This window comes from Tenacibaculum sp. TC6, assembly GCF_050606265.1.
GTDB lineage: Bacteria > Bacteroidota > Bacteroidia > Flavobacteriales > Flavobacteriaceae > Polaribacter.
The window spans coordinates 1-92,557 of the sequence record NZ_JBOCUK010000008.1 but is presented as its reverse complement, the minus strand read 5'-3'; the positions used below and the strand labels follow the sequence as shown (position 1 = coordinate 92,557).

Annotated in this window: 87 protein-coding genes; 30 read left to right on the top strand and 57 right to left on the bottom strand. The window is 31.3% G+C overall.

Annotation, left to right across the window (positions count from 1 at the left end; genetic code table 11):
* On the bottom strand, positions 1–201 hold a 201-nt coding region (locus tag ACQY1Q_RS06685), incomplete at its 3' end, for a hypothetical protein (RefSeq protein WP_431004520.1).
* 759 nt (positions 202–960) lie between these two features.
* Between ACQY1Q_RS06685 and ACQY1Q_RS06680 the strand changes: the two genes are divergently transcribed.
* The 3 genes from ACQY1Q_RS06680 (at position 961) to ACQY1Q_RS06670 (ending at position 2,847) form a co-directional block, all read left to right on the top strand.
* A complete protein-coding gene (locus ACQY1Q_RS06680) occupies positions 961–1,752 on the top strand; it encodes an amidohydrolase (protein WP_431004519.1) in 792 nt (263 codons plus the stop codon).
* Between the two features lie 202 nt (positions 1,753–1,954).
* A complete protein-coding gene (locus ACQY1Q_RS06675) occupies positions 1,955–2,422 on the top strand; it encodes a hypothetical protein (RefSeq protein ID WP_431004518.1) in 468 nt (155 codons plus the stop codon).
* A 2-nt stretch (positions 2,423–2,424) separates the two neighbouring features.
* Positions 2,425–2,847 (top strand): hypothetical protein, encoded by a 423-nt coding sequence (locus tag ACQY1Q_RS06670; RefSeq protein ID WP_431004517.1) that lies wholly within the window; start codon positions 2,425–2,427, stop codon positions 2,845–2,847.
* Between the two features lie 146 nt (positions 2,848–2,993).
* Here the strand turns inward: ACQY1Q_RS06670 and ACQY1Q_RS06665 are convergent, their stop codons facing one another.
* Entirely contained in the window at positions 2,994–4,574 is a 1,581-nt protein-coding gene (locus ACQY1Q_RS06665) for an NADP-dependent glyceraldehyde-3-phosphate dehydrogenase (RefSeq protein WP_431004516.1), read from the bottom strand.
* Positions 4,575–5,011: 437 nt separating this feature from the next.
* Between ACQY1Q_RS06665 and ACQY1Q_RS06660 the strand changes: the two genes are divergently transcribed.
* Together ACQY1Q_RS06660 and ACQY1Q_RS06655 are read left to right on the top strand one after the other, a co-directional pair.
* A complete protein-coding gene (locus ACQY1Q_RS06660; protein WP_431004515.1) occupies positions 5,012–5,521 on the top strand; it encodes a DUF3124 domain-containing protein in 510 nt (169 codons plus the stop codon).
* 3 nt (positions 5,522–5,524) lie between these two features.
* Complete coding sequence (locus ACQY1Q_RS06655) at positions 5,525–6,136, top strand: MarC family protein (RefSeq protein ID WP_431004514.1); 612 nt, start codon at positions 5,525–5,527, stop codon at positions 6,134–6,136.
* A 252-nt stretch (positions 6,137–6,388) separates the two neighbouring features.
* Here ACQY1Q_RS06655 and ACQY1Q_RS06650 read toward each other — a convergent pair whose 3' ends face one another.
* From ACQY1Q_RS06650 to ACQY1Q_RS06600, 11 genes are all read right to left on the bottom strand, one after another.
* Positions 6,389–7,369 (bottom strand): acyl-ACP desaturase, encoded by a 981-nt coding sequence (locus tag ACQY1Q_RS06650; protein WP_431004513.1) that lies wholly within the window; start codon positions 7,367–7,369, stop codon positions 6,389–6,391.
* 101 nt (positions 7,370–7,470) lie between these two features.
* Entirely contained in the window at positions 7,471–8,199 is a 729-nt protein-coding gene (locus tag ACQY1Q_RS06645) for a lysophospholipid acyltransferase family protein (protein WP_431004512.1), read from the bottom strand.
* A 171-nt stretch (positions 8,200–8,370) separates the two neighbouring features.
* Positions 8,371–8,793 carry a hypothetical protein gene (locus tag ACQY1Q_RS06640; RefSeq protein ID WP_431004557.1) on the bottom strand — a complete coding sequence of 141 codons (423 nt, stop codon included), beginning with the start codon at positions 8,791–8,793 and terminating at the stop codon, positions 8,371–8,373.
* A 196-nt stretch (positions 8,794–8,989) separates the two neighbouring features.
* Positions 8,990–11,824: a TonB-dependent receptor gene (locus tag ACQY1Q_RS06635; RefSeq protein WP_431004511.1), complete on the bottom strand. Its 2,835-nt coding sequence runs from the start codon at positions 11,822–11,824 to the stop codon at positions 8,990–8,992.
* A 100-nt stretch (positions 11,825–11,924) separates the two neighbouring features.
* The gene (pgi, locus tag ACQY1Q_RS06630; RefSeq protein WP_431004510.1) at positions 11,925–13,511 is read right to left on the bottom strand and encodes a glucose-6-phosphate isomerase; all 1,587 of its coding nucleotides are present in this window, start codon (positions 13,509–13,511) and stop codon (positions 11,925–11,927) included.
* Positions 13,512–13,516: 5 nt separating this feature from the next.
* Positions 13,517–14,800, bottom strand: a complete 1,284-nt coding sequence (locus ACQY1Q_RS06625; protein ID WP_431004509.1) for a peptidoglycan DD-metalloendopeptidase family protein — start codon at positions 14,798–14,800, stop codon at positions 13,517–13,519.
* 90 nt (positions 14,801–14,890) lie between these two features.
* Positions 14,891–15,664: a DUF3108 domain-containing protein gene (locus ACQY1Q_RS06620; protein WP_431004508.1), complete on the bottom strand. Its 774-nt coding sequence runs from the start codon at positions 15,662–15,664 to the stop codon at positions 14,891–14,893.
* A gap of 173 nt (positions 15,665–15,837) precedes the next feature.
* Positions 15,838–16,755 carry a tryptophan 2,3-dioxygenase family protein gene (locus tag ACQY1Q_RS06615; protein ID WP_431004507.1) on the bottom strand — a complete coding sequence of 306 codons (918 nt, stop codon included), beginning with the start codon at positions 16,753–16,755 and terminating at the stop codon, positions 15,838–15,840.
* A 177-nt stretch (positions 16,756–16,932) separates the two neighbouring features.
* Positions 16,933–18,093, bottom strand: coding sequence for a 4-hydroxyphenylpyruvate dioxygenase (gene hppD / locus ACQY1Q_RS06610; RefSeq protein ID WP_431004506.1), 1,161 nt, complete (start codon positions 18,091–18,093; stop codon positions 16,933–16,935).
* A gap of 48 nt (positions 18,094–18,141) precedes the next feature.
* The gene (locus tag ACQY1Q_RS06605; RefSeq protein ID WP_431004556.1) at positions 18,142–18,441 is read right to left on the bottom strand and encodes a four helix bundle protein; all 300 of its coding nucleotides are present in this window, start codon (positions 18,439–18,441) and stop codon (positions 18,142–18,144) included.
* 99 nt (positions 18,442–18,540) lie between these two features.
* Entirely contained in the window at positions 18,541–19,698 is a 1,158-nt protein-coding gene (locus ACQY1Q_RS06600; protein ID WP_431004505.1) for a homogentisate 1,2-dioxygenase, read from the bottom strand.
* Between the two features lie 288 nt (positions 19,699–19,986).
* Here ACQY1Q_RS06600 and ACQY1Q_RS06595 point away from each other — a divergent pair, with 288 nt between their 5' ends.
* The 4 genes from ACQY1Q_RS06595 to ACQY1Q_RS06580 all read left to right on the top strand — a co-directional run bounded on the left by ACQY1Q_RS06595 (position 19,987) and on the right by ACQY1Q_RS06580 (position 25,473).
* Positions 19,987–22,308 (top strand): TonB-dependent receptor domain-containing protein, encoded by a 2,322-nt coding sequence (locus ACQY1Q_RS06595; protein WP_431004504.1) that lies wholly within the window; start codon positions 19,987–19,989, stop codon positions 22,306–22,308.
* Between the two features lie 52 nt (positions 22,309–22,360).
* Entirely contained in the window at positions 22,361–23,101 is a 741-nt protein-coding gene (locus tag ACQY1Q_RS06590) for a DUF4198 domain-containing protein (RefSeq protein ID WP_431004503.1), read from the top strand.
* A 441-nt stretch (positions 23,102–23,542) separates the two neighbouring features.
* The gene (locus ACQY1Q_RS06585; protein WP_431004502.1) at positions 23,543–23,845 is read left to right on the top strand and encodes a hypothetical protein; all 303 of its coding nucleotides are present in this window, start codon (positions 23,543–23,545) and stop codon (positions 23,843–23,845) included.
* Positions 23,845–25,473, top strand: a complete 1,629-nt coding sequence (locus ACQY1Q_RS06580; protein WP_431004501.1) for a PepSY-associated TM helix domain-containing protein — start codon at positions 23,845–23,847, stop codon at positions 25,471–25,473. The genes ACQY1Q_RS06585 and ACQY1Q_RS06580 overlap by 1 nt, the downstream gene beginning before the upstream one ends.
* A 54-nt stretch (positions 25,474–25,527) precedes the next feature.
* Here ACQY1Q_RS06580 and ACQY1Q_RS06575 read toward each other — a convergent pair whose 3' ends face one another.
* From ACQY1Q_RS06575 to ACQY1Q_RS06540, 8 genes are all read right to left on the bottom strand, one after another.
* Entirely contained in the window at positions 25,528–25,860 is a 333-nt protein-coding gene (locus ACQY1Q_RS06575; RefSeq protein WP_431004500.1) for a 2Fe-2S iron-sulfur cluster-binding protein, read from the bottom strand.
* Positions 25,861–25,926: 66 nt separating this feature from the next.
* A complete protein-coding gene (locus ACQY1Q_RS06570) occupies positions 25,927–26,043 on the bottom strand; it encodes a hypothetical protein (RefSeq protein WP_431004499.1) in 117 nt (38 codons plus the stop codon).
* Positions 26,044–26,059: 16 nt separating this feature from the next.
* Positions 26,060–26,275: a four helix bundle protein gene (locus tag ACQY1Q_RS06565; RefSeq protein WP_431004498.1), complete on the bottom strand. Its 216-nt coding sequence runs from the start codon at positions 26,273–26,275 to the stop codon at positions 26,060–26,062.
* A 41-nt stretch (positions 26,276–26,316) separates the two neighbouring features.
* Positions 26,317–27,249 (bottom strand): sterol desaturase family protein, encoded by a 933-nt coding sequence (locus ACQY1Q_RS06560; protein ID WP_431004497.1) that lies wholly within the window; start codon positions 27,247–27,249, stop codon positions 26,317–26,319.
* A 3-nt stretch (positions 27,250–27,252) separates the two neighbouring features.
* The gene (locus tag ACQY1Q_RS06555; protein ID WP_431004496.1) at positions 27,253–27,828 is read right to left on the bottom strand and encodes a GrpB family protein; all 576 of its coding nucleotides are present in this window, start codon (positions 27,826–27,828) and stop codon (positions 27,253–27,255) included.
* 76 nt (positions 27,829–27,904) lie between these two features.
* Entirely contained in the window at positions 27,905–28,960 is a 1,056-nt protein-coding gene (locus ACQY1Q_RS06550) for an NAD(P)/FAD-dependent oxidoreductase (protein ID WP_431004495.1), read from the bottom strand.
* Positions 28,961–29,148: 188 nt separating this feature from the next.
* Positions 29,149–29,385 carry a NifU family protein gene (locus ACQY1Q_RS06545; RefSeq protein WP_431004494.1) on the bottom strand — a complete coding sequence of 79 codons (237 nt, stop codon included), beginning with the start codon at positions 29,383–29,385 and terminating at the stop codon, positions 29,149–29,151.
* Between the two features lie 97 nt (positions 29,386–29,482).
* On the bottom strand, positions 29,483–30,613 hold the full coding sequence (locus ACQY1Q_RS06540) for a P-loop NTPase (RefSeq protein ID WP_431004493.1): 1,131 nt from the start codon (positions 30,611–30,613) through the stop codon (positions 29,483–29,485).
* A 194-nt stretch (positions 30,614–30,807) separates the two neighbouring features.
* Here ACQY1Q_RS06540 and ACQY1Q_RS06535 point away from each other — a divergent pair, with 194 nt between their 5' ends.
* Positions 30,808–31,878, top strand: a complete 1,071-nt coding sequence (locus ACQY1Q_RS06535; protein ID WP_431004492.1) for a serine hydrolase domain-containing protein — start codon at positions 30,808–30,810, stop codon at positions 31,876–31,878.
* A gap of 10 nt (positions 31,879–31,888) precedes the next feature.
* On the opposite strand, the gene ACQY1Q_RS06530 is transcribed toward ACQY1Q_RS06535, so the two are convergent.
* Genes ACQY1Q_RS06530 through ACQY1Q_RS06515 form a run of 4 tightly spaced genes read right to left on the bottom strand, consistent with a single transcriptional unit; the run spans position 31,889 to position 33,751 of the window.
* Entirely contained in the window at positions 31,889–32,221 is a 333-nt protein-coding gene (locus tag ACQY1Q_RS06530) for an MGMT family protein (RefSeq protein WP_431004491.1), read from the bottom strand.
* Between the two features lie 3 nt (positions 32,222–32,224).
* Positions 32,225–32,836: a hypothetical protein gene (locus ACQY1Q_RS06525; RefSeq protein WP_431004490.1), complete on the bottom strand. Its 612-nt coding sequence runs from the start codon at positions 32,834–32,836 to the stop codon at positions 32,225–32,227.
* Positions 32,837–32,848: 12 nt separating this feature from the next.
* Positions 32,849–33,520, bottom strand: coding sequence for a tRNA (guanosine(46)-N7)-methyltransferase TrmB (trmB, locus tag ACQY1Q_RS06520; RefSeq protein WP_431004489.1), 672 nt, complete (start codon positions 33,518–33,520; stop codon positions 32,849–32,851).
* A gap of 12 nt (positions 33,521–33,532) precedes the next feature.
* A complete protein-coding gene (locus ACQY1Q_RS06515; RefSeq protein ID WP_431004488.1) occupies positions 33,533–33,751 on the bottom strand; it encodes a DUF6341 family protein in 219 nt (72 codons plus the stop codon).
* 42 nt (positions 33,752–33,793) lie between these two features.
* Between ACQY1Q_RS06515 and ACQY1Q_RS06510 the strand changes: the two genes are divergently transcribed.
* Positions 33,794–34,699, top strand: a complete 906-nt coding sequence (locus ACQY1Q_RS06510; RefSeq protein ID WP_431004487.1) for a DUF6427 family protein — start codon at positions 33,794–33,796, stop codon at positions 34,697–34,699.
* 8 nt (positions 34,700–34,707) lie between these two features.
* On the opposite strand, the gene upp is transcribed toward ACQY1Q_RS06510, so the two are convergent.
* Together upp and ACQY1Q_RS06500 are read right to left on the bottom strand one after the other, a co-directional pair.
* Complete coding sequence (upp, locus tag ACQY1Q_RS06505; RefSeq protein WP_431004486.1) at positions 34,708–35,361, bottom strand: uracil phosphoribosyltransferase; 654 nt, start codon at positions 35,359–35,361, stop codon at positions 34,708–34,710.
* Positions 35,362–35,600: 239 nt separating this feature from the next.
* The gene (locus ACQY1Q_RS06500) at positions 35,601–36,371 is read right to left on the bottom strand and encodes an alpha/beta fold hydrolase (protein ID WP_431004485.1); all 771 of its coding nucleotides are present in this window, start codon (positions 36,369–36,371) and stop codon (positions 35,601–35,603) included.
* A gap of 38 nt (positions 36,372–36,409) precedes the next feature.
* Here ACQY1Q_RS06500 and brnQ point away from each other — a divergent pair, with 38 nt between their 5' ends.
* Positions 36,410–37,690, top strand: coding sequence for a branched-chain amino acid transport system II carrier protein (gene brnQ / locus ACQY1Q_RS06495; RefSeq protein ID WP_431004484.1), 1,281 nt, complete (start codon positions 36,410–36,412; stop codon positions 37,688–37,690).
* A gap of 57 nt (positions 37,691–37,747) precedes the next feature.
* On the opposite strand, the gene ACQY1Q_RS06490 is transcribed toward brnQ, so the two are convergent.
* The 4 genes from ACQY1Q_RS06490 to ACQY1Q_RS06475 form a co-directional block, all read right to left on the bottom strand.
* On the bottom strand, positions 37,748–38,251 hold the full coding sequence (locus tag ACQY1Q_RS06490; protein ID WP_431004483.1) for a DUF3575 domain-containing protein: 504 nt from the start codon (positions 38,249–38,251) through the stop codon (positions 37,748–37,750).
* Between the two features lie 60 nt (positions 38,252–38,311).
* The gene (locus tag ACQY1Q_RS06485; protein WP_431004482.1) at positions 38,312–41,689 is read right to left on the bottom strand and encodes a hypothetical protein; all 3,378 of its coding nucleotides are present in this window, start codon (positions 41,687–41,689) and stop codon (positions 38,312–38,314) included.
* Positions 41,690–42,012: 323 nt separating this feature from the next.
* A complete protein-coding gene (feoB, locus tag ACQY1Q_RS06480) occupies positions 42,013–44,121 on the bottom strand; it encodes a ferrous iron transport protein B (RefSeq protein WP_431004481.1) in 2,109 nt (702 codons plus the stop codon).
* Positions 44,121–44,345 (bottom strand): FeoA family protein, encoded by a 225-nt coding sequence (locus ACQY1Q_RS06475; RefSeq protein ID WP_431004480.1) that lies wholly within the window; start codon positions 44,343–44,345, stop codon positions 44,121–44,123. The genes feoB and ACQY1Q_RS06475 overlap by 1 nt, the downstream gene beginning before the upstream one ends.
* Before the next feature lie 122 nt (positions 44,346–44,467).
* Here ACQY1Q_RS06475 and ACQY1Q_RS06470 point away from each other — a divergent pair, with 122 nt between their 5' ends.
* From ACQY1Q_RS06470 to ACQY1Q_RS06455, 4 genes are read left to right on the top strand one after another with little or no spacing between them, the layout of a single operon-like run.
* Positions 44,468–45,616: an ATP-binding protein gene (locus ACQY1Q_RS06470; RefSeq protein ID WP_431004479.1), complete on the top strand. Its 1,149-nt coding sequence runs from the start codon at positions 44,468–44,470 to the stop codon at positions 45,614–45,616.
* Positions 45,616–46,119, top strand: a complete 504-nt coding sequence (locus ACQY1Q_RS06465) for a hypothetical protein (RefSeq protein WP_431004478.1) — start codon at positions 45,616–45,618, stop codon at positions 46,117–46,119. The genes ACQY1Q_RS06470 and ACQY1Q_RS06465 overlap by 1 nt, the downstream gene beginning before the upstream one ends.
* 44 nt (positions 46,120–46,163) lie before the next feature.
* Positions 46,164–47,573 carry an ATP-binding protein gene (locus ACQY1Q_RS06460; RefSeq protein ID WP_431004477.1) on the top strand — a complete coding sequence of 470 codons (1,410 nt, stop codon included), beginning with the start codon at positions 46,164–46,166 and terminating at the stop codon, positions 47,571–47,573.
* A gap of 23 nt (positions 47,574–47,596) precedes the next feature.
* A complete protein-coding gene (locus ACQY1Q_RS06455; protein ID WP_431004476.1) occupies positions 47,597–48,379 on the top strand; it encodes an enoyl-CoA hydratase/isomerase family protein in 783 nt (260 codons plus the stop codon).
* Between the two features lie 3 nt (positions 48,380–48,382).
* On the opposite strand, the gene ACQY1Q_RS06450 is transcribed toward ACQY1Q_RS06455, so the two are convergent.
* The 3 genes from ACQY1Q_RS06450 to ACQY1Q_RS06440 form a co-directional block, all read right to left on the bottom strand.
* Positions 48,383–48,853, bottom strand: coding sequence for a GNAT family N-acetyltransferase (locus ACQY1Q_RS06450; protein WP_431004475.1), 471 nt, complete (start codon positions 48,851–48,853; stop codon positions 48,383–48,385).
* 139 nt (positions 48,854–48,992) lie between these two features.
* Entirely contained in the window at positions 48,993–49,646 is a 654-nt protein-coding gene (locus tag ACQY1Q_RS06445) for an HD domain-containing protein (RefSeq protein ID WP_431004474.1), read from the bottom strand.
* A gap of 71 nt (positions 49,647–49,717) precedes the next feature.
* Complete coding sequence (locus ACQY1Q_RS06440; protein ID WP_431004473.1) at positions 49,718–50,728, bottom strand: aspartate-semialdehyde dehydrogenase; 1,011 nt, start codon at positions 50,726–50,728, stop codon at positions 49,718–49,720.
* 227 nt (positions 50,729–50,955) lie between these two features.
* Here ACQY1Q_RS06440 and ACQY1Q_RS06435 point away from each other — a divergent pair, with 227 nt between their 5' ends.
* The 7 genes from ACQY1Q_RS06435 to ACQY1Q_RS06405 all read left to right on the top strand — a co-directional run bounded on the left by ACQY1Q_RS06435 (position 50,956) and on the right by ACQY1Q_RS06405 (position 56,979).
* Positions 50,956–51,987, top strand: coding sequence for a rhodanese-related sulfurtransferase (locus tag ACQY1Q_RS06435; protein ID WP_431004472.1), 1,032 nt, complete (start codon positions 50,956–50,958; stop codon positions 51,985–51,987).
* Positions 51,987–53,234 (top strand): peptidase U32 family protein, encoded by a 1,248-nt coding sequence (locus tag ACQY1Q_RS06430; protein ID WP_431004471.1) that lies wholly within the window; start codon positions 51,987–51,989, stop codon positions 53,232–53,234. The genes ACQY1Q_RS06435 and ACQY1Q_RS06430 overlap by 1 nt, the downstream gene beginning before the upstream one ends.
* Positions 53,234–53,464 carry a ferredoxin gene (locus ACQY1Q_RS06425; RefSeq protein WP_431004470.1) on the top strand — a complete coding sequence of 77 codons (231 nt, stop codon included), beginning with the start codon at positions 53,234–53,236 and terminating at the stop codon, positions 53,462–53,464. Before ACQY1Q_RS06430 ends, ACQY1Q_RS06425 begins: the two co-directional genes overlap by 1 nt.
* A gap of 145 nt (positions 53,465–53,609) precedes the next feature.
* Positions 53,610–54,641, top strand: a complete 1,032-nt coding sequence (locus ACQY1Q_RS06420; protein WP_431004469.1) for a COX15/CtaA family protein — start codon at positions 53,610–53,612, stop codon at positions 54,639–54,641.
* A gap of 410 nt (positions 54,642–55,051) precedes the next feature.
* Complete coding sequence (locus ACQY1Q_RS06415; RefSeq protein WP_431004468.1) at positions 55,052–55,606, top strand: DUF2589 domain-containing protein; 555 nt, start codon at positions 55,052–55,054, stop codon at positions 55,604–55,606.
* Between the two features lie 62 nt (positions 55,607–55,668).
* Complete coding sequence (locus ACQY1Q_RS06410; protein WP_431004467.1) at positions 55,669–56,358, top strand: hypothetical protein; 690 nt, start codon at positions 55,669–55,671, stop codon at positions 56,356–56,358.
* 84 nt (positions 56,359–56,442) lie between these two features.
* Entirely contained in the window at positions 56,443–56,979 is a 537-nt protein-coding gene (locus tag ACQY1Q_RS06405; protein WP_431004466.1) for a hypothetical protein, read from the top strand.
* Between the two features lie 46 nt (positions 56,980–57,025).
* On the opposite strand, the gene gldD is transcribed toward ACQY1Q_RS06405, so the two are convergent.
* From gldD to mutY, 4 genes are read right to left on the bottom strand one after another with little or no spacing between them, the layout of a single operon-like run.
* Positions 57,026–57,577, bottom strand: a complete 552-nt coding sequence (gene gldD / locus ACQY1Q_RS06400) for a gliding motility lipoprotein GldD (protein WP_431004465.1) — start codon at positions 57,575–57,577, stop codon at positions 57,026–57,028.
* A complete protein-coding gene (gldE, locus tag ACQY1Q_RS06395; protein ID WP_431004464.1) occupies positions 57,570–58,871 on the bottom strand; it encodes a gliding motility-associated protein GldE in 1,302 nt (433 codons plus the stop codon). The genes gldD and gldE overlap by 8 nt, the downstream gene beginning before the upstream one ends.
* Before the next feature lie 19 nt (positions 58,872–58,890).
* A complete protein-coding gene (locus tag ACQY1Q_RS06390; protein WP_431004463.1) occupies positions 58,891–59,343 on the bottom strand; it encodes a single-stranded DNA-binding protein in 453 nt (150 codons plus the stop codon).
* A gap of 37 nt (positions 59,344–59,380) precedes the next feature.
* Positions 59,381–60,427 carry an A/G-specific adenine glycosylase gene (gene mutY / locus ACQY1Q_RS06385; RefSeq protein WP_431004462.1) on the bottom strand — a complete coding sequence of 349 codons (1,047 nt, stop codon included), beginning with the start codon at positions 60,425–60,427 and terminating at the stop codon, positions 59,381–59,383.
* 190 nt (positions 60,428–60,617) lie between these two features.
* Here mutY and ACQY1Q_RS06380 point away from each other — a divergent pair, with 190 nt between their 5' ends.
* From ACQY1Q_RS06380 to ACQY1Q_RS06355, 6 genes are all read left to right on the top strand, one after another.
* Positions 60,618–63,956 carry a SusC/RagA family TonB-linked outer membrane protein gene (locus ACQY1Q_RS06380; RefSeq protein WP_431004461.1) on the top strand — a complete coding sequence of 1,113 codons (3,339 nt, stop codon included), beginning with the start codon at positions 60,618–60,620 and terminating at the stop codon, positions 63,954–63,956.
* Positions 63,957–63,968: 12 nt separating this feature from the next.
* Positions 63,969–65,453 carry a RagB/SusD family nutrient uptake outer membrane protein gene (locus tag ACQY1Q_RS06375; RefSeq protein WP_431004460.1) on the top strand — a complete coding sequence of 495 codons (1,485 nt, stop codon included), beginning with the start codon at positions 63,969–63,971 and terminating at the stop codon, positions 65,451–65,453.
* 10 nt (positions 65,454–65,463) lie between these two features.
* Complete coding sequence (locus tag ACQY1Q_RS06370) at positions 65,464–66,324, top strand: substrate import-associated zinc metallohydrolase lipoprotein (RefSeq protein ID WP_431004459.1); 861 nt, start codon at positions 65,464–65,466, stop codon at positions 66,322–66,324.
* 6 nt (positions 66,325–66,330) lie between these two features.
* On the top strand, positions 66,331–67,569 hold the full coding sequence (locus ACQY1Q_RS06365; RefSeq protein ID WP_431004458.1) for a DUF4302 domain-containing protein: 1,239 nt from the start codon (positions 66,331–66,333) through the stop codon (positions 67,567–67,569).
* A 229-nt stretch (positions 67,570–67,798) separates the two neighbouring features.
* A complete protein-coding gene (locus ACQY1Q_RS06360) occupies positions 67,799–68,095 on the top strand; it encodes an HU family DNA-binding protein (protein ID WP_431004457.1) in 297 nt (98 codons plus the stop codon).
* A gap of 286 nt (positions 68,096–68,381) precedes the next feature.
* Complete coding sequence (locus ACQY1Q_RS06355; protein ID WP_431004456.1) at positions 68,382–69,926, top strand: Rne/Rng family ribonuclease; 1,545 nt, start codon at positions 68,382–68,384, stop codon at positions 69,924–69,926.
* A 78-nt stretch (positions 69,927–70,004) separates the two neighbouring features.
* Here the strand turns inward: ACQY1Q_RS06355 and purD are convergent, their stop codons facing one another.
* The 16 genes from purD to rnpA all read right to left on the bottom strand — a co-directional run bounded on the left by purD (position 70,005) and on the right by rnpA (position 88,154).
* The gene (purD, locus tag ACQY1Q_RS06350; protein WP_431004455.1) at positions 70,005–71,279 is read right to left on the bottom strand and encodes a phosphoribosylamine--glycine ligase; all 1,275 of its coding nucleotides are present in this window, start codon (positions 71,277–71,279) and stop codon (positions 70,005–70,007) included.
* Between the two features lie 303 nt (positions 71,280–71,582).
* Positions 71,583–72,356: a galactosyltransferase-related protein gene (locus ACQY1Q_RS06345; protein ID WP_431004454.1), complete on the bottom strand. Its 774-nt coding sequence runs from the start codon at positions 72,354–72,356 to the stop codon at positions 71,583–71,585.
* Between the two features lies 1 nt (position 72,357).
* Positions 72,358–73,713: an undecaprenyl-phosphate glucose phosphotransferase gene (locus ACQY1Q_RS06340; RefSeq protein WP_431004453.1), complete on the bottom strand. Its 1,356-nt coding sequence runs from the start codon at positions 73,711–73,713 to the stop codon at positions 72,358–72,360.
* The gene (locus tag ACQY1Q_RS06335) at positions 73,710–74,819 is read right to left on the bottom strand and encodes a glycosyltransferase (protein ID WP_431004452.1); all 1,110 of its coding nucleotides are present in this window, start codon (positions 74,817–74,819) and stop codon (positions 73,710–73,712) included. Before ACQY1Q_RS06335 ends, ACQY1Q_RS06340 begins: the two co-directional genes overlap by 4 nt.
* A gap of 3 nt (positions 74,820–74,822) precedes the next feature.
* Complete coding sequence (locus ACQY1Q_RS06330) at positions 74,823–76,052, bottom strand: O-antigen ligase family protein (protein WP_431004451.1); 1,230 nt, start codon at positions 76,050–76,052, stop codon at positions 74,823–74,825.
* Positions 76,030–77,199 (bottom strand): glycosyltransferase family 4 protein, encoded by a 1,170-nt coding sequence (locus tag ACQY1Q_RS06325; RefSeq protein ID WP_431004450.1) that lies wholly within the window; start codon positions 77,197–77,199, stop codon positions 76,030–76,032. The genes ACQY1Q_RS06330 and ACQY1Q_RS06325 overlap by 23 nt, the downstream gene beginning before the upstream one ends.
* The gene (locus tag ACQY1Q_RS06320; protein WP_431004449.1) at positions 77,180–78,073 is read right to left on the bottom strand and encodes a hypothetical protein; all 894 of its coding nucleotides are present in this window, start codon (positions 78,071–78,073) and stop codon (positions 77,180–77,182) included. The genes ACQY1Q_RS06325 and ACQY1Q_RS06320 overlap by 20 nt, the downstream gene beginning before the upstream one ends.
* A 389-nt stretch (positions 78,074–78,462) precedes the next feature.
* Positions 78,463–79,455, bottom strand: a complete 993-nt coding sequence (locus ACQY1Q_RS06315) for a glycosyltransferase family 2 protein (protein ID WP_431004448.1) — start codon at positions 79,453–79,455, stop codon at positions 78,463–78,465.
* A complete protein-coding gene (locus ACQY1Q_RS06310) occupies positions 79,445–80,296 on the bottom strand; it encodes a DUF4422 domain-containing protein (protein ID WP_431004447.1) in 852 nt (283 codons plus the stop codon). Before ACQY1Q_RS06310 ends, ACQY1Q_RS06315 begins: the two co-directional genes overlap by 11 nt.
* Entirely contained in the window at positions 80,289–81,401 is a 1,113-nt protein-coding gene (gene glf, locus ACQY1Q_RS06305; protein ID WP_431004446.1) for a UDP-galactopyranose mutase, read from the bottom strand. The genes ACQY1Q_RS06310 and glf overlap by 8 nt, the downstream gene beginning before the upstream one ends.
* Positions 81,398–82,831, bottom strand: a complete 1,434-nt coding sequence (locus ACQY1Q_RS06300; RefSeq protein ID WP_431004445.1) for a flippase — start codon at positions 82,829–82,831, stop codon at positions 81,398–81,400. The genes glf and ACQY1Q_RS06300 overlap by 4 nt, the downstream gene beginning before the upstream one ends.
* Before the next feature lie 11 nt (positions 82,832–82,842).
* A complete protein-coding gene (gene rfbC, locus ACQY1Q_RS06295; protein ID WP_431004444.1) occupies positions 82,843–83,391 on the bottom strand; it encodes a dTDP-4-dehydrorhamnose 3,5-epimerase in 549 nt (182 codons plus the stop codon).
* Positions 83,392–83,398: 7 nt separating this feature from the next.
* Positions 83,399–84,436 carry a hypothetical protein gene (locus ACQY1Q_RS06290; RefSeq protein ID WP_431004443.1) on the bottom strand — a complete coding sequence of 346 codons (1,038 nt, stop codon included), beginning with the start codon at positions 84,434–84,436 and terminating at the stop codon, positions 83,399–83,401.
* Positions 84,437–84,439: 3 nt separating this feature from the next.
* Entirely contained in the window at positions 84,440–86,122 is a 1,683-nt protein-coding gene (locus tag ACQY1Q_RS06285) for a DUF6909 family protein (RefSeq protein ID WP_431004442.1), read from the bottom strand.
* Between the two features lie 33 nt (positions 86,123–86,155).
* Positions 86,156–87,781 (bottom strand): S41 family peptidase, encoded by a 1,626-nt coding sequence (locus ACQY1Q_RS06280; RefSeq protein WP_431004441.1) that lies wholly within the window; start codon positions 87,779–87,781, stop codon positions 86,156–86,158.
* On the bottom strand, positions 87,771–88,154 hold the full coding sequence (gene rnpA, locus ACQY1Q_RS06275; RefSeq protein ID WP_431004440.1) for a ribonuclease P protein component: 384 nt from the start codon (positions 88,152–88,154) through the stop codon (positions 87,771–87,773). The genes ACQY1Q_RS06280 and rnpA overlap by 11 nt, the downstream gene beginning before the upstream one ends.
* Positions 88,155–88,307: 153 nt before the next feature.
* Between rnpA and ACQY1Q_RS06270 the strand changes: the two genes are divergently transcribed.
* Complete coding sequence (locus ACQY1Q_RS06270; protein ID WP_431004439.1) at positions 88,308–89,486, top strand: acyl-CoA dehydrogenase family protein; 1,179 nt, start codon at positions 88,308–88,310, stop codon at positions 89,484–89,486.
* A gap of 94 nt (positions 89,487–89,580) precedes the next feature.
* Here ACQY1Q_RS06270 and ACQY1Q_RS06265 read toward each other — a convergent pair whose 3' ends face one another.
* The 3 genes from ACQY1Q_RS06265 to glpK are packed head-to-tail and all read right to left on the bottom strand — an operon-like array spanning position 89,581 to position 91,816.
* Entirely contained in the window at positions 89,581–89,715 is a 135-nt protein-coding gene (locus ACQY1Q_RS06265; RefSeq protein WP_431004438.1) for a hypothetical protein, read from the bottom strand.
* A gap of 57 nt (positions 89,716–89,772) precedes the next feature.
* Positions 89,773–90,318, bottom strand: coding sequence for a pyridoxamine 5'-phosphate oxidase family protein (locus ACQY1Q_RS06260; protein ID WP_431004437.1), 546 nt, complete (start codon positions 90,316–90,318; stop codon positions 89,773–89,775).
* A gap of 7 nt (positions 90,319–90,325) precedes the next feature.
* Positions 90,326–91,816 carry a glycerol kinase GlpK gene (gene glpK, locus ACQY1Q_RS06255; protein WP_431004436.1) on the bottom strand — a complete coding sequence of 497 codons (1,491 nt, stop codon included), beginning with the start codon at positions 91,814–91,816 and terminating at the stop codon, positions 90,326–90,328.
* Between the last annotated feature and the right edge of the window lie 741 nt (positions 91,817–92,557).

The window sequence follows — 92,557 nt, the reverse complement described above, 5'->3', positions numbered from 1 at the left end:
ATAGATACTAGGAATTAAAGGTTGATTGTTGCTGCTAGCATTATAGATGGCTTTATCCGTTAGCACTCCTTCGCAATAACACAGAAATGAACCGTCATTACGAACGTAGCTTGCGGAGTGACGTAATCTGTTAAAATAGATACTAGGAATTAAGGGTTGATTGTTGCTGCTAGCATTATAGATTGCTTCATCCGTTAGCACTCCTTCGCAATGACACAGAAATGAACCGTCATTACGAACGTAGCTTGCGGAGTGACGTAATCTGTTAAAATAGATACTAGGAATTAAAGGTTGATTGTTGCTGCTAGCATTATAGATGGCTTTATCCGTTAGCACTCCTTCGCAATGACTCAGAAATGAACCGTCATTACGAACGTAGCTTGCGGAGTGACGTAATCTGTTTATTTAGGAGTTAGGAACTAAGGTATTAGGTACAAGGGGTCAGAATTTATTGGAGCTGTTACCTTATTCTTACATCTACACGCAGTTTTGCATCCACTAGAGACCCTTCCTGCGAGTCGCGGGAGCACTCTGTACCCACTACAGACCCTTCCTGCGGGTCGCGGGAACACTTTGTACTCACTACAGACCCTTCCTGCGGGTCGCGGGAGCACTTTGTACTCACTACAAACCCTTCCTGCGAGTCGCAGGAACACTTTGTACCCACTACAGACCCTTCCTGCGGGTCGCGGGAGCACTCTGTACCCACTACAGACTCTTCCTGCGGGTCGCGGGAGCACTCTGTACCCACTACAGACCCTTCCTGCGGGTCGCGGGAACACTTTGTACTAGGGAGTATTCAATAAAGTGTGTCACCAATCATAAAAACTAACAAAATTCTACACTTGGTGTTCTTTATGGATAATTGTTAAATTGTTTTCTGTTTATTGCCTCAGGTTGCTTATTTTTGAGTGGTTTTATCATTCTAAATGAAACCTATAACCGCTAACCAAAAAAACGATGACTACAAAACTTCAGGTAGCTTTGCTACAATCGGATTTAGTTTGGGAAAACCCAACGGCTAACAGACTTGCTTTTCAAGAACAAATTGCCTTACTGCCTGCTACGGTAGATTTAGTGGTTTTGCCTGAAATGTTTACCACAGGGTTTACTATGAATCCGGCGGCTAATGCAGAAACTATGGAGGGTGATACCGTGCGTTGGATGCAGCAATTAGCACAGCAGTATCAAATGGCCATAGTGGGTAGTGTAGTGATTAAAGAGGTGACGGAAAGTGATATTTTGTACTTTAATCGTTTAGTGTTTGTGCATCCTGACGGAACTCTTGATTATTACAACAAAAAGCATACGTTTACGTTGGCGGGTGAGCATGAGGTGTATACTGCGGGTACCGATCGTTTATTGGTAACTTATAAAGGTTGGAAAATATGTCCGCTTATTTGTTATGATTTGCGTTTTCCGGTATGGGCTCGTAATACGGTTGCTTATGATTTGTTATTGTATGTGGCTAGTTGGCCAAAGCCTCGTATTGCGGCGTGGGATGCCTTGCTAAAAGCACGTGCTATTGAAAATATGTGTTATACTATTGGCGTGAATCGTGTTGGGGTTGATGCTAATAATCATGAGTATGTAGGAAACTCGGTTTGTTATGATACCCTAGGAAATTGCGTTACTAAAAATGATAGTGGTAATGTTGCTACGCTTATCGTTACTTTAGATAGAGAGCAACAACAGTCTTTACGTACTAAGTTTAACTTTTTAGCGGATAGGGATGGTTTTGTGTTGGTGTAGGGTTGTATAGTTGAAATTCAAGTCTAGAGGATTTCGTCTTTAATATTTAAACTTTTATCACATTAAACAACCATAAAAACACGAAAAGAAACTACATATAATTAAAATTAGCAAAAAATTAATGGGTTTAATGTCTTTTCTGTACTACAGATATTTATTTTTGGCAAATTTTTTGTAACTTAACATAGTAAAAATCATCAAAATGGAATGCCTATCACATAAATCCGAAATTACTGATACTTTTTTTGAAGTAAGAACTTTTTCTTTTCAGGAAAAGAAAGCTGCATTAATAGATGAAAAAAGGATTAATAAATTGCTTGACGCTATACTTGATTTTAAAAAAAATTTAAACGAAAAAACTGAAAAAATCTATAACATCAATGAAAGAATTGAAAGGCTAACTTGGTTTAATAATCTAAATGAAGAAAATTTAATGCTTTTAAATGATTTGATTTCATCTACTAAAGACTTAAGAACATCTTTACTACGCCAATATGTATCTATCAATAATTCATTGAAATCAAAAGGTATAGCAAAAAACGAAATTAAAGATTTTAAAAACTCTATTGATGAGTTAAAAGAATCCTATGAAGATTTAGAGTCTGTTTTCTTTTTTCTACCTGAAATTCCTGATTTCATTGATGCCAACAATAAACTCTCTTTAATATAAAAATGAATATTTATTGCTTGGAAGATTTCAAAGTAGAATTTGATAAATTAAAGTCCAAGAATTCATATAAATCTATTGAAAAAGATATAATAGATTATTTCTTTACTAAAACTAAAGAGGAATTGCGTTCTGGAACACGACTTAATCATAGTGATGAAGCTCCTTATATAAAGAAAAGAATTGGAGGAAGAGGGGGGTTTAGATTTTACTTTTTATTAATTCTTGTTAAAGACTCTCTATACTTAATGTATGTCCACCCGAAAACAGGTTCTAAAGGAGTTGATAATATAACTGATGAATCGAAGGCGTATTTGTATAAAAAAGTTTTGGAATGTATTAAAGAAGAAAACAACTTATATAGATTGTCTTTAAATAGCTCGAATAAAGAAATACTATTTGAAAAAATAGCTAGAGTAGAATCTTAATAACAGCTTATTTCTTAAACACAAAGTATTTTTCTATATATATCTGTGTTTTCTATTAAACAAACATAGTCATCTAAATTTTAAAAAAAGCATCAAGAAATTAGTTTCTTAATGCTTTTTTACTCTTATAACCAAGCTATGCTTGTCTATAAAATATAGTCGGTATTAATAAAATTACTTTTTTTACTGTCTAACAGTTCCTGTAAAATTTCATTGTTATAGCTATTGTCTTTTGAGGCTACAAAGGTTCGTATAGAGAATGAGCGTAAGGCATCATGTATACTTAGTGTTCCTACGGCAGAGTCTTTTCTACCGGTAAACGGAAATACGTCCGGCCCTCTTTGGCATGAGCTGTTTAGGTTGACTCTACATACTAAATTTACCAATACATCTATCAACGGTGCTACGGTATGAATGTCTTTTCCAAAAAGGCTTACCTGTTGTCCGTAATCAGAAGCCGCCATATCATCTAAGGGTTCTTGTATGTCTTTAAAGGTCATCACAGGTACTACCGGGCCAAACTGTTCTTCGTGATACACACGCATGTTTTTATTTACGGGAAAGAGTACTGCCGGAAAAATATAATTTTCGGTTCTTTCTCCTCCTTTTTGATTGATAATACTTGCTCCGTTAGCCAGGGCATCGTCAATTAACCCTTGAATATACTCCGGTTTATCAGGTTCCGGTAACGGTGTTAAAAAAGCGTTTTCATCCCACGGATTTCCAAATGATAAGGCATCTACTTTGGCAGCAAACTTTTTGTTGAATTCTTCTGCTACCGTTTCGTGTACATAAATAATCTTTAACGCCGTGCATCGTTGTCCGTTAAACGATAGTGATCCCGAAATACATTCTGAAACTGCTAAATCTATATTAGCATCCGGTAAAATAATTGCCGGATTTTTAGCTTCCAGTCCTAATATGAGTCGGAGTTTATTTTTGCTTGGGTGTAAATCTTGTAATGCAATAGCCGATTTACTGTTTCCTATTAACGAAAGTACGGTTACCAATCCTGATTTCATAATAGGTGATGCCACCGCTCTTCCTCTTCCGTATAAAACATTAATAACGCCTTTTGGAAAGGCAGTTTGAAAGGCTTTTAATAAGGGTGATAGTAGCAATACCCCGAATTTAGCGGGTTTAAACACGACGGTATTCCCCATAATTAATGCCGGAATTAACAGGGCAAAGGTTTCATTTAGCGGATAGTTATAAGGGCCTAAACAAAGTACAACACCTAACGGACTACGTTTAATCATAGCGTTGATGCCTTGCACTTTGGTAAAGCGCGCTCCTTCATGGTTTAATGCTTTGTAATCTTCTATGGTATCATAAATATATTCTACCGTTCTGTCAAACTCCTTTTCGCTATCGGCTTTATTTTTTCCAATTTCCCACATTAAGAGTTTTACCACTTCGCTTCGGGTTGCTTTCATTTGCTGTACAAAGTTTTCCATACATTGAATACGGTCTTGTACTTTCATGGTTGGCCAAACTCCTTGCCCGTTCTTAAAAGCGTTATGAGAAGAGGTAATAGCTTCTAAGGCTTCTTTTTCTCCCATACTCGGAATAGATCCCAGAACGGTAGGTGCGTACTCCGGTGTACTGGAAATGGTTGAAATTACTTCTGTAGTTGCTCCTTGCCAAGTTTTTAGCTCACCATCAATTAAATATTCTTTTTGATGTATTGGCTCTTGTAATTGTATGTCTTTTGGAATCACGTTCATAAGTATTTGTATTTGGGTTGACTATTCTATACTATTGTCCTGTATAAAATTCTGCTTTTTTTAGCTAACAAACAACTGATGACGTTGGTTTTAGCGGTAAATTATTAAATAGCGGTTTTTGGTTTTAATACTGTATTTCTTCAATCGTTTTCGAAAAAAATATGATTTTTATTCTGCCTTAAAATTGATAATTCTATAATTGAAAGTTGGCATATTATTCATCTTTGAGCAGTATTTGAGTTCTTTATTTTGCTAAAAACTTCTTTTTTAACGGCTTTTGGGCAACATCGTTATCTTATTTTACAGGGTATTAGAGTGTTTATATAAGGTTTCTCTTTTAAATCTATAATGATATAATCTGCTTCTTTTCCGTTATCTTTGTTAGTGTTAACCTGTTTAATAATTTAGCTTTATAAACACTTTATATGCTTACCGTTATGAAGAAACTATTGTACTTATGGGTATTCTTTTTTTTAGTTACTGCTTGTAATACCCACACTAAAAACAACTCAGTAGCCAAGGTAGATTGGAGCAAGCGAATGGTTAACACTCCTATAAAAGATTCTTTAGTAAACGGGGCTACTTACCTTTCTATTTATTCACAAATTTATAGTCAAACAGAGCATAAAACGTTTAATTTAACAGCTACGGTGAGCATACGAAATACCAATATAAATGATACGGTATTTATACATAAGGCTGAGTATTTTAATACGCAAGGAAAGTCTATCAGAACGTATTTTGATAACACGATTTATTTAGCTCCTATGGAAACTGTGGAAATTGTAATTAAAGATGGTGATCGTGAAGGAGGCACCGGTGCTAACTTTCTTTTTGATTGGTCTGTTAAACAAAATGCTAATGAACCTTTTTTTGAAGGGGTAATGATATCTACTTACGGACAACAGGGACTTTCATTTACTACGCAAGGAAGAAAAATACACTAATCCATGGTTTCTGAAATTATTACTAAAATTTTATTTCTTATTGCTGTTATTGATCCTTTAGGCTCAGTTCCGGTATATTTAGAGGCCACTAAGCAGTTTACTGAAAAATATAAAAAGAAAGTGGCCATAAGAGCTTCTTTTGTAGCTTTTCTAATTCTTTTGTTTTTCATTATTGTAGGACAATTGATTTTAGAGGGTATGGATATTACCTTAAGTGCTTTTCAAATTTCCGGTGGGGTTATTTTATTTTTATTTGCCTTAACTATGATTTTTGGCGAGGGTAAGCCGGAATCGGAAAAGCATTTAATTCAAGATTATAAGCATGTTACTATTTTTCCGGTAGCCATTCCGTCTATTGCTTCTCCCGGGGCTATTATGGCGGTAGTGCTTTTAACCGATAATAATTTATATTCCATCCAACAGCAAGTGGTTACCACTGTGTTAGTTTTAGTAGTTGTTATTATTACTATGTTAATTTTACTTACTGCCAGTCGTATTCAAAAAAGAATTGGTGAGTATGGTATTACGGTTATTAGTAAAGTTATGGGACTTATTTTAGCGGCCTATGCTGTACAGAGTATTCTTAGTGGTTTAAAGGATTTTTTTTCCTCGTAAATTGAGTTTTATTCCTACAATTTCAAATTGAGCTATCCATTTTTCCAAATGTTATGTTGAGTGGTTTTTCTGACTAAAAAAGAAGAAAAATTACATCAAAACACTACCTTAATGGCTCTCGATACATCTCCCTTTAGGTCGATACTCGAGCTGATTAACAATGAATACATCAATATTAGTTGCTTAAAGCAGCAAATAATCAACTATATAAAACTAAAAAGAGCAACCAGATTTTGGTTGCTCTTTTTAAGTTTAGGCCGGTATCATCCATTTAAAATTGAATTTGGTGTCCGGTACTACCATACGCTCTGTAATTCTATACATACGGTCCGGTAATTTCATTAAAAAGTCGCGTGCTTTTTCTGCTTCCGGGGTTAGGTTGGTAATTTTGTCTATCTCCCAAAAGTTATTCAGTTTTTTTAGAATATCAACATAATCAAAACCGGTATATACGCCTATACGCTGTGCTACGGTAGAAAAATCATCAAACAAACTTCCTTTTTCTCCAAACGATTCACGTAAGTGCATAGCGGGCATTACTATTTTATGTTTCATCATGTGTTGAAACGCCAACATCATTTCACTTGGGTCTATCTTAAAGATTTCTTTTACAAATTCTGCATAAGCCAAATGGTGACGCATTTCATCTCCGGCAATAATTCGTGACATTTTAGCCAAGGCTTTATGTCCTTTTTGCTTAGCTATTTTAGCTACATTTAAGTGAGAGATGTAGGTAGCTAATTCTTGAAAACTTGTATATACAAAGTTCTTATATGGATCGGTTGCCGTTCCTATATCAAATCCGTCAGAAATTAAGTGTTGTGTAGTTATTTCTACTTCACGCATGTTTACTCTTCCAGATAAATATAAGTATTTGTTTAATACATCACCATGTCGGTTTTCTTCCGCTGTCCATGCTCTTACCCATTTTGCCCAACCGTTATCCGGTTGTTGGGTAACTCCGTCTAAATCTAATAACCAAGATTCATAAGTTGGTAAGGCTTCTTCCGTAATGGTATCTCCTACCAATACTACCCAAAAATCGTCATCTAACTCTTTTGATATTTCTTGAATTTCTTTTACTTCTTCAATAAAATTATCGTTTTGTGAGTTCGGTAAAAAATCAGTGGGTTGCCATATCTTTTCTATGGGAATTAGAAATTTTTCTACAAAACTGTCAATATTCTTTTCCAGTGTTTGCATTACTTCCTTTCGTATATTTTGTATTGACATAAAATTATTTAAGGGCTTTTAATATTTAGTTATTTGTTGTTTGTTTATTGTTTATTGTTTTTACTTAGGTATGTTATTATATAACTGATACCTATTTAAGGTTATTGTACACCCGATTTAACCGTAGTTTCTACTTGCTGTAATAATTCATCAAAAGGTAAACTATTTGCTTTTACGGGTTCATGGGTAGTTATTGTTATAGGGCTGCCTACTCCTAATGGGTATTTTCCGTATTTAAATACTTTCCAAGAATTATTAATACTTAACGGAACTATATAAGCTTCCGGATTGTATTTAATAAGCATTTTAAGTCCGTTAGGTGCAAATGCCTTAGGTTTTCCGTTTCTACTACGGGTTCCTTCCGGAAATATTACTGCAGACCATGTGTTTTTATGTATTCGTTTAGCAAATTCTGCTAATTCTGCTAACGCTTGTTTACCGTCTTTTCTGTCAATTAATGCTGCGCCTCCGTGACGTAGGTTAAATGATACGCTAGGTATTCCTTTACCTAATTCTTTTTTAGAAACAAACTTTGGCCAATGTTTTCTAAAATACCAAATAACGGGTGGTATGTCAAACAAGCTTTGATGATTGGCTACGAAAAGTATGGTGGTATTTTCCGGTAATTTATGTTTGTTAATTAACTTAACTCGTATTCCTAAAATTAATAGCGATTTTACCAAACACCAGTTCATAAAATCAACTACTTTTTGATGTCCTTTTTTTCCAAAGACATGCAATCCTATCCATTGAATCGGATGGAAAATTAACAATAGTAAAAAAAACACCAATCCAAATATTGGTGATAACAGGTGACTTATTATTTTCACTTTTATATAAAGTTTATTCTATTTTATATTTATTGTAACGGCATTGTTGTATTAGGCTACTTACACAATGGCGTTTATTATATAAGGGTCTTTTTATAAAAAAGACGTTATGAACGTATATAATGGTTGCAAAAATAAAAAATCCCGCTGATGCGGGACTATATATTTGAATTAAAACCAATTATTCCAAGGAATTCTTGCTAAAATTAACACAAGTGCTAATCCGTAAAATATAACAAAGGTTTTAAACTTAGCTTCGCTTTTTACTTGTTTTTTATGTTTAGACCATCCAATAGTAATAAGTGCAATGGCTATAATCATAGTTAACGGGTGTTCAACAGCTAATAATCTTGCTGTTGGTTCTTTCATTACTTCACCTCCGTTAGCTTTTAAAGCTTTATACCATGGCGACATAAAATACCAACCTAATCCTATTAATAATTGAATGTGACTGGTAATTAGAGTAAATAACCCTAAACGGAATTCTTTATGGGTAAATTCCTTTTTTTGTGTTAATCCTATTATGGCATTTACTACCGTAAAAATTAATACTGCCAATACAATATATGCCCAATAAGAATGAATAGTTTTCATCATGTTACTGCTAGTTTTTAGTTATCACAAATTTACTGAATTTTACTTACTAAGAAGGTTTAAATTTTCTAACATCTTAGTCGTGGTTATATAAGAATTTACTTATCACTATTTTCTACATTGATTCCGGACAGGTTTTATGAAATAAAAAAACCACCTCAAATGAGGTGGTTTTATATGTATTTTTTGGTGTTTCTTAGAAAGTATAGTTTAATCCTATATTCCAAGTTCTACCTAATCCGAAGAATACTCTGTTGTTAGTATTAATACCTCTCCAAGTAGTATCGCCTGGGTTAGCAGCATAGTTAGTATCTGATTCAGAAATATATAACTCATCTGTTAAGTTACTAACATTTAATCTTAACCCAATAGAACTATTGTTTTTAAAGCTATACTTATATGATAATCCTGTATCTATCAATGCATAACCTGGCAACTGAATAGTTTGTCTATTTTTAGCTTCTAATATTTTTGATGATGGATCTGTAGAGCTAGCTCCGAAAGATTCTGGATCAATTCCACCACCATATAAGTTTCCTACATAAAAACTACTAATATCAAACCTTAAACCTTCAGTAATCTTATAATCAAACCCTAATCTAAAAGTAGTTTGAGGTGCATCACCTACTTTTTTACCATCTAAGTATAAAGTTTGTGTTTGCTCTTGTCCATTAACTAAAACAGGGTTATTTGACTCATCAAAATATTTAGCAGTTACATCTGATCCATATTCATAACTAGCTATAGATGCCATTAAACTTACTGTTAAATCTCCAAATTTTGCAGTAGCATCTAACTCAACCCCTTGGTGAATTTGCTCTACACCTTCAAGATTAGCCGTACCTCTAACTTCATTTGATTGATTTCTGTTAAAAGTAGCAGATGCTCTTAAAAACCTATCTTTCCAAGATGTTCTATACAAGTTTAAGTTGACACTATAATTCTCATGACGGAAACCATAACCTACTTCTAATCCTAAGATTTTCTCATTTGTTAATCCTTCATTTACGTTATTATCGTTATAGTTAGGGAAAACTGCATCAAATAAAGGTTGCTTAGAGTAGAAACCAGCATTACCAAAAATATTATGCTCTTCGTTTATGTTCCAGTTAAGACCACCTTTTACATTTCCTCCCCATAAATTTTGCCAATCAGATTCTTGCTCTGGATCTGAATCTAAGTAGTTAAAGTAATCGATTCTTTTGAAGCCTTGACGAGAAACTGCTCCTTGAATAAACGCAGAAATATTATCGTTTTTATACTCTAACTGAGTAAATCCACCCATCCAGTTTACTTTACCGTCATTGTAGTAATCTACTTTTACTTCTTTATCAACATTTGAAAATACATTTAAGATATTAGAAATAGAAGGCTCGTAAGTTTCTGTTACTACATGACCTAAATTATTAATATTATCATTATCAATGTAAGCATCTGCTCCCATTAAATCAACTAATCTTCTATAGTGAATTCCTTTGTAGGTTCTTAAATCAACACCAAAATCAAGTGTTAAATTCTCATTTAATTCTGTATTAAAGTTAGAAATAACTCCAAACCAGTTATGTGAGTTCATTGAAGATCTTTGAGTAATACCATTCTCAGCGCTGTCTCTCCAGGTTTTATCATATCCTGCTATTAAATCTGCATGAGGTGTATTACTGTTATTTCCATTAATAAATTGCCCTTGAATAGAGGCGGGACCTCCTTCTCCTCCAGTATAACCTTCTCTATCAGCTCCAAAATTAGGAACTGATTGTCCAGAATTCCATGCTACGATATCATCAAAACGAATTAATCCATTTTTATCTTTTAAATCGTCAGAATAAGACTGCTGTTTATTTATACGACCTAAAGAACCTATTGATCCTCCACGTCCTAGTGATGCATATAAAACTGTAGATAACTTAGAATTATCATTAATATTCCAATCCCAATTTAATGATGCTACTGGTTTGTGATAGAAGTTTCCTGCAAAAGTATCTTCCTTTCCATTTCTATACCCCCAATCAGAGTTGTATTTTCTATTTGGTTCTCCATTACCACCATATTTAATGTAAGTGGCTATACTTGGTGCGAATTCTCTTTTATTGTGTCTTTGTGGAGCTCCAGTAATTGTTAACTGTAAATTATGGTTATCATTTGGTTTATATCCTAACGCTAAATAATAACTGTATCCTTCGAATTCTGTTCCGTCAACATAACCATCTCCATTTGTTCTACCAAATAAAGCTGAAACAGACATACCGTTCTCCAACAAACCAGTATTATAAGAAACAGTTGTCTTTAAGTAATTATCATTACCTATACTAGCATAAACTCTACCCCCTTCTTTTTTATCAGCAGAACTTGTTAATACATTTATTGTACCACCAACAGATGAAATAGCTAATTTAGAAGATCCTAATCCTCTTTGCACCTGCATTGCAGAAGTTACATCTGCTAAACCAGCCCAGTTAGACCAATACACACTCCCATTTTCCATATCATTAACAGGCATACCGTTAATCATTACAGCGGTGTTTTTTTGGTCAAAACCACGAATGTTAATTCTTGAATCTCCAAATCCACCTCCTTGCTTAGTAGCATATACAGAAGGAGTTGAGTTTAAAATTTCAGGAAATTCTTTAGATCCTAATTTTTCTTGGATCTCAGCAGACTTAATGGTAGATGAAGCTACCGGAGTTTGTCTGTCTTTTGCAACATCAACAATTCCTGTTACAATAACCTCTCCTAATACGTTAGAAGGTTGTAACTCAATAGTTCCTAAGTTGCTAGAAGTAAAAGATACTTGTTTACTTTCGTATCCAACAAAAGAAATTACAACTACACCTGAAGTAGAATTTACGTTTAACATAAATTTTCCTTCAAAATCAGTTGCAGCACCATTTGTAGTCCCCTTAACTACAACATTTGCTCCTGGTAATGGTTCACCCATCTCGTCAACCACAGTACCAGTGATTTTAGTTTGACCTAAAACAGTAGCTGTCACAAAGAACAACGCCACTAGTAATACATTTTTAAATTTTCTCATTGTCTAATCTAATTGTTATTAAATAGCTGGAGCAAAATTCCAACATTTACTCATTCCTAATATTAACTTAATGTTAAGTTTTTTTAACATTCTTTTAAGTTTATAGCGTAGCTATTTTTTGAGATTCTAACATTTTTTTAGCCAATTCTTTACCTAATTCTACTCCAAATTGATCAAAAGAATAAATATTCCATAAAACACCTTGTACAAACACTTTATGCTCATACATAGAAATTAACATTCCTAACGTCTCAGGCGTCAGTTTTTTTATCACTATTGTAGTAGATGGCTTATTTCCTTTAAATATTTTATAGGGTAACAGGCTTGCTAAATGCTCTAACTTACCTTCTACTTTTAACTCTAAATGGGCTTCTTCTTTAGTTTTTCCAAAAGCTAATGCCTGTGATTGGGCATAAAAGTTTGCCATTAATTTGGTATGATGGTCTTTATCTCCATACAATGATTCTTCAAACCCTATAAAATCAGCAGGTATCATTTTAGTTCCCTGATGTAATAATTGCATAAAAGAGTGTTGCATATTAGTACCTACACTCCCCCATACAATACTACCTGTTTGATAGGTTACATCTTCACCATTTCTATCAACGCCCTTACCGTTACTTTCCATAAATGCCTGTTGAAGGTATTCCGGTAAATCTTTTAAATAGTGTGAATAGCTGAAAATAGCTTCAGATTCACAATTAAAAAAGTTAGTATACCATATACTTATTAAAGATAGTAGTACAGGAATGTTATTTTCAAAATCAGCAGTTCTAAAATGATTATCCATTTTTTCTGCTCCATCTAATAACAATTTAAAATTTTCAAATCCCAACGATAAACTAATAGATAGCCCTACCGCTGACCATAGTGAAAATCTACCTCCTACCCAATCCCACATAGGAAATATATTTTTTTTATCTATTCCAAAATTAACAACGGCATCAATATTAGTTGACACAGCCACAAAGTGTTTAGCTACGTCAAAAACAGTTGCTGATTTTAAAAACCAGTCTCTGATAGTATTGGCATTTGTAATTGTTTCTTGCGTAGTAAATGTTTTTGATACAATAACAAATAATGTAGTTTCCGGGTTTATTTTTTTTAGTATTTCATAAACATGATCTCCATCAATATTAGAAATAAAATGAGCGTTTAATTTATTTTTATAAAACTTTAAACTTTCAACAACCATTCTAGGGCCAAAATCTGATCCTCCTATTCCAATATTTACAATATCTGTTATAGGTTTATCCGTATATCCCTTCCATTTTCCTGAAACCACCTTACTTGTAAAGGCCTTAATTTTTCTTAAGGTAGTTTTTATTTGTGGTTTTACATCTTTTCCGTCAACAAAAACAGGTTCATCTGAATTACTTCTTAACGCTGTATGCAGTACTGCTCTGTTTTCTGTTACGTTAATTTTATCTCCCTTGTAATACTTTTCAATGGCATCTTTTAACTCAACCTCTTGTGCTAGTACTAATAATTTTTGAATTGTTTCTTTAGAGATAAGATTTTTAGAATAATCTATATTAAAGTCTTCAAACTGTATTGAAAACTCATCTTTTCTTTCTTTATTTTCCTGAAACAACTTTCTAAGTTCATAGTTTTTAGCTACCTTAAAATGTTCTTCTAATTTTTTCCAAGCTTCTGTTTGGGTTGGGTTATTATTTTTTAGTGCCATATAAATTAATTAGTTGCTAATATTTCTTCCTTAAAAAGTATAGAATCTGTTTTCTTCAAAAAATAAATACTGTCGAGTTGTTTTTTAAACGGCTCAATAAATTTAAAATATCGGGGTTTAATACTGTCTTCTAACGGTTTTGCTGAAGGTAATTTTTCACGGAAAGGATCTACCTGTGAGCCATTTTTCCAGAAACGATAACACACATGCGGACCACTAGTATTTCCGGTCATTCCAACCCATCCTATAATATCTCCTTGTCTTACATAGTCTCCTACATGTACATTTCTTCTTTTCATATGTAAGTACTGAGTTGAATAGGTACTATTATGTTTTACCTTTACATAGTTTCCGTTTCCTCCTCTTCTAGCTGATTCTACTACAGTTCCACTAGCCGTTGTCATAATAGGTGTTCCGTAAGGGGCCGCAAAATCAGTTCCTTTGTGTGCTCTAACTCTATTACCATATAATTGAATTCTTCTTCTCAAATTATATCTAGATGATATTCTGTATTGAAACTTTATAGGCGATTTTAAAAACGTGCTTCGTAACATATTTCCTTTTTCATCGTAATATTCTGCTATATTTTTAACAGAATCAGCAACAAATTTATACGCATACAAATCTTCTCCTTTATGGTTAAATACGGCCGCTTTTATCTCTCCGTATCCTACAAAAGTGGTATCATTAATATATTTTTCTTCATAAATCAATTTAAACTTATCACCTTTTTGAAGTCTGTAAAAATCAAGTGTCCATGCATAAATATCTGCTACAGTATTGGTCAATGCAGGCTGTAACCCAAGACTATCCATGGTTACCGATAAATTTGAATTAATTTCTCCGGCAATTTCTTTTTCAATTGTTTTTACTTTTTTTCTAAACTTAAAGGCAGAAACTATAGAATCTTGAAAATCTATAACTGTTGCATTTATTTTATTATGCTTGTAAATAAATACTTGTGCTTTTTGTAGAGAATCTTTAGATATTAAAATAGTATAAGGCTTTCCTGTTCTTACCTTTCTAACATCAAATGTGTCTTTTATGGTCGTAACTATTTCATTAATTCTGGGATACATTACATGGTATCTGTCCAGAATAACACCAAAACTTTCACCATTTCTTATTGTATCATTTACCACGTTATAATAATCTAAATTATAACCATATAATAATACCGGTGGTTTAGGTTTTTCTATTACCTTTATTTCTTCAAGTTCTTTTTTATCTTCTTTCTTACAAGATAAAATGATACTAATTAATAGTAGTAGGTAGGTTATTTTTTTCAAGAAAGCTGCTTTTTATGACCAATAATCGCAAAAATACAAATATTTACATTTGATTTTTACAATTTAACAAGACATAAACAACTTAAGCCATTAATCTACGATGATTTCAAATGGATTTGCTAATCCTTTATAGGCTTCTAGTTCGGCTCTCAGAGATCCTACAGCTAATGAGGCTTTCATTTTTATAGGAATCTTATTATCATCAGCTGTTATCCAAACTGTTACACTCTCTTGAGCTTTAAAGACTCTACCGGCTTGTACCAAAGGACGGAATTTTTGTGTTTTTACTTTTCCAAACTTTGTTTTAAGAGTTTCATACCCTAAAAATCTGAGTTTAAAAGGATAACTTTTATCATCAAAAAACATATCTACATTAATCTCTTCTCCCTTTTTCATATTTCTTGTGTTATGATTTCTTAAAAAGTAGAAGGTAGATATCATATCTTGTGGACTATTAACTGAAATAATACTGTCTTTTTGTTTTATAAAATCCTGAACATAAGCCGTATTGTTATCATAGTTAAAGGTTACGTTTCTTTTCTTTTTAAACCCGCCTTCATCAATATCTCTCTTAAATAAATACGGTTTTACATCATCAGGAGTAAAATAACTTTCATAAGTATCATTTACTTTAAAAAACCAACTAATCATTCCGGAGGTCCAACCTTTTCCTGTAGCATGAATTACTTCTTTATTTTTTAAGTTTTCTTCTTTTAATTCTAAAACAGCGGTTCCTGCTCTTAAAAAGCCACTATAACTCATTCTGTATTTTAACCATTCTCCTCCTTTAAATGCTTCTTTTTTTTCCTGCGCAAAAATGGTTGTTATTGTAAAAAGGAATACTATTATAATCTGTTTTTTCATGGGTTTCTAATTTTATATGACTTCTGTAGTTACTACTAAACGTTGTTATTACAAACTAGCATGTATTTTTCTACAGACATCCATAATGCTCAAACTTATGAATTTTTAGAAAACAATTACTATTCCAAAAAGAAAAAAACCATTGATTTTTATCAATGGTTTACAGAATTATTTTAAAAAGTTCCCCAGTTTTTGAGCTCTTCTTCACTCCATAAATAAGGGAAAAATATTCTTCTTTGGTATTTAGGATGCAGGTATTTACGCCAATTACTTCCTCCTGTTGCTTCCAGAGCAGTATCGTCTCCTCCTAAATATTTACCTGCTGCATTATAGTGCGCCAACACCCATTTTACATTAACCGTGTAATCGTAATGACGCATAGCACTAATCAACTCTTCATTTTCTTGAACCTCTTTTGGTAATTGTTTAAATTTTGAAGAAAGATTGCAATCGTTATAATCTTCCATAAAATCGATAAACTCACCCATATATTTTTTTTCAAAGAGATTTAAAAGGGTTGTTTTTTGACCTGTATTATAATTTTTACCTGCTGCTTGCCAGTATAAATGGTCGTACGCGTTTTTAAAAGATGAATTTCTATCAATAGTATCTCTGAAACGAGCATCTATTAAGTTAATAAGTTCTGTTGAGGCAAATTCTACTTTACGATATTGAGCACTTTGAAAACCACTTGCCGGAGTTAGTGTATTTCTAAATTTTAAATATTGATCTACATCCATTCCGTCAGCCATTACAGTAAAAGAGCTACATAGCATATCAAAATAACGACTAATTCTCATTAAGTGTTTAGAAAATTTTTCAGCTGATATTTCTATCGATTTTGCCACCTGATCTATTTCCCATAAAATCATTTTAAACAGCAACTCATTTACTTGATGATACATGATAAAAACCATTTCATCCGGTTGAGTTGTTCTAGGTATTTGTAACCCTAAAAGGGCATCGGTTTGAATATAGTCCCAATAAGTAATGGGCTTACTCCAGAGTAACCCTTCTAACATTGCTTCTACCGGAACTCCTAATTCTTCGTATTTATTTTCTATCGATTTTAAGATATCTTCTTTACTCATTATTTTCTTTTTAATTGTTGTTTGTAAAACTTACTTTATTTCTTTGAAAAAGTGAGTTTTTTTTTACGAGAAAGGAGATTTTATGTTTACGTACCGATCCATTTTTAAATAATTAAAACCAAGAAACGCAACAAAATTGTTTTGATTCTTGGTTTTCATTTTTTAGTGCAAAAAAGCTTATAATGTTCCTCTTAACTGCTGCTCTCTTTCAATAGATTCAAACAGTGCTTTAAAGTTTCCTGCTCCAAAACCTCTTGCTCCCATTCTTTGAATAATTTCGAAAAATAAGGTTGGTCTATCTTCAACAGGTTTTGTAAAAATTTGTAATAAGTAACCTTCTTCATCTGCGTCAACCAAAATAGATAATTCTTGTAATTTAGAAATATCTTCTTTCATAATACGCATATGTTCTCCTAAACGTTCAGGAATCATATCGTAATATGATTGTGGTGGAGGCGGTAAAAATTCTACTCCGTTTGCTTTTAACTGAGCAACCGTTTTTATAATATCATCAGTAGCAACAGCAATATGTTGTACCCCTTCACCTTCATAAAAATCTAAATATTCTTCAATTTGAGAACGTTTAGCTGCTTTAGCCGGTTCGTTAATTGGAAACTTTACTCTACCATTACCGTTACTCATTACCTTACTCATTAATGCAGAGTATTCTGTATGAATTTGTTTATCGTCAAATGATAAAAAGTTTTCAAATCCCATTACATCTTCATACCATTTTACCCAGGTATTCATTTGTCCCCAACCAACATTACCTACCATGTGGTCAATATATTTTAATCCTGCACTTGGCGGGTTATAGTCTGGTTTCCAATCAATAAATCCCGGTAAAAAAGTACCTGTATAGTTTTTACGCTCTACAAACATATGTACTGTTTCTCCGTAGGTATAAATACCTGAACGAACTACTTCTCCGTATTCATCTTTTTCAACAGTAGGCTCCATATAAGATTTAGCTCCTCTGGATGTTGTTTCTTCCCAAGCAGACTTAGCGTCTTCAACCCATAAAGCAACTACCTTAACACCATCACCATGCTTAACAATATGCTCGTTTATAGGCGATTTACTATTTAAAGGAGTTGTTAATATTAAGCGAATTTTATCTTGTACTAATACGTAACTTACTTCATCTCTAGAGCCTGTTTCTAAACCTCTGTATGCCAACGACTGAAAACCGAAAGCCGTCTTATAAAAATGAGCTGCTTGTTTTGCATTTCCTACATAAAACTCTACATAATCTGTTCCTAAAAGTGGTAAGAAGTCTTGTGCTCCTTCAAATATTTTTTCTAAACCGTAGTTTACTGATTTTATTTCTTTTGACATTTTTATTCTTTTTTAAAGATGAGAAAAGTGAAACAAGAATAAAGACCTTTAGAGTTGGTTTTGAAACCCCATTGTCATTTTTTGAAATTCCGCTATCTTTTCTTCTATCAAAGTTAATTCTTGTTGTGTTATATAATTTCTTTTATATGCTATTATCATTTGTGTTTCTAACTCAAATGATGAACCTAAAGCAATATCAATAAAGTGAGAAAAAGATTTATCTGTTCTTGATGATCCTTCAGCTATATTACTTGGAATTGAAACCGAACATCTATTTATTTGAGAAACTAATCCAAACTTCTCTTCCTCTGGAAACATGCTTGTAAGTTTAAAAACATCTTCTACTATTTCTATCCCGACCTTCTATATTTTGAGATTTTTGTAGTTATGCCTTTTCATTATAAAAATTAGTCTCTTCTCTTTAATCTTTTTTCTCTACTTCTAAAATTACTCAAGCCAAGATTTATAGTAATCTTCATCTGCTATTTTCATAGCTTCCTCAGTTACCATTAATGGTTTAAACGTATCAACCATAACAGCTAACTCTTCCGTTTCTTTTTTTCCTATACTTCTTTCAGCTGCTCCCGGGTGCGGACCATGTGGTATGCCTGCAGGGTGAAGAGAAATATGCCCTGGGGCAATATCATTTCTACTCATAAAATCACCATCAACATAATATAAAACCTCATCAGAGTCAATATTACTATGGTTATATGGTGCCGGAATTGCATCCGGATGATAGTCATACAAACGAGGTACAAAACTACAAATTACAAAACCTGCACTTTCAAAGGTTTGATGAATCGGAGGTGGTAAGTGAATTCTTCCTGTTATAGGCTCAAAATCATGAATTGAAAAAGCATACGGATAATTATATCCGTCATACCCTACTACATCAAAAGGGTGAGAGGCATATACCATTTCTATGATTTCATTTTTCTTTTTAATTTTCATTAAAAAGTCTCCTTTTTCATCATAGGTTTCCAATTCTTCCGGTCTGCGAATGTCTCGTTCACAATATGGTGAATGCTCTAATAATTGACCAAACCAGTTTCTGTATCTTTTTGGAGTATATATAGGAGAATATGACTCAACAATAAACAAGCGATTATCTTCATTATCGAAGTCTAACTTGTAAATCATTCCTCTTGGAATTACTAAATAATCTCCATATTTAAAATCCAAATTACCTAACATAGTACGTAATTTTCCAGAACCCTTATGGATAAAAATTACTTCATCTGCATCGGTATTTTTATAAAAATAATCTTCTGTTGAATTTTTAGGGGCAGACAAAATGATATTACAATCAGAATTTGTTAATACTACTTTTCTACTTTCTAAATAATCTTCTACTTGTGGTACCTGAAAGCCTCTAAAACGATACGATTGAATATTATTATCCTTAGCTATTTTAGGAGCAATACTATATTGTTTTTTGATTTCTTTGACCATAGTAGGTCTGTGTTCATGATACATATTGGTTGACATACCATCAAACCCGATGGTACCAAACAATTGTTCATAATATAAGTTGCCATTTTCTTTTCGAAATTGTGTATGGCGTTTTGGTGGAATTTTTCCAAGTTTATGATAAAAAGGCATAGTTGTTTTGATTTAAAGATTACTATTTAATTTTTCTCTCTCTAAACCTTCATCATTCCGGATTTCTCTTAATAAGAAATTTTAGAAGTATAAGTAAGCCATCAAAAGGGTTACAAGCCATCATAATTTAAAATTCTTCTCACAAATATACAGAATAATCTTTTCTATTAAACATCGATAATTCAAAACATTAATTATTTTATTTAAAATTAATCTAAATAAATTTTTGTTTTCTTTTTTCATTGAATATTTTTGCATTGTTAATTATATTAAATCTAAATAAAAACAATGAAAGGAATAATTACAAATCTTCTAATTCTATTCACAATAAATTTAGTTGCACAAAACAGCACTGTTAAAGGTACCATCGTATCTGAGAACAACAACCTACTATCTTCTGTCAATATAACTTTAAACTCAACAACTCATGGAATCATTAGTAATGAACAGGGTGAATTTGAATTTAAAAACTTAAAAGAGGGTAAATATGTAATCAACTTATCTATGGTTGGTTTTGAAAAAAAGTCAATTGTAGTAAGATTAAAAAACAATGAAGCAAAAAATCTTGGTAAGATTGTTTTAAAGGAATCGGTTGATCAATTAGACGAAGTTACGGTTAACGGAACAAAAAACAGGTATGCTAAAAATAACGTTTCATCTTCTTTACGTTTACAAACGCCTATTAAGCAATTACCGCAAAATATTCAAATAGTAAGTTCTGAAATCTTACAAGACCAACTTGTAACCAATATGTTAGAGGGTGCTTTTAGAAACGTTAGCGGTGTAAGTAATATTGAGCATTGGGGGCACTTTGCAAGAGTTAATATGCGTGGGTTTAGATTACCTGCCTTTAGAAATGGTGTTAATATTCAGGATTCTTGGGGGCCACTTTCCGAAGATACTTTTATGGTAGATCGTATAGAATTTGTTAAAGGCCCTTCAGGTTTTATGATGGCTGCAGGCGAACCTGGTGGTTTTTACAACGTAGTTACTAAAAAGCCTACTGAAGAAGCCATAGGGTCAGTAAACTTAATGGCCGGCAGTTTTGATACTTATAGAGTAGCAGCAGATTTTGGTGGTGCTTTAACAAGTGATAAACGCTTATTAGCACGTTTAAATGTTTTATATCAAAACACCGGAAGTCACAGAAAATTTGAAAATACTGAGCGTATTGGTATTGCCCCTTCTTTGTCGTACAAAATAACAGACAAAACAAACTTTTTAACTGAATTTTCATTTCAAAAACTAAATACTCCTATTGGTGCTGCTTATATTTTTGGTCCTGTTGATAAAGGATTCGGAAGCTTACCAAAAGATTTCACAATGATTGATAGCAATTTTCCTGATACAGACATTAAGGAAGTAAGCTTATTAAATCAGGTAACTCACCAATTTAATAATAACTGGTCTGTAGAAGCAAAATATGTAACACTGCTTTACACACAACAAGGAGCTTCTGCTTGGTTGAATAACTTGGAAAGCAATGGTGATGCTATTAGAAGTGTTAGCATATGGGATGCTATTTCTGAAAGAGAATATTTTCAATTATACACTAATGGAAAGTTTAACACAGGGTCAGTAAGTCATAAGGTTTTAGCAGGTTATGATTTCACCGACACAGAATATTTTGCAGACTTTAGCCAACGTGGTACAATGGATTCTCCTGCTAATCCGTTTAACATTTATAATCCTACTTACGGAGATAGAGTTTTTCCTGTATTTGATAGAAGTGCACCTCTAAAAAATCGTCCCGGTTTATATACTTACGGAACAAAAATCAACTCTTTGTATGCGCAAGACGAAGTAGGTTTTTTAAACAATAAAATACGTTTAACCTTAGCAGGTAGATATACACAATTAACTCCGAAAGGAGATTTAACAACTAAAAAGTTAACGCCAAGAATTGGTTTAAGTGCAGATATTACTCCGCAAATTACTGCTTACGGATTGTATGATCAATCTTTCTTAGCAAATAATGCTATTGACAATACAGGAAAAAGATTTGATCCTATTGAAGGAACTATTTATGAAGCCGGTTTAAAAACTAATTGGTTAAACGGAAAAATCAACGCTTCATTAAGCGCTTATATTATCAATAAAAATAACATGACTACTAATGACCCAACTGATCCTACTGGCCCGTTTAGCATCCTGTTAGGTGAAATAGAGTCAAAAGGTTTTGAGTTTGATATGCAAGCACATATTACCAGTGAATTAGATGTACTACTTAACTACGCTAACACAAATGTTAAGAATGTAAAAACAGGAAATCGAATTGCCGGGCACGCTAAACACATCACTAACGGATGGTTAAATTACAACTTTAATAAGAGTTCAGCCCTTAAAGGATTTGGATTGTCTTTAGGATACCAATACTTAGTTGATAGATCTTCATGGGCTTGGAATGCTGATAATAAAACGGAACTTCCTGATTATTTCAGGTTAGACGGTGGAGTACACTGGAAAAACAACAAATTACGTATTGCTTTAAACATCAACAATATTTTAAACAAGTACTTATACTCCGGAGCTAATTACGGAACCTACATATACTGGCAATCAGAACCGGGAATCAATGGTAGAGTTTCTCTTACTTATAATTTATTCTAACAACCCAAAAACCACCTGAAAGCTTAGGTGGTTTTTATAAAATTTTAAAACAATGAAAAAATCAATTTTAACAATCCTTTTTTTAGCTGTTATTAGCAATTCATTTGCTCATTATATTTGGATTGAAACAAACCCGTCCGGAAAAATTAATAACGAACACGAAATTAAAATCCGTTTTGGGGAGTTTTCAGAAGGTGTTATTGAAAAAGTTAGTGGTGAAAATTTTAACAATGTAAAAGAGTTTACTATCTGGTTAATCGCTCCTGACGGAAGTAAAACTTCCTTACAGGCAATAGCTAAGAACGATTACTACAGTACTTCATTTATTCCTCAGCAAAAAGGAACTTACACCATAGCTTTAGATAACAAAAACATAAAAGTATTTGATTATACAAAATATGATTACACTACCTTCAAACCTGAATATCATGCTAAGGCAAGAGTTGTCGTTGAGAGTTTAATTAGTGAATTAAAAAGTACAAATCCTGAAGGGATTGAAATTATAGATGTTACTCCAAAATCTCATCAGAACACACAAGAAGTTACTCTAAAAGTTTTATATAAAAACACCGCTCTTAAAAACGGAGAAATTACCTTATTCACGGCTGAAAAATGGTCTTTAAAAGAAAAAACTAATGATCAAGGATTGGTTACATTCAAACTGCCTAAAAAAACCATTTATACAGTAGAAGTTACTCACGAAGAAAAAGTACCCGGAACTTATAAAGAAGTTGATTATAAACTTATTTGGCATTGTGCAACGTATTTTATTAACAATACCCGTTTTGAATAAAAGTTGTTTGCTATAAATTTTTAAAAATGATCATCTATTTGAATTATTAAATGCTGTAAATACAAGGCTCTGAATTTTCATTCAGAGTTTTGTTGTTTCACTAAACCTTTATGAAAACAGTTACTTTTCTTTTTATTTTCTTCGGATGTTTTGCACTGTACAACACTTCTGAAAAGGCCTGTTTAACAAATAATACCGTCTTGCAAAGATGGTTTCAAAACAATAAACAGTATACCAAAATAATCGGTTTGATTACCATTTTAATAAGCATCCTTTTATCTGTTAACATTTTTGGTCTTTCAGCCGGAATCATTACATGGATAGTAGCTAGTTCACTTTTTTTAAGTTTAATCATTCTCATTACTCCTTTAAAAGTAATAAGTTACATCTTTTTAACAGTTTTATTCTTACTAACTTTTTTACTAGAACTCTTTTTATAACATGCCTGCTAATCCTAAATATTTATCTGAATCACCTTGGCAAAAACTGGCAAAAATCTCTGCCGGTCTAATTGGTGGCTATATCGTAAGTGCTTTACTACATCTTTGCCTAGTTCTATGGTTACCCAGTCCTAAAAAAGTATTAATCACATCTATTTATACCATTTTTATAGTTTGGGGAGCTTTATTAGTGATTCCTTACTTATTTAAAAACGGTTGGAAAGCTTGGGCTTTATACGGTATTATTTCAATAGCTCTATATGGAATCTATTATTTAGGAAACCAACAAAATCCGTTTGTATAATGAGTAACAGAAACTACAATGTATTTTTTAACACGCATACTGTTAGCGGTATTGTTATAAGTGTAGCTTTATATGTTATCTTTTTCACAGGCTCTTTTGCTCTTTTTAAAGATGAAATTGAAGCTTGGGAAGATGGTAAACATTCACAAAATATTGCCAGAGAACATATTGATTATGATTTTTTATTACAAAAACTCTCTGAAAATCATCATTTAACCAGTAGAGACATTCGTTTTTATTTAGGTCATAAAAGTGATATTATTTACGTATTAACCTCAGCAGCAAAAGATACAGTTAACATTCCGGATGAAGCAAAATATCAAAACTACCAAGCTATAAATATTCATACAGGTGAAACCGCAACTTATGTAGAAAAATATGGTTTAGGAGAGTTTTTATACCGTTTGCATTTTTTTACGCAAATACCTTCTGTTGGAATTTACCTCGCCGGTTTTGTGTCTTTGTTCTTTTTATTTGCCATTGTTACCGGACTTATTGTTCATTGGAAAAAAATAATTCCAAACTTTTATCAGTTTAATCCTAAAATTGCTTTAAAAAGAGTGTGGACAGATGCTCATACAGCATTAGGCGTTCTTGGACTTCCTTTTCAATTTATGTATGCTGTTACAGCAACTTATTTCTGCCTAAGTTTATTTGTTTTACTTCCGGCAAAAATTTTATACGGAGGTGATCAAACCAAATTAATGGAAGATTTACGTCCTGATCGTACATCCTACGAGTGGATTGCTAAAACTGATAAAGAAATGCCTAGTGTAAATCAATTTGTAAAAGAAAATGCCCGTCGTTGGTCTCATTTTAATGCAAACTATGTTTTAATTAAAAATTATGGCGGTACTAACATGAAGTATGGCTTAATTGGCGAACTAGATTATAAAGAGCGTTTTTTAAGTTCAGGAATGATTTTTTATGATTATGAATCCGATAAAACCACTATTATTAGTGATCCTTATGATAGTAAGTACACAGACAATATTCAGCTTTCTGTTAGTCGTTTACACTATGGTAATTTTGGTGGTATTGCTGTAAAAGTTATTTATTTTTTACTCGCGCTTATTACTTGCTTTGTTATTATTACCGGTGTTTTAATATGGATAGAAGCTCGTAACAAAAAAAGTATGCGTTTAAAACAGCGTTTATACACAGCTAAAGTAGGACATATTTATCTTGCCATTTGCTTGTCTTTATATCCAGTTACTGCCTTATTTTTCTTGGTAGTAAAACTTTTACCGGAAGCTTATCAAACTCAAAAAATGAGTATTCTATACACCTGGTTTTTTGTTGTTTGGTTATTAGCAACTATCTACTTCAGACATAAAAGAAATAATTATTTCACCAACAAAGCCACTTTATTAGTTGGTGCAATTTTGGGTTTTTTAATTCCGCTTATTAGTGGTATAATATCCAATAACTGGATTTGGAATACTTATAAAGCTAAGCAATTTGATATTCTTACCATTGATTTATTATGGTTAGGTATCTCAATAGTTGCTTTATATATCTATTTTAAAATACAACCGGAAGTAACCACTAGAAGTGTTTTTTCAAAGCATCCTATAGATTACAAAAACCGTAAACAATTGTTAGCCAAAGAAACTCTAAAAAGTTAACTCACCAGAAAAGCTCACGAAGCATTCAAAGGGAATGTTTAAAAAGTTATTGAATTAGCTCTCAGGAGCTAATTCAACTTCTAATCCGTCTAAATCCGGAGTTATTTGTATTTGACAGCCTAATCGACTATTATCTTCTACATAAAAAGCCTCTGCCAGCATGGCATCTTCTTCATCTGACTTTTCAGGAAGTTCATGATTAGATTTTACATAGCATTGACAAGAAGCACACATTGCCATACCTCCACAAATACCAATAGTTCCTTCAGGAGCTAATTCGTAAGAACGAACTACTTCCATTAAGTTCATGGCCATGTCCGTTGGCGCTTGTACTTCGTGAGTTACTCCGTCACGATCGGTAATTTTTATTGTAATATCTTCATTCATTTCATTTAGTTATTAGGATATTAGGGGTTAGGATTTAGGGGTTTCCTTAAGTTATCCAAAATTAAATTATTTCATTGATTTAATTAAACCAAAAATCATACGAGAAATTTCATTTGACTTTTCAATCAATTTATGGGAATCTGTTTCCTTAATAAAATGAAGTCTTACAGCTAAGTATAACATAGAACGAACTTCACTATTAGACCCCATCGCATAATATAAAAAACCTGGTAAAATCTTGATTAGTATTCCTTTCAAAACCTTCTGAAATATTGTTTGAAATGGAAATTGACGCTCTTTTGATTTGATCATTAAATGAATAATCTTTATTATTTTTAAAATAATTATATATCTCTACTGAAAAATCCTGAGCCTTCTGCCAAACTAATATATCTTCAAATCTTTTTATTGCCATTTTTTCTTTTTCTGTAATTCATAGCTCTTCTATCTTAACATCTACATTATTTCCTGCTTCCTATTTCCTAATTCCTTTCTTTCTAACAATTTTTTCCTTAACACCTTTGCTCTTTTATCTTCTCCATCATGTGTCCAACCTGGTGAATTAAAAATGTAGTTTAATTTATCTTTCCACTTTTTAGCTCTCTTAACATCTTTCCATATAGCTGAATATTCATGTGTTGCTACCGTAAGCGGATTAAAGGTTTCAATATTTACCGTTAAACCATAAACCGGTTTATCAATCGCTGTTAACTCTTCAGAAAAAGTACCAAACATACGATCCCAAATAATTAAAATTCCGGCATGATTACAATCTAAATATCGAATATTAGATGCATGGTGTACTCGGTGATGTGATGGTGTGTTGAAAATTAACTCTATAGGTTTAGGTAGTTTATCTACTAATTCTGTATGTACAAAAAACTGATAAATTAAACTAATTCCCATCATGGTAAACATCATCAACGGATCAAACCCTAATAGGGGAATCCACATCCAGAAGAAAAATTTATGAATTCGCTCTCCTACTCCTTGGCGCAACGCTGTTCCTAAATTCATATAAACAGACGAATGATGCGGTACATGACCTGCCCAAAATAAGCGTACTTCATGATTTAACCGATGAAACCAATAATATGAGAGATCATCTGCAAATAATAATAAAATCCATGCCCACCACTGACGTTGTACACTATCTTTTAACGGACTGATTTCGTGTAAATAAAAAAACGCTATAAACGCTAAAACTTTAGGAATAAACTCAATAATAGCTGAAAACACCATCATTAATAATGACACCCCGGTATCTTTTCCATAATATTTTTCTTTAGCAAACTGATATTCTACTAACATAGAAATAAAAAATACCGGCAAGGCAACGTATAATAACCTGTCTTCTGATAATTGCTGTATGTAATCTGCTAAAGTCAATTTTTATTTATTTTGGTATAAATTCAACGTTTCTTTTACAAAATCTGTTTTTCCTAAAACATAAGCGCCTCTATCATTTCTGTATTTTGACGCCAATTCTATTTTTAGTTGTTCATATTCTTTTGCTCTTGTTGGGTTTTCAATTAAATAATCTCTGAAATTTAATTGATTCGCCATCGCATTATCTTTTGGGCACATATGAATATGAAAAACTTGCTCTTTTTTTCCTTCAAAATTATACCCTTTTGCAAAAGACATATACGCTTCAATATCTTCTCTGGCTGGTACTTCAAAAAATGAGTACCCTAATTTTTCAAAGCTTTCAATAAGCTCTTTGTTAAATAAAAGCTCTTTGGGTATCTCAATAAATAGGTCAATATAATTTTTTGCTTTTATATTAGGAATTGAAGTACTTCCAAAATGTTCTATTCTGTTAAAAAACGAATGGTCTATATTTTCTAGGATTCTGTTTTTTTCAGCTTCAAAAATAGATTTCCAATTGACATTATGCTCTGATAATTCAATAGGAAAAAGTGTATTCCAATCGTCTCTGGTTAAGTCGTATAATGTTTTTTTCATCTGTTTCTTTTTATTGTCAGATATCCCCTTCAATGATTACAATAATTATGTAACCCTCATTGGTTCCATTACCGCCTTAATTTATTGCTTTTACTACTGCTTTCGGTGCCTCTTTTCGGGTTCCGTCAAAACCATCTACTCCACCAACAGTGGTATATTTCATTACATATTTTTTATCAGGATGAATACGTTGAAAAGCACTTTGACACATTAACGTAGCTTCATGAAATCCGCATAAAATTAACTTCAATTTTCCAGGATAGGTATTTACATCTCCAATAGCATAAATTCCCGGAACATTAGTTTGATAATCTAAAGCGTTGTTTACTTTAATGGCATTTTTTTCAATCTCTAATCCCCAATTAGCAATAGGACCTAGTTTAGGTGCTAATCCGAATAACGGTATAAAATGATCTGTTTTTAGTATATAAGCTTCTTTTCCTTCTTCTTCTACCAATACACCTTCAACTTTACCATTTCCTGAAATTCCTTTTACTTCTGCAGGAGTTATTAATTGAATTTTTCCCTGGTCTTTTAATTCTTGTACCTTTTCAACAGAATCTAAGGCTCCTCTAAATTCATTTCTTCTATGAATTAACGTTACCGATTTAGCAATGTCTGTTAAAAAGATAGACCAATCTAAAGCAGAATCTCCTCCTCCGGCAATCACCACGTCTTTATCTCTATATAATTCCGGCTCTTTAATCATGTATTCTACCCCCTTATCCTCATAATCTGCAATATTAGGAATTAATGGTTTTCTTGGCTCAAAACTCCCTAAACCTCCGGCGATAGCAACTACCGGAGCTTGGTGTTTAGTTCCTTTATTGGTTGTTACAATAAACGTTCCGTCTTCTTGTTTTTCTATCGTATCAGCACGTTCTCCTAACGTAAACCCCGGTTCAAATTGTTTAATTTGTTCTAGTAGTTTATGGGTTAAATCTCCTGCTAAAATTTCCGGATATGCTGGTATGTCGTATATAGGTTTCTTTGGATAAATTTCAGAACATTGACCTCCCGGTTGTGGTAAGGCATCAATTAAATGACAGCGTAATTTTAGTAACCCTGCTTCAAAAACGGTAAATAATCCTGTAGGTCCTGCTCCAATAATTAATATGTCTGTTTGTATCATTTTTTTACAAAAAATTCTTTTTTATACTGAGATTCCTGCCTTTGTATAAAGACAGGAATCTTTAAATTAAGATTCTAAATAGTGTAGTAATTTATATTTTTTTGTTTTTTATTAAAAATTACGGTGCTTAGTTGTTTAACTTTTCAAAGTTAAAAAGCATTCTTAATTAAAAACCTGACAAAAGTCAGTTAGGCTACATTAATTACCTCTTTTATTTCCGGAGCATACTTTTTTATCGTGGCCTCTACTCCGTTTTTTAATGTCATCTGATTTACAGAGCATCCGCTACAAGCTCCTTCTAACTGAACTTTTACAGTATCATCTTCAATAGATAATAGCTTTATATTTCCTCCGTCACTTACTAAAAAAGGACGGATTTCTTCTAAAGCTTTTTCTACATTATTTTTTGTTTCTGTTGATGCCATAATAGCCCCTTATTTAATCTTTCGTTTTTTAAGAAAGAAACTCAAACCGGGTTTTTTGAGTTTTTTTGTTAAACAATGCACCTTAAAAAGGCTGGCTTTATTTTGTACTACAACCACTCATTGTTGTTATTCTAACAACTTCTGTTGGAGGTAGATTTGCGTTTCTTTTTAATAATTCTGAAACCATTTCTTTGGTTACCTCTGCAAATGCATTTGCCAAAGGAGTATTCTCTTGTAATGCTACCGGATGTCCAACATCGCCGGCTTCTCTAATACTTTGTACTAACGGAATTTCTCCTAAAAAGCTGGTTTCTATATCTTCCGCTAAATGTTTTGCTCCTCCCTGACCAAAAATATAATACTTATTATCCGGTAATTCAGCAGGTGTAAAATACGCCATGTTTTCTACAATTCCTAAAACCGGAACGTTTATACTTTCTTGCTGAAACATGGCTACCCCTTTTTTAGCATCGGCTAAAGCAATGGTTTGAGGTGTGCTTACCACTACTGCACCGTTAATTGGCACCGCTTGTACAATAGATAAATGTACATCTCCTGTTCCCGGAGGTAAATCAATCAATAAAAAGTCTAACTCACCCCAATCTGCATCAAATATTAACTGATTCAAAGCTTTAGACGCCATAGGTCCCCTCCAAATTACAGCTTGATTAGGATTTGTAAAAAAACCAAGAGATAACAACTTCACACCATAATTTTCTACAGGTTTCATTTTTGAGCGTCCATTCACATTTACTGCTAACGGTTTTTCTTGCTCAACATCAAACATTAAATGTTGTGATGGCCCATACACATCAGCATCTAACACTCCAACTTTAAAGCCCATTTTTGCTAATGATACTGCAATATTAGAAGTAATAGTAGATTTTCCAACACCTCCTTTTCCGGAAGCTATCGCTATAATATTTTGAATATTAGGAATTTCTTTTCCTCTAATTACATTCGGATTTTCTTTAGCGGCAACTTCTACTTTTACATTTACTTTTACATCAAGCTTTTGATCAACATGCTCATGTACCGCTTTCATTATTTCTACCTCAATCTTTTTCTTAGCTTGTAATGAAGGGTTACTAATGGTAACATCTACAACTACCTCATTACCAAACACCACTACATTTTTTACATTTTCGTTTTCAACTAAACTTTTACCCTCACCAGGTGCTGTTATCGTTTCTAACGCTTTGTATATATCTTGTTTTTTAAAACTCATTGCTTGTAACTTTGATACGCAAAGATACAATGAAAAGATAAGATTTTAAAGCCGGCATTATAGTTAATTACTAAAGCTTTATAGTTTCTGTTTATATTCATTTTCTTTCCTAAAAATACGACAAAACAGTAAAAAGTGTAACCTAAAAAAGGTTTCCTCTGTCTAGTATGAAACCTGTTTTTAATTTTATTGAAATGAAGTTAACATTTACCTATTTTGCTATTTTTTTTATAACTGTACATTTAAAATTACAGTCACAATCTTTAGAACAAAAAATTGATTCTTTGCTAGGCGCTACTTATAACAGTCATGAACCCGGAGCCGTTTTTTTAGCAGCAAAAAAGGGTACTGTTTTTTATTCAAAAGCCTTGGGAGTATCTAATTTAGAACTCAAAACTCCTATAAACGTTAACAACGTATTTGAAATAGGCTCTATGACCAAACAGTTTACTGCTGTTGCTGTTTTAATTTTAGAAGAAAAAGGGAAGTTGTCGGTTCATGATGAACTTACAAAATACATTCCTTCTTACCCTACTCATGGGCAAAAAATAACCTTACATCATTTGTTAACTCATACTTCCGGAATTAAAAATTTCACCAATATGAAACAATTAAATTCAATTGCTCAAAAGGAAATGACTCCTCCAGAACTTATTGATTTTTTTAAAAATGAGCCTATGGATTTTAACCCCGGTGAGCAGTTCAAGTATTCAAATTCCGGATATGTGCTTTTGGGGTATGTTATTGAAAAAGTATCGGGTATGAGTTATGCTGATTTTATTGAGCAATATATTTTTAAACCGATTAAAATGAATGCTTCTTATTACGCCAATCATCATACTATTATACCTAATAGAGCTTATGGTTATCTTAAAAATAACACATTTATCAATAAAAAGTATATCAGCTACTCTATTCCTTATGCCTCCGGCTCTTTAATGTCAACCGTTAATGACTTGTTTACATGGCAACTTGCTATTAAAAACAATCTGTTAATCAATAAAAAATCTACTCAAAAAGTATTCACTAATTACACCCTAAATAATGGTAACTTTATTAATTACGGTTATGGTTGGCATATAAAAACAGACAACAAACATCTTGTTTATGAACACGGTGGCTCAATATTCGGCTTTAAGTCTATGGGAGTTTACCTTCCTGAATTAGACATCTATGTTGTTGGATTAACGAACTGTAGTTGCAATTCACCAACAAAAATTACCCGACAAATTGCTACTTTAATTTCAGAAAGTATAACGGATTAAACTGCTTTTTTTACAGTTCTTTTATAGGATCCCAAAAAACAGTTTCAAAGTTTTGTATTTGATTATCTAGCACAACTACTCCTTCACTTTCTAAAAGTTGCTGCATTAAATTGGTTCCTTGGAAATGATGTTTGCCCGTAAGCAATCCTTTTCTGTTCACTACTCTATGTGCCGGAACTTCTTCTTGTTGGTTTCCGGAGTTATTCATAGCCCAGCCCACCATTCTTGCAGATCTTGCCGCTCCTAAATACTTGGCAATGGCTCCGTAACTCGTAACTCTTCCGTAAGGTATTAAACGGGCTACTTCATACACTCTTTCAAAAAAGTTTTCTGATTTCTCCATGTTTTAAAGATACAATATTACAGCAGAATACATGGCTATTACTCCTGTAATTACACCTATTATGAGATTAAAGTATTTAGTAATTTTTATTAGTCTTTGCTCTAATTTATAAGCTATGTAAGCATAGGTGTATAATACGGCAAAAACTCCTGATACTGTTCCTAAAGCAAATAGAAAAACAGACAGTAAGTTATTGGCTATTAACCCATGATTCGTGTAAAAAGTATATTCTAAACTAAAAAAAGGAATCGCAAACATGTTAATTATGGAAAGAGTAATTCCAAATATAAATTTGTTATTTACTATTAGCCTTTTTTGAGAGGTTGTATTAAAAAATGCTTTAACACAAAAAAACACAGAGAGGAGTGCAAAAATAAAAATGGCAACTTTTTTAATTACCGTAAGTAATTGTGGTGTTTTTGTTATATAAGAGCTTAATACAATTGCTGCAAAAACTTGAAAAAATACTATTAACAGCACACCAAGAATAAAATAGCGTGCTTCTTTTTTATTTTTTTCTATGGTAATTTTACTTACCGCTATATTTAGCATACTTGGTGGTAAGTACCCCAAAAATGAGGTAACAAACCCTAAAACCAAATGTGACACAATCATGTTAGAGTGTTTTTAATACTTTACTCTAAATTTGACGTATGTAATTGGTTTTCCTTGCTCTAAATATTGTTTTTCGTAAAAAGTTTGTGTTCCTGTTACTTCTTCAGGTGAGTAGTGGTCTTTATATACATCATGGTTTGCATGTAAAATTTCATGCCCTTCTCCATGTAGTAACCCTAATGTATATCCGTGCATAAATTCACTATCTGTTTTTAAATTGATAGTTCCTTCAGGCTTTAAAATATGATGGTATTTTTTTAGAAAATCAGAGTTGGTTAAGCGGTGTTTTGTTCTCTTGTATTTTATTTGCGGGTCAGGAAAGGTTATCCAAATATCAGACACCTCTTTTTCAGCAAAAATAAAATCTATTAATTCTATTTGAGTTCTTATAAAAGCAACATTTTTCATGTTGTTTTCAATAGCTGTTTTAGCTCCTCTCCAAAATCGGGCACCTTTTATATCTATTCCTATAAAATTTTTATCCGGATTTTTTTCAGCTAACGCTATAGTGTACTCTCCTTTACCACATCCCAATTCTAAAACTATGGGATTTTCATTACCAAAAAAAGCTTGCCACTTTCCTTTGTGTTGAAAACCACCGATAACTTCTTCTCGGGTGGGTTGAATTACATTATCAAACGTTTCATTTTCTCTGAAACGTTTTAATTTATTTTTACTTCCCAATACAGTGTAGAATTAAGCTCGGTCTTCTGTTCCTTCGTTTTTAAAGCGAACAGATTCTTTCATCCAGTAAGCTAATAAAAGAATAAGAATAACTAAGAATATCCAGTTTAAAGCGTTAGAGGTCCACCATCCGCCATTAGACTTTGCTACTGAAAGACGTATCCACTCAAATGGAGTAAATAACACTTTGAATAAATCTCCAATTAATCTAAAAATATTTAATCCTAACATAACTTGATTATCTTTACGTTTGCAAAAATATAAAAAGAATCGATGTTAGCCAATTTTTTCAGCAAATCTAAACCTGTAAATTTCATAGTACTCTTTTTACTTTTTCTGACGTACTTTGGGGTAACACTTTTTGTAAATAATATTTCTTTTTTCTCTGCCGGAAAAGAGGTTTTTCTATTTATCGTTGTTTTTTCTATTTACAACTTTATCATTGTAAAAAATGAGGTTACCTTTGATAACTCTTTTGCTTTTCTTTTTTATGTTCTTTTAATTGGCTTTTTTATTAAAAACATAGATATCAACACTATTTTTTATGCCAATTTAACTACACTTTTATTTTTTAGAAAGGTATATAGCTTACAATCGGGTAAAAATATTTTTCACAAACTTTTTGATGGCGGTATGTGGTTAGGTATTTCTTTTATGGTAGAGCCGTATACATTGGTTTTTGGCTTCTTATTATATATTTCTATTTTTTTACACAACCGTTTATCTTACCAAACATTAATTATTCCTTTATTAGGTTTTTTTGTTCCTGTTTTTTTATACTACACGTACTGTTTTTGGTATGATTCTGCTGAAACTTTTTGGCAACTTTTTTCATGGAAAATTACATTAGATTTCACCTTATACTCAACACCATATTATTTATTCAGTATCTTTTTTATTGGATTGTTTACTTTTTTGGCTGTTGTAATAAAAACTCCTAAGGCGTTGGCTGTTTTAAATCGTTTTAGAAAAAACTGGATTCTTATTTTATTTCATCTTTTCTTTTCGGGAGTTGTGTTTTTTTTAGTTCCTGAGAAATCAGGTGAAGCGTTTTTATTTTTATTATTCCCTATTTCTGTAATTTTAGCAAACGGACTGGAGTTATATCAAAAAAAATGGTTTGCTGATATTTTTATTTTGCTTTTTATTATTGCTTCAATGATAGAGTTTTTCTTGTAGCTTTTATACTAAAGCTTTGATCCAAAAGCTAAATCACCGGCATCTCCTAATCCTGGTACTATATAGCCTTTATCGTTTAAATCATTATCAATAGCCGCTATCCACAACTCTGTTGTTTCCGGAAAACATTTTTCTAAATGGGCTATTCCGTCATAAGATCCTATAACCGATATAATGTATATTTTTTTAGGGGTTCCAAATTTTTTAATTCCTTCATAAACTGCTTCTAACGACTTTCCGGTAGCTAACATTGGATCAATTAAAAATACAACTTTATTGTCAATAGAAGGTGAGGCAAAATACTCTACCACAATATCAAACGCTTCATCATTATTCGGATGATAGCGATAGGCAGATATAAAAGCATTTTCAGCAGCATCAAAATAATTTAGCAATCCGTTATGCAACGGTAATCCGGCTCGTAAAATAGAACACAAAACAATATCTTCCTCCGGCAAATTAATGGTTTTTTCTCCTAAAGGTGTTGTAGTTACTGTATGATGATAGGTTAAGTTTTTACTAAGTTCATACCCCAATATTTCTCCTATTCTTTCAATATTTCTTCTAAAACGCATAGAGTCTTTCTGAATAGAAACGTCTCTTATTTCTGCTAAAAATTTATTTAATATTGAATTTTCTTGGGATAAGTGGTGTATTTTCATTGTTTATCAAATTTCTTTCAACTTGTTTTATAACAAGTTATCTAGGTGCAACTACTGTTACAAAGTTAGAGATTTTTACATCTAAAAACAGAATTCTGTACACGCTTTTTATTCTTCTGAAAAAAACGTGTACAACCATGCTTCTTTTTTCTTTGTACACGATTAAAAATAAAAAATTACAAACGTGTACAGAGTTGTACACCTTTTTATAATTAAAAAATAAAAAGTGTACACAAGTATTATTTTACAAAGTGCTTTATAAATTCAATCAAGGCTTCTTTGTCTTCAATATGACTCATGTGTCCGTTAGGAAATTCTATTAACGGTGTTTGAGTTCTGTGAGCCTCTTCAGTAATGGATTGATAGTTTAACACGGGATCTTTTTTTCCTACAATAATGGCTCGTTTGGGTACTTGTTGTAATATTTCTTCACTATTTGTACGTAGTAACATACCTTCATTAGCTGCTATGTAGCCTCTTACGGTGGTTTGTTTAGCTTCGTGTAAAACCTCAGCTATTTCCTGTGTGTATTTTTCTTTATTTTCGGGCGCAAATAAATTTGGAATAGCCATTCTAATTAACATGTCTAAGTTTTTCCTAGCCATTTCATTAGCATTTTGTCGTATTACTCTTCTTTCTCCGGTATCTGCTTGTGAGCTTGAATTCATTAAACAAATACCCTTTACATTTTGTGGGTACTCTTTTGCAAAAGCCAATGAAACATACCCACCCATAGAGTGCCCTACAAAATAAGATTTTCGAATTTGCAAGCTTTTTAATACTGCTTTTACCGCAGCTGCCATTTCTTCCATGGTATGAATATATCCTAAGCAATCTGTTTTTCCATGACCTAATAAATCAATACAAATAACGCGGTTATGTTTACTTAATTCATCAACTATGTGAGTCCACATGGTAGCGTTTTCTAAAAATCCGTGTAATAAAACTACCACACTTCCTTTTCCTTTATCTGTATAAAAAACAGAAATCTCCTTGTATGTTGCAATCATTTTTACTGTATATTCGACAAAGATAAATTTGTTATAGAATGAACAAAACTAAAGATGTATTAATAATAGGTTTTGCATTGTTTTCAATGTTTTTTGGGGCCGGAAATTTAATTTTACCTCCCTTATTAGGAAAAAATGCAGGTAGTTCTTGGTTATTAGTAACTATTGGTTTTTTTATAACGGCCGTAGTGATTCCTTTTTTCGGAATTTTAGCGCATGCTAAGCTACAGGGCACCATGTATGATTTTGGTAAGAAAGTTTCACCCATTTTTAGTACTGTTTACTGTTTAGTTGTGTATCTTATTTCTATTGCATTACCGGCTCCTCGTACAGCTTCGGTTACGCATGAAATGGCCATAGCTCCTTATTTTGATATTAGCTCTTTATTTACGAGTACTTTATATTTTTTACTGGTTTTTATATTTGTCATTAATCGTTCTAAAGTATTGGATTTGTTAGGTAAGTTTTTAACTCCTCTAATCATTTTTATTTTACTTGCCATTATTTTTGTAGGTATTTTTTCTCCTCCTGTAAGTCATATGCAGCAGGGTATTTTTACCATTCCTTTTGTAGATGGTTTACTAGAGGGGTATCAAACTTTTGATGCTATTGGCGCTGTTGTTATTGGTGGAGTTTTGGTGGTATCAATGAATTTTAACAAGACCGTTTCTTTTAAAGATAAAAAGACGCTGATAACTAAGGCAGGAATTATTTCTGGGTTAGGATTATTAGTTATTTACGCCGGATTAATTTATAACGGAGCGTTGTTTAGCACTACTTTTCCAGAAAACGCAACCCGAGCAGCTATTTTAGCTTCTTTAAGTTTACAAACCTTAGGTAATATAGGAGCAACTTTTTTAAGTGTTTTAGTTGCGTTGGCTTGTTTTACTACTGCTGTAGGTATTATTACCGGTACTTCTGATTATTTTAAAGGTTTATGTAACAACTCTCAAAAAGCATATATAATTACTGCAATTGTAAGTTGTTTTATAGGAATTATTGTAGGTCAGTTTGATGTTAAGTATATTATTAATATTGCTTTTCCTGCCTTAATGTTTATTTATCCTATTACTATTATATTAATTATTTTAAATATTCTACCTAATAAGCTAGCCGGTTTTCTTGTTTTTAAAGCAGTGGTTTTGGTTACGTTTTTATTTAGTATTCCTGATTTTCTGGCGTTTTTTGTTGACAAAAAACATCTTTTAATACTTACTAAATATATTCCTTTTGCTGAACATCATTTAGGCTGGGTTTTACCTGCTTTTTTAACATTGATTATTGTTAATAGTATTGGTCTTTTAAAAAAAAAAACATAGTAAACACATAAAAAAACCCGCTTTAATAGCGGGTTTTTACATATTGTTATTGTTAAGTTAGTTAAACCTGTACCCAACATTAATACCTGCTCTTGGCACCACCGAATACGAATCTGAAGCAAATATGTTTCTTCCTAATCCGGCATATACACCTACCACAAAACCTCCGTTAGATACATATTTAGATCCTACGGCAATTCCTAAAGCGCCATCAGTATATTTTTTATATGTTTTTGTGTTATTATCTAAGTCAATTTCTCTATCTCCTGAATTAACTCCTAAGAAAATTTCACCAAAATGATTCCAGTTTCTATTACTGGTAAAATAATGACGGAAGTAAGGCGTAAACATTTGATTTTCGTTATATCTGAAATCTGAACTCTTTTTTTCAAAATTGAATAGTGCTGATATTCCTACAGAGGATTGTTCGCTTAAATAGTATTCGTAAGAAAGTTCTAATGTTTTCATCACTAAAGCATCTGCTATATCAATTTTTACTTCTTGCTGTGCTTTTATATATGAGCTTACTAATAGTACAACGGCTAATATTATTTTTTTCATGTTTCTTTTATTTATAAGTAAAATGTATATTTTCTTGCAATTATAATACCACAAACATACTTAAAAAATGGCTTTTAACTGTAGTGTGCCTGTATGTATTGCTCGTGTATTTTCACTTTTTCTTCCAAAGTAGTTTAAAGACAGGTGTAACACAGAAGTTAATTTTTGATTCCACAATGCATTCCATGTATAATTTTTTCCTACTTGTAAGCCTTCTAACATTTGATATCCGGTAGGTGAATTTGAATTTCCGGTAAAATTATTTAACAGCATGGTTACTTCTGCATTTAATTGGTTTTTTGAGGCACTAATAAAAAAATAAGAAAGTCCTAATTTTTGTTGTTGTAGTTTTTCAAAATCTTGTTCTTTATTTTCTTTGTTTTTAAATTGATAATATGCTGAAAACCTATGGTCTTTATTGTATAAAAAAGTAAGCTTAGGGTAAATTTCTTTGGTGTTAATTTGATAATTTCTATTAGTTTGATTTTCAGTCACCAGCTTATTTCTTGCAATAGACCCTGTGGTTTCAAACAACCAAAATTTAGTTAATTTATGTTGAAACTCTAATTGATGGATTTGTGAGTTGTTTTCTTGATTTCCGATAGAAAATTGCTGTTTACTTTTTGAACTTCCGTAGGAATAAATCCATGAATAATTTTGCAGATTTCTATTAAAGTAAAAATTATTTCTAACGTTTAAGTTTAGTCCTAATAATTGATCCGTGGTAATTTCAAAGGGATTCCAATGAAAGCCTCCGCTGTTTTTTAATCGTTCATTATCTATTGTTACATAGGTTTGATTATAAAAATGAGAAAGTATTTTTTTTCCTCCTTCTTTACTTCTCCATTGTTGTGGATTTATCGTAATAGCTTGTTTCCACTTTACTCTTTGTGTGGGTACAAATCGTATATTAGGTAACGCCACTCTTAAATAGGTTGCCTGATCTTGAAATTGGGCAATTTCAAACTCATTAAACTGTTGCTCCCCGTCATTGTTATAATCTACCCAAGTATAATATCCTTGTCCCGGTTCTGTTTTCACATATAAAAAATCTTGACGCGCTATATTTCCGGAAGCGGTTTCATAGGTGGTTCCTAGCGTGATAAAACTGTTAAAAAACTTCTGATTATATAAAAGCTTTGAGTTTAACGCGGTTTCATTTGCCGAAAAACGATTGGTAGTTATTCTGTAATTAGCAAAAAGAGAAAGATTAACCCTTTCGTTTTGAATTAATTTACTGTGTATATAAAAGGTTTTTCTGTTATTAATTTGAGTAAAAGTATGGGTTCTAACACTATCATTTGTTCTGTAGTTGACACCTAATTTAGCGAATACTTTTGTGCTATCACCTATTCCGTAAAACCCTTCATATTCTTTAAAACGATGGCTTAATTTTTCATAATTACCCGTGGCATTTTCTCTTCGTGCATTTGTTTCTATATTGATAAAGCTTCCTAACCAAGATTTTTTAAACCTTTGTGTAAACTTAGATTTAGCTCTGAAAAAGTTCCCATTTTTTTCATTGGTTTTATGGTCTAACCAACTTCCCTGAATCCAAAAATCTGTATTGTTTAATTGTGTTTCAGAAGCTATTGAGTGTTTGTTTCCGGAAAAAGAATCAGAAAAAGAAAGGTGCTGAAATGTATAGGAAATTTTCGTGTTCTTTTTATTATCGAAAAGAAGTGAAGTTCCAAGTTCATGTTGATTTCCAATAGGATTATCTACATTCCAATTTCTATTAAACTCAACTGCCTGAAAACGTTGTACGGTTTGAAAGTTACTTTGTATAAACTTATAGTTTATATCACTGCTTATTGCCCAACCTTTATCTATTAGTTGTTGTTGCCAACCTATTTTAGTTGCTACTCTTTTATTTTTTTCATCATCAATCGTCGAAAATAAATTAGCATCATTATCACTATACGCTAACTCTGCATTGATTTTGGTTTTTTCTGAAGGCGTATATTGTGTGTTTACAACGGCTACCTGTAGTTTTGTAGGGGCTATTAATTGAATTACCGGATTAAAATTACCCAGATTTTTACCTACATATTTATAAATGGTTCCAATAGCAATGGTTTTATCAACTATATAATCACCATTACTGGCTCCTACATTGGTAAAGGTTACTGAAAAAACCGTATCGTTTTCATTAGTTGTATATTCAAAAGCTTCTGCTCCGTTAATGGTTGTTTTTTTGTATTGAATTCTATTTACTGAAAACTCATCCGGAAAAGCACTTGGTGTTATCATTTTACCTTTATCATTCCCTGCGCTGGCTAAAATTTGCTTTTGTGTATCGGTTAGACTTTGTTGTATGGGTTGATTTTTAGCATCATTTTCATTATAAAAATAACCCGACACTGAAACTGTTTTAGTTACATAAGAAGCTTTTTCATAAGTAATGAAGCGCGTGTAGTTTCTGTCTGAATATTGAAACTCTACACGAATACGCATATCGTTCGTAATCGGAAAAGTTGTGTTAAATCTAATCTCCGCTAAATTATAATCAATTACATACTCTTTATTTTCTCCTCTACTTATCTGTTCTCCGTTAACAAAAACCCGATCACTTCCTTCTACGATAATAATTGCCGATTCATTATTACTACCAAAGATTTTATAAGGTCCTTGATTTCCTTCAATTCCAACAAAATTAAACGCAGAAAATTTCCCTCTAACTATAGCACCTGAAGCCCCTATATTTATTTCTTTGTTAATACTAGCCCCAACTTCAACTCCTGAAACTTGTTTTTCAAAGTTCAAAAAGTAGCTTGTATTGTTTTTTAAACTTAAATCGCCTCCTTTTAAGTTCCAATTTTTGCTGTAAAGTTCTACAAAAATACGGTCGAAATCTGTAATGTTTTGTGAGTATCCGCTTTGTTGTAATGGAAAATTTGTGTCAAAAATATTCGCTCTGATACCTACTTTATCTGAAAGCTTTCCGGAAATAGTTAAATCTAACGTAGAATTAGTTACCGCGTTCTGATTGTTACCACTTGTTACTCCTCTGGCTATAAAACCTTGGGTGGTTAACCCATCAAACAACTTAACATTTTGAGGTTTCTTATTGGTGGTTTCGCTGTAAAGTTTTTCTGTATTTTCTGTGCTTTCAACAATTAATCGTTTGTCAAAAGGAGCATACACTTTGGTAATAAAATCAGGATACCTATAATATTCAACAATAATTTCCGGGTATTTTTCTTTATCAATAATCAATTGAGCTAACCCAAAGTTTACAGTATAATTAGTGGAATCAATTGGGGTGTTTTCAGGAGTCAACACTTTAAAATTTCTAGGGTTGATGCTAATACTGTCTATCCGAATTGTATCCGACGTTACCTGAATTTTTTTGGTACGAAATTCTTTTGGTTTGGTTTGAGCGATCACCCCAACCGCCATAAAAAAACACACAACACAAAAGATTTTATTAGCCATACTTTTAACAACGTACTCCCAACAAAAATAGTTTAAAATTAAGTGGTTTGTATTTATTCTTGTTTTTTACAGAAAAACACCTATCAACAATCTTATACCTATTTTACATTTTCATAATCAAAAACATCTTTTTAATTCCTCAAAATATGATAAGAACTAAAAATAATTTTTGAAAATAAAACTATAGCTGTCTGATTGAAGTTAAAACTACCCACAATTACAATTAGTATCACATTTCTTAGCTTTTTTAGGCTTAATAAAAAACTTTTTAACTAAGAATAACACAGCTAGAATTACGGTGGTATAAGTAAGTATTTCTTGCATTAACTTAATATTTGATACGATACTAATGCTGATACATAAGCCAAAATACCCATCCCAACAAGTTGAATTATTGGCCATTTCCAACTCTTGGTTTCTCGTTTAACTATGGCAAGTGTGGCCATACATTGCATAGCAAAAGCATAAAAAAGTAACAACGATATTCCGGTAGCAAAATTAAATCGTTTTTCACCTGTGACAGGATCCAATTCAGAAGCCATTTTTTGTTTAATGGTTGCTGTATTTTCATCATTACTTTCTACACTGTATATAGTAGCTAAAGTTCCTACAAATACTTCACGGGCAGCAAATGATGATATTAGTCCGATTCCTATTTTCCAGTCATATCCCAATGGTTTTACAACAGGTTCAATAGCTTTTCCCATAATTCCGATATAGGAGTTTTCTAATTTGGCAGAAGCTATTTTCTTTTCTAATTCTTTTTCAGAAATATCTTTAGCCGAATATTTTTCTGTTATTGTTTTTTCAACTGTATTGAATGATGATGGCCCATGTGAAGCTAAAAACCACAATACAATAGAAATTGCCAAAATAATTTTACCTGCTCCAAAAACAAATGCTTTGGTTTTTTCTAAAACATCTAAAAAAACATTTTTAAATGACGGTAATTTATAGTTAGGCATTTCAACAACAAAAAAGGTATTACTCTTTATTTTTAAGTTTTTATGCAAAATAAATGCAGCAAAAATTGCCGCCATAAAACCGAGAATGTATAAGCTTAACAAGGTTAACCCTTGTAAACTTAAAAACCCTGCTATTTTTTTATCAGGAATAATTAAAGCTATTAAAATAGCATATACCGGTAATCTTGCAGAACAAGTAGTAAACGGAGTTACTAAAATAGTTATCAATCGTTCTTTCCAGCTCGAAATAGTTCTTGTAGCCATAATAGCCGGTATAGCACAGGCTGTTCCTGATATTAAAGGAATTACACTTTTTCCGCTCATACCGAAACGACGCATTATTTTATCCATTAAAAAGACTACCCTACTCATATATCCTGTTTCTTCTAAAATTGAAATAAACAAAAACAGAATAGCTATTTGCGGAATAAAAATAACAACTCCTCCTATTCCTGGAATAATCCCTTCCGTTAACAAATCGGTAAACATTCCGGCCGGTAAAACTGCTTTTACATATTCAGAAATATTGGCAAACAAACCATCAATAAAATCCATTGGAGTTGAAGCCCAATCAAAAATAGATTGAAAAATTAACAACAACAATCCAAAAAATATAACGTATCCAAAAATTTTGTGCGTAAAAACTTTATCCAATTTACTTCTTAAATCTGTTGCTTTTGTTTTATCAACAACATACGTTTTATGAAGTATTTCATTTATTTTCTGATACCTGTAAATAGTTTCTTTATGCTGGTATTTTTTTTGCTTAGAGATATCTTTTTTAAACGGATTTAATTGTTCTTGTTCTTCAGAAGATAATAATGAGTTATGATTTTTTGTTAGCATTAACCATAGTTCATAAACCGAAAATTGACTACTGGTTTTTTGTAGTTTTTCAAAATATTCAGAATCTATTTTCTTTGCAATACTCTCAAAGTTTGAAGTTTTCTTAAGCTGTGAATAGTTTACAATAGTTTCTTTAAGGTTCTGTATTCCTTGATTTGTTCGGGCAGAAATTAAAACAACTTTTGCTTGTAATGCTTCCTCTAAAGCATCAACCTCTATGGTTATTCCTTTTCTATTCATTTGATCGGCCATATTAATAGCCAACAACGTAGGAATTTCTAAATCTTGAATTTGAGAAAATAAAAGTAGGTTTCTTTTTAAATTTTCAACATCTGCAACTAAAACAATAACATCCGGAATGTCTTTTTCATGAGTACTCATAAGTGTTTTTAGCACAATACTTTCATCTAAAGAAGTAGGATTTATACTATACGTACCCGGTAAGTCAGTAATAATTGCTGTTTTATTTCCGGGTAATTTACAAGCTCCTTGTTTTTTATCAACGGTTACTCCCGGGTAATTTCCTACTTTTTGGTTTAACCCCGTTAATTGGTTAAATAATGATGTTTTTCCTGTATTAGGGTTTCCAATTAGTGTTACTTTAATTTTACTGCTCATCATTAAATTTTTGTTATAGCAATTTGACAAGCTGTTTCTTTGCGTATGGCTAAATGGCTACCGTTAACACATATGTACATAGGATCTTTAAGCGGAGCTATCTGTAATAACTCAACCTCCGTTCCGGGCAAACATCCCATTTCTAATAACTTTAAAGGTATTCTATCTAAACATTCTTCAGATATAATTCCTTTCTCCCCGACTTGTAATGTTGCAATTGTACTCAAAAACAAATGTGTTTTAGCCTGCAAATATACTAAAATAGAATCATTCTAAACTATTTGTTTCCTATATAAATTCATTTCATAAATAAATATTATTGCTCTCGCTTAAATAGTATATTTGTGCTATGATTTTTGAAGATATTATTGGACAAGGACATATAAAAGATCACTTAAAAAAATCTGCTGAAAACGGAAGAATCCCACATGCTCAGTTATTTATAGGAAAAGAAGGTTCAGGAACCTTACCTATGGCTATTGCATATGCACAGCATTTATTATGTAATTTTTCAAACAATGCTGATGCTTGCCATATAAAGTGCAATAAACTTCAGCATCCGGATCTCCACTTTGCCTTTCCTGTAACTACAACGGATGCGGTAAAAAGCCATCCGGTTAGTAATTTGTTTTTAGAAGAATGGCGTTCTTTTATTAACAATCAGCCTTATGGTAATTTATTTAATTGGCTTCAACACATTGGGGTTGAAAATAAGCAAGGTCAAATAGGGGTTGATGAAGCAGAAGATATTGTAAAAAAATTACAGTTAAAATCCTACGAAGGTGGTTTTAAAGTTATGATTATTTGGATGGCTGAAAAAATGAACATAGCCGCCTCAAATAAGCTTTTGAAACTTATTGAAGAACCACCTAGCAAAACTATTTTTTTACTGGTTACCGAAGATGAAGAACAAATAATTAACACAATTAAATCAAGATGTCAAGCCTTACATTTTCCTGCTTTAAGTGAAGCTGATATTGTAAATTCTCTAATTCAAAAAGAAGGTGTTAGTGAAAATGAAGCTGCTGCAATTGCTCATCAATGTGAAGGTAATTACAACAAGGCTATACATCTTTTTCATAATGATTCAAACGATCTGGTATTTGAAAAGTGGTTCATAACTTGGATACGTAGTGCTTTTAAAGCTAAAGGAAATGCTGCCGTTATTCAAGATTTAGTAGAATGGTCTGAAACTATTGCTAATTCAGGAAGAGAAACTCAAAAGCAATTTTTACAGTATTGTTTGCAATTTTTCAGACAAGCACTTTTATTAAATTATGGCACTCCGGATCTAGTTTTTTTAGAAACACAAACATCAAACTTTGATTTATCAAAATTTGCCCCATTTGTGCATAGTGGAAATATAGTAACTATTGAACAAGAAGTTAGTGATGCTCAATATCATATTGAACGTAATGGAAATGCTAAAATAATTTTATTAGATTTATCTATTAAATTAACCCGTCTATTACATACCAAAGAAGAAAAAATAAACTAATGAATACACTTAAAGTTTCTTTATTAATTGTCTTTGTTTTTTTAGGAGCCTGTAAGCAACATAAAAATACAACCAAAGACACTACAGATAGCCCCCCTAAAACAACCTTGTTAAAAAATTACATGGTGGGCAATTGGGAAACTACTTACATAAAAATAGCCTATACTACCTTTAAGAAAGCAGATAGTTTATATGTTTTTGAAGACGATTTTAGCCGTTCTAATTCCGGAAAAGCACAATCTGCTTATGCTGATGACGGAACTTTTACCGCTTGGTTTTTACAACCCGATGGTAAGAAAGTAGGCGAAACCGGAGGTGTATGGAACACTAAAGGAGACAGCTTATTTGTAGATTATTCTTATTTAGGTAAACAAGTACAAGCCTGGTACAAAGTTACACAAACTAATGACGGTTTTGAAGCTACAGTTACTTACGATTGGGGTGATGACGGTGAGTTTGACGATCATTTATTTATGAAATCTAAAAGAATACAAAAACCTTGATATCGTTTAGCAATATATCACTCAGAATACGAATATTCTTATCTATGATACTTTTAGTATTGCTTACCTCAATGCTAATTGTATATGTTACCGTTTACCAATACGAAGAACAAACTAAAGATTATAACAGATTACGTTTTGGCAGAAAAGAAATTGCTACCAAACAAGATATTGAAATTGAACTAGATAAAACTACGTATCCGGTTACCACAAAAAATCTTTCAAAAATCTTTCAAGATAGAATCTACGAAATAGCAACAGTTCATAAACTCACTATTTCAATGTATGATATGAACGGGAAGCTATTAAAATCATCTATTCCTTATAACTTTGACAAGGCTGAAGAGGTTCCGCTTTCTGAGAATGCAGTAAAAGACTTAGCAATTAATTCAAACCATAGAATTGTACTTGATACTGTTATAAAAGACATAATGTATCAATCTTCATACACCTATATTAACGATTCCAGATTTAAAAGAATCGGAATTTTAGAATTACAAATTGCTCAAGATAATACAGATCAGGAAAAAGAGCTACAAGAATTTTTATCTCGCTTAACACTTGTATATGCGTTAATGCTTGTATTAGCAATTATTTTGGCCTACTTTATCTCAACTTACATAACCCGATCTATTAAAACCATTGCTGAAAAAATTAAGGAAACTCGTTTAAATAAACGAAACGAAAAAATTACTATAAAAGCAGCTAGTTCTGAAATTAACTCCCTTATTGAATCATATAATAATATGATTGATCAGTTAGAAGAAAGTGCTGTAAGACTCGCTAAAAGTGAACGTGAAGAGGCCTGGAAAGAAATGGCCAAACAGGTGGCTCATGAAATAAAAAACCCGCTAACCCCAATGCGTTTAACCGTTCAAAGTTTTGAAAGAAAATTCAATCCGGAAGATCCTAATATAAAAGAAAAAGTTGCAGAATACAGCTTAACTCTTATTCAACAAATAGATGTTATGAGTTCTATAGCCTCTGCTTTTTCTGATTTTGCTAAGATGCCAACTCAAAGTCGTGAAAAATTAAATGTGGTAGACGTAATTAAGCATGCTCTTGATATTTTTACGGAAGATTATATCGAGTACATTCCAGGAGAAACAGAATTGTACGCCAGCTTAGATAAAACACAATTAATTCGTATTATTACCAACTTGGTTAAAAATGCCACCCAAGCAATGAAAGGGAACAATATACCTCCTAAAATTGAAGTAAAAGTAGGTTCAGAAGGAAATAGCGTTAAAATAACTGTTTCAGATAACGGTAAGGGTATTAAAGAACAAAATAAAGAACTTATTTTTGAGCCTAAATTTACCACCAAAACCAGTGGTATGGGATTAGGTTTAGCCATGGTTAAAAAAATTATAGAAACCTATGATGGCTCAATTAACTTTACTTCTACTGAAGGAATAGGAACTGTTTTCACAGTTATTTTACCTAAAACATAATTAAAAATATAACTAAACAAAATATGAACTTTGAGAATATTTTAATTGAAAAAAATAACGGATTAGCAACTATTACCATTAACCGTCCAAAAAAATTAAACGCACTTAACAAAGCTACTATTGAAGAACTTCACACAGCATTTGAAATGTTAGAAGATGATGCAGCTACCAAAGTAATACTTATTACAGGAAGTGGAGATAAAGCCTTTGTTGCCGGTGCTGATATTTCTGAATTTGCTCATTTTTCTGTTAAAGAAGGAGGGTTATTAGCTAAAAAAGGACAAGAAATGTTATTTGATTTTGTTGAAAACCTTTCTACTCCGGTAATTGCTGCTGTTAACGGATTTGCCTTAGGCGGTGGTTTAGAACTGGCAATGGCTTGTCACTTCAGAATTGCTTCTGATAATGCCAAAATGGGACTTCCTGAAGTATCTTTAGGTGTTATTCCCGGATATGGAGGAACTCAACGTTTACCTCAACTAATCGGAAAAGGAAAAGCTATGGAGTTAATTATGACTGCAAGTATGATTAATGCTGCTGAAGCTAAAGAATACGGATTGGTAAATCATGTAACTACACAAGAGGAATTAATTCCTTTAGCTGAAAAAATAGCAGGTAAAATCATGAACAATTCATCAGTAGCAATTAGTGCAGCCATTAAAGCCGTAAATGATAATTTTAAAGATGGTATAAATGGTTTTGATACAGAAATCTATGAGTTTGGAAACTGTTTTGGAACTGATGATTTTAAAGAAGGAACTACTGCTTTTTTAGAAAAAAGAAAACCTAACTTTCCAGGAGCTTAAAACTTAAAGGTCTTTTTCAAACACAATTTTTGTTTGATTTACCTCATTTGTATAAACCTTGATGATATCAAATCCTTGTAAAAGATTTAATATCATCATTGGTTTGTATGTATTCATTGATTTTGTTCTGACTCTTGTATATCCTTTTTCTTTTATAATCTGATGTTGTAAGCTCATTAATTTTTGACCTATTTTATTTTTTCTATAGGCTTTTAGCACACCTCCTATCCAACTATAAAATGTAGTTTCATTATATCGGTAACCAATTTTAAATCCAACGGGTGTTGTATGTTGATAGGCTACTAAAGTTAAAAGGTCTTCTTTGCTAAATATTCTTTCTTTAAAAAATTCTAACTGAGCAGATTCAAAAAGCGAAGCGTATAAAAAAGTAACATCTGTTAGTACTTCTTTATCCGGTATTCCAACAATAGTTTTATAAATTACATGTTCCATAAAAACAAAAATAGCATTCAAAAAAAGGTTTTTAAATGCTATTCTTTACTTAAGGGGAAAAAAATTCTTTTATTAATTTTAGGGATGATATTCCAAACATAATATTATTTTTTAAAAAAACAAAATTTAACATAAAATTTATATTTTAATAACTAATAATTTACACTAAACCATTCCATTCTTTATAGAACTGATTTAAAAAACTTTCCATATACTGATGCCTTTCCATAGCTAGCTTTTTTCCTGTTTCTGTGTTCATTTTATCTTTTAACAACAACAACTTTTCGTAAAAGTGGTTAATTGTTGGTGCTGTTGATTTTTTATATTCTTCTTTACTCATGTGCATGTTTGGAGGAATTTCAGGATTATACAACTCCCTGTTTTTAAATCCACCATAATTAAAACAACGCGCTATTCCAATAGCTCCAATGGCATCTAACCTGTCAGCATCTTGAATTACGTCAAGTTCCGGAGAAGTAAATTGCTTATCGAAATTACCTCCTTTAAAAGAAATATTCGCTATAATGTTCTCAACATGTGTTATAATAGATTCGTCAACCTGTTGTTCTTTTAAAAATGTTCTTGCTTTAAGCGGACCTATAGTTTCATCACCATCATAAAATTTACTATCTGCAATATCATGAAGTAATGCGCCTAAGGCTACTATAAATTCATCTACATTTTCGTCGTTGGCAATTAATAAAGCATTTTTATAAACTCTTTCGATATGAAAAAAATCATGTCCGCCTTCCGCTCCTTTTAATGTTTCTTTTACAAAAGCTATAGTGTTGCTTATTATTCTTTGTTTATCCATAAATACAAAAGTATACAAATAAAAAATCCTGAGTGTATTACTCAGGATTCTTAGTGTCAGACAATTTTTGCTTAAGAAGCTAAAACCGTATTTTTTACTATGTTATTTTTTACTAAATATTCTGCAATTTGAATAGTATTTGTTGCTGCACCTTTACGAAGATTATCAGCCACAATCCACATATTTAATGTATTTGGTTGTGATTCATCTCTTCTAATTCTTCCAACAAATACCTCATCTTTATTATTAGCATGAATAGGCATAGGGTATACATTATCCTGTACGCTATCTTGTACAATAACTCCTTCTGTTTTACCAAGTAACTCACGTACTTTTTCCAGTTCAAAATCATTTTCAAACTGAACATTTACTGATTCAGAGTGCCCTCCTGAAGTTGGTATTCTAACAGCTGTCGCTGTAACAGCAAAAGAATCATCACGTAAAATCTTTTTAGGCTCCTTTACTAATTTCATTTCTTCCTTAGTGTACCCATTTTCTAAAAACACATCACAATGTGGTAATGCATTTCTTCCTATTGGATGTGGATACGCCATTTCTCCTTCTATTCCTGCTTCTTCATTGTTTAATTGTTGAACAGCCTTAACACCCGTTCCGGAAACTGATTGATAGGTAGAAATTACCACCCTTTTCATTTTATATTCTTTGTGTAAAGGAGCTAATGCCATTACCAATTGAATTGTAGAACAGTTAGGGTTGGCAATAATTTTGTCTTCACTCGTTAATACGTCTCCGTTAATTTCAGGAACTACTAATTTCTTAGTTGGATCCATTCTCCATGCAGAAGAGTTATCAATTACCGTTGTGCCAACAGCAGCAAACTTTGGAGCCCATTCTATTGAAGTATCTCCACCTGCTGAAAACAACGCAATATCCGGTTGCATTGACACTGCTGTTTCTAAACCAACTACGGTGTAATTTGTTCCTTTAAATTCTATTTGATTTCCCACTGAACGCTCAGAAGCAACAGGAATTAATTCTGTTACTGGAAAATTTCGTTCAGCTAATACCTGTAACATAACATTACCTACCATACCGGTAGCTCCTACAACTGCTACTTTCATTTTTCTATTTTTATTTTCTAACGTATAAATTTATATAACTGATACAAAGGTTTAAAAAATTATAATTAGTTGTATATTAATTTTTTGTTTTTTTACCTTGAATTTAAAATCTTATCAAAAAAAAAGTAAAAGTGATATTTTAAACAATAAAACTCAAAAAATCAGTACCTTTGCCCCGATTTTTAGTTAAAATCACAACATATTTTGTTTAACTTAAATGGTATAGCATGCAACTGTACAACAAGTTAAGCGCTAAAGAACGCGCAAAATTAATTGATGATGCGGGTAAAGACCGTATTACTATTTCATTCTATCAATATTATAAGATAGAAAATCCAACCCTATTTAGAAATAAGTTATTCCTAGAATGGAATGAACTGGAAGTATTAGGTAGAACGTATGTTTCTTATGAAGGAATCAATGCTCAAATATCTGTACCGGCAGAAAACTTCAATGCTTTAAAAAAGCAGTTAGATAGCATTGCCTTTTTAAACGGAATTCGTTTAAATGTAGCTATTGAGCACGATAATAAATCGTTTTTAAAATTAAAGGTAAAGGTTAGAGATAAAATTGTAGCCGATGGTTTAAATGACGATACTTTTGATGTAACAAACAAAGGAGTGCATTTATCTGCCAAAGAATTTAATGAAATGTTAGCAAATCCTAACACCATTTGCGTGGATATGCGTAATCATTACGAAAGTGAAATAGGTCATTTTGAAGGAGCCATCACACCCGATGTTGACACGTTTAGAGATTCATTAGATATTATTGAAGAAGATTTAAAAAACCACAAAGAAGATAAAAACTTATTAATGTATTGTACCGGAGGTATCCGATGTGAAAAAGCTTCTGCCTACTATAAACATAAGGGTTTTAAAAATGTTTTTCAGTTAGAAGGAGGTATTATAGAATACACACGCCAGGTAAAATCCGAAGGTTTAGAAAACAAGTTTTTAGGTAAAAATTTTGTTTTTGATCACAGACGTGCCGAACGTATTTCTGAAGATGTAGTTTCTAACTGTCATCAATGCGGTAAGCCTTGCGATACACATACTAACTGTGCTAATGAAGGTTGCCACTTATTATTCATTCAGTGTGATGAATGTGCCGAACAAATGGAAAATACGTGTTCTTCTGAATGTCAGGAAATAATTCACTTACCCTACGAAGAACAAAAAGAATTACGTAAAGGAAAACACGCAAGTAATAAAATATTCAAAAAAGGACGTTCAGAAGCTTTAAAATTTAAAAAGTAATGCAAAAGATAGAGTTAATGGCACCTGCTGGTAATTTTGAATCGTTACAAGCAGCTTTAGATAACGGATGTGATTCTATATATTTCGGTGTAGAGCAATTAAATATGCGTGCCCGTGCTTCTATTAATTTTACCTTAGATGATTTAGAAGAAATTTCTCACAGATGTTCAGAAAAAAATGTTCGTACGTATTTAACCTTAAATACCATTGTATACGATCATGATTTATCCATTGTAAAAACCTTAATCAAAAGAGCTAAAGAAGCAAATATTACAGCAGTAATTGCTATGGATCAGGCAGTAATTGCCATGGCAAGAGCTGAAAATATGGAAGTGCATATTTCAACCCAAATAAATATTACCAATATTGAAACGGTTAAGTTTTATGCTATGTTTGCTGATACTATTGTATTAAGTAGAGAATTAAGTTTACGCCAGGTTAAAAAGATTACCGAACAAATTGAAAAAGAAGAAATTAAAGGGCCTTCAGGGCGCTTGGTAGAAATTGAAATTTTTGGTCACGGTGCTTTGTGCATGGCCGTTTCCGGAAAATGTTATATGAGCCTACACTCACATAACTCATCAGCCAACAGAGGGGCTTGCAAACAAAATTGTCGTAAAAAATATACCGTAATTGATCAGGAATCCGGTTTTGAAATGGAATTAGACAATGAGTACATTATGTCTCCAAAAGACTTGTGTACGATTGATTTCTTAGACCAAGTTGCCGACGCCGGAATTAAGGTATTAAAAATTGAAGGGCGTGGTCGTGCTCCAGAATATGTAGCCAAAGTAATTAAGTGTTATCGTGATGCTATTGACAGTTTACATAACGGAACCTATGACAAAGAAAAAGTAATTAGCTGGATGCAAGAGCTTGAAAAAGTATATAACCGTGGTTTTTGGAATGGGTATTACTTAGGACAAAAATTAGGTGAATGGAGTAAAGATCCGGGCTCTCATGCTACGCAAAAAAAAGTATATTTAGGAAAAGGTACTCACTTTTTCCCTAAAGCTGAAATTGGTGAATTTAAAATTGAAGCATATGATTTAGCTGTTGGAGATACTATTTTAATTACAGGACCTACAACCGGAGCAAAAGAAATGGAATTAAAAAGTATGTTTGTAAATGATAAACAAGCTCAAAATGCTACAAAGGGAGATGAAGTTACAATTAAATTAGACTTCAGAATTCGCCCTTCAGACAAGCTTTATAAAATTGTAAAAACAGAATTTGCTCAAAACTAATGGTCGTTATTACCTTACAACGAAATAAATGTATTGGATGTAATTATTGTGTAGAACTAGCTCCGGCACAATTTCAGATGTCTAAAAAAGACGGAAAATCTGTGTTATTACACGCTACTGAAAAAAAAGGATTTTACACTATTAAATCCTATGACGATAGCATTTTTGAGGCTTCCTCTGAAGCAAAAAAAGCATGTCCGGTAAAAATTATTGAGGTAAAACAAGTATAAATTACCACATCATAATACTACTTAAAAACGCCTAAACATTTGTTAGGCGTTTTTTGTGTTTAATTAAAAAGGCAAGAGCTGTTTTATTTGTGTTTTACGTACCTTTGTAAAACCGATTTAATTGTTTAACATTAGATACTTTCTCGTGAAAAAGCACTTTCCACTTATCGTAAAAATTTCAATAATTTCAGTATATGTAATCTTTTTAGCAGGGTCGGTTGTTCGTATGACAGGTTCCGGAATGGGATGCCCAGATTGGCCAAAATGTTTTGGGTATTATATTCCTCCTACATCAGAAGAACAAATTACCTGGCAACCTAACACCAGTTATAAAAAAGGAATGATTATCGTTAAAGATGAAGCCTTGTTTGTAGCTGAAAAAGACCTAAAAACTACTGAAGAGTTTAACCTGAATAATTGGAATAAATACACTAAACACAACTATGCAACATTTAACAAGTATCATACTTGGACGGAATACATAAATCGTTTAGCTTCTGTTTTAGCTGGTTTTGTTTTCTTATTTTTAGTATACACTGCCAGTAAGTTTTGGAAAGAAAACAAAACAATTCCTTTACTAGCTTACGGCGCATTTTTTTTAATGTTATTTGAAGCTTGGTTGGGTAAAACCGTTGTTGATTCTAACCTTAAACCAACTATTATTACCATACATATGATAGGTGGTTTAGTAATAGTTGCACTGTTGTTATGGTTATATTTTATAATTTCTAACCATAACTCTGAGAATAAAAATTATACCTATAATTCTTTATTTACAAAATTACTGATTGTTTCTGTAGTCTTTTCATTAGTGCAAATTGCTATGGGAACTCAAGTTAGACAGTTTATTGATGAGCAGGTAAAATTATTTGGCTTTGAAAATAAAGAGTATAGTTTAATGAATCCTAGTTTTAAATTTTACTTTCATCGTTCATTTACCATTGCTATTGTTTTAGTAAATCTTGGTATGTTTTATTTGAATCAGGTAAAAAATTTAGGTTACAAATTAGTTAATTGGATTGTATTTTTAATTTTCTTAGAAACCATAACAGGAATTTTAATGTATTACGCTGAATTCCCATTAGGAACTCAAGCAACACATTTATTGGCAGGAGCTATTTTATTTGGATTGCAATTCTATTTATGGTTGCAAAGTAGAAAAATTGTTCGCAAATAGTTTTTTAAACAATCATTTACTTGTAATTTGTTATGTACAATTACAAATAACTGTACCTAATTTTTAAAATCGTACTAATTTTATAACCGATAAGTTTGGTATAACAGTCAAACTTGTCGGTTTTTATTTGACTTCATTCTAACTTTTTACAAACATTAGAAAAACAACTCTACGCAAATCTTTATTTTAAACATAATACAACCAAAAACACAACAAAACACAAAATAATTTTGTATTTTGTTGTTTAAATAAAACATTTGTTGTATCTTTGCTTCGTAGTTAATCATAACTTCCATTTTTTAAGCTTAAATGACGCGAAATAGTGTAGCTAACTAAATCGCAAACAAAAGGAAAAAACCGAAAATCCTTATGTAAAAGAGTAGGTAAAAAATTAAAAAAAGTTAAAGATTATGCCAGTAAGTCCAAATGAAATTGCCAATATTAATTTTAGTGCAATGTTAGGAAAACCGCTTACCGCGGTAGTAGATGCTCAGGCCGCAGCCGCAATATCTACAGTTGATTTTATAAACGAAGTAGGATTAGATGATTCAGGTAATATAAAAAACGTAACCTTTATTTATAAGAAACTAATTGATGGTACTGAAAATGATGTTACGCTTACCACACCTTTATTAGCTATTGTTCCTATTCCTTTTATTAGAGTAGCAGAAACTACTATTGATTTTAATGCAAAAATCTCTAGTGTAACCAAATCTTCAACCGATACTTCTCACGATTTAAACCTTAGCACCAATGTAAATTTGCGTTGGGGATTCGGGAGAATGAATTTTAAAGGAAGTTACGCCTATAAAAAGAAATCTAGCAACTCCGATGAAGCAAACAGACTTTATAGTATGAATATCAGAATTCATGCTGTACAAGACGAAATGCCTCCTGGCATGAGTAAAGTGCTTGATATTATGGAAGAGCTAATTACTGAAAGTGCGAATCCAACTGCGGGATAAAACTTAATTTCTAATTACAAAAGGAAACCTCTTAAGAGGTTTCCTTTCTAAAAATTACCATTATGATTACTTTAAAAGATTATTTAGGCGGCATATATAAAGAAATTACCAATGCAAAAGTTCAGTCTGATTTAGAAACTTTAGTCATTGCACAAGAATATTTAAACGACCCAATGCTAAAACATTTTTCGGTTCCAAATATTAGAATGAAAAACATTGAACTCAATATTCCGGTAGCCATTGACACCGTAAACTTTTCTCCTTATGCCAATGTTACTGAAATAAAAATGAACGAAATTTACGAACATGCCTTTAATAGCTCATATGAGACTTTTTACAAAAAAACAACTCCTATTGACGTTACAGAAAAGGTAATTCCTATTATTAATGAAGCTTCAAAGAAATTTGTTTTTGACTTTCAAAGTATTGATACTAACTCTATAGATATTGTTAACAATTTTGTTACGGAACAAACAATCAATTTTGCTAAAAATACGTACAGTTATTTCGAAGGAATTACCAGCTATCAGGAATATGAAAAAAATGATTTATTAGTGGTTAAAACTGATTTTGACGCATTACGACCTGTTATGTCTGACATTCCTGTTATAGTAGAAACACAGAAGTTAAAAGACATTAATGCATCAGGTAACTTAATTACCATTAAAATGAATGTATATAATGATAATATGGAGTGGACTACAGAAGCTAATGAAGACGGATCGTATACCGATGTTTTAACATACGAATAATATTGTTTTTCTTCATTTTTGAACCATCATACATCACAAATAACAACATCATATAGATGAAATGTTTAGCTTAAATTTATTCACATGAGAACAAGTATATTAGAAAAACACACTTTCTTTGAAACTTCAATTATGAAAGTGGTTTTAATCTCTGAATTATTCCGTAATAAATCATCAAAATTCTTCAGTTCATTAGATGAGTGGTTACTAGATAATGAAAAAATGCTAAAACAGCTTGGCTATACCGAAGCTAGTGAATTTAGTATTCTTCAAAATCAAATTAGCTCTTTAAAGCTAAAAGACATTCAGCACAAAAAGCGTCAGCAATTTTTATTAAGCTCTGAATGTTTAGAAAAAGCTCACTTAATTCTAATTCAACTGCAAGAACCGATTAAAACCAAAATAGCTCAAGGGAAGGAAACCATAAAACAAATTTTAACCGTTATAAAAGAAGTTCCTGATTTTGCCAAAAACAAAAAAGAGCATTTTGATACTTATATTAAACGTCTTTGGTCAAAATTAAAAACGGATGATCAATTCAAAGCCATCTGTATGCAAATAAGGACAGTCCTTCCGGAAATTGATGTGCTAAGAATTATTGCAGATGAAATTGAACTGTAATTTTATAAAAGAGGCTACAATTATGTTGTGGTCTCTTTTTTATTTTCTAATTATTCCACTGCAACGTTTCCATCATTCTAATCATATCTTTTTTTACATACTCTACTGCCGGATAAATAGAATCATAATTTGGTTTTACATAAAAAAACAAAGAACCTTTTATAAAATGTTTAGTGCTATCTGTTGCATGAAATTGTACTTGTGAGGCTGCATTACCTGCTATTTCACACATTTTCCCGTAAACTTTATGGGTATCATTTGTAAAATCTATCCATGAAATATGATCTGCCTTTACCGTATGCTCTAACACTAATTTTTCAGCTTCAATTAATAACTCTCTCAAATTATTATTAACCGGTCGGTAAGTAATATCAACCGATGCTTTTAACTCCGGATATTGAACATTTAACCAATTTTTAGGCAACTCTTTTATAGCGGTATTATCAGCTACCTCAAAAGTATAAGGTCGTTGTATTCCTAGTATATGGTATTCCTGTTCAGGGTATTCTAAACTTAAATATGCTTTGGGTTTGGGTATGGTTTCTTCACCACAACTTATTAAAATTATTGCTACAAAAAGCAACAGTATTTTACGCATTTCTGGTAACTTTTACTTGTTTTATACGTCGTTTATCTAAGGCTTCAATAGTAAACGTATAATTACTAAAATTTATTTTCTCTCCTTTTTTAGGAAACTTTCCGGATACTTCTAAAATAAATCCTGCTAAAGTTTCACTTTCTCCCTTTGCTTCTTCAAACTTTTCTTCATCTTCATCATCTAATACTCTACAAAAATCTTTAATAGTTATTTTTCCGTCAAAAATATAATTATTTTCATCTAGCTTAGAGTATGATAAATCTTCATCATCAAACTCGTCGTTTATATCTCCAACTATTTCTTCAATAACATCTTCTAAAGTAACAATACCACTTGTTCCTCCATACTCATCAACTACAATAGCTAAGTGATTTTTTTTGTCTTGAAATTCTTTAAGCAGATCATCTAACTTTTTATTTTCGGGCACAAAAAAAGGTTCTCTAACCAATGATTGCCACTCAAATTCGGTTTTATTTAAATGTTCCAGTAAATCTTTTGCATATAAAACTCCAACAATGGTATCAATATTATCACTATAAACCGGATTGCGTGAGTATCCGTTTTTCAATATAATTTTAAGGACTTCTTCATAACTTGTAGTGTTTGAAATAGCACAAACATCTGTTCTGGGTCTCATAATTTGAACCGTTTCTGTGTTTCCAAACGTTACAATTCCTTCTAATATCTTTTGCTCTTCTTTGGTTGTTGCATTATCAGAAGTTAGCTCCAGTGCCTGAGAAAGTTTTTCTACAGATAAGTTATTGTTTTTATTTCCTAACTTATTTTCAATAGCCGTTGTTAGTTTTATAAGTGGTAAACTTAATGGAGTTAATAATGTATTTAAAAGCTGAATTGGCTTAGACATTAAGTTTGCAAACTGTAATGATTTTCGGGTTGCATACACTTTAGGTAATACTTCTCCAAAAAGTAAGATTAAAAAAGTAACCAATACCACCTCAATAAAAAAACGTACTCCTTCTGAAAGTCCGTTAAAAAAAACCTCTCCTAATGAAGCAAATATGAGTACAATTAAAATATTTATAAAGTTATTCGTAATAAGTATTGTACCTAATAATTTTCTGGGACGTTCAAGCAGTTTCACAATAACACTCTTTCCTTTTGTTTTTTCAGAAAGACTATCAAGTTCAGTTTGTGATATAGAAAAGAAAGCAACTTCAGTTCCTGAAATTAATGCTGAACAAATCAACAAGGTAAACAACACCAATATATGCAAGGTTGTTAGCCAATCTATATTTAAAAGTATATTTAAAAGAGGTTCGGGTTCTGAATCCAAAATTTAAAGTTTCGTTAGACTAAAATGGTAAATCATCTTCTTCCTCATATGATGGTGGTGTACTATCATGAACACTAGGGTTATTAGAAACCTGAGGCTGGTTCATTTGCGGTGGCATTGCGCTATTATTAGGATCTTTTTTAGTTGATAAAAACGTCATATCCTGAACTTGTATTTCTGTTGTATATCGCTTTTGTCCATCAACTTCATATTGACGATTTTTCAAGCGTCCTTCAACATATACTTTATCTCCTTTTGTTAAATATTTTTCACAGATTTCAGCCAGTTTATTGCGAACTACAATATTGTGCCATTCTGTATTTGTGATTTTTTCTCCGGTTTGACGGTTTGTATAGGTTTCATTTGTTGCTATTGGAAAACGACCAATTGAATTTCCTCCTTCAAAATAATGCATTTTTACCTCATCTCCTAAATGCCCAATTAAAATAACTTTATTTATGGTTCCTGCCATAGCCTTGAATTATTGTGTAAAATCAAATATACAAAAATTACTTTTGCAGCTTTAAGTATTGGTTTAAAAACTTCTCTATTAACACGGGTACCGGTTTTTCAATTACCTCTTCCCATTCCATGATTGCGCTACTCATTTCATTTGTGTTAACAATCCAGAATTGAGTATATAAATGTTGATGCGACAGTTTGTGAACAATTTCTTCTTTATTAAATAACTTTACAGTTACCTCTTGAGTAAACAATTTATTAAACTCTTGAGTACTGATAAGTTCATGAATGTTAACATTTTTAGTGGTTTCTATTAAAGGAAATTGATACAAACCTTGCCAAATTCCTTTTTCTTTTCTTTCTTCTAAAACAGTTGTGTTATTAGTAGTAACCACTACCATATAGTTAAAAAAACGATTTTTAACTTTTACTTTTTTTTCTTTAACTGGTAAATCTTTAACCATATTTTTTTGAAAAGCTATACATGCCTCAGATAGCATGCAAGTATCACATAACGGATTTTGTGGTTTGCAATGCAAGGCACCAAAATCCATAATCGCTTGATTGTAATTTCCGGGAGTTTCTGTATTAAGTACGTTTTGAGCCAACTCTTTAAACTCTTTAACTCCTTTTGTTGTATTAATAGGAGTTTCTACACCAAAAAAACGTGATAAAACTCGATAAACATTTCCGTCTACCACAGCTACCGGTTCATTAAAACATATCGAGGCTATGGCAGAAGCTGTATAATCTCCTACCCCCTTTAATTTAACCAGCTCTTTGTATGAATTCGGAAAAATTCCTTGCAATTCATTTGCTACATATTTTGCGGTGTAATGCAAGTTTCTAGCTCTTGAATAATACCCTAATCCTTGCCATAATTTCAACACAAAACTTTCATCAGCATTCGCAAGATCAAAAACAGTTGGAAAGGCTTCTGTAAACTTTAAGAAATATGGCAACCCTTGTGAGACCCTTGTTTGTTGTAGCATAATTTCACTAAGCCAAACAACATAAGGATCTTTAGTTTCTCGCCAAGGCAAAGATCTATTGTTTTGCAAATACCATTTTATTAACTCTTTGTTAAAAATCATAAATTTTTTTGTAAAATTTCAAAAAAAACCACCCTTTTTGTTTAAAAAATAGTTTAATTATTGCTTTTTTTAAACATTAAGTAGGGAAAATAATTTTATATTTGTTTTATACTTTGGTTGTTCCCTTATTTTTTAAACTTTTAACGAGTAACTAAAGAAAACAAAATTTTTAACTTAATTCAAACAATTTATGTCCAAAATTACGAAAACTCTCGTACTGTTTTGTCTATTTGCTTTGCATCATTTATTTGCTCAGCAAAAAGTTGTAACTGGTGTTGTTTCTGATAAATCAGGACCTTTACCAGGCGTTACAGTACTGATTAAAAACTCTATCAAAGGTACAGAAACTGACTTTGATGGAAATTTTAGTATTAAAACCAATGAAAATGACATTCTGGTATTTAGCTATATCGGTATGCAAACGGTTGAACGCAATGTTAAAGGGGTTAGTACTATTAACCTAATCATGCAAGAAGATTCAAATGTTCTAAATGAAATTGAAGTAATTGCAACCGGTTATGACAAAATTAACAAAAAAACCTTTACTGGTTCTGCTATTTCTGTTGGAATAGATGATCTAAAATTAGATGGAGTTCTAGATGTAACTAGAATGTTAGAAGGTAGGGTTGCAGGAGTCAATATCCAAAACCTTTCTGGAACTTTCGGTACTGCTCCAAATATTACTATTAGAGGTTCTTCTTCTATTTTTGGCAACAACACGCCTCTTTATGTAATAGATGGTGTTGTTCAAGAAGATACTATTGAACAAAATTTTGATCAACTTACCTCTGGTGATCCTTCTACCTTAATAAGCTCTTCCATAGCCGGTATAAATGCTAATGATATTAAAAAAATAGACATTTTAAAAGATGCCTCTGCTACCTCTATTTACGGAGCTAGAGCTCGTAACGGAGTAGTTGTTATTACAACAAAATCCGGCAGAAAAGACTCCCCATTAAAACTAAACTATAATTTAGAACAAACAATACGCGACATACCTTCATATAACAACTTTGACTTATTAAACTCAAAGGAAAGTATGGCTATCTTTAGAGAAAATGAAAGTAGAGGTTTTTTCCAACTACCTAGTGTTTCTAGAGGCAGATATGGTGGTGTTTATTATATCAGAGCTACTGCTTTAGATAATTATAATGAGTCAACTGGAATGTTTGAATTAGGAAATACACCTGAAGTTAGAGAAGCTTTTTTACGTAAATATGAATTAGCCAACACTAATTGGTTTAAAACATTATTTAGAAATAATACTTTAATGCAAAATCATTCTTTAAACCTTTCTGGTGGTAGTGAAAGTAACTCCTACTATGCATCTGTAAGTTTTTTACATGATCCGGGATGGACTATTGCTGATAAAGTAACTCGTTTTACAACTAATTTAAAAAACACCTTTTATTTTTCCGATAAGTTCAATGCTACTTTTGCTGTAAACGCATCTATAAGAAAACAAAAAGCACCTGGTACATTCAGTAGAGAATCAGACCCAGTAACAGGAGACATATCTCGTGAATTTGATATCAATCCATTTAGTTATGCCTTAAATACCTCTAGAACGTTAAGACCATATAACGATATTGGTAGATATGAATATTACAGAAATAACTGGGCTGATTTTAATATCTTAGAAGAAATAGCAAATAATTTTATTGATATTAATCAAAGAGATATTCGATTCCAATTAGATGCTTCTTATAAAATAACAGACAATATTACCTATGATTTTAATGGGGCTGGTCGTTTTGTTAACACTGTAAGAGAACATAATGTAAGAGAAAATTCAAATGTGGTTAGAGCTTACAATGCTGATTCTTCCACTGTTTTAAGAGATGATAATATCTTTTTATACCAAGACCCTACAGATCCTAATGCTTTACCTGTTGCTGTTTTACCAAACGGTGGTATCTACTTTAAAAATGATGACTATCTAACAACTTTTTATGCTAGAAACAGCTTTAAATATGACAGCATGTTTAATGGTAAACATAATTTTAATGCTTTATTAGGGCAGGAAATTAGATTTGTAAATAGAAATTCTGACAACTTTACAGGATATGGATTACAATACGACAATGGTTTAACAGCATTTACAGACCCTAGAATTCTTGAAAAATTAATAAACGGAGGAGATGTTTATTTTGGATTAACTAAAGAAAGAGAAAGAACAGTAGCTTTCTTTGGTAAAGCTACTTATTCTTATGACGATAAATATGTTTTCTCTTTAACAGGTAGATATGATGGTTCTAACAGGCAAGGTAGAAGTACCAGTTCAAGATGGTTGCCTACAGGAACTATAAGTGCAAAATGGAATGCCAGCAAAGAAAATTTCTTAGCTAACTCAAAAACCATAAGTAACTTACAATTTAGAACTTCATACGGATTAGTAGCCACTCCAGGGAATGCAACAAATGCATTAGCTATTTTTACAAGTCAAATAGCAGATAGACTTCTACCTGCAGACAGAGAGAATTTTTTAAATATATCTGCTCTACAAAACTCTGAATTAACATGGGAGAAACAATATGAATTTAACATTGGAGTAGATTTAGGGTTGTTTAACAACCGTGTTAACTTAATAACAGATGTTTACAAAAGAGATATTTTTGATAATATCGATTTTGTTAGAACTTCCGGTATTGGCGGACAATTTATAAAACAAGGAAATAACGCTGATGTTGAAACTTATGGTATAGAATTCACATTAGACACTAAAAACATAGCAACCAATAACTTTACATGGTCTTCTAATATTAATTTCTCATATTTTGACCAAGAAATTACAAAATTAGATAACACTCCTATCGCTTTCGATTTAGTAGATCAAACTGGAGGTAATGTTACAGGGTATCCTATTAACTCTATGTTTTCTTTTCAATTTGTAGGTTTAAATAACCAAGGTATACCTCAATTCATAAACAAGGATGGTGAGGTAGCTTCTGTTTTAGATTTTCAAAACAATGAAAACTTAACAGATTATTTAAAATATGAAGGTTCTGTAAACCCTAATATTTCAGTTGGATTTTCAAACAATTTCACCTATAAAAATTGGGATTTAGGAGTTTTAATAACCGGTAGTGGAGGAAATAAGGTAAGATTAAATCCAGTATTTAGTTCAACTTATTCTGATACAAGTATTTTCTCAAAGAGCCATGTAAATAGATGGCTTAACCCAGGTGATGAGAATATAACTAATATTCCTGTAGTACCAGACCCTTCTGCTTTTCAAAGAAACACCAACTTAAGAGCTGTTTACAATGCATATAATTATTCAACGGAACGAGTAGCAGATGGGGATTTTTTACGTATGAAAAACATATCTATAGGGTATTCATTTAATAAAGAATTAGTTGAAAAATTAGGTTTATCACATTTAAAAATGAAACTTCAAGGAACCAACTTATTTCTTTTATATGCTGATTCCAGACTCAACGGACAAGATCCTGAATTCTACCAAACAGGGGGGGTTGCATTACCTATTACAAGACAATACACTTTTTCTCTAAACTTAGGATTTTAATAATATAATAGTATGAAAAATAAAATAAACAATTTTATATTATATGCTACATTAGTCTTCACTTTTGTAGGATGTAGTGAATATTTATCTGAACTACCAGATAATAGAACATTAATTGATTCTCCTGATAAAGTTTCTCAATTAATTACAGCTGCATACCCTGATCAAGATTATGCTTTGATGGCAGAAATAATGTCAGATAATGCTGATGATAAAGGTAATATCTCAAATGTCGAGCAATTAGATTTACAACTATATCAATGGCAAGACTCTAATTTAGAAGAAAGAGGTTCACCAGTTAACTACTGGAACGCATGTTATGAGGCAATTTCGCAAGCAAACCAAGCTCTAGCTTCTATTGAAGAACTAAAAAACACGTTTGACTTGAATGAACAAAAAGGAGAAGCCTTATTAGCCAGAGCCTATGCTCATTTTATGTTAGTCAACTTTTGGGCAAAACATTATGATGCAACAACAGCTTCTACTGACCTAGGAATTCCTTATGTATTAGAACCAGAAACTGTACTTTTTAAAACTTATAAAAGAAATACAGTGCAAGAAGTATATGATTTAATAGAAAAAGATTTAATTGAGGGACTTTCAATAGTTGGTGACAATTACAATTCTCCTAAATTTCATTTTACAAAAAATGCTGCTAATGCATTTGCTGCCAGGTTTTATTTATACAAAGGTCAGTGGGACAAAGTAATTAAACATGCAGATAGAGTAGTTACTAATCCTGCTTCTGAAGCTAGAGATATGGTTGCTTATGGAAACATGAATTTAACAGGAATAACAATGTTATACAACAGTGTTGACGAGCCTGTCAATTTATTAATTATTTCTACAAACTCAATATGGGCAAGAAGACATAGATCTTCACGATTTGGATTGTCAGTTGATAAAATAAGACCTCAATTATTTACAGGATCATCAAACCCTTTTAAAAAGAATTGGGCATATGACACCTATAGATCCAACCAGTACACTTATTTCACCCCTAAGTATAACGAATATTTTAAGTATACAAATGAAAGTGCTGGTATAGGTTTCCCTTTTTTAGCACAAACAATGTTTGATAAAGATGAAGTAATACTAAATAGAGCAGAAGCATCAGTTATGTTAGAAAATTATAATGAAGCCTTAATTTACTTAAACGGATATATAGGAAACAAAACAAAAGGTTATGATCCGAGTAGTGATATACTCACAGAAACTAATATTCAAGCAAACTACCCTGTTGTTGCTAATGAATTTACACCATCCTATGGTTTGAATGACAAACAAGCTTCTTTTATCAAAGCTATAGCAGAGTTTAAAAGAAGACAGTTTTACCATGAAGGCTTCCGTTGGTTTGACGTAAGACGTTTTAACTTAAGTATTACACACGAATTAGATAATGGACCAAATGTAGTACTTGAAAAACAAGATTTAAGAAAACAACTACAAATACCTTTAACAGCTCAAAGTGGAGGTTTACAGCAAAATCCAAGATAAAACAAATAGTATGAAAAAAATAAACAAATTATTACTAAGCATTAGCGTGTTGGGGCTAATTTGCACATCATGCGTAACAAAAGAGGATGATTTAGGACCAAGTAATATTGACATTTCAACACCCATATTAAATGAAACAGATATATGGTTAAGAGGCAACTATACAACTCCTTATAACATTGAAGTTTCATACAAGTGGGAACCTGGAAAGGTTGATTTAAACAGATATTTACATCCCCCTTTAATAGAAAATGTCAAACCTGCAATGGAAGCTATTAAAGCTGTTTGGGTTGAACCATACACGCAATTAGGTGGTGAAAACTTTATAAAAAACATAGCACCTAGAGAAATTCTCTTAGTAGGAGGACAAAACATAAATCCTGGTGGAGCAACTTCTGTTTTAGGTTTAGCTGAAAGCGGAATGCGAATCGTGTTTTTTGAAGTAGATAATCAAGATTATAAAAATAAAGATCAATTAATAAAATTCATTGGAACAATTCAACATGAATATATACATATTTTAAATCAAAGAATACCCTTTGACGAAATAGCTTATAGAAACATTACCCCATCTGATTATACAGGACAATGGTTCGAGATATCTAATGCTGAAGCCAGAGAATTAGGGTTTATTTCTGCTTATGCAAGAGCCAATGAACATGAAGATTTTGCAGAAATGATAAACGCAATGTTATCCTCAAATAAAGCGGATTATGACACCCTAGTTAATAGTATATCAAGCGATAAAGCAAAAGAAGATATCCGAAAAAAAGAAGCTATAGTAGTTAAATACTATAAAGATAACTTTAATATCGACCTGTATGAATTACAAGAGTTAGTAGCAAAAAATGTTGATGAATTCACTAAATAATAAAAAATGATAAAAAAACATATAACTAAAATACGTATACTTTTGGCTTTATTCGCTCTATCGTTTTTCTTTACATCTTGTAGTGAAAATAAAGAAGAGCTATTTAACCAGTCACCTACTGAACGTATGGAACAGAGAGAGAAAGAATTAAGAGACTTACTTCTTTCTTCAGAACACGGATGGAAAACAGTATATTTCACAGATAATAATAACCTAGGAGGATATACATTTTTATTTAATTTTTTAGATGAATCTAAAGTTAAAACAATAGGTAACTTTAATGATAATATTTCACCTATTGAAAGCGAGTATACCATAGGCTTAAATACTACAACAACTTTAATATTTACAACGAAAAGTGAGCTTCATGAGTTATCTGATTCAGGCAATTCAGCTCCTTTACCAAATTTTGGTGGTAGTGGTTACAAAGGTGATTTTAACTTTATGTATTATGGTGTTGAAAATGATGAAATTATTTTTAAAACCTCTAGAGATTTTGTTGAAGTAAGATTTAAAAAGGCTACAGCAGAAGATTGGACAAACTTTCAAAACTACCAGGATATGAAGAATTATTTAAACAATTCCTCAGGTCATTTAGCTTACCAAATAGATGGTGAAATATACAATTTTTCATACAATGGTAAGAATGCTATTAGATTTGCTACTAGCTTAGAAGGAAATAGCAATTTGAATTTTGGAGTTGGTTTTTCTTCAGACGGAATTATAATTTCACCAGCAATTGACGTAAATGGTACAAAGTATTCTGAATTTACGCTAAATAAAACAGAAAACAAATATGTTTCTTTAGATGGTAACTTTTCAATTACTATTGTGGCAAGCCCATTAGATATGTCACTTGTATGGAGAACCCAAATTAACCCTACTCTTAACTCAGCCTCTTTTATTCAATCGTTTAATGGTGTAAAAACTGCACACGATGCTGTTTTCCCTACTTTACCTTTGGGAGATATAATTGCCTTTGGAGACGGTGAGATCGTTTATGACTTAGGAGGTCGTTTTGTAGCTATCCATAACATGTCTTATTCAGGTGTGTTAGGAGATGATACACTACTTAGTATAGGCAAACAAACTCCTGGTTTGAATTGGAGTTTTGTGCCCCATTTAAACCCTATGGTAGATCTTATAATAAGTAAGTCTCCTTATAAAGTACAATCTATCAATCCAGATGTTGCTAGATTAACTAGTGAAAGTGATGCTGATTTCTGGTTTATTATTATCAAGTAAAACCCTTGGTCTCATTAAACTTACTAGCGTTAAAAACCCTGACATTTGGTTCATTTTAGAACTATAAAAGTTTTTAAAAGTTAAAATACATTACATACCCCAGTGATTTTCAAAATCTTGGGGTATTTTTATAATATGTAATTTTTAGTTTTAAACTTTTCGGAATAGATTAATTATCATATATTTGCATCCTCAAATTTTAAAGAAAACAAATAAAAAAATATTTATAATGACAAAAGCAGATATCGTATCTAAAATTTCGGATAAAAGTGGAATTGAAAAAGCAGATGTTTTAGCAACTGTTGAAGCGTTTATGGATGAGGTGAAAGAAGCATTAGAGAACGGCGATAATGTATATTTAAGAGGTTTTGGTAGCTTCATTATCAAAAAAAGAGCTGAGAAAACAGGTAGAAATATTTCTAAGAACACTACTATAAAAATACCTGCGCACAACATTCCTGCTTTCAAGCCTTCAAAAGTGTTTACAGAAGGTGTGAAAACTAAGGTTACAGTAAGCAAGAAATAAAAGTATCTGTAAATAAAGTATTAACCAAAAAGCCGGGCTTTCGGCTTTTATAAAAACATTTTAATTATGCCAAGTGGTAAGAAAAGAAAGAGATCAAAAATCTCAACTCACAAAAGAAAGAAAAGAGCAAGAGCAAATCGTCATAAGAAGAAAAAGTAAGCAGTAGCTTACTTTTTCGTTTGCTTTTATAGCTTAACAAGTTCATTGACATCAAGGTTTAAAATACCTGTTTACAAATTTTAATCCGTCTTCGTATATTATACGTAGGCATAAAAACGACATTCAGATGAAAACAGAATTAATTATTCGTTCCAATTCTTCTGATATTGATTTTGCCTTACTAAGAGATGGTAAACTTATCGAATTAAATAAAGAAACGAGCGACAATAAATTTTCCGTTGGTGATATTTTTTTAGCAAAAATAGGAAAAGTCATGACCGGTTTAAATGCCGCTTTTGTAAATGTCGGATATCCCAAAGATGGTTTTCTTCATTACCATGATTTAGGTCCGCAAGTACAATCTTTAAACAAATTCATTAAAAAAGTAAGCACAGGTAAATTTAAAGAATTCACTTTAAAAAACTTTCGTTCTGAAGAAGATATAGACAAAGACGGAAGTATTAATGATGTACTAAAATCAGGTCAAAATTTATTAGTACAAATTGTAAAAGAACCTATTTCTACCAAAGGACCTCGTATTAGTTCAGAGCTATCTATAGCTGGTAGATATTTAGTTTTAGTTCCTTTTTCTAATAGAATTTCAGTATCACAAAAAATAGCTGATAATAAAGAAAAAGAACGTTTAAAAAGATTAGCAAAAAGCATAAAACCAAAAGGGTTTGGGCTTATTTTACGTACTGTTGCTGAAGGAAAAAAAGTAGCAGAACTTGACAAAGATTTACAAAATTCACTTGAGCGTTGGAAAAACATGTGTAAACGTATTGCAAATACTAATACACCAACAAAAATTTTAAGTGAGTTAAATAGAGCATCTTCCATTTTGAGAGATGTAATGAATGATTCTTTTACAAGTATTGTAACCAACGATGAAGCTTTAGTGCTTGAAATTAAAGAGTATTTACGGGAAATATATCCTGAAAAAGAAAATATTGTGAAACTTCATAAATCACAAATGCCAATTTTTGAAAAATATGGCATTGAAAGACAAATAAAAACGTCGTTTGGTAAAACAGTTTCGATGAGCAAAGGCGCTTATTTAGTAATAGAACATACAGAAGCTTTACATGTTATTGATGTAAATAGCGGTAACCGTTCAAACAAAGCCTTAAGCCAGGAAGAAACTGCATTAGAAGTCAATTTAATAGCTGCCTCAGAAATTGCCAGGCAATTACAACTCAGAGATATGGGTGGAATTATTGTAGTTGACTTTATTGATATGAAAAGTGCTGAAAACAGACAAAAATTGTATCAGCATTTAAAAGAAGCAATGTCTTTTGACCGTACCAAGCATAAAATATTACCTCCAAGTAAATTTGGTTTGGTGCAAATAACAAGACAACGTGTAAGACCTGAATTACATATAAAAACAAGAGAACCGAATCCTAATAAAAACGGAGAAGTAGAAGCTCCTATAGTTTTAATAGATAAAATTGAATCAGAATTAGAACGATTAATAAATGGTGAAGAAAACCATAAAAATATTACATTAAACGTTCATCCGTTCATAGCCGGTTATTTAACCAACGGAATTAATTCTATTCGTTTTAAATGGTTCTTAAAACATAAAAAGTGGATTAAAATTTTACCTAGAGATGCTTATTTATACTTACAATATAAGTTTTCTTATACTAAAAATAAAAAAAGTAAGTAAGGTTTAATCTTATTATGAAATAAAAACCCCTATCATTAATATATGATAGGGGTTTTTTCATTTGTATAGCTCTCAATATTATACTAAATCAAATCCGATATCTTTTCTATAATACATATTCTCAAAAGATATTTTATCAATACTTGTATACGATTTTTCTAAAGCTTCTTCTATAGTATCTCCAAATGAAGTTACCGCCATTACTCTTCCTCCGTTAGTAACTACTTTTTCTGCTGTTTTTTTAGTTCCGGCATGATATACTGTAGAGTTATTAACGTTAGTATATCCTGTTATTTCTTTCCCGTTTTCATACGCTTCAGGATATCCTCCTGAAACCAGCATAACGGTAACAGCTGTTTGTGGAGTTACCTCATATGACTTACTCTCCAACGTTTGGTTAGCAACCCCCTCAAATAACTCAACTAAATCTGATTGGATTCTTGGTAATACAACTTCAGTTTCCGGATCTCCCATACGAACATTATATTCAATCACAAACGGATCTCCATTTACATTCATCAATCCTATAAAAATAAAGCCTCTATAATCAATACCTTCTTTTTGCAAACCATTTACCGTAGGTTTTATTACACGTTCTTCTACTTTTTGTATAAAAGCATCATCTGCAAAAGGAACCGGTGAAATTGCCCCCATTCCTCCGGTATTTAAACCGGTATCTCCTTCTCCTATTCTCTTGTAATCTTTTGCTGAAGGTAATATTTTATAGTTTTTTCCGTCTGTTAATACAAAAACAGACAACTCAATTCCATCTAAAAACTCCTCAATAACTACTGTTGAAGAAGCATTTCCAAACTTTTGGTTAGACAGCATTTCTTCCAACTCAGCTTTTGCTTCCTCTAAATCATTAATAATTAAAACTCCTTTACCGGCAGCTAAACCATCCGCTTTTAATACAAATGGTGGATTTAATGTTTCTAAAAAAGCCTTTCCTTCTTGAAGTGTTGTTGCTGTAAATGATTGATATTTTGCTGTAGGTACTTGGTGCTTTTCCATAAATTGTTTAGAAAAGTCTTTACTTCCTTCCAACAAAGCCCCATCTTTTTTAGGTCCGATAACCGGAATATTTTTCAGCAATTCATCTGCCAAGAAAAAGTCATGCACTCCTTCAACTAAAGGAGCCTCAGGACCTACAACAACCATGGTAATATTATATTGTAAAACAGCTTCTTTAATCGCTTCAAAATTTGTAGGATTAACATCTAAATTTGTTGCTACTGCAGCTGTTCCTGCATTTCCGGGTGCTACAAATAATTGGTTTATTTTATTACTTTCTGCTATTTTCTTAGCAAAAGCATGTTCTCTTCCTCCTGAACCTAATATTAAAATATTCATTGATGTGTGTTGTTTTGTTAGTGCAAATATATTTGAAACAACAAAGAGAGCACTTAAAAAGCCTCTCTTTTTTTATTATTTCTATCTTTTCAAAACACAAGTGTTATAATTTATTCCTTCATCAAAACTTGTACAAGACTAAAAAATTAATATTTATGTATTGTACACATCTGTACAAAAGTTTTATTTTTTTATAAAACATTGTACAAAAATTATTTTTCCCTTTTGTACAAGACTAAAAATAAAAAAATTTTATCTTGTACAAATTAACCTGTTTTATTAGAGCTCAACAGTAAGTAACCCTTAACTAAACCCCCATTTTTTAAAATATTTAATAGCTGAAACTATGTGATAAAATAATGGCTTAATTTTTTTTGAAGATTCTTGTTTTAAATTATGATATACCTGCTCCAATGGATAATACATTTTCTTTAGCCCAGTTGCATCAATTTTTTTACAGATATCTATGTCTTCCATATACAAAAAGTAGCGTTCGTCAAAACCATTTAGCTTTACAAAATCGGATGTTTTATATAATTGAAAACATCCTGTTAAATATTCAGGATAAAATGGTAACGATAAATCTTTATCTGCATACTGACCTTTTTCTATTATGTAAGAAAACAGCGATTTTAAGGGGCTTATTCTTCTTATAAACAATTCGATAATACTAGGGTATCTTCTACATGAATATTGAAATTCTCCGTTTGGAAATAATATTTTTGGTGCTATCATTGCCAATTCACTATCCTTGCTAAGCTCTTCACAAAGCTTAAGAATAATCATTCCTCTAAAAATAACATCCGGATTGAGTATTAAATGAAATTCAGAATTTCTATCGATATAGTTTAATATTTGATTGTGTCCTCTTCCAAAACCTACATTCTTTCTATTCTCAATATAATCAATTTCACTGTTTTTAAACACGTTTTTGAAACGAGCATTTTTTGTATTATCAATTAAATATAATTTTTTTGAAACCGGTATAGATAAAAAACTATCTATAGTTAATTGTAATTCATCTAAACTTTCTTTATATAAAACTATTGATGCTGATATGTTAACTTGTCCCTTCAACTTAATACGCTTTTTCTTCTCCTTTAAAAATGTTAGCCACTGTTTTCGTTATTATTTTAAAATCTAATCCTATAGACCAATTTTCAATGTAGAAAATATCCATACGAACTCTGTTTTCTATATCTTTTTTTTTCTTCACTTCCCCTCTATAACCACTAACCTGTGCCAACCCTGTTATCCCCGGCTTTACAGCCTTTCTTTTCATATAGTTAGTTATTTCTTTTGTGAATTTTCCGGATTGCTCATTCATATGAGGTCGAGGGCCTACCACGCTCATGGAACCTAACAAAACATTAAAAAACTGAGGAAATTCATCTAAACTTGTTTTTCTGAGAAAAGCTCCTATTTTAGTAATTCTATTGTCATTTTTACTGGCGTGTATTTCATCTGCTAAACTATTTACATACATTGACCTGAATTTGTAACAAATAAAGTCTCCTCCGTTTAATCCTTCTCTTTTTTGTTTAAAAATCACAGGGCCTTTGGATTCTAATTTAATTAGAATAAAAAGAATTGGATACAGCCATGATAAAATAAATACGCAAACGAAAAACGAAAATAAAATGTCAAAAATTCTTTTAATAATTCTATTTTCAATAAGCTCAAAAGGCATTTTTTTCACCTTCAACACCAAGGTGGAATCGCCATAAAATTCTGAAGTTATATTTTTATTATACAACTCATTGGCATTAGGAATAAGTTTTATGATTCTATTATTCTTAGTAGCAAATTTTGTTATTTTTTTCACTTCCTTTTCATCTAATTCCGTTAAAGAGCAATAAATTTCGTCTATTTCATTTTTTATTATATAAGCAAAACTCTTCTTTATTTTTCCTAAATACTCGGGTGTTGTTTTTTCTTTATCAGTAAAAAAACCACAAAACTGATACCCTAATTCTTTATCTTTTTTAAAGATTTCAATTATTTTCTTGGCTGAATTATCACTTCCTAAAACAATTACTTTTCTATAATTTTTTCCGTAGGTTCTGTATTTTTTTAGAAGATATAATCCTAAGAGTTTAAAAAAAGTAACACTTGTAAAAAGCATTACTAAAAACTTTGCTTGATTATTTACCACTATTCCTTCTCTAAAAACAGAGAAGTAAGAAAAATAACCCAAGGTAAAAATTAACGCTTGTGTTATTAAAAGGTTTCCTATTCTAAAAAATGAGGTATATCTGTATACTTCATAAAATTTAGTAAATAAAGAAGAAATTATCCAAAACAATATAGAATATCCTAAAAAGTATGGATTGGTATATTCTGCATCATTTTGGAGAAATGCAGCAGCGCAGATTATTAATACGTCTATGATTAAAAATATCAGATTTATGTATTTTGAGTATCTTTTTTTCAAGAGTAAAATTCCTTTATTTTTGCTTCTACAAATTCCTTTATTTCTCTTTCAAAACGTTGTTTGCTAAAACGTAATGCATTTTTTCTTATTCTTTCTGCATCAAATTCTTTTTTTTCAAAACTACTTATTGCTTTTACTACATCTTCAATCCTTTGTTTTTCAAAAAACACCCCCGTTTCTCCTTCTATAACCGTTTCTAATAATCCTCCTTTTTTATAAGCTATCACCGGGGTTCCACAGCTTTGCGCTTCTACCGGTAAAATACCAAAATCTTCATCGGCAGCAAATACTAATGCTTTTGCTTCTTGCAACAAAGTTACCATAGCTTCCTTACTTGCTTTTCCTGTAAAACGTATATTGTTTTTTGCTAATTTTTCTAGTTTTTTTCTTTCCGGTCCATCACCTACTACTATCAATTCCTTCTCCGGAAGTTCATTAAAAGCGTTTATAATAATGTCTATTTTCTTATAGGAAACCAACCTTGACGCCGCTACATAGTATTCTTTTTTTTGGTGTTGCAATTGAAAAGAATCGGTATCTACAGGCGGATAGATTACAGTAGCTTCTCTATGGTATATTTTTTGAATTCTCTTAGCTATATAGTGGGAATTAGCTATAAAGTAATCTACCCTATTACTACTAATAACATCCCATTGGCGTATTTTGTGCAATACTGATTTTGCATACCATCCTTTAATTCCGGTGAGTAGGTTTTTACTTTGTAAATAATCAAAATACAAATTCCAAGCATAACGCATAGGAGAATGACAATAACAAATATGTAATTGATTTTGGTGCGTTAAAATTCCTTTTGCTACTGCAGATGATGATGAAATTATGACATCGTAATCGCTTACGTTAAAACTTTCTATGGCTAATGGAAAAAATTGCAAATACTTTCTATGATTCTTTTTAGCTCCCGGTAATTTTTGTATAAAACTGGTAGTAGATGCTTGTCCTTTTAAAATAGCATTTCGGTCTTTTTCATCCAAAAAGTCTATCAATGAAAAGTAATCAAAATCACTCCAAACATCGGTTATCGACTGAACGACTTTTTCTCCTCCTGCATTGGTATAAAACCAATCATGTACCAGTGCTTTTTTCATAATTTAACGTTGCTTGGTTTGTTTTATATAAAATAGTGTATTAAAAAAAGTATAAAATACAACTCCAATTTGTCTATCAAACAAATTTTCAGTGACTAATGCTAGTCCAACAATCATTAAAAATAATTTATATAACGTAGAAGGATCCTTTAAAAGCCCGAAAAATAATGATGTAATTACCAATAAAAATCCAAAAATACCGTAAGAAAGTAGCACATCAACATATTGATTATGCGTGTTATAATATACTTTCTGAAAATCATTTGCTCCTTTGAATGTAAAGGTGTCGTAACATGCCTGCAACTCTTTTGCTATATTTTCTTTTCCTATACCCCACCAAAAACCTTTGTTTAGTAATGGTTGTGCACAATAGTATATTCCATATCTAAAATTAACCTCGTGTTCCTTTTTATTGAACTTTTCATTTGGTAATTCCATTTTTGCTTTCAAAACCTCATCAAACCTGTTTTTTATAGGTGTTTGAGTTATTAGAAAAAAGGCTATTAATAGTAATGACAGTATTCCAATTATTTTTATTTTGATGCCTTTTATAGATTTATATAATAAATAGCCACTCATAATTATAAACGTGAATAATGACATTCTTGCTGAAAAGGTAACAATAGAAATTAGTAAGAGTGCACAAGCTAAGAAAATTCCTAATTTAATGTAAAAATTAAGCTTTCCTCTTAATACCCATGAAATTCCTATTCCTATTGAAAACACAAACAATAAACCTAAATAAGGTAGGTGTATATTTGTTTCCTCAAAAAATAGATTTCTAAAAACAGGTTGATAAAAGTTATTTTCTGCTTGAAGTTTAGCAAATCCTATATTCAAAATCTGAGACCAACTTTTCAATGCCAGTATAACATTAGAGACAAAAAAAACTAATAAACTTCTATTTAATGTTTTTTTATCAATCACTTTTTTATTGATTATTACCAACAACGGAAACACTAAAAAAGGGGCGTCTGTCTCTAAAAATTTAAGGATTTCTTCATCAAACCCAGAGATTAAAAAACTAACTAATAATAACAAGTAGTATAATGAAAGAATGAAAAAACTAGTAATATCCTTTCTATCTAAATCTTTATAGATTTTGTCATAAAAAAATTGCACGACTGAAAGTAATCCCCATATAATAATAAGATTGGTAGACCATCTTAAACTCAGTAGAGGAAATGCTGCTATTAGCAGAAAACTATAATTATATATTTTTCGTATCTGCATTTAACTCTTGTTTTAATAATTTTATATAGTGATGATCTCGTAAGAATTGTTGTGCATTATCAACCATTCTTTGTGCTTTGTTTTTCTCTTTTAATAATTTTAAAACACTTAAAGTAAAAGTTTCCCTATCATTGGCTAGTAAAAAATCTTTATCGGGTTGTAATCCTATACCTTCAACTCCTATGGTAGTTGAAACTAAAGGAAGTCCATTTATAGCTGCTTGAATTGATTTTATTTTTACTCCTGCTCCATGCAACATTGGATTGACAAAAATAGATGCTTGTTCATAAATCTCATCTAACGATTCGCAATTCATATATAATTGTATGTTCTTATACCTATTAAAACTTTTCTTTACAACTTCCTTTGTTTTGTTTCCTAAACTACCAGCTATTATAAATTCATAGTCCTTTTCATACTTCAAAATTTCGTTGTGAATATTTTTTAAATACCATAGGATTGCTTCTATATTATTGTCCATAAAAAGTGAACCTACAAACAATACTTTTTTAGTGTCTAAATTTTGTTTTTTAATTTCGTTTAAAGAAAACGGGGGAGGTAAGTGTATTACCTTATTTTTATACAAAGTTCTATTTTTAGATGTATCTTCTTTTGAAATAAACCATATTGTGTTTGCTTTGGAATAGATTTCTTTGGTATAATTTCTAAACTTTATATGTTCTAACCAGTAATATATTTTTCTGAATATTTTTGATGTACTTTTACTGAGATTTTTGAAATATATTGATTCATTATTGTGGCTTCTTATAATAAGTTTACCATAATCAACAGATGTGTTTTTTATAAACTCTCCAACATAATCTCCTTCTAATATTACAAAATCGTACTGTTTTTGAATTGAAATGTTTTTAAATTGACTTCTAGAAGTAACTTGTAATGGTTTTGAGCTAAATATGTCTATTACTCTATTCTTTCTTGAAACTTCAAAAAGCATCCTAATATATTTCTTTGCAAATAGTATGTCTTTTTCCAACGGTTTCTCTTTGGCTGTGTATACCAAATCTATTGTATGCCCCAACTCTTTAATTCCTTCTATTCTTTTCCACACATCAACCATACCTCCATGCATTGGAGGGTATGGAAAAAATCCGCATACAATTAATATTTTATGTTGTTTTTGGTTCATTATTCTCTAAAAAATCAATTAAAGCCAAAAAAAACCAAACCTCATACTTAATATGAAGTGTTAAATAAAATATACTTGAGAGTATTACATAAATTAAAATCATTTTTAAAAGATAGCCCTTTTTTATGTAGGAAACTCTTCGAAGTCTTTTAATAAAAAATAGATAAAAGAAAATAAGAAAGAAAAAACCTCCAAAAACCAGATGGTCAAAAAAATAGGTTTTTGATGATAAATTTTTAGGTGTGTGCAAATATTGTTCTATTTCCAGCGTATTAAATTCTTGCATAAAATCTGCATTAATAAGACAATTAATATTGTTAGTGTATATTTCCATAAAAGGGCCTAAACCAACACCTAAAGGATTCATTACAAATGTTTTTATAGCTGCCAAGTCTCCGGTTAACCTGGTGCCAACAGATACATTCGTGTTTAATTGTGAGAAAAATTCTTTGTCTAAAAACTGAAACCCTACTATTAATGAAATTACTAACGGAATCAATGCTATAAATAGCACATATCTTAGTTGTTTATTGCTATACATATAACGTACCAACATAGGTAATAAAGAAATAAGTAACAATAATAAATATCCTTTAGATTCACTATGAATTGTATAATAAAAAAAGAAAAATAACGACGTACAATACACTAATATTCTTTGAGCTCCTTTTCTATTTAAATACTCTGATAAAAAGACGGGAAGAAAAGTAAAAATAATCACTACAGAACCAGACCAACTTGATTCTACGGTTAGTAATCTAATCCTCCAATATTTAGAAGGATCGGAGTGTAAAAAAGGTAAAAAAACTTCTTTTGTTTTGTAAATCTGGGCTTCAAAAATTAAAATAATAATTAATAAAATTTGAATAGCCATGATTGCATTAAATACTTGTGTGAAATTTTTTGTTCTTTTTAAAAAAAGATAAATAAATTGATAGAAAAGTAAAGAACATATTGGGTATGAGAGCATTTTTACGTTTTTAATTAAAATGTTCTCATCAAAAAAATACACCGATTTATTTTTTAAAATAAAAAAAACAGAATATACACATGTTATAATACTCAGATATACAATATATACTATATAAACTTTACTATATTTAGTCAAATAGATCCTTCCTTTCAATAAAAAATAAAAAATAAAAACTGGTATTATAAATACTACAGGGCCTCTGGCTATTTCACCAAAAATATTCACTAAAGGAAAATCCTGATAAACAGCTATTAATAAAATAAAAAATAAGACAATCACCCTTAGATTCATTATTTCCTTTTATGCAGTATTTTAATAAATTCTTTTGCTAAACTCAACTGTTTTCTTCTAACTCTGTTTAGAATTATTAGATAGCTTGATACCCAAAATGAAAACTTATACTTTGGATATTTTTGAAAAAAAATCTTTCTACTTTTAAAAATTTGTATCTCAGAAAAAACGCTTCTCTTTCTATAATCACTTGAACTCCCTGTTGTTTTTCCTTCTTTATGATATACTATAGAGTCTTCGCACCAATCTGTAATAAATCCAAATTCTTTTGCTCTAAATGCCCAATCTATTTCTTCATAGTACAAAAAATAGTCTTCGCTTAAAAGCCCTACCGTATTTAAAAACTCTTTTGAAACAAACATAGATGCTCCGATTGCAAAATCAATTTTTTCAAAATTACTTTTATTTATAGTGCAAAGTTTTCCTTCTCCTATATGGCTTGTTGCGTACAATTTTTTATGAAGCTTTCCTCCTATAGCTTGAATTATATCTGGATTATAATAGTACAAAAGTTTACTCCCTAAAATCCCTAGATTTTCATGTCTACGGTAATTCTCAACCAATTCTTTTAATGATTTTTTATCTACCACTGTATCATTATTCAAAATCCAACAATACTTAAAATCTTCTCTATTTTGAATGTATTGTATTCCTATATTATTTCCAGCTGAGAATCCGTTATTATTCTGCGCTTTTAGAATTACCAGTTTATCTTCAGTTATTTCTGAATTACCCTCTCTAAACACACTAAATTGAAATGGTTTATTTTCAAGAGGATATACTAACGCTCTATAGTTAGTAGCTACTTCAAAAAAGCTTTTTCCGTTAGCCCAATCTATAATTTGGGCTACAGAATTATCATTGCTATTATTATCAACTACTATTACCTGAAAATTTGCATACTCTAATTTAAAAACAGACTCCAAACATTCAATCGTATCAATAAAAGAGTTATAATTTAAAATTATTATGTAAACTTTTTTACAATCCATAGTTCTTTAAAACTTTTTTAGGAAAAGTCCATAGGAAAAAAATTAAGTTTTTATGTATATTTAGTAATAAAGTTACACTTTTGTGAGGTGTGTGTTTTTCGAGATTTTCTTCTTTTAGGAATAGAACCGGAAGATATTTTTTTCTGAATTTATTATGATAAAAATAAAGAGTCATTAATCTTTCTGACATAAAGCCAAAAACTCGCTGTTGATAAATATAAGGAGATAATTTAACTCTTTTTTCAGCCTCAAATAATATAGTAAATAACCATTCAAAATAATCATCAGCAATGTTCTTACTAGTAATAAACATATTATAATGAACCAGACTATTCTTAAAATTTGAAATTTTATACCAAGAATCTATGTATTCAGGATAACAAGTATTGATAACTTCCGTAAGAATTTCATAATCTTCAATTAAATGACAATAGGCATAATCCTGTTTTATTGATGTAAAATATCTTTTAGGTTTTGGTAAAATGACATCATTTTTTAGAAGATATTTCTTTATTGTTTGTTCAGAAAAAGAGTACTTATTAAATTCATTATTTCCAACATATCTTATGTCATTTATTTTGTCTATTCTATTTTCTATATCAAAATATCTTCTGTAATGACAAAGTCCCAAAACATCACAGTTTAAGTTTTTCCATGCCCAATATAAAGCCGTTAGCTCACAATAATTCTTATTTTTACTAGAAATATTATCCCCTGAATCATCACCTATATACCCCAAATCACTTTGCCCCTCTTTACCAACATGTATTGGAATAAAATGAGATTCTCTTGGCGGAATAAACTCTTTATGCGTGGCTATTAATATTTTAATATCAGTCATTGAATGTTTCTCTTTCTTTCTTAAATTTGGCTAAGGCTGATGCTATTACTTGGTGCATATCGTAATATTTATATTCCGCCAATCTTCCTCCAAAAATAACATTAGGTTCTTTAGCCGCTAATTTTTCATATTTCTTATAAGTTCGAGAGTTTTTTACATCATTTATTGGATAATATGGCTCATTACCTCTTCTACTTTCTGATGGATACTCTTTCGTTACAACTGTAATATCCTGTTTTCCAAATTCAAAGTGTTTATGTTCAATAATTCTTGTATAAGGGGTATTTTTATCTGTATAATTAACAACTGCATTACCTTGAAAATTTTTAACCTCTAAAATATCATGTTCAAAATTTAATGTTCTATATTCTAGTTCTCCATGTTGATAATCAAAATATTCATCTATTTTACCTGTAAAAATTATTTTTTCAGCTTGTTTTTCAAGTTCTTTTTTATATATAAAAAAATCTATTCCTTTTTTTACCTCTATTCCAAACAACAACTTATCAATTAACTTATTGTACCCCCCTATTGGAATACCTTGGTACGTATCATTAAAATAATTGTTGTCAAATGTAAACCTTACAGGCAATCTTTTAATTATAAAAGCGGGAAGTTCAGTAGCCTTTCTTCCCCATTGCTTTTCAGTATAACCCCTTATTAATTTTTGATAAATATCATCTCCTACTAATGATATTGCTTGTTCTTCAAGGTTTTTCGGTGTCTTAATATTTGCCTTTAACACTTGTTCTCTAATCTTTGCCTGAGCCTCCTCAGGTGTTTTTACCCTCCATAACTGATAAAATGTATTCATATTAAAAGGTAAATTAAATATTTCCCCTTTATAATTTGCCAAAGGAGAATTTGTAAATCTGTTAAATTCTACAAATGAGTTTACATAGTCCCAAATTCTTTTGCTACTTGTATGAAAAATATGTGCACCATATTTATGAACGTTTATTCCTTCTATTTTTTCACAATAAATATTACCTCCAATATGTTTCCTTTTATCTATGACCAAACATCTCTTTCCTGATTTATTAAGTTCATGGGCAAAGACGGCTCCAAATAATCCGGACCCCACTATTAAATAGTCATACTTCATTTGATTTTTTTTAATACTGGATTTAAAAATGATTTGATAAAAAACGGATCTTTAACCAAATAAAGAACACTAAAATAAACACTCAAAGAGGTAATGCCCGTGGCTAAAAGAAGGGCTTCCTGTTTAAAAAAGATTTTAAACAGGAAATATATCGGAATAAAAATTAAACTCCCTACTAAATATTTTAAGAATAATTTAATAGGCATATTAAAATCAATTATCTTTTTGGCATAAAAAAAAGTTAATACTGTTATAACCAACTCTGTAAACAATAAGGCAAAAGTAGTCCCAAAAGAATACCATCTTGGTACTAAAGTAACGTTTAATAATATACTAACAATAGCTCCTAAGAGTACCGCAAACATTAACTTCTTCTCTTCTCTAAACGGAACTAATATTTGTAAGCCAAAAATATTGCTTAACCCTATTAATAATAATAAAGGCACTAAAAACTGAACTAAAAGACTAGAAAAACGAAACTCATCTCCTGCAAAAACATATATAATTTCTGGAGCTAACATGGTAATTAGAACAATTGATGGACAACCTAAAAACAAAATAAAATTCATAGATTTTTCAATTGTAAGAATAGCTTCTTCTTTTCTGTTTTTTTCTATGTATTGTGATATTTTAGGTATTAAAACTGTACTCAATGAAGTAATTATAAGTAAAAATATTTTAATCACTTTGTTTGCAGCACTATAAAAACCTACTTCAGTTGTGTTTGAAAAATAATTTAGAAAAATAATATCTAAATTAATATAAATTCCTATTGCAATTTGTGTGCTGAATAATATTCCAATTCCTTTTATATGTCTTTTCAAATTAAGATTCTTAAATGAAAATTTAACTATTCGAAATACTTTCAATAAAATGAAAAAAGCGTTTAATAATAAAGTTAATACAATAACACAATAATAAAGCCAGTAATCTTCCTTAGATTTTATCAGAAGAAAAACTAAAGCTATCATTATAATTTTTGAAATTATATTTAACTGAGCTAAAAGCCTATAATTTTCTATTCCTTGAAAAAACCAATTTACAGTTCCTGTTAAAGCTATAATATAAAGGTAGGATGCGACTTTTAAAAACGGATTATAAGAAAAAGTACCCGAAAAATAAATCCATATAGAATAAAAAATTAATATGACAAGAAGCCAATATAACTGAATAATAAATATTTCTGAAAACGTTTTTGAAAGCTTTTCTTCGCTATCTTTTGATACAGCAATTTCTCTAATTCCATATATTGGAATACCTAAAGAGCCTAAAATAACGAAAATTGAAGTTAAGGATATTGCAAAACTCACAATACCAACGCCTTGAGGCTCTATAGTTCTCGATATATAAGGAAAAATTATTAAAGGGGTTAACACATTAGTAAAACCTAATAAATTATTGTAAATAAAATTTTTCCTTATCAAACTCACTATTTTCTCTTTTATTCTAAAATAATATTCATAAACCCCGGTAATACTTTATCTTTCTCAGATAACTGAATTTCACTCTCAGGAAGCATCCAATCAATGTTTAGTTCTTCATCATTATAAATAATACCTCCTTCTGATTCTTTGTGGTAATAATTATCACATTTATAAACAAAAACAGTATGATCTTCTAATACTGAATATCCATGAGCAAAACCGCGTGGAATGAATAGTTGTTTTTTATTTTCTCCTGATAAAATCATTGAAAAATGTTCTCCATAGGTATCAGAATCTTCTCTTAAATCTACCACTACATCTAATACTTTTCCTTGTATTACTCGTACTAGTTTTGCCTGAGCATGCTTCCCTTTTTGGAAATGTAAACCTCTTACGATTCCTCTATTAGAAAACGCCTCATTATCTTGCACAAAAGACACTGTTAAACCTGTTAATTCTAGGAACTTTTTTTCATTAAACGTCTCAAAAAAATAACCTCTATCATCAGAAAACAGTTGTGGTTCTATTACAAAGCATCCTTTAAAAGGTGTTTTTATAATATTCATAGAGTAGTTATTTTTTCTTACTGTAATTTTCTAAATAAATATTTAGTTTTATAAACAATAAGTATAAAATCATTAATACTAAAGATGCCAGTGCTAATTGTACTGATTTATTATCAGATACGCCTTCTATTTTATGTCCTATAGGTTGAAAATTAGAAACGATATTAACAATTTCAGATTTTTCAGTTTTCTCTTCACTAACTGTTTTAAGTTCTTTATTTAACTTTAAGGTAGTACTAAACAATTCTAATTCTTTACTTCCTTTTTTAGAACTCCCTAAGTCAATATTTGTTCCTTGATTTACCGACTTTGCTTCTTCTAAAAGAACTTTCTTGTAGATATTATGTAACGAATCTACCTGCACTAAGTTTTTTCGTAATAACTGATCTGTTCTGTTTAAATTTTCATTAGTTAACTCTCTTAACTTATTAAAATAGGAGTTTTCAGTTATAGCGCTAATAATTATCTCATCAAGTTTTGGGAATATATCATTTCTGGAAGATTGTACTTCTATATCATGCACTTTATAATTGTACTTTGTAAAAGCTCTTTTAAAATCTGCAAATGAATAGCTTTTAACAGTTGTTGTATCAATTCCTAATAACAATTCATCATAGGTAGTTATCACATCATTTCCATTAACAATGGGTTGAATGGTAAACTTTTTTAAGGATGTCGCTTCTTCTTTACTAATGTGAAAAATGGTTGCCAGCAAGCTAACATCTTTTTGCTTTACCAAATTATTATAAAAATCAATATTACTGTACAATTGTCTTGCACTGTTAAAATTGGTTTGTACTAATAAGTTAGAGCTATACCTGCTTTCTTCTTTTATTTCAAGAATAAACCCTGCAACAGCTCCGATAACAATAGCTATTCCTAGTTTTTTATAATTCTTCTTAAAGAAGAGAAGTATTTCTACAAAAAAATAGAAAATTGAAGTAAAGATATTTCCAATAAATCTAAAAAAATTAGAAATCCCTTTACCTATAATTACAAATAATGAGCCTAGATCTACTTCTTCTTCATTTTTGTGATTGCTCATAATCTAAAAAATTTGTTCTAATATTTTTTGCGTTATAGCATAAGTAGGAGTCACTCCACTCATTCCTAATCCTCCTGAAGCCAATGTAGCCCCCGTTTCAAGAGGGTTATCAGACGCATAATATGCATAACGTACTTTTACATTTTCTGATATATTTCCTCTAATTTTTGAAGCCGATTGAATTGCTTTTTGATAGTGGGCTCCTTCCATTTCTAATCCGATAACATTCCAGGTAGAATCATGGAAGAATTTTAGTAAATCTTTATTTTGTAATGACGTTCCTAAAACAGTTACCATGGCTCCGTCAAAAACCTCTACGCCAAAGCCTTCTAAATCTGATTTAGATAGTTCATTTTTAAACGGATAGTTATCTGCAGTTCCTTCAAAGATGTGAGAAGACGGAATCATGATATCTCCTTTTCCTCCTTCTAAAATACCTGCTTTTCCCATAATAGAAACCGACTCTACATTTAAATGGATTTTTTCTTTTTTAACCTTGTATGGTTTTAACAATTCATCCATAGTTTCATAGGCTTGCTCTCCAAAAGCATAATCCATAACAATAATAACAGGTTTTTGCCCTACAGAGTTTACTTTTTCAAAAGAAACAGCATCAAAATCTATTTTATCTGTATCAATTATTTGTACGTTAATATTGGTCCCGGAAGTATCTTTAATATAAATCAGCCCATTTTCTGAAGCTTTTTGCTTAACCTTGGTTTGTAATACTTCACTATTTGTATTACTTAACAATTCAAATAATTCAAACTTTTTAAGGTTTTTTGCTTCTTTAGGTAATGCCGTTTTAGCATATAGTGTATTCATTACACTATGCATATTAGCACTAATAATATGAATAGGTCTTTCAATTAAATTATTTTCCAGAAGTTTTTTCTTAATGTTATTTGCCCAAACTTCTCCATAATAATGATGACCAATTTCTTCAATTAAAACAGAACTGAATTTTATAGATCTTTTTTTATCGTATAAAACTTCATTGATAGCCAGTTTTCCTAGCCAATACATTAAATGTAAAAAACGACTTGGGTTTTCTTTAGTAGCAAAAGAGTTATAGCTATCATACACTTCATCATAGGTTCTTCCTAAAATGCTTGCCAAGTGTACAATCATAACATCTTTTTCTTTTTCTGTAAGTGTTTTGTTGTATAAAACCGTTTCCTCCAAATGCATCCACTCTCTAATAAATTTATCTCCGGTTGCATCAATTAAAACTCTGTCTTTTATTTTGTGTGATTCAATAAATAAAAATGTTAAGTGCGTAAGAATATCATAAATTTCAGATCTTCCTCTGGTAATTTCAATATTCATTTGATCTCTATCTATACGATAGCAATTTCTTCTTCTTTTAGGAGGAATAATGGCTTTAAAATGAGAGTTTCTATACCCTTCATCTGCTGTTAAATTGATAAACTGACACTCTTCTATCCCTTCCGGTAAACGCTCTATCACGTACTTTAACCCGTTTAATTCGGTTTTATCTTCTGCTATTGAACCGTATATTTCCGGCCTTAATGCTAAAAGCGATTTTCTTAATGTTTCTCCAGAAACTCCCATTGGTTTATAAAATCCGCGACTAAAAAGGTGTCTCATCGATATATATAAACGTTCAATTGCATTTGTTGATTCTTGAGCTCTCGTTCTTTCTTTCTGGTTCGGTTTTGACATATTCTCTAATCAAATATTAAGTTAATAACTATGTTATTTTTTAAGTATTGAATTATACTTTGTTTTATTGTTAAGTAATGTAACTGCTTGTTGAATGGTTTTATCATTCTTTAACTGATGCTTATACATTCCTTCTCTATAAAAAGCGTTTTTTATAATTTCATTTTCTATACTAGTTAAAAGTATATCTTTATTTTCACTTATTTTTTTAATCTTTTCTTCTTTCAATTTCATGAGTAATTTTTCATACTCATTTTTTATATTATTAGTTTCTTTAACCGTTTCATATGCTTTTTTAAACATCTTTTCATCTTTAGTTACAAATGTAGTGTCAGAAACTAATAAGTAATTTTTAAACTCGTTAAACTCACTTTCTTTAAATTTAAAAGTTAATGAATCTATTGGTTGACTCGTATTAATATAAACATTTGCAAAGTTAAAAATAGCTTGTGAATTTAATAAGGCTTTAGTGGTTTCATTTTTCTCAGAATAACTAGTTTTTACATCCGGAGTAACTCCTCCTCCGTCATAAACCGTTCTTCCGTTTTTGGTGGTAAACTTTTGTACCGTTCCTTCTGAAAATTTAGGAACTTTACCTGTTTTTACATCTCTATTCGCATAATCTAACTCTTGTATACATCTACCGCTTGGCGTATAATATTTTGAAATAGTTATTTTCGCTTGAGTTCCATACGTTAAATCAAAATATCGTTGTACCAACCCTTTACCATAAGAACGTTCTCCCAGAATAACTGCTCTGTCGTAATCTTGCAAAGCACCTGAAACAATTTCAGAAGCAGAGGCCGACCTATCATCAATAAGAACAACTACAGGCATTTCTGCATCAAGAGGCTCTTTACTTGTTGTATATACTCTACTATTTTTAGAAATTTTTCCTCTGGTGTCTACCACTTTTTCTCCTTTAGGTATAAATAAATTAGTAATGTTAATGGCATCAAAAAGTGATCCTCCCGGATTGCTTCTTAAATCAAAAACTAACTTTGTCATTCCTCTATCTTTAAGAGTCTCAACAGCTTTTTTTACTTCTTCCGTAGCTTTTTGACTAATAAAACTGGTTAAAACTATATAACCGGTTTGATCATCAATCATATCAAAAAACGGAACCGGACTTAAAACTATCTTGTCTAATTTCAAGCTAATTTTTATCCTTTCTTTTTTTCTTTCTATTTCTAAAGAAAGTTCTTTTCCGGGTGTTCCTTTTAAAATTTGAGACAGCTGTTCTTTTTCAAGGCCTTCTAAATTTTGTCCGTTAACATTTATAATAATATCTCCTGCCTTTAAACCCGCTTTATCTGCCGGGAATCCTTTATCAATTTCAGATATGGTAATACCTTTTTTAGAATAATGCGATAAAATTCCGATACCTCCATACTCTCCTTCTCTTCGTATTCTGGCATCTTCAACATCTTGTTCGTTATAAAAATTGGTATACGGGTCTAAATTTTTAAGGGTGTTTTTTATAGTCCTATCTGTTAAGTCTCCCGGATTAATCTCGTCTATATAATTTATATTTAATTCTTTAAATAAATTATTATAGATTTCTATTTGTTTAGCAATTTCAAAAAAACGAGATTGAAACGAGAAAAATACGGCTATAACCGCTACACTAAGCCATAAAATTGTTTTCTTATTTCTCATTGTTATGTATTTCAGCTATAAAAAGTGTTATTAATTTTTTCATTTTTAACTCTATATCAGCATATTTCCATTCTTCTTTTGCAAGATAAGAAATCATAAACACATAAGGTTTGTTGAGTTCTGAATACACTATATGTTTTTCTTTTCTGTAACTTTCTCTTAACAATCGTTTAAGTCTGTTTCTGTCAACAGCTCTTTTAAAATTACGTTTAGGTACAGAAACGCCTACTTGCGCAGGATATTCTGAAGTGTGTTCTGTTTGTATGTATACCATTCGTAAAGGAAAAACTTTAATTGATTTTCCTTCTTCATATAATCTGCCTATGAGCTTTCTACTCTTTAATCGCTCCTCTTTTCCTAATGTAAATCTCATAATATACAAACATACACAAACCAGTTAGGATTAACCATTTTTTTGAGTATTTTTGAAAGAATCAATATATCAAATATACTTAAAACATCATTTACTAAACACATTGTGTAACCTTTATAAATTAGTAAATATGATAACTTTAAAAACAAACTTATGAAACCTGATTTATTTCAAGCTCCTGACTATTATCACGTTGACGATTTATTAACTGAAGAGCATAAACTGGTACGTGATACTACTCGCGAATGGGTAAAGAAAAATTTATCTCCAATTATTGAAGAGTATGCTCAAAAATCAAAATTTCCTGAAATATTAGTTAATGGTTTAGCTGAGGTAGGTGCTTTTGGTCCTTATATTCCTGAAGAATATGGCGGTGCCGGCTTAGATCAAATTTCTTATGGTTTAATAATGCAAGAACTTGAAAGAGGTGATAGCGGCATACGTTCAACCGCTTCAGTACAGTCTTCTTTAGTAATGTGGCCAATTTTTAACTATGGAAATGAAGAGCAAAAAAGAAAATATTTACCCAAATTAGCTAGTGGAGAATGGATTGGTTGTTTTGGATTAACAGAACCTAATCACGGATCTAACCCGGGGGGAATGGAAACCCGATTTAAAGATATGGGCGACCATTATTTACTTAATGGTGCTAAAATGTGGATTTCAAATGCTCCTATAGCAAATGTTGCTGTGGTTTGGGCTAAAAATGAAGAAGGTAGAATTCACGGGTTACTTGTAGAACGTGGTATGGAAGGTTTTTCTACTCCGGAAACTCATAATAAATGGTCTTTAAGAGCTTCTATTACCGGTGAGTTAATTTTTGACAATGTAAAAGTGCCTAAAGAAAATTTATTACCTAATAAATCAGGACTTGGCGCACCTTTACAGTGTTTAGATTCTGCTCGTTATGGTATTTCTTGGGGAGCATTAGGTGCTGCTATGGACTGTTATGATACTGCTTTACGTTATGCTAAAGAACGTACACAATTTGGAAAACCTATTGGGCAATATCAGTTACAGCAAAAAAAATTAGCAGAAATGATTACTGAAATCACTAAAGCTCAATTATTAACTTGGCGTTTAGGAACCTTAAAAAATGAAGGAAAAGCTACTTCTGCTCAAATTTCAATGGCTAAACGTAATAATGTGGAAATGGCTTTAAAAATTGCTCGTGAAGCCAGACAGATTTTAGGCGCTATGGGAATAACAGGAGATTACTCTATCATGCGTCATTCTATGAACCTTGAAAGTGTTGTTACCTACGAAGGTACACATGATATACACCTATTAATTACCGGTTTAGATATTACCGGTTTAAATGCTTTTAAATAAATGATTAACATAAAAGAAGTGTTCTAAAAAGAAAAACAACCCGGCTTTTAGAACACTTCTTACAATCAACTATTAAAAATCACTAAATCAATAGCTACTCTTTCTTTTTTCCACTATTCATAAAAATAATCAGAGTGGCTATTAACCCTAAACTAACAATACCAAAAACAATCATCATAATAGTTCCATTGGTCCATGAAACTGTAGGAATATTAACTAATTGTATCATATTGTAACCTTTTTAGGCAAAGGTAGACACTAAATACTCCTCAGAATATGACTTTTATCAGGTATTGAAAAGTTTTGTTTTTAATCCGTCAATACTTACTTGATTTTTTTCTTCCCAGTAGGTTTTAATTCCGGCTTCTCCTTTACTTTCTGCCCATTCATTTAATTGATTTCGTTCTCCTTTATATTCATAAAAAGGAATAGACATTCCGCATGAAGTTTGAACGGTTTCTACAGTAATTATAAATATTTGGCGTGCTCCCGGCAGTTCCGGGAACAGCTTACTATAGTTTTCCCATTCTGTATCGTTTTCTTGAATTTCAGTAGCAGAACCATATATTCTTACAATATTAGGCGCTCCTTCAAAAGCGCAAAACATAACCGTTATTCTATTATTTTCTAACAGATGTGCAGAGGTTTCATTTCCGCTTCCGGTTACACTAAGCCAGGCAACGGTATGTTCATTAAGTATTCTGAAAGAATCCATTCCTTTAGGAGACAAATTTATTCTTCCTTCTTTAGGAGCGGTAGCCACAAAAAACATTTTTTGATTTGCTATAAACTCTTGAATTCTTTGGGTAATGTTGGTATAGAATTTAGCCATATCTATATTAATTTTCGTCAATCCAATCTTTTGTTCTTTCTACAGCTTTAAGCCATTTTTTATAGAGTTTTTCTCTTTTTTCTTCGGTAATATTCGGAGAAAACACAACATTAACTTTTCTTCTTTTCACAATGTCTTCCTGCTTCCATAATCCTACACAAATACCTGCTAAATAAGCAGCTCCCATTACCGTGGTTTCAATAATTTCGGGTCTTTCAACATCTACATTTAAAATATCAGACTGAAACTGCATTAATACATCATTGGCGCAAGCTCCTCCATCAACTTTTAAAGAGGTTAATGCTGTTTCACTATCTTTTTGCATTACGTTTAAAACATCTTTAGTTTGGTAGGCTAATGAGTCTAATGTTGCTTTTATTAAATGTTTTTTTTCGGTATCACGTGTTAAACCAAAAATAGCTCCTCTGGCATACATATCCCAATAAGGAGCACCTAAACCGGCAAAGGCAGGCACTACATAAACCGGATTATCTCCGCTAACTTGTTTGGCAAAAAATTCACTTTCTTCAGCGCTTTTTATAATTTGCAATCCATCTCGTAACCATTGAATAGCTGATCCTGCTACAAAAACACTTCCCTCTAATGCATAATATACTTTCCCATGAATTCCCCAAGCAATAGTAGTTAACAATCCGTTTTTAGAATATTCTAAATCCTCTCCGGTATTTAACAACATAAAACATCCTGTACCATAGGTGTTTTTAGCTTCTCCTTTATGAAAACATGCCTGACCAAATAAAGCGGCTTGTTGGTCTCCAGCAATTCCTGCAATAGGAATCTGATGTCCTTCAATTTCAAAATTTCCAAAATGGTATGATGAAGGTTTTACTTCAGGAAGCATACTTTCAGGGATTCCTAATTCATTTAATAATTTCGAATCCCAACATAAGTTTTTAATATCAAACAACATGGTTCTGGAAGCATTGCTATAATCCGTTGCATGTACTCTTCCTTTTGTTAAATTCCACACTAACCAGGTATCAATAGTGCCAAACAATAAATTTCCTTTTTCTGCTTCTTCTTTAGCTCCATCTATCGTATTTAAAATCCAATGTATTTTTGTTGCTGAAAAATAGCTATCAATAACTAATCCGGTAGTCGTACGCACGTAATTTTCTAATCCTTTTTGCTTTAGTTGCTCGCAAATAGCTGCTGTACGTTTATCTTGCCAAACAATGGCGTTGTAAATTGGTTTTCCTGTATGTTTATTCCATACAACAGTTGTTTCACGCTGATTGGTAATTCCTATACCTGCAATTTCTGAAAGGTTTCTGTTTTTTTGCTCAAGCACTTTTTTAAAAGTTGCCATTTGAGTTTCTAAAATTTCTTCTGCATTATGTTCTACCCATCCTGACTCCGGAAAAATTTGTGTGAACTCTTGCTGATTCATTCCTTCTATTTTTCCTTCTTCATTAATAAGCACAGTTCTTGAGCTTGTAGTTCCTTGATCTAGGGCAATGATATACTTTTTTGTCATGTAAATTATTGAATTTAGCCCTAGCAATTTACAATATATATCAACATAAAAAACCTTTCAGAAAATCTAATCTGAAAGGCTTTTTACATACTAGTTTGGTTATTTTTATTTCTTAGTTTCTAAGAGCGTAGCTTGCTCCTTTTCCGAACTCAGCTAAAACTGATAAAAAATTACCTAAAACATCACTTGCTTTTTTTACTAAATTTTTCCCCATTTTAATAAAATTTTAATTTTTCCCTTAAGTTTTGTGTTTCAATAAACAACACTACAAATATATGTCTGATTACCAGCATCAAAAAGGGGTTTCCCGCGCTTTAATGTGCAAATTTCCGCGATTGGTGACTTTTTATATAAAAAATGCCTCCAAGCCGGTTTATTAAAAGGGGTTTTTCCTGTTAAAACGATTCCTTTATTAATAAAGGATGATAACAATATTTATATAAATGATTTAGCAACCAGAAAAGTGTTTTTCCCTTTTTTAATTTTTTTTGAAAAAAAATAGTTAATCTATAAATTGTTGAACAGAAAGTCTTTTATTAGATAGTTTTAAAATAAAAAAACCTTCCAGACATATAGTTCCAGAAGGTTTGTTTTCCCCTTAAATTATCCGCTCATTGTATTGAGTGACCTGGCAAATGTATTTTAACTACTTCATTAACCAAAAAGGTTTTCCGTGTTTTAAATTGTATTTTTCCGTAATACTTTTATTATATCTAATAAGATATAAATACCTTCAATTTT

What these genes read in the sequence shown, in the direction of transcription:
- ACQY1Q_RS06310 (WP_431004447.1), bottom strand. Translation starts at nt 80,296, where the DNA reads ATGACTGATATTAAAATATTAATAGCCACGCATAAAGAGTTTATTCCG.
- ACQY1Q_RS06580 (WP_431004501.1), top strand. Translation starts at nt 23,845, where the DNA reads ATGAGTAACAGAAACTACAATGTATTTTTTAACACGCATACTGTTAGC.
- ACQY1Q_RS06565 (WP_431004498.1), bottom strand. Translation starts at nt 26,275, where the DNA reads ATGGCAATAAAAAGATTTGAAGATATATTAGTTTGGCAGAAGGCTCAG.
- ACQY1Q_RS06320 (WP_431004449.1), bottom strand. Translation starts at nt 78,073, where the DNA reads ATGGCTATTCAAATTTTATTAATTATTATTTTAATTTTTGAAGCCCAG.
- rnpA (WP_431004440.1), bottom strand. Translation starts at nt 88,154, where the DNA reads ATGAGATTTACATTAGGAAAAGAGGAGCGATTAAAGAGTAGAAAGCTC.
- ACQY1Q_RS06670 (WP_431004517.1), top strand. Translation starts at nt 2,425, where the DNA reads ATGAATATTTATTGCTTGGAAGATTTCAAAGTAGAATTTGATAAATTA.
- ACQY1Q_RS06455 (WP_431004476.1), top strand. Translation starts at nt 47,597, where the DNA reads ATGAACTTTGAGAATATTTTAATTGAAAAAAATAACGGATTAGCAACT.
- ACQY1Q_RS06425 (WP_431004470.1), top strand. Translation starts at nt 53,234, where the DNA reads ATGGTCGTTATTACCTTACAACGAAATAAATGTATTGGATGTAATTAT.
- ACQY1Q_RS06445 (WP_431004474.1), bottom strand. Translation starts at nt 49,646, where the DNA reads ATGGATAAACAAAGAATAATAAGCAACACTATAGCTTTTGTAAAAGAA.
- ACQY1Q_RS06370 (WP_431004459.1), top strand. Translation starts at nt 65,464, where the DNA reads ATGAAAAAAATAAACAAATTATTACTAAGCATTAGCGTGTTGGGGCTA.
- brnQ (WP_431004484.1), top strand. Translation starts at nt 36,410, where the DNA reads ATGAACAAAACTAAAGATGTATTAATAATAGGTTTTGCATTGTTTTCA.
- ACQY1Q_RS06590 (WP_431004503.1), top strand. Translation starts at nt 22,361, where the DNA reads ATGAAAAAATCAATTTTAACAATCCTTTTTTTAGCTGTTATTAGCAAT.
- ACQY1Q_RS06270 (WP_431004439.1), top strand. Translation starts at nt 88,308, where the DNA reads ATGAAACCTGATTTATTTCAAGCTCCTGACTATTATCACGTTGACGAT.
- ACQY1Q_RS06490 (WP_431004483.1), bottom strand. Translation starts at nt 38,251, where the DNA reads ATGAAAAAAATAATATTAGCCGTTGTACTATTAGTAAGCTCATATATA.
- ACQY1Q_RS06430 (WP_431004471.1), top strand. Translation starts at nt 51,987, where the DNA reads ATGCAAAAGATAGAGTTAATGGCACCTGCTGGTAATTTTGAATCGTTA.
- ACQY1Q_RS06570 (WP_431004499.1), bottom strand. Translation starts at nt 26,043, where the DNA reads ATGTTATACTTAGCTGTAAGACTTCATTTTATTAAGGAAACAGATTCC.
- ACQY1Q_RS06465 (WP_431004478.1), top strand. Translation starts at nt 45,616, where the DNA reads ATGAATACACTTAAAGTTTCTTTATTAATTGTCTTTGTTTTTTTAGGA.
- ACQY1Q_RS06380 (WP_431004461.1), top strand. Translation starts at nt 60,618, where the DNA reads ATGTCCAAAATTACGAAAACTCTCGTACTGTTTTGTCTATTTGCTTTG.
- ACQY1Q_RS06415 (WP_431004468.1), top strand. Translation starts at nt 55,052, where the DNA reads ATGCCAGTAAGTCCAAATGAAATTGCCAATATTAATTTTAGTGCAATG.
- ACQY1Q_RS06660 (WP_431004515.1), top strand. Translation starts at nt 5,012, where the DNA reads ATGAAGAAACTATTGTACTTATGGGTATTCTTTTTTTTAGTTACTGCT.
- ACQY1Q_RS06545 (WP_431004494.1), bottom strand. Translation starts at nt 29,385, where the DNA reads ATGGCATCAACAGAAACAAAAAATAATGTAGAAAAAGCTTTAGAAGAA.
- ACQY1Q_RS06535 (WP_431004492.1), top strand. Translation starts at nt 30,808, where the DNA reads ATGAAGTTAACATTTACCTATTTTGCTATTTTTTTTATAACTGTACAT.
- ACQY1Q_RS06285 (WP_431004442.1), bottom strand. Translation starts at nt 86,122, where the DNA reads ATGTCAAAACCGAACCAGAAAGAAAGAACGAGAGCTCAAGAATCAACA.
- ACQY1Q_RS06525 (WP_431004490.1), bottom strand. Translation starts at nt 32,836, where the DNA reads ATGATTGTGTCACATTTGGTTTTAGGGTTTGTTACCTCATTTTTGGGG.
- ACQY1Q_RS06615 (WP_431004507.1), bottom strand. Translation starts at nt 16,755, where the DNA reads ATGAGTAAAGAAGATATCTTAAAATCGATAGAAAATAAATACGAAGAA.
- ACQY1Q_RS06650 (WP_431004513.1), bottom strand. Translation starts at nt 7,369, where the DNA reads ATGTCAATACAAAATATACGAAAGGAAGTAATGCAAACACTGGAAAAG.
- ACQY1Q_RS06595 (WP_431004504.1), top strand. Translation starts at nt 19,987, where the DNA reads ATGAAAGGAATAATTACAAATCTTCTAATTCTATTCACAATAAATTTA.
- ACQY1Q_RS06640 (WP_431004557.1), bottom strand. Translation starts at nt 8,793, where the DNA reads ATGAAAACTATTCATTCTTATTGGGCATATATTGTATTGGCAGTATTA.
- ACQY1Q_RS06635 (WP_431004511.1), bottom strand. Translation starts at nt 11,824, where the DNA reads ATGAGAAAATTTAAAAATGTATTACTAGTGGCGTTGTTCTTTGTGACA.
- ACQY1Q_RS06585 (WP_431004502.1), top strand. Translation starts at nt 23,543, where the DNA reads ATGCCTGCTAATCCTAAATATTTATCTGAATCACCTTGGCAAAAACTG.
- purD (WP_431004455.1), bottom strand. Translation starts at nt 71,279, where the DNA reads ATGAATATTTTAATATTAGGTTCAGGAGGAAGAGAACATGCTTTTGCT.
- ACQY1Q_RS06515 (WP_431004488.1), bottom strand. Translation starts at nt 33,751, where the DNA reads ATGTTAGGATTAAATATTTTTAGATTAATTGGAGATTTATTCAAAGTG.
- ACQY1Q_RS06335 (WP_431004452.1), bottom strand. Translation starts at nt 74,819, where the DNA reads ATGAAAAAAGCACTGGTACATGATTGGTTTTATACCAATGCAGGAGGA.
- glpK (WP_431004436.1), bottom strand. Translation starts at nt 91,816, where the DNA reads ATGACAAAAAAGTATATCATTGCCCTAGATCAAGGAACTACAAGCTCA.
- ACQY1Q_RS06280 (WP_431004441.1), bottom strand. Translation starts at nt 87,781, where the DNA reads ATGAGAAATAAGAAAACAATTTTATGGCTTAGTGTAGCGGTTATAGCC.
- ACQY1Q_RS06315 (WP_431004448.1), bottom strand. Translation starts at nt 79,455, where the DNA reads ATGGATTGTAAAAAAGTTTACATAATAATTTTAAATTATAACTCTTTT.
- ACQY1Q_RS06665 (WP_431004516.1), bottom strand. Translation starts at nt 4,574, where the DNA reads ATGAACGTGATTCCAAAAGACATACAATTACAAGAGCCAATACATCAA.
- ACQY1Q_RS06355 (WP_431004456.1), top strand. Translation starts at nt 68,382, where the DNA reads ATGAAAACAGAATTAATTATTCGTTCCAATTCTTCTGATATTGATTTT.
- ACQY1Q_RS06540 (WP_431004493.1), bottom strand. Translation starts at nt 30,613, where the DNA reads ATGAGTTTTAAAAAACAAGATATATACAAAGCGTTAGAAACGATAACA.
- ACQY1Q_RS06575 (WP_431004500.1), bottom strand. Translation starts at nt 25,860, where the DNA reads ATGAATGAAGATATTACAATAAAAATTACCGATCGTGACGGAGTAACT.
- ACQY1Q_RS06435 (WP_431004472.1), top strand. Translation starts at nt 50,956, where the DNA reads ATGCAACTGTACAACAAGTTAAGCGCTAAAGAACGCGCAAAATTAATT.
- ACQY1Q_RS06260 (WP_431004437.1), bottom strand. Translation starts at nt 90,318, where the DNA reads ATGGCTAAATTCTATACCAACATTACCCAAAGAATTCAAGAGTTTATA.
- ACQY1Q_RS06620 (WP_431004508.1), bottom strand. Translation starts at nt 15,664, where the DNA reads ATGAAAAAACAGATTATAATAGTATTCCTTTTTACAATAACAACCATT.
- ACQY1Q_RS06680 (WP_431004519.1), top strand. Translation starts at nt 961, where the DNA reads ATGACTACAAAACTTCAGGTAGCTTTGCTACAATCGGATTTAGTTTGG.
- gldD (WP_431004465.1), bottom strand. Translation starts at nt 57,577, where the DNA reads ATGCGTAAAATACTGTTGCTTTTTGTAGCAATAATTTTAATAAGTTGT.
- ACQY1Q_RS06655 (WP_431004514.1), top strand. Translation starts at nt 5,525, where the DNA reads ATGGTTTCTGAAATTATTACTAAAATTTTATTTCTTATTGCTGTTATT.
- ACQY1Q_RS06360 (WP_431004457.1), top strand. Translation starts at nt 67,799, where the DNA reads ATGACAAAAGCAGATATCGTATCTAAAATTTCGGATAAAAGTGGAATT.
- ACQY1Q_RS06550 (WP_431004495.1), bottom strand. Translation starts at nt 28,960, where the DNA reads ATGATACAAACAGACATATTAATTATTGGAGCAGGACCTACAGGATTA.
- upp (WP_431004486.1), bottom strand. Translation starts at nt 35,361, where the DNA reads ATGAAAATACACCACTTATCCCAAGAAAATTCAATATTAAATAAATTT.
- ACQY1Q_RS06500 (WP_431004485.1), bottom strand. Translation starts at nt 36,371, where the DNA reads ATGATTGCAACATACAAGGAGATTTCTGTTTTTTATACAGATAAAGGA.
- ACQY1Q_RS06440 (WP_431004473.1), bottom strand. Translation starts at nt 50,728, where the DNA reads ATGAAAGTAGCAGTTGTAGGAGCTACCGGTATGGTAGGTAATGTTATG.
- ACQY1Q_RS06265 (WP_431004438.1), bottom strand. Translation starts at nt 89,715, where the DNA reads ATGATACAATTAGTTAATATTCCTACAGTTTCATGGACCAATGGAACT.
- ACQY1Q_RS06375 (WP_431004460.1), top strand. Translation starts at nt 63,969, where the DNA reads ATGAAAAATAAAATAAACAATTTTATATTATATGCTACATTAGTCTTC.
- ACQY1Q_RS06290 (WP_431004443.1), bottom strand. Translation starts at nt 84,436, where the DNA reads ATGAGCAATCACAAAAATGAAGAAGAAGTAGATCTAGGCTCATTATTT.
- ACQY1Q_RS06675 (WP_431004518.1), top strand. Translation starts at nt 1,955, where the DNA reads ATGGAATGCCTATCACATAAATCCGAAATTACTGATACTTTTTTTGAA.
- ACQY1Q_RS06510 (WP_431004487.1), top strand. Translation starts at nt 33,794, where the DNA reads ATGTTAGCCAATTTTTTCAGCAAATCTAAACCTGTAAATTTCATAGTA.
- ACQY1Q_RS06530 (WP_431004491.1), bottom strand. Translation starts at nt 32,221, where the DNA reads ATGGAGAAATCAGAAAACTTTTTTGAAAGAGTGTATGAAGTAGCCCGT.
- glf (WP_431004446.1), bottom strand. Translation starts at nt 81,401, where the DNA reads ATGAAGTATGACTATTTAATAGTGGGGTCCGGATTATTTGGAGCCGTC.
- pgi (WP_431004510.1), bottom strand. Translation starts at nt 13,511, where the DNA reads ATGGCACTAAAAAATAATAACCCAACCCAAACAGAAGCTTGGAAAAAA.
- ACQY1Q_RS06325 (WP_431004450.1), bottom strand. Translation starts at nt 77,199, where the DNA reads ATGAACCAAAAACAACATAAAATATTAATTGTATGCGGATTTTTTCCA.
- ACQY1Q_RS06330 (WP_431004451.1), bottom strand. Translation starts at nt 76,052, where the DNA reads ATGCAGATACGAAAAATATATAATTATAGTTTTCTGCTAATAGCAGCA.
- ACQY1Q_RS06410 (WP_431004467.1), top strand. Translation starts at nt 55,669, where the DNA reads ATGATTACTTTAAAAGATTATTTAGGCGGCATATATAAAGAAATTACC.
- ACQY1Q_RS06460 (WP_431004477.1), top strand. Translation starts at nt 46,164, where the DNA reads ATGATACTTTTAGTATTGCTTACCTCAATGCTAATTGTATATGTTACC.
- hppD (WP_431004506.1), bottom strand. Translation starts at nt 18,093, where the DNA reads ATGTCAAAAGAAATAAAATCAGTAAACTACGGTTTAGAAAAAATATTT.
- ACQY1Q_RS06555 (WP_431004496.1), bottom strand. Translation starts at nt 27,828, where the DNA reads ATGAAAAAAACATTATACGACTTAACCAGAGACGATTGGAATACACTT.
- ACQY1Q_RS06600 (WP_431004505.1), bottom strand. Translation starts at nt 19,698, where the DNA reads ATGCCTTTTTATCATAAACTTGGAAAAATTCCACCAAAACGCCATACA.
- ACQY1Q_RS06390 (WP_431004463.1), bottom strand. Translation starts at nt 59,343, where the DNA reads ATGGCAGGAACCATAAATAAAGTTATTTTAATTGGGCATTTAGGAGAT.
- rfbC (WP_431004444.1), bottom strand. Translation starts at nt 83,391, where the DNA reads ATGAATATTATAAAAACACCTTTTAAAGGATGCTTTGTAATAGAACCA.
- feoB (WP_431004481.1), bottom strand. Translation starts at nt 44,121, where the DNA reads ATGATGAGCAGTAAAATTAAAGTAACACTAATTGGAAACCCTAATACA.
- ACQY1Q_RS06470 (WP_431004479.1), top strand. Translation starts at nt 44,468, where the DNA reads ATGATTTTTGAAGATATTATTGGACAAGGACATATAAAAGATCACTTA.
- mutY (WP_431004462.1), bottom strand. Translation starts at nt 60,427, where the DNA reads ATGATTTTTAACAAAGAGTTAATAAAATGGTATTTGCAAAACAATAGA.
- ACQY1Q_RS06405 (WP_431004466.1), top strand. Translation starts at nt 56,443, where the DNA reads ATGAGAACAAGTATATTAGAAAAACACACTTTCTTTGAAACTTCAATT.
- ACQY1Q_RS06365 (WP_431004458.1), top strand. Translation starts at nt 66,331, where the DNA reads ATGATAAAAAAACATATAACTAAAATACGTATACTTTTGGCTTTATTC.
- ACQY1Q_RS06485 (WP_431004482.1), bottom strand. Translation starts at nt 41,689, where the DNA reads ATGGCTAATAAAATCTTTTGTGTTGTGTGTTTTTTTATGGCGGTTGGG.